This window comes from Dermacoccus abyssi, from assembly GCF_003515945.1.
In the GTDB taxonomy this organism is placed as follows: domain Bacteria; phylum Actinomycetota; class Actinomycetes; order Actinomycetales; family Dermatophilaceae; genus Dermacoccus; species Dermacoccus abyssi.
This window is the reverse complement of the sequence record NZ_QWLM01000009.1, coordinates 1-111,363: the sequence shown is the minus strand read 5'-3', so window position 1 is coordinate 111,363 and position 111,363 is coordinate 1. Positions and strand designations below refer to the sequence as shown.

The 111,363-nt window shown below is 68.6% G+C and carries 112 protein-coding genes and 2 pseudogenes; 53 read left to right on the top strand and 61 right to left on the bottom strand.

The window, feature by feature from the left end; translation table 11 throughout:
• Positions 1-311: 311 nt before the first annotated feature.
• Complete coding sequence (locus D1832_RS09275) at positions 312-1,505, bottom strand: alcohol dehydrogenase catalytic domain-containing protein (RefSeq protein ID WP_118913624.1); 1,194 nt, start codon at positions 1,503-1,505, stop codon at positions 312-314.
• Between the two features lie 225 nt (positions 1,506-1,730).
• On the opposite strand from D1832_RS09275, the gene D1832_RS09270 reads away from it, so the two are divergent.
• From D1832_RS09270 to D1832_RS09255, 4 genes are all read left to right on the top strand, one after another.
• Entirely contained in the window at positions 1,731-4,409 is a 2,679-nt protein-coding gene (locus D1832_RS09270) for an excinuclease ABC subunit UvrA (RefSeq protein WP_118913604.1), read from the top strand.
• Positions 4,410-4,883: 474 nt separating this feature from the next.
• A complete protein-coding gene (locus D1832_RS09265) occupies positions 4,884-5,432 on the top strand; it encodes a type 1 glutamine amidotransferase domain-containing protein (RefSeq protein ID WP_118913603.1) in 549 nt (182 codons plus the stop codon).
• A 7-nt stretch (positions 5,433-5,439) separates the two neighbouring features.
• Positions 5,440-5,751 carry a putative quinol monooxygenase gene (locus tag D1832_RS09260; RefSeq protein WP_047310908.1) on the top strand — a complete coding sequence of 104 codons (312 nt, stop codon included), beginning with the start codon at positions 5,440-5,442 and terminating at the stop codon, positions 5,749-5,751.
• Between the two features lie 142 nt (positions 5,752-5,893).
• Positions 5,894-6,475 (top strand): asparagine synthase-related protein, encoded by a 582-nt coding sequence (locus D1832_RS09255; RefSeq protein WP_118913602.1) that lies wholly within the window; start codon positions 5,894-5,896, stop codon positions 6,473-6,475.
• Positions 6,476-6,504: 29 nt separating this feature from the next.
• Here D1832_RS09255 and D1832_RS09250 read toward each other — a convergent pair whose 3' ends face one another.
• Positions 6,505-6,726: a hypothetical protein gene (locus tag D1832_RS09250; RefSeq protein WP_118913601.1), complete on the bottom strand. Its 222-nt coding sequence runs from the start codon at positions 6,724-6,726 to the stop codon at positions 6,505-6,507.
• A 233-nt stretch (positions 6,727-6,959) separates the two neighbouring features.
• Here D1832_RS09250 and D1832_RS09245 point away from each other — a divergent pair, with 233 nt between their 5' ends.
• Positions 6,960-8,231, top strand: a complete 1,272-nt coding sequence (locus tag D1832_RS09245; protein ID WP_241510955.1) for an NAD(P)/FAD-dependent oxidoreductase — start codon at positions 6,960-6,962, stop codon at positions 8,229-8,231.
• Between the two features lie 68 nt (positions 8,232-8,299).
• On the opposite strand, the gene D1832_RS09240 is transcribed toward D1832_RS09245, so the two are convergent.
• The 3 genes from D1832_RS09240 to D1832_RS09230 all read right to left on the bottom strand — a co-directional run bounded on the left by D1832_RS09240 (position 8,300) and on the right by D1832_RS09230 (position 12,234).
• Positions 8,300-9,355, bottom strand: coding sequence for an acyl-CoA dehydrogenase family protein (locus D1832_RS09240; RefSeq protein ID WP_118913600.1), 1,056 nt, complete (start codon positions 9,353-9,355; stop codon positions 8,300-8,302).
• Positions 9,356-9,358: 3 nt separating this feature from the next.
• Complete coding sequence (locus tag D1832_RS09235) at positions 9,359-10,522, bottom strand: acyl-CoA dehydrogenase family protein (RefSeq protein ID WP_118913599.1); 1,164 nt, start codon at positions 10,520-10,522, stop codon at positions 9,359-9,361.
• Positions 10,523-10,683: 161 nt separating this feature from the next.
• Positions 10,684-12,234, bottom strand: coding sequence for an MDR family MFS transporter (locus tag D1832_RS09230; protein ID WP_118913598.1), 1,551 nt, complete (start codon positions 12,232-12,234; stop codon positions 10,684-10,686).
• Positions 12,235-12,479: 245 nt separating this feature from the next.
• Between D1832_RS09230 and D1832_RS09225 the strand changes: the two genes are divergently transcribed.
• Positions 12,480-13,898, top strand: coding sequence for an LssY C-terminal domain-containing protein (locus D1832_RS09225; protein WP_118913622.1), 1,419 nt, complete (start codon positions 12,480-12,482; stop codon positions 13,896-13,898).
• A 33-nt stretch (positions 13,899-13,931) separates the two neighbouring features.
• On the opposite strand, the gene D1832_RS09220 is transcribed toward D1832_RS09225, so the two are convergent.
• The gene (locus D1832_RS09220) at positions 13,932-14,474 is read right to left on the bottom strand and encodes a DUF488 domain-containing protein (RefSeq protein WP_047310913.1); all 543 of its coding nucleotides are present in this window, start codon (positions 14,472-14,474) and stop codon (positions 13,932-13,934) included.
• A complete protein-coding gene (locus tag D1832_RS09215) occupies positions 14,467-14,685 on the bottom strand; it encodes a hypervirulence associated TUDOR domain-containing protein (protein ID WP_047310914.1) in 219 nt (72 codons plus the stop codon). Before D1832_RS09215 ends, D1832_RS09220 begins: the two co-directional genes overlap by 8 nt.
• An 88-nt stretch (positions 14,686-14,773) precedes the next feature.
• Between D1832_RS09215 and D1832_RS15355 the strand changes: the two genes are divergently transcribed.
• Together D1832_RS15355 and D1832_RS09210 are read left to right on the top strand one after the other, a co-directional pair.
• Positions 14,774-14,944, top strand: coding sequence for a hypothetical protein (locus D1832_RS15355; RefSeq protein ID WP_182434736.1), 171 nt, complete (start codon positions 14,774-14,776; stop codon positions 14,942-14,944).
• Positions 14,945-15,114: 170 nt separating this feature from the next.
• Positions 15,115-15,546 (top strand): universal stress protein, encoded by a 432-nt coding sequence (locus D1832_RS09210; protein WP_118913597.1) that lies wholly within the window; start codon positions 15,115-15,117, stop codon positions 15,544-15,546.
• Between the two features lie 126 nt (positions 15,547-15,672).
• Here the strand turns inward: D1832_RS09210 and D1832_RS09205 are convergent, their stop codons facing one another.
• The 4 genes and pseudogenes from D1832_RS09205 to D1832_RS09190 form a co-directional block, all read right to left on the bottom strand.
• Positions 15,673-17,103 carry an MFS transporter gene (locus D1832_RS09205; RefSeq protein ID WP_241510954.1) on the bottom strand — a complete coding sequence of 477 codons (1,431 nt, stop codon included), beginning with the start codon at positions 17,101-17,103 and terminating at the stop codon, positions 15,673-15,675.
• Positions 17,104-17,269: 166 nt separating this feature from the next.
• Complete coding sequence (locus D1832_RS09200) at positions 17,270-18,124, bottom strand: SDR family oxidoreductase (protein ID WP_118913596.1); 855 nt, start codon at positions 18,122-18,124, stop codon at positions 17,270-17,272.
• 94 nt (positions 18,125-18,218) lie between these two features.
• Positions 18,219-18,839 (bottom strand): annotated as a pseudogene (locus D1832_RS09195) (class I SAM-dependent methyltransferase); the annotation flags it as partial.
• A 38-nt stretch (positions 18,840-18,877) separates the two neighbouring features.
• Positions 18,878-19,651 (bottom strand): GTPase domain-containing protein, encoded by a 774-nt coding sequence (locus tag D1832_RS09190; protein WP_118913594.1) that lies wholly within the window; start codon positions 19,649-19,651, stop codon positions 18,878-18,880.
• Between the two features lie 154 nt (positions 19,652-19,805).
• Here D1832_RS09190 and D1832_RS09185 point away from each other — a divergent pair, with 154 nt between their 5' ends.
• A complete protein-coding gene (locus tag D1832_RS09185) occupies positions 19,806-20,006 on the top strand; it encodes a hypothetical protein (protein ID WP_047310919.1) in 201 nt (66 codons plus the stop codon).
• A 98-nt stretch (positions 20,007-20,104) separates the two neighbouring features.
• A complete protein-coding gene (locus D1832_RS09180; protein ID WP_047310920.1) occupies positions 20,105-20,431 on the top strand; it encodes a DUF3072 domain-containing protein in 327 nt (108 codons plus the stop codon).
• A gap of 7 nt (positions 20,432-20,438) precedes the next feature.
• On the opposite strand, the gene D1832_RS09175 is transcribed toward D1832_RS09180, so the two are convergent.
• Positions 20,439-21,095, bottom strand: coding sequence for an FMN-binding negative transcriptional regulator (locus D1832_RS09175; protein ID WP_118913593.1), 657 nt, complete (start codon positions 21,093-21,095; stop codon positions 20,439-20,441).
• Positions 21,096-21,150: 55 nt separating this feature from the next.
• Between D1832_RS09175 and D1832_RS09170 the strand changes: the two genes are divergently transcribed.
• Entirely contained in the window at positions 21,151-21,936 is a 786-nt protein-coding gene (locus tag D1832_RS09170) for an alpha/beta fold hydrolase (RefSeq protein WP_118913620.1), read from the top strand.
• A 173-nt stretch (positions 21,937-22,109) separates the two neighbouring features.
• A complete protein-coding gene (locus D1832_RS16125) occupies positions 22,110-22,358 on the top strand; it encodes a hypothetical protein (RefSeq protein ID WP_322613149.1) in 249 nt (82 codons plus the stop codon).
• Between the two features lie 55 nt (positions 22,359-22,413).
• Here D1832_RS16125 and D1832_RS09160 read toward each other — a convergent pair whose 3' ends face one another.
• Entirely contained in the window at positions 22,414-22,593 is a 180-nt protein-coding gene (locus D1832_RS09160) for a hypothetical protein (RefSeq protein ID WP_118913592.1), read from the bottom strand.
• Between the two features lie 141 nt (positions 22,594-22,734).
• On the opposite strand from D1832_RS09160, the gene D1832_RS09155 reads away from it, so the two are divergent.
• Together D1832_RS09155 and D1832_RS09150 are read left to right on the top strand one after the other, a co-directional pair.
• Positions 22,735-23,334: a DUF1648 domain-containing protein gene (locus tag D1832_RS09155; RefSeq protein WP_118913591.1), complete on the top strand. Its 600-nt coding sequence runs from the start codon at positions 22,735-22,737 to the stop codon at positions 23,332-23,334.
• 56 nt (positions 23,335-23,390) lie between these two features.
• Positions 23,391-24,230: an alpha/beta fold hydrolase gene (locus D1832_RS09150; protein ID WP_047310924.1), complete on the top strand. Its 840-nt coding sequence runs from the start codon at positions 23,391-23,393 to the stop codon at positions 24,228-24,230.
• Here D1832_RS09150 and D1832_RS09145 read toward each other — a convergent pair whose 3' ends face one another.
• Both D1832_RS09145 and D1832_RS09140 read right to left on the bottom strand, forming a co-directional pair.
• Positions 24,231-24,647 carry a GNAT family N-acetyltransferase gene (locus D1832_RS09145; RefSeq protein WP_047310925.1) on the bottom strand — a complete coding sequence of 139 codons (417 nt, stop codon included), beginning with the start codon at positions 24,645-24,647 and terminating at the stop codon, positions 24,231-24,233. It abuts the gene before it with no gap.
• 48 nt (positions 24,648-24,695) lie between these two features.
• Positions 24,696-25,616: a DUF2797 domain-containing protein gene (locus tag D1832_RS09140; protein WP_147362660.1), complete on the bottom strand. Its 921-nt coding sequence runs from the start codon at positions 25,614-25,616 to the stop codon at positions 24,696-24,698.
• Positions 25,617-25,821: 205 nt separating this feature from the next.
• On the opposite strand from D1832_RS09140, the gene D1832_RS09135 reads away from it, so the two are divergent.
• The 3 genes from D1832_RS09135 to D1832_RS09125 all read left to right on the top strand — a co-directional run bounded on the left by D1832_RS09135 (position 25,822) and on the right by D1832_RS09125 (position 29,180).
• Positions 25,822-26,505: a type 1 glutamine amidotransferase domain-containing protein gene (locus D1832_RS09135; protein ID WP_118913619.1), complete on the top strand. Its 684-nt coding sequence runs from the start codon at positions 25,822-25,824 to the stop codon at positions 26,503-26,505.
• 157 nt (positions 26,506-26,662) lie between these two features.
• A complete protein-coding gene (locus tag D1832_RS09130) occupies positions 26,663-27,082 on the top strand; it encodes a DUF6157 family protein (protein ID WP_118913589.1) in 420 nt (139 codons plus the stop codon).
• 190 nt (positions 27,083-27,272) lie between these two features.
• Entirely contained in the window at positions 27,273-29,180 is a 1,908-nt protein-coding gene (locus tag D1832_RS09125) for a BCCT family transporter (protein ID WP_118913588.1), read from the top strand.
• Between the two features lie 79 nt (positions 29,181-29,259).
• On the opposite strand, the gene D1832_RS09120 is transcribed toward D1832_RS09125, so the two are convergent.
• The 3 genes from D1832_RS09120 to D1832_RS09110 are packed head-to-tail and all read right to left on the bottom strand — an operon-like array spanning position 29,260 to position 31,988.
• The gene (locus D1832_RS09120; protein WP_118913587.1) at positions 29,260-30,663 is read right to left on the bottom strand and encodes a dihydrolipoyl dehydrogenase family protein; all 1,404 of its coding nucleotides are present in this window, start codon (positions 30,661-30,663) and stop codon (positions 29,260-29,262) included.
• A 5-nt stretch (positions 30,664-30,668) separates the two neighbouring features.
• Positions 30,669-30,980, bottom strand: coding sequence for a GNAT family N-acetyltransferase (locus tag D1832_RS09115; RefSeq protein ID WP_118913586.1), 312 nt, complete (start codon positions 30,978-30,980; stop codon positions 30,669-30,671).
• A gap of 54 nt (positions 30,981-31,034) precedes the next feature.
• Positions 31,035-31,988: a pirin family protein gene (locus D1832_RS09110; protein ID WP_118913585.1), complete on the bottom strand. Its 954-nt coding sequence runs from the start codon at positions 31,986-31,988 to the stop codon at positions 31,035-31,037.
• 266 nt (positions 31,989-32,254) lie between these two features.
• On the opposite strand from D1832_RS09110, the gene D1832_RS09105 reads away from it, so the two are divergent.
• Positions 32,255-32,722 (top strand): carboxymuconolactone decarboxylase family protein, encoded by a 468-nt coding sequence (locus D1832_RS09105; protein ID WP_118913618.1) that lies wholly within the window; start codon positions 32,255-32,257, stop codon positions 32,720-32,722.
• Here D1832_RS09105 and D1832_RS09100 read toward each other — a convergent pair.
• From D1832_RS09100 to D1832_RS09090, 3 genes are all read right to left on the bottom strand, one after another.
• Positions 32,673-34,073, bottom strand: a complete 1,401-nt coding sequence (locus tag D1832_RS09100; RefSeq protein ID WP_206609374.1) for a purine-cytosine permease family protein — start codon at positions 34,071-34,073, stop codon at positions 32,673-32,675. The genes D1832_RS09105 and D1832_RS09100 overlap by 50 nt on opposite strands.
• 232 nt (positions 34,074-34,305) lie before the next feature.
• On the bottom strand, positions 34,306-35,322 hold the full coding sequence (locus D1832_RS09095) for a glutathione S-transferase family protein (RefSeq protein WP_118913584.1): 1,017 nt from the start codon (positions 35,320-35,322) through the stop codon (positions 34,306-34,308).
• Between the two features lie 77 nt (positions 35,323-35,399).
• Entirely contained in the window at positions 35,400-35,663 is a 264-nt protein-coding gene (locus D1832_RS09090; protein WP_047310930.1) for a metal-sensitive transcriptional regulator, read from the bottom strand.
• A gap of 283 nt (positions 35,664-35,946) precedes the next feature.
• On the opposite strand from D1832_RS09090, the gene D1832_RS09085 reads away from it, so the two are divergent.
• From D1832_RS09085 to D1832_RS09060, 6 genes are all read left to right on the top strand, one after another.
• Positions 35,947-37,302, top strand: coding sequence for an MBL fold metallo-hydrolase (locus D1832_RS09085; RefSeq protein ID WP_118913616.1), 1,356 nt, complete (start codon positions 35,947-35,949; stop codon positions 37,300-37,302).
• A 5-nt stretch (positions 37,303-37,307) separates the two neighbouring features.
• Positions 37,308-38,105, top strand: a complete 798-nt coding sequence (locus D1832_RS09080; protein WP_118913583.1) for a sulfite exporter TauE/SafE family protein — start codon at positions 37,308-37,310, stop codon at positions 38,103-38,105.
• A 24-nt stretch (positions 38,106-38,129) separates the two neighbouring features.
• Positions 38,130-38,690 (top strand): rhodanese-like domain-containing protein, encoded by a 561-nt coding sequence (locus D1832_RS09075; protein ID WP_047310932.1) that lies wholly within the window; start codon positions 38,130-38,132, stop codon positions 38,688-38,690.
• A 37-nt stretch (positions 38,691-38,727) separates the two neighbouring features.
• Entirely contained in the window at positions 38,728-39,747 is a 1,020-nt protein-coding gene (locus D1832_RS09070) for an FAD-dependent oxidoreductase (protein ID WP_147362659.1), read from the top strand.
• Positions 39,748-39,888: 141 nt separating this feature from the next.
• A complete protein-coding gene (locus D1832_RS09065) occupies positions 39,889-41,262 on the top strand; it encodes an NAD-dependent succinate-semialdehyde dehydrogenase (protein WP_118913615.1) in 1,374 nt (457 codons plus the stop codon).
• Between the two features lie 46 nt (positions 41,263-41,308).
• A complete protein-coding gene (locus D1832_RS09060; protein WP_118913581.1) occupies positions 41,309-42,193 on the top strand; it encodes a Rossmann-fold NAD(P)-binding domain-containing protein in 885 nt (294 codons plus the stop codon).
• Positions 42,194-42,340: 147 nt separating this feature from the next.
• Here D1832_RS09060 and D1832_RS15350 read toward each other — a convergent pair whose 3' ends face one another.
• Positions 42,341-42,484: a hypothetical protein gene (locus D1832_RS15350; protein WP_182434735.1), complete on the bottom strand. Its 144-nt coding sequence runs from the start codon at positions 42,482-42,484 to the stop codon at positions 42,341-42,343.
• A gap of 556 nt (positions 42,485-43,040) precedes the next feature.
• Complete coding sequence (locus tag D1832_RS09055) at positions 43,041-43,610, bottom strand: dihydrofolate reductase family protein (protein ID WP_118913580.1); 570 nt, start codon at positions 43,608-43,610, stop codon at positions 43,041-43,043.
• A gap of 87 nt (positions 43,611-43,697) precedes the next feature.
• On the opposite strand from D1832_RS09055, the gene D1832_RS09050 reads away from it, so the two are divergent.
• From D1832_RS09050 to D1832_RS09010, 10 genes are all read left to right on the top strand, one after another.
• Complete coding sequence (locus D1832_RS09050) at positions 43,698-44,243, top strand: hypothetical protein (protein WP_118913579.1); 546 nt, start codon at positions 43,698-43,700, stop codon at positions 44,241-44,243.
• A gap of 100 nt (positions 44,244-44,343) precedes the next feature.
• Positions 44,344-44,961 carry a copper chaperone PCu(A)C gene (locus D1832_RS09045; RefSeq protein ID WP_118913578.1) on the top strand — a complete coding sequence of 206 codons (618 nt, stop codon included), beginning with the start codon at positions 44,344-44,346 and terminating at the stop codon, positions 44,959-44,961.
• Between the two features lie 64 nt (positions 44,962-45,025).
• Positions 45,026-46,276 carry a Dyp-type peroxidase gene (locus D1832_RS09040; protein ID WP_118913577.1) on the top strand — a complete coding sequence of 417 codons (1,251 nt, stop codon included), beginning with the start codon at positions 45,026-45,028 and terminating at the stop codon, positions 46,274-46,276.
• Positions 46,277-46,487: 211 nt separating this feature from the next.
• On the top strand, positions 46,488-48,233 hold the full coding sequence (locus D1832_RS09035; RefSeq protein ID WP_118913576.1) for a pyruvate dehydrogenase: 1,746 nt from the start codon (positions 46,488-46,490) through the stop codon (positions 48,231-48,233).
• A 92-nt stretch (positions 48,234-48,325) separates the two neighbouring features.
• Positions 48,326-49,612 (top strand): ABC transporter permease, encoded by a 1,287-nt coding sequence (locus D1832_RS09030; RefSeq protein WP_118913575.1) that lies wholly within the window; start codon positions 48,326-48,328, stop codon positions 49,610-49,612.
• Positions 49,613-49,689: 77 nt separating this feature from the next.
• Complete coding sequence (locus D1832_RS09025) at positions 49,690-50,355, top strand: DedA family protein (protein WP_241510952.1); 666 nt, start codon at positions 49,690-49,692, stop codon at positions 50,353-50,355.
• A 164-nt stretch (positions 50,356-50,519) separates the two neighbouring features.
• Positions 50,520-50,690 carry a hypothetical protein gene (locus tag D1832_RS15345; protein ID WP_182434734.1) on the top strand — a complete coding sequence of 57 codons (171 nt, stop codon included), beginning with the start codon at positions 50,520-50,522 and terminating at the stop codon, positions 50,688-50,690.
• Between the two features lie 79 nt (positions 50,691-50,769).
• A complete protein-coding gene (locus tag D1832_RS09020) occupies positions 50,770-51,027 on the top strand; it encodes a hypothetical protein (RefSeq protein ID WP_147362658.1) in 258 nt (85 codons plus the stop codon).
• Between the two features lie 39 nt (positions 51,028-51,066).
• Entirely contained in the window at positions 51,067-52,071 is a 1,005-nt protein-coding gene (locus tag D1832_RS09015) for a 5,10-methylenetetrahydrofolate reductase (RefSeq protein ID WP_241510951.1), read from the top strand.
• 121 nt (positions 52,072-52,192) lie between these two features.
• A complete protein-coding gene (locus D1832_RS09010; protein ID WP_182434733.1) occupies positions 52,193-53,485 on the top strand; it encodes a lipase family protein in 1,293 nt (430 codons plus the stop codon).
• A gap of 68 nt (positions 53,486-53,553) precedes the next feature.
• On the opposite strand, the gene D1832_RS09005 is transcribed toward D1832_RS09010, so the two are convergent.
• From D1832_RS09005 to D1832_RS08980, 7 genes are all read right to left on the bottom strand, one after another.
• Positions 53,554-53,937 (bottom strand): hypothetical protein, encoded by a 384-nt coding sequence (locus tag D1832_RS09005; RefSeq protein ID WP_118913572.1) that lies wholly within the window; start codon positions 53,935-53,937, stop codon positions 53,554-53,556.
• 118 nt (positions 53,938-54,055) lie between these two features.
• Entirely contained in the window at positions 54,056-54,217 is a 162-nt protein-coding gene (locus tag D1832_RS15340) for a hypothetical protein (RefSeq protein WP_165357948.1), read from the bottom strand.
• Positions 54,214-55,497 (bottom strand): threonine/serine exporter family protein, encoded by a 1,284-nt coding sequence (locus D1832_RS09000; protein WP_118913571.1) that lies wholly within the window; start codon positions 55,495-55,497, stop codon positions 54,214-54,216. Before D1832_RS09000 ends, D1832_RS15340 begins: the two co-directional genes overlap by 4 nt.
• Positions 55,498-55,607: 110 nt before the next feature.
• Entirely contained in the window at positions 55,608-56,501 is an 894-nt protein-coding gene (locus D1832_RS08995) for an amidohydrolase family protein (RefSeq protein ID WP_241510950.1), read from the bottom strand.
• A 148-nt stretch (positions 56,502-56,649) separates the two neighbouring features.
• Positions 56,650-57,381 carry a DsbA family oxidoreductase gene (locus D1832_RS08990; protein WP_118913569.1) on the bottom strand — a complete coding sequence of 244 codons (732 nt, stop codon included), beginning with the start codon at positions 57,379-57,381 and terminating at the stop codon, positions 56,650-56,652.
• 129 nt (positions 57,382-57,510) lie between these two features.
• Positions 57,511-58,248: an ABC transporter permease gene (locus D1832_RS08985; RefSeq protein WP_118913568.1), complete on the bottom strand. Its 738-nt coding sequence runs from the start codon at positions 58,246-58,248 to the stop codon at positions 57,511-57,513.
• Positions 58,245-58,982, bottom strand: coding sequence for an ABC transporter ATP-binding protein (locus D1832_RS08980; protein WP_118913567.1), 738 nt, complete (start codon positions 58,980-58,982; stop codon positions 58,245-58,247). The genes D1832_RS08985 and D1832_RS08980 overlap by 4 nt, the downstream gene beginning before the upstream one ends.
• Positions 58,983-59,021: 39 nt before the next feature.
• Here D1832_RS08980 and D1832_RS08975 point away from each other — a divergent pair, with 39 nt between their 5' ends.
• The 3 genes and pseudogenes from D1832_RS08975 to D1832_RS15805 all read left to right on the top strand — a co-directional run bounded on the left by D1832_RS08975 (position 59,022) and on the right by D1832_RS15805 (position 60,297).
• The gene (locus D1832_RS08975) at positions 59,022-59,615 is read left to right on the top strand and encodes a TetR/AcrR family transcriptional regulator (protein WP_182434732.1); all 594 of its coding nucleotides are present in this window, start codon (positions 59,022-59,024) and stop codon (positions 59,613-59,615) included.
• Positions 59,616-59,743: 128 nt separating this feature from the next.
• A pseudogene (locus D1832_RS16325) lies at positions 59,744-59,800 on the top strand (hypothetical protein); the annotation flags it as partial.
• 26 nt (positions 59,801-59,826) lie between these two features.
• Positions 59,827-60,297 (top strand): DMT family transporter, encoded by a 471-nt coding sequence (locus tag D1832_RS15805; protein WP_415557229.1) that lies wholly within the window; start codon positions 59,827-59,829, stop codon positions 60,295-60,297.
• Between the two features lie 348 nt (positions 60,298-60,645).
• Here the strand turns inward: D1832_RS15805 and D1832_RS08965 are convergent, their stop codons facing one another.
• From D1832_RS08965 to D1832_RS08955, 3 genes are read right to left on the bottom strand one after another with little or no spacing between them, the layout of a single operon-like run.
• Entirely contained in the window at positions 60,646-61,884 is a 1,239-nt protein-coding gene (locus tag D1832_RS08965) for a hydroxyacid-oxoacid transhydrogenase (protein WP_118913565.1), read from the bottom strand.
• Between the two features lie 55 nt (positions 61,885-61,939).
• On the bottom strand, positions 61,940-62,377 hold the full coding sequence (locus D1832_RS08960; protein WP_118913564.1) for a VOC family protein: 438 nt from the start codon (positions 62,375-62,377) through the stop codon (positions 61,940-61,942).
• Between the two features lie 31 nt (positions 62,378-62,408).
• Complete coding sequence (locus tag D1832_RS08955; RefSeq protein ID WP_118913563.1) at positions 62,409-63,344, bottom strand: hypothetical protein; 936 nt, start codon at positions 63,342-63,344, stop codon at positions 62,409-62,411.
• A 130-nt stretch (positions 63,345-63,474) separates the two neighbouring features.
• On the opposite strand from D1832_RS08955, the gene D1832_RS08950 reads away from it, so the two are divergent.
• Together D1832_RS08950 and D1832_RS08945 are read left to right on the top strand one after the other, a co-directional pair.
• On the top strand, positions 63,475-64,737 hold the full coding sequence (locus D1832_RS08950; RefSeq protein WP_118913562.1) for a hypothetical protein: 1,263 nt from the start codon (positions 63,475-63,477) through the stop codon (positions 64,735-64,737).
• Positions 64,738-64,799: 62 nt separating this feature from the next.
• A complete protein-coding gene (locus tag D1832_RS08945; RefSeq protein WP_118913561.1) occupies positions 64,800-65,489 on the top strand; it encodes an HAD family hydrolase in 690 nt (229 codons plus the stop codon).
• Between the two features lie 3 nt (positions 65,490-65,492).
• Here D1832_RS08945 and D1832_RS08940 read toward each other — a convergent pair whose 3' ends face one another.
• Positions 65,493-65,735, bottom strand: a complete 243-nt coding sequence (locus D1832_RS08940) for a hypothetical protein (RefSeq protein ID WP_118913560.1) — start codon at positions 65,733-65,735, stop codon at positions 65,493-65,495.
• An 87-nt stretch (positions 65,736-65,822) separates the two neighbouring features.
• On the opposite strand from D1832_RS08940, the gene D1832_RS08935 reads away from it, so the two are divergent.
• Positions 65,823-67,268 carry an amino acid permease gene (locus D1832_RS08935; protein WP_241510947.1) on the top strand — a complete coding sequence of 482 codons (1,446 nt, stop codon included), beginning with the start codon at positions 65,823-65,825 and terminating at the stop codon, positions 67,266-67,268.
• A 63-nt stretch (positions 67,269-67,331) separates the two neighbouring features.
• On the top strand, positions 67,332-67,856 hold the full coding sequence (locus D1832_RS08930; protein ID WP_118913559.1) for a DUF1697 domain-containing protein: 525 nt from the start codon (positions 67,332-67,334) through the stop codon (positions 67,854-67,856).
• Here the strand turns inward: D1832_RS08930 and D1832_RS08925 are convergent.
• Positions 67,847-69,229 carry a threonine/serine exporter family protein gene (locus tag D1832_RS08925; RefSeq protein WP_182434731.1) on the bottom strand — a complete coding sequence of 461 codons (1,383 nt, stop codon included), beginning with the start codon at positions 69,227-69,229 and terminating at the stop codon, positions 67,847-67,849. The genes D1832_RS08930 and D1832_RS08925 overlap by 10 nt on opposite strands.
• 146 nt (positions 69,230-69,375) lie before the next feature.
• Between D1832_RS08925 and D1832_RS08920 the strand changes: the two genes are divergently transcribed.
• Both D1832_RS08920 and D1832_RS08915 read left to right on the top strand, forming a co-directional pair.
• Positions 69,376-69,975, top strand: a complete 600-nt coding sequence (locus D1832_RS08920) for an LOG family protein (RefSeq protein ID WP_118913612.1) — start codon at positions 69,376-69,378, stop codon at positions 69,973-69,975.
• A 26-nt stretch (positions 69,976-70,001) separates the two neighbouring features.
• The gene (locus D1832_RS08915) at positions 70,002-70,946 is read left to right on the top strand and encodes an AAA family ATPase (protein WP_118913557.1); all 945 of its coding nucleotides are present in this window, start codon (positions 70,002-70,004) and stop codon (positions 70,944-70,946) included.
• Between the two features lie 50 nt (positions 70,947-70,996).
• Here the strand turns inward: D1832_RS08915 and D1832_RS08910 are convergent, their stop codons facing one another.
• From D1832_RS08910 to D1832_RS08900, 3 genes are all read right to left on the bottom strand, one after another.
• Entirely contained in the window at positions 70,997-71,575 is a 579-nt protein-coding gene (locus D1832_RS08910; protein ID WP_118913556.1) for a GH25 family lysozyme, read from the bottom strand.
• A gap of 97 nt (positions 71,576-71,672) precedes the next feature.
• Positions 71,673-73,937 carry a cytochrome d ubiquinol oxidase subunit II gene (locus D1832_RS08905; protein ID WP_147362657.1) on the bottom strand — a complete coding sequence of 755 codons (2,265 nt, stop codon included), beginning with the start codon at positions 73,935-73,937 and terminating at the stop codon, positions 71,673-71,675.
• A gap of 116 nt (positions 73,938-74,053) precedes the next feature.
• Positions 74,054-74,482, bottom strand: a complete 429-nt coding sequence (locus D1832_RS08900) for a DUF6918 family protein (RefSeq protein ID WP_118913554.1) — start codon at positions 74,480-74,482, stop codon at positions 74,054-74,056.
• 138 nt (positions 74,483-74,620) lie between these two features.
• Between D1832_RS08900 and D1832_RS08895 the strand changes: the two genes are divergently transcribed.
• Complete coding sequence (locus D1832_RS08895) at positions 74,621-75,010, top strand: VOC family protein (RefSeq protein ID WP_047310955.1); 390 nt, start codon at positions 74,621-74,623, stop codon at positions 75,008-75,010.
• Between the two features lie 32 nt (positions 75,011-75,042).
• Positions 75,043-75,666, top strand: a complete 624-nt coding sequence (locus D1832_RS08890) for a GNAT family N-acetyltransferase (protein ID WP_118913553.1) — start codon at positions 75,043-75,045, stop codon at positions 75,664-75,666.
• Here the strand turns inward: D1832_RS08890 and D1832_RS08885 are convergent.
• From D1832_RS08885 to D1832_RS08840, 12 genes are all read right to left on the bottom strand, one after another.
• Complete coding sequence (locus D1832_RS08885; RefSeq protein ID WP_118913552.1) at positions 75,648-77,375, bottom strand: NAD-binding protein; 1,728 nt, start codon at positions 77,373-77,375, stop codon at positions 75,648-75,650. The genes D1832_RS08890 and D1832_RS08885 overlap by 19 nt on opposite strands.
• A gap of 13 nt (positions 77,376-77,388) precedes the next feature.
• Positions 77,389-77,766 (bottom strand): DUF6394 family protein, encoded by a 378-nt coding sequence (locus tag D1832_RS08880; RefSeq protein WP_118913551.1) that lies wholly within the window; start codon positions 77,764-77,766, stop codon positions 77,389-77,391.
• Positions 77,767-77,851: 85 nt separating this feature from the next.
• Entirely contained in the window at positions 77,852-78,316 is a 465-nt protein-coding gene (locus D1832_RS15800) for a diadenylate cyclase (RefSeq protein WP_241510946.1), read from the bottom strand.
• A gap of 17 nt (positions 78,317-78,333) precedes the next feature.
• Positions 78,334-79,641, bottom strand: coding sequence for a hypothetical protein (locus tag D1832_RS08875; RefSeq protein ID WP_241510945.1), 1,308 nt, complete (start codon positions 79,639-79,641; stop codon positions 78,334-78,336).
• 197 nt (positions 79,642-79,838) lie between these two features.
• Positions 79,839-80,603: an antitoxin gene (locus tag D1832_RS08870; RefSeq protein WP_118913550.1), complete on the bottom strand. Its 765-nt coding sequence runs from the start codon at positions 80,601-80,603 to the stop codon at positions 79,839-79,841.
• A gap of 128 nt (positions 80,604-80,731) precedes the next feature.
• Positions 80,732-81,202, bottom strand: coding sequence for a low molecular weight protein-tyrosine-phosphatase (locus D1832_RS08865; protein WP_118913549.1), 471 nt, complete (start codon positions 81,200-81,202; stop codon positions 80,732-80,734).
• Between the two features lie 134 nt (positions 81,203-81,336).
• On the bottom strand, positions 81,337-82,428 hold the full coding sequence (locus D1832_RS08860; protein ID WP_241510944.1) for an LLM class flavin-dependent oxidoreductase: 1,092 nt from the start codon (positions 82,426-82,428) through the stop codon (positions 81,337-81,339).
• Positions 82,429-82,472: 44 nt separating this feature from the next.
• Positions 82,473-83,348, bottom strand: coding sequence for an SGNH/GDSL hydrolase family protein (locus D1832_RS08855; RefSeq protein ID WP_182434730.1), 876 nt, complete (start codon positions 83,346-83,348; stop codon positions 82,473-82,475).
• 324 nt (positions 83,349-83,672) lie between these two features.
• Positions 83,673-85,253, bottom strand: coding sequence for an SDR family NAD(P)-dependent oxidoreductase (locus D1832_RS08850; protein ID WP_118913546.1), 1,581 nt, complete (start codon positions 85,251-85,253; stop codon positions 83,673-83,675).
• 139 nt (positions 85,254-85,392) lie between these two features.
• Positions 85,393-85,608, bottom strand: coding sequence for a response regulator transcription factor (locus tag D1832_RS15795; RefSeq protein ID WP_241510943.1), 216 nt, complete (start codon positions 85,606-85,608; stop codon positions 85,393-85,395).
• A 29-nt stretch (positions 85,609-85,637) separates the two neighbouring features.
• The gene (locus tag D1832_RS15790) at positions 85,638-86,141 is read right to left on the bottom strand and encodes a response regulator (RefSeq protein ID WP_241510942.1); all 504 of its coding nucleotides are present in this window, start codon (positions 86,139-86,141) and stop codon (positions 85,638-85,640) included.
• The gene (locus tag D1832_RS08840) at positions 86,129-87,367 is read right to left on the bottom strand and encodes a sensor histidine kinase (protein WP_118913545.1); all 1,239 of its coding nucleotides are present in this window, start codon (positions 87,365-87,367) and stop codon (positions 86,129-86,131) included. The genes D1832_RS15790 and D1832_RS08840 overlap by 13 nt, the downstream gene beginning before the upstream one ends.
• Positions 87,368-87,511: 144 nt before the next feature.
• Between D1832_RS08840 and D1832_RS08835 the strand changes: the two genes are divergently transcribed.
• Entirely contained in the window at positions 87,512-88,594 is a 1,083-nt protein-coding gene (locus D1832_RS08835; protein ID WP_118913544.1) for a CPBP family intramembrane glutamic endopeptidase, read from the top strand.
• 83 nt (positions 88,595-88,677) lie between these two features.
• On the opposite strand, the gene D1832_RS08830 is transcribed toward D1832_RS08835, so the two are convergent.
• A complete protein-coding gene (locus tag D1832_RS08830) occupies positions 88,678-89,601 on the bottom strand; it encodes a Dyp-type peroxidase (RefSeq protein ID WP_118913543.1) in 924 nt (307 codons plus the stop codon).
• 210 nt (positions 89,602-89,811) lie between these two features.
• Between D1832_RS08830 and thiM the strand changes: the two genes are divergently transcribed.
• Genes thiM through thiD form a run of 3 tightly spaced genes read left to right on the top strand, consistent with a single transcriptional unit; the run spans position 89,812 to position 92,182 of the window.
• The gene (gene thiM / locus D1832_RS08825; RefSeq protein ID WP_118913542.1) at positions 89,812-90,648 is read left to right on the top strand and encodes a hydroxyethylthiazole kinase; all 837 of its coding nucleotides are present in this window, start codon (positions 89,812-89,814) and stop codon (positions 90,646-90,648) included.
• On the top strand, positions 90,645-91,376 hold the full coding sequence (thiE, locus tag D1832_RS08820) for a thiamine phosphate synthase (RefSeq protein WP_118913541.1): 732 nt from the start codon (positions 90,645-90,647) through the stop codon (positions 91,374-91,376). The genes thiM and thiE overlap by 4 nt, the downstream gene beginning before the upstream one ends.
• Entirely contained in the window at positions 91,373-92,182 is an 810-nt protein-coding gene (thiD, locus tag D1832_RS08815; RefSeq protein ID WP_118913540.1) for a bifunctional hydroxymethylpyrimidine kinase/phosphomethylpyrimidine kinase, read from the top strand. The genes thiE and thiD overlap by 4 nt, the downstream gene beginning before the upstream one ends.
• A 63-nt stretch (positions 92,183-92,245) precedes the next feature.
• On the opposite strand, the gene D1832_RS08810 is transcribed toward thiD, so the two are convergent.
• The 3 genes from D1832_RS08810 to D1832_RS08800 all read right to left on the bottom strand — a co-directional run bounded on the left by D1832_RS08810 (position 92,246) and on the right by D1832_RS08800 (position 95,230).
• Positions 92,246-93,844 (bottom strand): peptide MFS transporter, encoded by a 1,599-nt coding sequence (locus tag D1832_RS08810; RefSeq protein WP_118913539.1) that lies wholly within the window; start codon positions 93,842-93,844, stop codon positions 92,246-92,248.
• Between the two features lie 95 nt (positions 93,845-93,939).
• Positions 93,940-94,530 (bottom strand): HAD family hydrolase, encoded by a 591-nt coding sequence (locus D1832_RS08805; RefSeq protein WP_147362655.1) that lies wholly within the window; start codon positions 94,528-94,530, stop codon positions 93,940-93,942.
• Positions 94,531-94,630: 100 nt separating this feature from the next.
• On the bottom strand, positions 94,631-95,230 hold the full coding sequence (locus D1832_RS08800; protein WP_118913537.1) for a LysE/ArgO family amino acid transporter: 600 nt from the start codon (positions 95,228-95,230) through the stop codon (positions 94,631-94,633).
• A gap of 84 nt (positions 95,231-95,314) precedes the next feature.
• Between D1832_RS08800 and D1832_RS08795 the strand changes: the two genes are divergently transcribed.
• A complete protein-coding gene (locus tag D1832_RS08795; protein ID WP_118913536.1) occupies positions 95,315-96,202 on the top strand; it encodes an ArgP/LysG family DNA-binding transcriptional regulator in 888 nt (295 codons plus the stop codon).
• A 209-nt stretch (positions 96,203-96,411) separates the two neighbouring features.
• Here D1832_RS08795 and D1832_RS08790 read toward each other — a convergent pair whose 3' ends face one another.
• The 4 genes from D1832_RS08790 to D1832_RS08775 form a co-directional block, all read right to left on the bottom strand.
• Positions 96,412-97,464 carry a nitronate monooxygenase gene (locus D1832_RS08790; RefSeq protein ID WP_118913535.1) on the bottom strand — a complete coding sequence of 351 codons (1,053 nt, stop codon included), beginning with the start codon at positions 97,462-97,464 and terminating at the stop codon, positions 96,412-96,414.
• Between the two features lie 21 nt (positions 97,465-97,485).
• Entirely contained in the window at positions 97,486-97,716 is a 231-nt protein-coding gene (locus D1832_RS08785; protein WP_047310965.1) for a hypothetical protein, read from the bottom strand.
• Between the two features lie 113 nt (positions 97,717-97,829).
• The gene (locus D1832_RS08780; protein ID WP_274541959.1) at positions 97,830-98,993 is read right to left on the bottom strand and encodes an MFS transporter; all 1,164 of its coding nucleotides are present in this window, start codon (positions 98,991-98,993) and stop codon (positions 97,830-97,832) included.
• 73 nt (positions 98,994-99,066) lie between these two features.
• A complete protein-coding gene (locus tag D1832_RS08775; RefSeq protein WP_165357951.1) occupies positions 99,067-99,480 on the bottom strand; it encodes a DUF3592 domain-containing protein in 414 nt (137 codons plus the stop codon).
• 140 nt (positions 99,481-99,620) lie between these two features.
• Between D1832_RS08775 and D1832_RS08770 the strand changes: the two genes are divergently transcribed.
• Together D1832_RS08770 and D1832_RS08765 are read left to right on the top strand one after the other, a co-directional pair.
• The gene (locus D1832_RS08770; RefSeq protein WP_118913533.1) at positions 99,621-99,890 is read left to right on the top strand and encodes a hypothetical protein; all 270 of its coding nucleotides are present in this window, start codon (positions 99,621-99,623) and stop codon (positions 99,888-99,890) included.
• Between the two features lie 514 nt (positions 99,891-100,404).
• Positions 100,405-101,652, top strand: coding sequence for a glycosyltransferase family 87 protein (locus D1832_RS08765; protein ID WP_118913532.1), 1,248 nt, complete (start codon positions 100,405-100,407; stop codon positions 101,650-101,652).
• Here the strand turns inward: D1832_RS08765 and D1832_RS08760 are convergent.
• Both D1832_RS08760 and D1832_RS15560 read right to left on the bottom strand, forming a co-directional pair.
• Positions 101,573-102,070, bottom strand: a complete 498-nt coding sequence (locus D1832_RS08760; RefSeq protein WP_118913531.1) for a VOC family protein — start codon at positions 102,068-102,070, stop codon at positions 101,573-101,575. The two genes, D1832_RS08765 and D1832_RS08760, sit on opposite strands and share 80 nt — an antisense overlap.
• 68 nt (positions 102,071-102,138) lie before the next feature.
• On the bottom strand, positions 102,139-102,438 hold the full coding sequence (locus tag D1832_RS15560; protein ID WP_118913530.1) for a hypothetical protein: 300 nt from the start codon (positions 102,436-102,438) through the stop codon (positions 102,139-102,141).
• 282 nt (positions 102,439-102,720) lie between these two features.
• On the opposite strand from D1832_RS15560, the gene D1832_RS08750 reads away from it, so the two are divergent.
• Positions 102,721-109,266, top strand: a complete 6,546-nt coding sequence (locus D1832_RS08750) for a DNRLRE domain-containing protein (protein WP_182434728.1) — start codon at positions 102,721-102,723, stop codon at positions 109,264-109,266.
• 1,112 nt (positions 109,267-110,378) lie between these two features.
• Here D1832_RS08750 and D1832_RS08740 read toward each other — a convergent pair.
• Positions 110,379-111,363: IS30 family transposase (locus tag D1832_RS08740; protein WP_118913527.1), on the bottom strand; the 985-nt coding region annotated here is incomplete at its 5' end.

Sequence of the window (111,363 nt, the reverse complement as noted above, 5' to 3'; positions counted from 1 at the left end):
CCGGTCCCTCCGCGACGTGCGCGAGCCGACGGCCCTGGCACCAGTGATCGTCCCCCCCTCGCCCCGCGATGCGATCCGAATCGGGGGGGTGAGGGGCGTCAGGAGCGTTGCAGCGACCTGCCCCCGTCTTTCCCGATCACACCCCCTACGCACTCGTCACCGCCGCTGAAGCTCCGGCATGCTGGCCCCACCGGCGCCAGGCCCGCCCCGGGCATCGTCCAGGACGGGATCGGCGAAGGATCCGTGCACAGAGCCGGCCCGCGACCGCCGCTGGAGCAACGATCGCGGGCCGGGTGCATGACGGCCCGGGATCAGGCGGGGATCATGCCGTGGGGATCGATGATGAACTTCTCCGAGACACCGGTATCGAACTTCGCGTAGGCGTCGGGGGCCTCGTCGAGGCTGATGACCTTGGTGTTGAGCATGTCGCTGAGGTAGGGCATGCGGTCCCACAGGATCGACATCATCAGCTCACGGTTGTAGTGCATGATCGGGGCCTGGCCGCCGGAGATCCGAGGCGACTTGATCCACGCCTTGCCGAAGTCGAGCGGGTAGGTGCCTTCCTGCTCGGCCTTGGAGGAGGCCAGCGGGTCGGGGCCGTAGACGCCGACGATGCCGGTGGCACCGCCTGCGCGGGTGGCGTCCATGACCTGGTTGATGGCGTGGGCCGGGCTCATGTCCTTGGCCTCGCGGCCGATCCCGTGGGCTTCGTTGCCGACGTAGTCGACGGCGCAGTCCACCATGGGTTCGCCGAGGATGGCCTCGATCTGATCGGTCAGCGGCACGTCCTGGTTGAGGTCGATGGTCTCGCAGCCGTTGTTCTTCATCAGGTCCAGCCGGTCCTGGTGGTAGTCACCAACGATGATGCAGGAAGCGCCCAGGAGCCGGGCTGCTGCGGCGCCACAGCGTCCCACAGGTCCGGCGCCGGCGATGTAGACGGTCGAGCCGGGCTTCGCCCCGGCCTCCATGAGGCCGTGGAACGCGGTGGGCAGGATGTCCGAGAGCAGGGCGAGGTCACGGATCTTCTCCATGGCCTGGTCCTTGTCCGGGAAGCGGAGCAGCTGGAAGTCGGCGTAGGGGACGAACAGGTACTCCGCCTGCCCACCCTGGAAATCACCCAGGTTGAACCCGTAGGCGCCGCAGGACACGTCGGGGTTCACGGTCTCGCACACCTCGGTGTGGCGGGCACGACAGTTGCGGCATCGGCCGCAGGCGACGTTGAAGGGAACCGAGACCAGGTCGCCTTCGGAGAGGAATTCGACGTCGGAGCCGATCTCAACGACCTCGCCGGTCATCTCGTGCCCCATCACCATGCCCTGGGGGACGGGGAAGGAACCGCGGTAGATGTGCAGGTCGGAGCCGCAGATGTTGGTGGCGACGATCTTGAGGATGACCCCGTGCGGGGCGCTCTTGCCGTTCGGCATCTCGAGCTTCGGGAAGTCGAGGGTCTCGACGCGCATGTCCTTGACGTTCTGGAACACGACGGCGCGGTTGCTGCTTGCCATGACGATCTCCTCCAGTTGGGGATGGCCCGGTCGCGGAAGTGCCACGGTCATATGGATGCCCGTCGTCCGCGACCTCGGGTCGTTTCGAGCATAGGACGAACGGAGCCTCGTGCTCCACCCTGGCGCCTGCCGCCGCTGCGGCGACAGGCGCCACGGGCAGGTGGGCCGTGGAGGACGGGGCCGTGCTCCGACCGATCGGTGGAACGCGTTGCTAGTGTCGCCGGCATGGTCGAAGCACGCAGGTCCGCACCGTCGGACTCCACACCTGTTCAGCCCGACGTGCAGGTTCTCGGCGCACGCGAGCACAACCTTCAGGACATCGACCTCACGGTGCCCCGCGACGCACTGGTGGTGTTCACCGGGGTCTCCGGCTCGGGGAAGTCGTCTCTGGCGTTCGGAACCCTGTTCGCGGAGTCCCAGCGCCGTTATCTCGAGTCCGTCGCCCCCTACGCCCGTCGCCTCATCGACCAGGCAGGCGTCCCGGACGTCGATTCCATCACGGGCATGCCGCCGGCCGTCGCTCTTCAGCAGCAGCGCGGGGGCCGCAGCGCGCGGTCCTCAGTAGGCAGCATCACCACGCTCTCGTCACTGGTGCGCATGCTCTACTCCCGGACCGGCCACTACCCCGATGACCAGCCGATGCTCTACGCCGAGGACTTCTCCGCCAACACCGTGCAGGGCGCATGCCCGGAGTGCCACGGCATCGGCCGGGTGTACGAGGTCACCGAGGACACGATGGTGCCGGACCCCTCACTGACGATCCGCGAGCGGGCCATCGCCTCCTGGCCGACGGCCTGGCACGGTCATCAGCTGCGCGATGTGCTCGTCGCACTCGGCTACGACGTCGATGTGCCCTGGAAGGACCTGCCGAAGGAGGAGCGGGACTGGATCCTCTACACGGACGAGACGCCGTACGTCCCGGTCCACTCGCGGCTCACGCTCTCCGAGGCGCAGGCCGCGACCGCGGCAGGCGTGGAACCGAGCTACTCGGGCACCTTCGTCGGAGCTCGTCGGTACGTCCTGGACACGTTCGCGAACACCAAGAGCGGATCGATGAAACGGCGCGTGGCGCAGTTCCTCACGGTTGCTCCCTGCCCTGCCTGCCATGGGAAGCGGCTGAAGCCGGAGGCCCTGTCCGTGACGTTCGACGGCCTCGACATCGCCGATCTCTCCGCTCTGCCCCTCGCGGAGCTCTCGACGCTGATCGACCGGGCGGTCGAACGGGCCACCAGCGCTCTCGACAGGGCCGATTCGGCGGGCAGCACCGGTGGCCGGGCTGCCCGACGCGACGCCGGGCAGCGGGCCGACTCCGCGGGATCAGCGCCCGCGGCCGCCGACGGCGTGATCCCGGCGCCTGACCGCTCGGTCGAGAAGCTGGCAGCGACAGCGCGATTGGGCGCGGAACTCGTCAACAGACTGCGGCCGATCATCGATCTCGGTCTGGGGTACCTGTCCTTGGACCGCACTACACCCACGCTCTCCGGCGGGGAGCTGCAGCGACTGCGACTCGCGACCCAGCTGACCTCCGAGCTGTTCGGTGTGGTCTATGTGCTCGATGAGCCGTCCGCTGGGCTTCATCCGCAGGACGTCAGCGCGCTGCTCGGCATCCTCGACGGGCTCAAGCGCCGGGGCAACAGCCTGTTCGTGGTGGAGCATTCGGTGGACGTGATGCGGCACGCCGACTGGCTGGTCGACATCGGGCCCGGCGCGGGTGAGCGCGGCGGCCGCGTCGTCTACAGCGGGCCCTACGAAGGGCTCGCCGAGGTGGAGGAGTCCGTCACCCGCGGATACGTCTTCGGGGGCAGCGGCCTGCCCCACCGGACGCCTCGCGAGCCGCAGGGATGGCTGAAGCTCGAGCACGTCACGCGCAACAACCTGCGCGACGTGTCGATCTCCTTCCCGCTCGGGGTGTTCACCGCCGTCACCGGAGTGTCGGGATCAGGCAAGTCCAGCCTGGTCAGCCAGGCCCTCCCCGCGCTGCTCGACGAACGGCAGGGACGAGCTGACCAGGCGGAGGACGCTGACGCCGCCGAAGGGAACGAGCTCCTGCTGTCGGACGAGCCCGACGAGCTCGAGGGAGAGATCCGCGGCGACGTCGACGGGGTGCGCCGCGTCGTGAGCATCGACCAGAAGCCCATCGGGCGCACCCCGCGCTCGAACGTCGCCACCTATACGGGCCTGTTCGACCACGTGCGGCGGAGGTTCGCGGAGACGCCCGAGGCTCGCGCTCGCGGGTACAAAGCGGGCACGTTCTCCTTCAACGTCACCGGCGGTCGCTGCCCGACCTGCAAGGGCGAGGGATCCGTCATGGTGGAGCTGCTCTTCCTCCCCTCGGTCTACACCGAGTGCCCCGACTGCCACGGCACCCGCTACCAGTCCAGCACGTTGGAGATCGCCTGGCGCGGCCGCAACATCGCGGAGATCCTCGCCATGAGCGTCGAGGAGGCCCACGACTTCTTCCACGGCGAGTTCGACATCATGCGGTCGCTCGCGGCGCTGGTCGACGTCGGCCTCGGGTATCTCCGTCTCGGACAGCCGGCCACCGAGTTGTCCGGAGGTGAGGCGCAGCGGGTGAAGCTCGCCTCCGAGCTCCAGCGATCCCAGCGCGGGGACACCCTCTACGTCCTCGACGAGCCGACGTCCGGGCTGCACAGCGCCGATTCCGATCGGCTCGTGACGCATCTCCAGACCCTCGTGGACGCAGGCAACACCGTCGTCGCGGTCGAGCTCGACATGCGCATCGTCGCCGTGGCGGACCACGTCATCGACCTCGGGCCCGGGGCGGGGGACGATGGCGGCACGGTGGTCGCCTCAGGCACGCCCGCGCAGGTCGCCTCGTCCGGAGCCGGTGCGTCGGCACCGTACCTTGAGGCCGCGCTCCGGGAGGCCGCCTCCCGGACGTGAGCGTCGGACGGCTGCGACGGGGTCGATGACCTCGTCGCAGGGAGCGCATCGGACGAACAGGCTGCGTCGCCTGATCGGCGACCCTCGAACGACGCTGACCGGACGTCCTGCGGCGTCGTCGACGTCCTCGTGCCCCGACGTCCCGGCGTCCCGGATGAGATGGCCACGGGCGCCCCGTCGCTGACGTACGAGGTCTGCACTGGCTGACGGGCCAGACGCTCACATTCGGCCAGGCCCGGTGAAGAAGCCCCACCGTCGATGGCGGAACGTCAGCGACGACCTCCGGGCCGAAGGTTCTTCTCCGTCCCCCACCACCCGGCCCGAGAATCGGCAGCCATCACCTGCCGGTACCTCGATGAGCGCAACGACGACTGCACCCGAGTCGTCCTGCACCCGAACCACGCCGCCCGGTACGGACGGCGTGCGGCTCGCCCCCACGGGCGAGCCGTCATCTCTCGCAGAACGGAGCAGAACATGGCAGACGAATTGCATGGCAAGCGGATCGCGATCCTGGCCGCGGACGGCGTCGAGCGCGTGGAGCTCGAGCAGCCGCGACAGGCGCTTCAGGACGCCGGGGCCACGACCGTGCTGCTCTCGCTGCACGATGGCGAGATCAAGGCCCGCGAGAACGACCTGGACGAGGCCGGAACGTTCTCGGTCGACGCCCTGGTGAAGTCCGCCTCGGCCGACGAGTACGACGCCCTGCTGCTTCCCGGCGGCACGGTCAACCCCGATCAGCTGCGCATGGACGCCGACGCCGTCGGATTCGTGCGCGACATCATGGTCGCCGACAAGCCGGTCGCCGCGATCTGCCACGGACCGTGGACGCTGGTCGAGGCCGGTGTCGCGAAGGGTCGGACGCTGACCTCGTACCCGAGCATCCGCACCGACCTGCGCAATGCCGGAGCGAACGTCGTCGACGAAGAGGTGGCGCGCGACGGGAACCTGATCACCAGCCGCTCGCCCGAGGATCTCCCGGCCTTCAACGCCGCGATGGTCGAGCTGTTCAGCCAGGAGAAGTGAGGAAAACATGGTCAACGTTGCATTGTCGGTCGTCGTTCACGCCAAGCCGGGGAAGGAGCAGGACGTCGCGGACTTCCTCCGCAGCGCCCGCCCCATCGTCGAGCAGGAGGAGGGGACGCAGGCCTGGTTCGCCCTGCAGTTCGACGCATCGACCTTCGGGATCTTCGACGTGTTCCCCGACGACGAGGCCCGCCAGACCCACCTCTCGGGTGGCGTCGGGCAGGCACTCGCTGCGCAGGGAGCTGATCTGTTCAGCACCGAGCCGAGCATCCAGAACGTCGACGTGATCGCGTACAAGCTGCCCGGCGAGACCGCCTAGAGCATCAGCGTCGATTGACATCGGGGTGCGGCCCCGATCGGCTCCACAGCCGTGGCCGCGGCTGTGGAGCCGATTCACCGCACGTGCCAATCCAGGACGGAGCTGCTGATCCCGTCCTGAACGAGGCTACGAGCCGTCCCTCGTGCGCAGCGCCGTGCCCAACTACCTCCTCGCGGAGACGACCGCCGAGACCGTCAAGGTCGTGCTCACCGGCGAGGGCGCCGACGAACTGTTCGCCGGCTACGCGCACTACCGCGACATCGACGAGGCCCGCGACCTCGCCGACGAACTGCGTCGCGGCATCAGCGGCCTGCACAACCTCAACCTCCAGCGCTGCGACCGCGTGACGATGGCGCGTGGACTCGAAGCGCGGGTGCCCTTCCTCGACCGCGACCTCGTCGACCTCGCGGGCTGCATTCCGATCGAGTGGCGCCTGCCCGGCGAGCTCGGCCAGGAGAAGGCGCTGCTGCGCGAGGCATTCACCGGCTGGCTCCCCGACGATCTGCTGTGGAGGCCAAAGGAGCAGTTCGGCGACGGCAGCGGCACTGCCGACGTCATGACCGAACGCGCGGCCCACCTCGTGCCCGAGGACGACTGGGCCGACGAAGGCGTCGCCGGCCCGCCCGCGCCGCGCACCCGCGAAGAACTCGCCTACCAGCGGATGTTCGCGACACGCCTCGCCGGCGTGAACTCGCACGTCCTGGGCCGGTTCGCGACGGCGTGACGCGTGGCGCGTGGTGCGAAGCGCCAGGCTCAGCGCGAGTAGCGCACTGTGCCGCCCGTGTAGCGGTACCCGATGGGGAACTCGGTGGTGATGACCCCGTTCGGGTAGTCCACGAGGACCTCGTCGGAGTACGCGTCCGCCTCGTCCGCGGTGGCGAAAACCCCGAGCACGGTGTTGTGAGGGGACTCGTCGTGCTGGACGATCCAGACGGAATTCGGCTTGCGTCCGGTCGACCCGGTCGGTCTGCGCATGCTCGTCATGGTGGCACGCCGATGGCGGCGTAACACCGGCGAGCGCCCCACCCTGCGGGGTTCGATCCTGCGGTGGAAGCCACCCGATCCCTCCGTACTGAACGGTAGGTGCTCCGTGGGCGGCACCATGGCCTGAAGAGGTCGCTCGAGCACGCGAGTGACCTCCGGACGTCACGCACACACACCCATGAGGCGTCGACCAACAGCTTCGACAACAAGGGGAGTTGGCTCAGTTGGCAACGGAATCCGCACACCGACCGGTCGAGAGCGCCGTCGTCGTCGGCGCTGGCATGGTGGGCCTGGCCACGGCGTGGCACCTTCAGGAACACGGTGTCGAGGTCACCGTCCTCGATCGCTCCGGGGTGGCCGCCGGCAGTTCGTGGGGCAACGCCGGCTGGATCTCCCCGGGCCTGTGTGTGCCGCTTTCCGACCCGTCGGTGCTCAACTACGGCCTCAAGTCGCTGCTTGATCCAGACTCGCCGCTCTACGTCCCGTTCAAGCCGGATCCGTCGCTCGCTCGCTTTCTCCTCGGCTTCGCGCGCCGATGCACGACGGGTCAGTGGAAGCGGACGATGGCCACCTTCGTGCCACTCAACCAGCGCGCCATCGGCGCCTACGCCGCCCTCGAACGCGGTGGTGTGCAGGCGACCCCGCACGAGGCGCCGATCGTCGCCGCCTTCAAGAACCCGGATGACGCCGCGGGCCTCGAGCACGAGTTCGACATGATCCGCGGCGCCGGGCTCGACCTCGAGACGGAAGAGACGAGCCCTGACGTCCTGCGCCGCACGGTGCCGATCATCAGCGAGCACGTCCAGCGCGCGGTGAGCATTCGCGGGCAGCGCTTCATCAACCCCGGCGATTACGCCCAAGCTGTGGCGGACGCCGTCACCGCCCGTGGCGGGCGTGTCATCACGGGCGCCAACGTGCGCGCTTTCCAGCACGTGCGCGAAGGCGTGCGCGTCGACCTGACCGCGGGTGAGCCGTTCACTGCTGACGTCGTTGTGGTCGCCACGGGCGCGTGGCTCCCCGAGCTGACGGCGGGCTTCGGTGTGAAGGTTCCCGTGCGCGCCGGACGCGGGTACAGCTTCAAGCTGCCCATCACCGACCCGGCAGCTCGCCCGGTCGCTCACCCCATCTACTTCCCGTACGAGCGCATCGCGTGCACGCCGATCGACGACGGCCTGCGTGTCGGCGGCACGATGGAGTTCTGCGACACGGACGACCCGCTCCACGTGGGCCGCGCCGACGCCATAGCCCGCAGTGGCCGCGACCTGCTCACCGGCGTCGACTGGGAGGCGCGCGACGACCTGTGGTGCGGCAACCGGCCCGTGCCGCTCGACGGCCTGCCGCTTGTCGGAGCGACCCGGGTGCCGGGCGTCTACGTCAACGGCGGGCACGGCATGTGGGGTATCACGCTCGGCCCGCTATCAGGCGAACTTCTCGCCGAACAGATCGTCACCGGACGCGTTGCCGACGAACTGCGTCCGCTCGACCCGCTGCGCTGACCACTCCGGACAGCCGAACGCGAAAAACGGTCCGCACCGAACCGGTGCGGACCGTTTCACGTGAAACGTCAGATGACGTCGACCGACTCGTGGTCGCCCACGCCCTGCGCGAGACGTGCGAGGTGGTAGCGGGTGTCACCGAAGGTGCGCTCGATCGATGCGAGGCGTGACGTGTAGTGACCGACTGCGTACTCGGCCGTCATGCCGATGCCGCCGTGCAACTGGATGGCCTCCTGGCCGATGAGACGCCCGTAGGTACCCACGAGGTACTTCGCGCGGGAGACCGCGTCGACGTCGACCTCCTCGGCCAGCGCCATGGCGGCGAACAGCACGGCGCTGCGCGTCAGCTCGACGCCGACGTACATGTCGGCCGCGCGCTGCGTCAGCGCCTGGAACGTCATGAGCGGCACCCCGAACTGCTTGCGCGTCTTGAGGTACTCCACCGTCATGCCGAGGGCGGCTTCCATCGCGCCGATCGCCTCGCCCGACTGAGCGACGTTCCCCAGCGCCAGTGCGGCGTCGAGTACCTCGCGACCGCCGAGGCGAACGGCTGAGGCGCCGTCGAACGTCGCGACGGCCCGGTCGACCGAAGGCGCCTCCACGAGGTAGACGCCGAGTTCGCCGTCAGCCAGCGCGGTCGTGACGACCGCATGTGCCTCGCTGAGATCGGTGTTGCCGACGCCGACGCCGCTCAGCGTGACGCCGTCACCCGAGCCCGTCGCCGTGCGCGTCGGCTGATCGGGCGCCCAGACGCCGCCCTTCTCACCGAAGGCGGTGAGTGCGACCTTCTCGCCGCCGATGACGTCGGCCAGCAGGTCGCTCCCCGCGGCGTCGAGCGCAGCAGCCGCAGCCATGGCGTCGGCGTAAGGCAAAGCGACTCGAGCCTTGCCCAGCTCCGAAGCGGCGAGAGCGACCTCGATCGACGAGGCGCCGAAACCGCCTGCGTCCTCGCTGAACGGCAGGCCGAGCAGGCCCATCTCCGCCATGCGCGACCACCCGGTGGGGTCAAACGGCTGCGGGCCCGTGGGGGCGCCGTTGCCGTCGTCCTTCGGCGTGAGGCTCGAGGCCATGTCGCGCACGGCCGAGGCCAGCGCGCGCTGTTCTTCGTTCGGCTTGAAATCCATGAGTCAGCCCCTCAGTCCGAGAATGCCGCCGGAGATGATGTTGCGCTGGACCTCGTTCGATCCCGAGTAGATCGAGGCCTTGCGGAAGTTGAGGTAGCGCGGCAGCGTCTCTCCACCCCAATCACCCGTGTGCCAGGTGAGCGCTTCGACGCCGGCGACGTCGACCATGAGCTCGAAGACCTCCTGCTGCAGTTCGCTTCCGCGCAGCTTGAGGATGGACGACGCCGGGTCGGGCCGGCCGTCACGCGAGTCGCCGGCGACGCGCAGCACCGTCAGCTCCAGGGCCATGACCTCGGCCTCGAGTTCGGCGAAGCGTGCGGCGAGCAGCGGGTCGTCGAGGGCGGTGCCGTTCGGCGAGCGGGTCTCGCGGGCGTGCTGCTTCGCCTGGGCGAGAGCGGCCTTGATCGAGCCGACGGGCGCGGCGGACGTGCGCTCGTTTCCGAGGAGGAACTTCGCGTAGTCCCAGCCCTTGTTCTCCTGGCCGACGAGCTGGTCGGCGGGCACGCGCACGTTGTCGAAGAACACCTCGTTGACCTCGACGCCGCCGTCGATCAGCTTGATCGGACGGACCGTCAGGCCCTCGCTCTTCATGTCGATGAGCAGGAACGAGATGCCCTTCTGCGGCTTGTCGGCCTTCGGGTCGGTGCGCACGAGCGTGAAGATCCAGTCGCCGTACTGCCCGAGCGTCGTCCACGTCTTCTGACCGTTGACGACCCACTCGTCACCCTCTCGCACCGCCGTGGTGCGCAGCGACGCGAGGTCGGAACCCGAGTCCGGCTCGGAGAAGCCCTGGGACCACCAGATCTCGAGGCTCTTCGTCTTCGGGAGGAAACGCTCCTTCAGCTCCTGGGAGCCGAACGCCGCGATGACCGGCCCGACCATGTTGATGTTGAACGGCAGCGGGCTCGGCAGCCCGGCGCGCTGCAGCTCGGAGCGGTAGATGTGCAGTTGCAGCTCGTCCCAGCCGCGGCCACCCCACTCTTCGGGCCACTGTGGGGCGGCGAGGTTGTGCTCGTCAAGGAACTTCTGCGATTCACGCAGGATCTCGGGGACGGCTTCTCCGTCCTTCATGTAGCTGTTCTTGAGGTGGTCCGGCACCTCGTTCTCGAAGAACACGCGCAATTCGTTCTGCAGCGCGACGTCTTCCTCGCTCAGTTTTCGCTCCACGGTGACTCCCTGGTGTGTTCGAGGCGAAAGGCGAACCTTCCCTCATCCATGTCTACACCGTTGTTGAGCAATGCTCAATAAGCCGTCTGCGGCCTGGAACGCGAAAGCGGCCCGGAGCGTCCGTGACGGACGTTCCGGGCCGCTCGTGCGAGCGCTTCGGCTCAGTGCCCCATGGCAGGTTCGGCCGGCTTCTTGACGAAGAAGGTAAGCGCGATGGCGAGGCAGCAGATACCCGCGGCCACCCACATCGCGAGCGAAACGCCACCGGAAACTGCGTCGGCCTGGTTCTCGCCCGCTTTCGCGAGCGACTCGGCACGTGACGTCATCACTGTGACGGCGAGTGCCGTTCCGGCGCCGGCGGCCACCTGCTGCAGGGTGCCGAGGATCGACGAGCCGTGCGAGTACAGGTGACCCGGCAGCGAACCGAGACCCGCGGTGAACAGCGGCGTGAACATGAGCGCGAGGCCCAAGCTGAGCAGCGGGTGGATGAACAGGTAGACCCACCACTCGGCGTGCGGGGCGACGAGCCCGCCGAGCGCGGTGGCGACGACGACGATCATCGCGCCCGGTGTGACGAGGGGCTTCGGCCCGACCTTGTCGTAGAGGCGCCCGATACGCGGGCCGAGCAGACCCATCATGAGCCCACCGGGCATCATGACGAGGCCCGCCTCGAGCACGCTGAGGCCGCGGGTGGCCTGCAGCCACAGCGGCAGCAGGATCATCGTGCCCATCATCGCGAGCATCGCGATGCACATGACGGCGACCGCGATGCCGAAGCCGGGCGAGGCGAGGGCACGCAGGTCCATGAGGGGCGCGCCGCCGTTACGGGCCAGGCGCAGCTGGCGCCACACGAGCACGGCGATGCATGCGGCGCCGACGATGACGGCCACCCACGGGTCGACGACGGGCTCGGCTCCCGGCGTGTGCCCGCCGAACTGGCTCATGCCGTAGATGAGGCCGCCGAAGCCGACCGCTGCGAACGGGATCGAGACGAAGTCGAGCGTTCCGCCCGCCTGCGATCCGCTGCGCGGCATGAGGCGAAAACCGATGACGCCGCACACGACGGCGAGCGGCAGCACGAGGAGGAACAGCCAACGCCACGAGGCGAACTGGAGGATGAGCCCCGACGTCGTCGGGCCCAGGGCCGGTGCCACCGAGATGGCGAGCGAGACGTTGCCCATCGTGCGGCCGCGCTCGGCGAGCGGCACGATCGTCATGACCGTCGTCATGAGCAGCGGCATCATGATGGCCGTACCCGTCGCCTGCACGATGCGCCCGAGGAGAATGACCCCGAAGTTCGGCGCGATCGCGGCGAGCAACGTGCCCAGAGCGAACGAGATCATGGCCGCGGCGAAGACGGCGCGGCGCTCGAAGCGCTGCAGCATCCAGCCGGTCGTCGGGATGACGACGGCCATCGTCAGCATGAACGCCGTCGAGAGCCACTGCGCGGCGTGGGCCGTGACGTGGAGCGACGACATGAGCTGCGGAATCGCGTTGACCATGATCGTCTCGTTGAGGATGACGATGAAGGTGGACACGGTGAGGATGCGCAGCACGAGCTTGTAGTCACCCACCGGCTCGGGGGCCCCGGGCGCGCTCACCGCGTCGCTCTCGGCCGCGTGCTCGGAGAACTCGTCGCTGGTGGCGGACGGCGGCACGGGGGTGGGGATCTCGTCGGTTGCGGTTGCCGATGGCGTGGGGGTTTCGGGCATACGGGTGCTCCGGCATCGTGGAGGGTGGATTCCGGCGAAGGTGACGAACGTCGAGGTCCAGAGAAAAGTCGGGCTTCATACTCTACGGTGAAGCGCGCCGACACAGCGAACGATTTTCGCGCCGTGACGTGTGGTCTTCGTCGCGCCCCCACGAAACGGTTCCCTCACCGGACGGCTCGACGCCGCCCGTCGTCGACCCGGCAGACTGGGCGCAGTGGAAGGGACGAGGTGTGAGCACCGGCCGCATGACGTGGGCCAGCCGGGGACGGCGAAAGCCGGTCTACCGCCACCCCGACAAGATCGAGCGCAGCGGACGCCATCTGGGGCGTGCGTGGGTGGAGAACGTCTTCTTCGTCCTCGTCATGCTGCTGTCGTTCGCCTTCGCCGTCCTGCTCCTGCTCGAGGTGCGCTGGTCGTGGTCGCTGCTGCTGTTCCTCGTCCTGTTCTGGGTCGTCATGGCTTACCTCGCGCTGCCGCGACTGCAGCGTGTGCTCACGTCGATCTACGTTCCCGACTACTTCATCGGCCGCAGCCGCACGAGTGACGGCCTGCTCGGCGATCCGCTCAACCTCGCCGTCATGGGCAGCGAGGAGCAGATCCACGAGGCGATGACGCGTGCGGGTTGGACGCGCGCCGACCCCGTCACGCTCGCCTCGAGCGCCCGGATCGTGTACTCCTCGCTCGCCCGACGCAGCTATGCCTCGGCGCCCGTGAGCCCGCTCGTCCTGTTCAACAAGACGCAGGCTTTCGCCTACCAGCAGGAGGTCGAGGGCAACCCGTCGCAGCGCCACCACGTGCGGTTCTGGCCGACGCCGGAGGGTTGGCTGCTGCCCGGCGGCACGCGCGTCGACTGGTTGGCTTCGGGTACGTACGACCGCGCGGTTGGTCTGTCGCTGTTCACACTCCAGGTGACGCACAAGATCGACCGCAACATCGACGTCGAGCGCGACTACGTCATCGGCACGGTGCTCCACGCCGTCGAGGAGGCCGACGTCCACGTCATCGAGAACTTCTCCACGGGTTACCACTCGCGCAACGGCGGCGGCGACGCCGTTCAGACCGACGGCAACCTGCCGACCCTGCACCTCGAGAAGGTGGAGGTGGCGCCCGAAGCCGGGGGATCGGCGGATGCGGTGTCGTCCGGCGCCACGAGGGTGCAGACATCCACTCCAGGCGACCGAACTCTCGAGGCGACCAACAGCGACAGCGCTCGCGACGTGCTGACGGAGGTCGGTCGACGACCCATCCCGGTCGTCGCGGCCTTCGTCCTGACGGTGGCGTCGGCGCTCCTGGCCATGGTCGGATTGTTGTGGCGCGACCACGAGGCGCTCGGTGACAGCGGCCCGGACGTCATCAACAGGGTGCCCGTTGGTGTCTCCGAGACGACGGCGCTGTGGATCAGCGTGCTCGCCTACGTGCCCATCCTCTGGCTCGCGTGGCGCACGTTCCGCGGTGGCCTGTGGGCGCGGCTGACGATGATCGCGCTCGTCACGGCGTCCCAGGCGTGGCAGATGTGGCAGTACCTGCAAGGTGGACGCCCCACGATGACGGCGCTGCTGGCCCTCAGCATCGACCTGCTCATCGTGTTCGCGCTGACGAGCCTGTCGGCCCGTGAGTGGGTCGAACACCGGCGCTCCGAGACCGAGTGCGCGGACGTCGACTGACGGCGCTCGCCGCGTCACGACGTCGTGGCGGCCTCAGTCCGTCGCAGCGGGGTAGGTGGCGCGTCCGTTCTTGACCACGGCACCCGGCGTCAGCGTGGCGGGCTTCGGCTCGCCCGGCCCCATGATGTGGCGGACGGTCTCTCCGGCGGCCAAGAGCTGGTCGGCGATGAGGCGACGGTGGCAGCGCCACCACACCGCCTCGGAGCACAACATCGCGGGAACCTCGGCGTCGAGTGAACGCAGTTGCGCGAGGCCCTCGGCGAACTCGTCGCTGAGTGTGAAGTCTGCGTAGTTGTGGAAGCTGCGGTTCTGCCAGAGGGCGTTGACCTCGTCGGGCACGTCCGGCTGTTTGGGCCTGCGGCCGGTGAGCGCAGTGAGGTGGACGTAGCAGATGGCGCGCTCCTGCAGGCTGGCCGTCAGTGCGTCCTGGTCGAACCACGGATACTTGCGCGAACCGGGTAGGCGGCGCACGTCGACGACGACATCGACGCGGGCTGCCTCGAGCAGTTCGAGGAACTCCGCGATGCTGCGGTCGGAGTGGCCGATCGTCAGGAACTCGACCGGTGAGTCAGTCATCCTTGACGAGGCTCAAGGCCGATTCCTTGTGCGCGGCGACGTGATCCGTCTTGTCACTCTTGATCTCGTACTGCGGCTCGTCCTGCGACGCGTGGCGGGTGCGGCCCTTGTACTCGAAGTCGGACGTGTGGACCGTGGTGATCGTGCCGGAGACGTGGCCGGCCTCGGAGTTCCAGGTGACGTGGTCACCCTTACTGAATCGCGTGCTCATGACGTACCTCCTGCCTCGACGATAGCGCTGCGAGTTCCCACCCCCGGGGAGGCTGGAACGTGAGGGCAAAGGTGTCTACATTCGAGGCATGAGCGACAACGAGAACGAGACCTTCAAGCCCGAAGTCGACCAGCAGGACGGCGGCCCCGGCGCACAGACCGGCGGCGACGGCGGCGAGTACAACGACACGGCCAGCGGCGGCCAGTCCGACGCCGGCAGCAAGGACGAGGGCCAGCACGGCGACGCCGACAACGCCTGATTCACCGCACGAGGGGCCACCGAGCAACGCGCTCGGTGGCCCCTCGTGCGTCGGGGGATCCGCAGGCAGCGAGCAGGCTGGTTACGCGACTCACCGGGCCGAAGGTCCCTGAGCCTTCGGGGTGGCTGCGCCTAGCGTGGGAAGTGATCCTTCGAAGAAAGGCAGCCGCCATGTCAGAGCAGGAGCTTCGCCCCATCGTCGTCGGATTCGACGGCTCCGAGCCCTCCCACCGCGCCCTCGCGTGGGCCACACGGCAGGGGCAGGTCACCGGCGCGCCGGTCGAGGTGTTGACGACGTGGCAGTGGCCGACCAACTACGGCTACGCGATGGCCTTCGAAACCACGTACCGCCCGGACGACGTGGCCCGCGAAATGGTGGAGGAGGTCGTGCGCAAGGCTGCGTCGGAGCACCGTGACGTGACGTTCTTCGCGCACGTCGTCGAGGGCGAGCCGCGCAACGTTCTCGTCGACCGTTCCCCCGAGGCCGAGATGCTCGTGCTCGGATGCCGCGGCCACGGTGAACTCACCGGCATGCTGCTGGGCTCCGTGAGCGGCTACTGCGTCACGCACGCCCACTGCCCGGTGCTCGTCGTCCGCGACTGAGACCCTGGCCCCGACGACCGTCGCCCCTGATCCGGTGGTCCGCCTCTTCCTGGGGGAAAGGCGGGCCACCGATGTTGAGCGGTGAGGGCGGCATCCGTGCCGCGTTCACCGCTCAACATCGCAGGCTCAGGCGTCGGCCTCGGCGCGCTCGCGCTTGCGGTCGTACATGCAGAACGCGGTGGCCACGACGATGAGCACCATGATGAGGCCCATCGAGATGCGGAACGACGTGGGCCACGCCGTGCCACCCTCCGTCAGCGTGAACAGCACGCCGGGGATGAGCGCCGTGCCGACGGCCGTGCCGACGCGCTGACCGAGCGACAGCACACCGCCCGCGACGCCGCCGAACTTGGGGTCGACGGCATTGAGCGTCAGCGTCTGGTTGGGGGCGATCGTCATGCCCTGGCTGACGCCGATGAGCGTCAGCGGCACCGCGAATGCCCAGTACGGCAGGGAACCGGACTCGACGGGCCCCGCCACGAGAACGACGCCGAGCACCGCAATGAACGCGACGACGAAGCCCGCGATGACGAGGCGACGCCCGAGCGTCATGACGTAGCGCCCGGCGATCTGCGAGGAGACGGCGGCGCCCACGGACGAGGGCAGCCCGACGATCGACGACTCGAACGCCGAGTGGTGCAGGTGCATCTGCAGGTAGAGCGGGATGAGGATCCAGATGCTCGTCATGCCCATGAAGAACGCCGTGACGATGAGGATGCCGTTGCGGAACGACTCGGCACGGAAGATGTCGAGGTCGACCATCGGCGGGCGTCCACGGCCCTTGTACCGCTTCTCCCAGAGGACGAACGCCGCCACGAGCGCGAGGCCCACCGGCATGAGCGCCCAGACGGCAGCCCCGGCACCGCGCTCCATGAACGGCAGCATGATGACGAGCACCGCGACGGCGAGCAGCACGGTGCCGACAGGGTCGAGGTCGAGCTTCTGATCGGGTCGACGACGGTCGTTGGGCACCCAGCGCAGGCCGAGGAGGAGCGACGCGAGGCCGAGCGGCACGTTGATGAAGAACATCCAGCGCCAGCCGGCGTCGTTGCCGAGGATCTGGATGAGCAGACCACCGATGACCGGTCCGACGGCGGTGGCGACAGCGACCGTCGTCGCCATGAGAGCGAACGCCTTCGCGCGCTCCTGGCCGCGGAAGTGCTGCTGGATGAGCCCGATGGCCTGCGGGTTGACGAGGCCCGAACCGAGACCCTGTACGACACGGGCGATGTTGAGGACGACGATGTCCTGCGCCAGGCCGGCCATGAGCGAGCCGAGCGTGAACAGTGCGATGCCGACGAGGAGCATGCGGCGCCGGCCGATGACGTCGCCGGCGCGGCCCGACGGCACGAGGAGGACGCCGAAGGCCAGTGCGTAACCGGAGATGACCCACTGCAGGCCACCCGAACTCGCGCCGGTGGACTCGCCGATCGCCGGGAGCGCGACGTTGATGACCGAGATGGCGACGAGCGCCATGAAGAGGGGGATGAGGAGCACCGTCAGGAGCCGGCGGGGCCTGACCTCGGGTGTTTGTTCGGTCGTCTGTTCGGTGCGCACGAACGACTGTACGCACGGCCTCGCACCGGTCTCTAGCAGACGTGCGCACGATCACTTTTCCGCGTGGTTCCGGGTGTTCCGGGCCACTTCAGGGATGAGATTCGCCCCGGCACACGACCGACCGCGAAGGGCGGATCGCGCACCGGGGCGAATCGAAGGGAGGCCGTCAGACGGCCGCGCGCACGACCTCCGTGATCGTCGTCGGTGCGTGACCCATGAGCTCCTCGAGGGCGTTCGAGTCGGTGTGCATCTCACCGGCGGCGATCGAACGGTCCACGCGTGCCTGGATGTTCGGCCACGTGGCGTCTTGGCCGTCGCTCGTCATGGTGGTGACGAGTTCGTCGGCGCTGACGACGCGGTGCACCACCGTCGTACCCGTGGCCTCGGTGATGGCCTCCGCCAGCTCGGTGAGCGTGAAGGCAGGGCCGCCCAGTTCGAATGTGCGCGACTCGGCGCCCGCGGAGCGCAGGGCGCCCACAGCGGCAGCGGCGAAGTCTGCGCGTGCCGCAGCGGAGATCGGGGCGTCGTCCGTGGCGCTGAGGATCTCGCCGGTGGCGAGGTACTGCGGCAGCTGCGTCGTGTAGTTCTCCGAGTACCAGGCGTTGCGCAGGACGGTGTGCGCGACGCCGCTGGCGGCAAGCACCTTCTCCGTCGCGATGTGCTCGTCGGCGAGGGGGTTGCTCGAGGCGTCCGCGTTGAGGATCGAGGTGTAGACGATGTGAGCGACGCCGGCGTCCCTGGCCGCTTCGATGACGTTGGTGTGCTGCTCGACGCGCGCGCCGACGGCGTCGCCGGAGATGAGCAGAAGCCGCTCGACACCTTCGAGCGCCGTGCGCAGCGCGGCCGGGTCGGCGTAGTCGGCCTCGTGGACGGTGACGCCCTGCTCGGCGAGGCTCGCAGCCTTGGCGGGGTTACGGACGACGGCGACAACCTCGTCCGGTGCGGTGCCGCTCTCGAGGAGGTCGGCGACGACGAGGCGGCCGAGCGCTCCGGTGGCGCCGGTAATGGCGAGGGTGGTCATGGCAGGTCCTTTCCAGGGGCGGATACTGCACATGCAACAGCGCCCCCACGCGGATGCTTCCGAGGCGCCGCCCGAGGACCAGCAGGTGGACGCGTCAGGGCTGCCGAACCGCGCGTACGACGGCGTCGACCCCGCCCATCTGGTCGTCGCGGCGGCGGTTCTCCAGGGTGACGATCTCCCACTCGTCGCCTCGTAGCGCGGCGCCCGCCTCGTCGATGCTCACCTGGTGCTGCCCTGCGGCACGGGTGGGTTCGCCCGTGGCCGGATCGACGCTCTGGTGGCCGACCATGAACAGCGTCCCGCCGGGTGCGACGCCGCTGCCGAGGCGCGTGATCATCTCGGCCATGTCGCCCGCGGGGTGAACGTAGAGGCACAGGACGACGTCGTGCGCGCGAGGCTCCGGCGCCCACACGCCGAGGTCGCCCTCGACCAGGGTGATGCGCTCGGCGACGTCGGCCCCGGCCTGTGCTGCGTTGCGTTGCCCTAAGTCCAGCGCAGCGGGCGAGAAGTCGACGGCGGTGACGTTCCAGCCGTGCGCGGCGAGCCACAGGGCTTCCGCGCCGTGGCCGGCGCCGGCGTCGAGAACGGACGGTTCGCTGTCAGGGCGACGTGTGGTGAACAGCTCCTCGAGCTCACCCGTGACGTACGGGTTCGGCGCCTTCGTGGCAAGCATGTCGGCGTGCGACGCCATGACCTGCTGCCAGCGCTGCTCCCAGCCGTCGCGATCGAACGAGGGGGGTGTTCATCGCGCGATCAGACGTGGCCGCTGAGCTGCGCCATGCGTGCTTCGAGCGTGGCGAGCAGCGAGTCGAGCTCCTTGGAGTTCTCGGCGCTCACGGGCAGCACGTCGATGGAGATCTTGGCGCCACCCGCGAGGGCGCGCAGCTCGTCGAGCTTCGCCGCGAACGGCGATCCGCTGCCCGGCGAGTAGTAGCGCACGGCCTCGTCGAGACGCTCGGGGTAGAGGTCGGCCTTCGTCACGGCGACGACGACCCACACGGGGCGCTCGCGGCGCACGGCCATGGCGGCGATGCGGTGCGCGGTGATCGTCCAGTCCTCGAGCTCGGCGGCGAGCTGCTCCTCGACGGTTCGTTCCGGGGCCGCGCCGCTCACGCCGCCGCTGCGTCGAGGCGTCGCGTGGCCGTAGGCGACGACGTGGATGACGCCGTCGACCGGCGCCTCGTAGAACACCTCGTCGAGGGCCGTCAGGCGCGTTGCGGCGTTGTCGCCGGGCACCACGCGGAAGCGGAAACCCTTGAGGCGCGCGGATTTCGAGGTGCGGCGCTCCATCGTGGCGGAACCGACCTCGGTGACGCCCTCGGCCGTCGTGCGGCGCGCCAGGCGGTCGACGAGTCGCGTCTTGCCGACGCCCGTCATGCCGGTGACGCCGACCGTCGGGTAACGGCGGTGCAGCAGGGTCGACAGCTTCTCGGGCGCCGTGGACACCGCCGTCAGGGCACTGCCGGCGATGCTCGTGCCGATGGCAGCCTTGCCGGAGCCGCTCACGGCCTTTCCGATGGTATTCACGTTCTACCTCGCGTGACGTCGATGTACATCCGGGTCAACCTTACGGACGTCACCTGCGTACTCGTGCACGTCAGCGCGGCCACCGCGACAGCAGGGGACGAAACTCCCTCCAAGGGGTGGGGGTGCGAAGGGTCGTGCCGGTTAACGTGGGGGCATGACACGCGATGACATTCACGAAGCAGCCGAGAACGACGAGCCCAAGGGCGAGAAGCCGGGCTCCGGTGCCGAGCGTTCCGAGGGCGGGAGCGGGCTGAGCGGTTCCGACGCCGGCGCCGACGCCGTGCCCGAGAACACGACGGGTGGCACGAGCCCGCGCACGCCCAACCAGAGCGACTCGCCTAAGACCGCGAACTGAGCGCGCCGACCGGCGGGTAATGGCGTCGCGGCGCGCTTCCAGGGGTGAAATCCGTTGGGGGGTACCGGTTGTCGGAGGGCGTTGCTAGTGTCGCGAACATGACCGACATGAATGCACAGCAGCCGCCCACCGACCCCGACAGTGCCGCGGCGCAGGACGCTGGCGCCGCGCGTGAGCCGTCCGGCGCCCAGGGTGGCGCAGAGACGATCGGCGCCACGCCGAACAGCGACGCGGGCCGCAACGACGCGCTTCAGCGTGACCCGCAGGAGTGGGCCACGGGTGACGAGCCCATGACCGAGGCGCAGAAGTCGTACCTCGACACGCTGGCCAAGGAATCCGGCGAGCAGCTTCCGGCCGACCTCACGAAGGCCGAGGCGAGCGAGCACATCGATCGCCTGCAGGGTAAGAGCAACCGCGTCGACTGAGGTCGGCTCACTCCTCTCGCCGGGGCGGGTTCGTCATCGCCTCGGCGAGCTCGTCGTGCGCGTGTCCCTCTGACTCGCGCACGACGCCGTCCCGCGCGCCGAGCCGATCGGCGTCGGTGCGGTGCGAGCCCACCTTGAAACGGCCCTCGAAGCGTTCGATCGGCAGCGAGATGCCGACGATCTTCCCCAGCATCTCGTCGATGTAGTCGCCCGGCGCCTTGCCCATCCGCCACGGCTCTTCGCGCCCAGCCTCCATGACGCCGGTGAGTCGGGCAACGACGCCGCGCACCCACTTCGGGTCGTCGTGGACGACGAGTGTGCCCCACGCGTGGGCGACGAGGTAGTTCCACGTCGGCACGACGCGGTGATGCTCCGCCTTGCTCGGGTACCAGGTCGGTGAGATGTAGTGCTCGCCGCCGCCGAACGTCGCGAGGCTCGTACCGACGTGGTGGCCGTCCTCCCACAGCGGATTCGCGCGAGCAACGTGGCCGATGAGCGTCTTGCCGCTCGGCGCATCGGCGTCGTCGACCACGAGCAGTGGCACGAGGTCAGCCTGCGGCGTCATGCCGTCGTGGGTGACGAGGGTGGCGAGGGGATGCTTCGCGACGAAGTCCGCGAGGACGGCGACGTCGTCGACCCGGTCGTGGGCGGGGTTGTAGGCCATGCAGCCACCTTCTCAGGTGGACACGCTGCAGCCTCGCCGCCGTACCGTGACGATCATGAACATCGTTCGACACGGCCGCGGCACCCCGATCGTCCTGCTCCATGGCTTCGAGGCCGACCATCGCCTCGTCCTCTCCCTGGAGAGTGCCTTGCGCGCAGTACCGGGATGGCGCCGTCTGTACCCGGACCTGCCGGGTTTCGGGCGTACACCGATCGGCGACGTGGCGAGCACGGACGACGTCGTCGCCGAGGTGCTCGACCTCGTCGACGACGAGTTGGCCGGTGAGCAGTTCGCCATCCTCGGTGATTCCTTCGGCGGCATGGTGGCTCGCGCGGTGGCCCATCGACGGCGAGACAGGGTGCTCGGACTCGGACTGCTTGCGAGCGTGTTCGTCGCTGACGCGAGCGCTCGCGTGGTGCCGGAACGTGTCGTGCTCCACGAGGACACGGACGCCGTCGCCGTTGCAGGCGATTCGGCTGATGACTACGCGGACATCGCCGTCGTCCAGACGCGAGGGAACGCCGAAGCCTTCGTCGAGTTCGCCGCCCCGGGCGCGGAACTGGCCGACGGCGAGGCGATGAAGAAACTCTCGGAGAACTACCGGTTGAGCTGGGATCCTGAGGACTCCGAGCCGTTCACGCAGCCTTCCCTCATCATCACCGGGCGGCAGGATCACATCGTCGGCTACCGCGATGCCCTGAACAGGCTCGAGCACTACCCGCGCGCCACCTTCGTCACCCTCGACGAGGCGGGCCACAACGCTCACCTCGACCAGGACGCCCTCGTGGGCGCCCTCGTCGCGGACTGGCTGAGGCGGATGCGGCCCTACGACAAGCGCTGACGGCTGCGGCCTCACTAGGGTGAACCGCATGCGCAGCGTCCACCTGAGTACCGTCGTCCACCGCGACCCGCAGGTGGTCTACGCCTTCGCGCGCGACAGTCGAGAATCTGCCGCGGTGGGCGGCCGGGTTGGCCTCGTCCGAGGTTCATGCGGGCGAACGGGATGGCGAACTCGTGGCCAAATCCCCCATGGGTACAGTGCGGTTCACGTTCGTACCGGAGAATGCGTTCGGTGTGCTCGACCACGACGTCACGCTGCCGGACGGAACCGTGGTCCACAATCCACTGCGCGTGCTCGCCCACCCCGACGGGGCCGAGGTGGTCTTCACCCTGCGTCAGGCGGCGCTGACGACTGCAGAGCTCGACCGTGACGCCGCGATGGTCGAGGCCGACCTCGAGCGGCTGCGGTCCCTGCTGGAATGAAGAAGTCGGGGGTGTGTCGCGACCGACACACCCCCGACCCCTCATCGCCCGAGCGTCAGGACGCGCTCGGCTTGTCACCTTCCCACTCGCCCTCGTGGCCCTTCTCGCACCGGTACGTCCAGGGCTCGTCGGGGAGCTCCTGGCCGGCAGAGGAGCGCTTCGACGTGAACTGGGCGATCGGAGCCGAGCATTGGGGGCAGGTGCTGGGAACGTGCGGGGCAGCCTGATTCGTCATGGCACTACCTTCGAAGTTTTCCCGCGCCGGCGCAAGACTTCAGGGCGTGCAGTCGCGTCGTCATCGAGGCGGGCCGAACGATCCCGGAACTCCGTCTCGCGACGGATACGCGGGTCACGCGGCCGACGCTAGCGTCGAGACATGAGCAAGAAGTCAGCGTTCGACGTCGGCCCGTCGCCGGAGGAGGTTCGTCGCGTCGCGCAGGAAGCACGAGACCTCCCGCGGGAACAGCTCGAACGGGGCGTGCTGGGATGTCTCGGGCTCGTCGTCGCGGTGTGGGCCGTGACGGTGGCGGTGGTCGCGACGAAGCTGCCGGAGCGGGTTCCGACGCACTGGTCGGGTGAGACGCCCGACGGGTGGTCGAGCCGCACGGGCGCCATCGCCCTGTTCGTTCTCACGCCCATTGCCATCTCGGCTCTGCTGGTGCTCGTCAGCGGGCTGGTGATGCGCTGGCCCCAGAGCATCAACGCGCCGCAGAAGGAGGAGTGGCTGCGCACACCGCAACGGTTGCGCACGCTCGAGCGGCTGATGCGGGAGGACATGGTGCTTCTGTCGGCGCTCATCTTCGCGCTCTTCGCCCTCATCACCGCGACGACGGGCTGGGCCGCACATCAACCCGGTGGCGCCATGCCCGGCTGGCTCATCGGCGGGGTGCTCCTCCTGTTCGTGGTGGGCATGCTCACCTTCCTCGTCACCCGGATGCTGGGCAGTCGCTACACGCCGACCGACACCGTCGACTGAGCACATGCTTCGCCCCAATCGCCCCGAGTGTCGGCGCGGCAGGGCACAGTGGGGGCATGGCTGAGATGTGGAGAGACGACGAACTCGTCGTGGGCGAGTTCACCTTCGACGCGCTGCGCTGCGGCCCGAGCGACGGCGAGACGATCCTTCTGCTGCACGGCTGGCCCGAGTCGAACGCCCAGTGGCGCGACGTGGGCCCGATTCTCGCCGAGGCGGGCTACGACGTCGTCGCCCCGAACCTGCGCGGCTACGCGCCCGGTGCGCGCCCCGCGGGCGTCGAGGCGTACGGCGCGGAGCAGCTCAGCGGAGACGTCGTCGGCATGATCGAGGCGCTCGGCACGGAGCGCGTGCACCTGGTCGGCCACGACTGGGGCGGCATCATCGGGTGGTTCGTCGCCGGCGGACACCCGGAGCTCCTCACGACGTACACCGCCGTCAGCACCCCGCACCCGCAGGCCGTCGTGCGCGCCACGATGGCAGACCCCGAGCAGCACGAGAAGCTGCAGTACATCAACCTCCTACGTCAGGAGGGGGTGGCCGAGGAGAAGCTCGCGGCCGACGACTGGGCGTACCTGCGCCGGATGATCGGCAACCTCGGCGGCGCGCGCCTCGACGAGCATCTGCGTCTGCTCGGCCAGCCCGGCGCCCTCACCGCCGTCCTCAACTACTACCGCGCCTACCGCCCCGAGACGGGCCTCGCGCTTGGCCCCGTCACCGTGCCGACGACGTACGTCTGGGGCAACACCGACGTGGCCTTCGGGCGCCGCGCCGCCGAGGGCACGGCCGACTTCGTCAACGCGCCGTACACCTTCGTCGAACTCGACGAGGGGCACTGGATCAGCGATTTGCAGCCGGAGCCGTTGGCCGACGCGATTCTCGCCCGGGTGCGCGGCTGATCAGCGCGGCAGCATCATGCCGAGCGAGTGCGGGGCCGTCTCGACGAAGCCGAGCTTCGCGTAGAGCGGGCGCCCCGGCTCGTCGGCCATGAGCGTGACGTAGGGGCGTGGCGGCGCGTCCTCGCGGATCTTCGCGATCAGCGTCTCGAGCACCGCCTGCCCGAGGCCCTTCTTCTGGTGCTCGGGCAGCGTCGCCATGTCGGCGATGTGGAAGTACCAGCCGCCGTCGCCGATCACGCGGCCCATCGCGACGACCTCGCCGCTCGCGCGATGACGCACGTGCACCCACGCCCACGAGTTCACGAGTGCCGGTTCGCCCTGGGCCTCGGTGACGGGTGACAGGCCCGAATCGGCGCGCAGCCGAAGGTAATCCGCGAGTGGCGGAGGCGAGAGCGTGAGGTCGTAGTCGGGGTGCACGGTGGCTCCTCTCGTGTCAGTGGGTTCGTCGTGGGTGAACAGTGGCCGTCAGAACAGGCTCTGCTGGCTCATCGTCTCCGGGGAGCGCACGTCCGCCGGGGCGATGCGTCGCCCGCGCAGCGCGTCGAGGTCGACGACGAGTGGGGCGTCGTCGTCATTGACGGTGACGAGCGCGACACCGCCGACAACAGCGGTCGGGGTGAGGCAGTGTTCGCCGCGGCTGAGCGGGTGCGGGTACGTGCCGAACACACCGTCACCGGTGAAGAACCCCGCGTGCTGCGCCGGTGGCTCCCACGGGTCGAGCGCGAGCTCGAGGCCACTGGCTTGGAGGAACGCGCGGGCGTGTTCGACCGCGTCGGCGTGCGCGCCGTCGAGGCGCTCGCGGGAGAGCGGTTTCGTGAGGGAGCCGGCCTTGCTGCTCCTGTGTTTCGTCTGCGGGATGCCGGTCTCGGCCGTCACCGCGTCCTCGTGCACGCGGACGGCGGTGCCGTCGGCTGCTCGGGCAATGTAGGTGGCACGCACGGCGCCCTGCTCGTCGAGGCGTGCCCTCCCGCGCGACGCCGACGCGGTGCCGACCTTGCTCGCGCCGTCCGCGAATGTCGCGATGTAGAGCCAATGCGGCCGCGCGAGATAGCCCGTCAGCGACTCGGGCACGTAGCCGCCGCGGTGCACGTGATGCATGAAGCGCGAGTCGTCGCGCTGGGCACACTGCTCGCACTGCACTCCGACGGTGACGGTGCGCCGCCCGTCGCAGGGCACGTGACGGGCGTCGCCCGGGCGGGCTGCGTCGAAGCGGCCGGTGCAGAAGCGGACGTCGGGCTGGACGCGGAACGCCATGCGGCGGTTCATGATCGGCGCGCGGAGCCGTTCGCCGTGGTCGGTCAGGACGACGAGGTGCGGCTCACCGCCCGCCCACGAGGTGGTCTGCACGAGCGCAGGGGCGTCGGAGCGCCAGAAGTCGTCGTGCATGGTGCCCAGCAAACCACGGTGGCGGTCGGGTCGAGTTGGCCGGTCGTCGCGGCTGACGCAGTTCGGCGCGCCTGATGCGTTGTGAGCGGGTTCAGAGTGCGTCACGTGCACCGAAGTGCATCAGCTGCCCGCGCGTTCGGCGGAACACGTGCGGCTCGTTCCCTGTTGTCTCCTGCGAACCACGACCCCGAACGAGGAGTTCGACATGTCGAAGATTCTCTTCGTCGTCAGCGCAGCCACGAACTGGACGCTCGCGGACGGCACGCAGCACCCCACCGGATTCTGGGCCGAGGAGCTGCTCGCCCCGTACCGCCTCTTCACCGAGGCCGGTGACACCGTCGAGTTCGCGACGCCCGGCGGCGTCGCACCCGTCGCGGACGAGGCCAGCCTCGCCCCCGAGATGAACGACGGCAACGACGTGCGGCCCGAGCTCGACGCCATCGACGCGCTCAAGCAGCCGCTCAACCTGTCCGACGTCGCACTCGACGACTACGACGCCGTCTTCTACCCCGGCGGTCACGGCCCGATGGAGGACCTCGCGGTCGACGCCACGTCCGGCAAGCTCATCGCCGATACCCTCGCAGCGGGCAAGCCCGTCGCCATCGTCTGCCACGGCCCGGCGGCGCTGCTGCCCGCGCGGGACGAGAACGGCGACCCGGTCGTCAAGGGCCGCAAGCTCACCGCCTTCTCCAACGAGGAGGAGCGCGCAGGAGGCAACGCCGACAACGCCAAGTGGCTGCTCGAAGACCGCCTCCGTGAGGACGGCGCCGAGCTCTCCGTTGGCGAAGCGTGGCAGCCCAACGTCGTTGTCGACGGCGACCTGCTCACCGGCCAGAACCCGGCCTCCAGCAAGCCCCTCGCCGAGGAGCTCAAGAAGCGCCTGGGCTGACGCGTCGCCGCGCCCGAGCGCCTCAGGGCGCGGGGTCGATCTCGGTGCGGTTGGGCAGGGTGTGCGACTACCCAACCGCACCGAACTCTGCCCAAGGAGGCTCCGCACCCGAGGCGCGTGGAGTCACGTTGTGGGTGGCGGGTGTCATGCTCGATTCATGAAGACACCAGAGGGCGGGCACACCACCAACTACGCCGACACTCTCATCACGGTCGCGCCAGACACCCGCGCCGTGGCGGGCTCGCCGCCGCCCACCGGCAAGGGCAGTGTGGCCGAGCGTCAGTTCGCGCTGCTCCATGGGCATGACTACGAACTGACGAGCGACGACGTTCTGTTCACCGTGAGCGCCGATCGCAGCGGTGTCCCGGACGGCGAGCGTCACGCCGCACGCGAGGCCTTCTTCTCCAACGGCCAACCGTGCCTGCGCACGTCACCGCTTGCGAAGACGTACGGGTGGGGTTTCCACTTCGACGCCGACAGCCGCGTCGCGCTCGTGGCCGTCGACTCGCCCCGTTACGCCGAACTCGTCGAGGACGACGCCGTGACCAAGCACCCGGCCATGAAGTCGCGTCGTTGAGCGGTTTTCGAGCGCTCTCTGAAGCACCTCAGAGCCTCGAGGGGTGAGGAACCCCACCCCTTCCGTCTTGGGTGAACCGCACATCGGTGACAAGGTGGAAAGGCGAATCCGTTGCGGCAGTGCTTTCTTCGCCTTGCCTACGGGCCCGCTGTGGGGGGCTGCCGTGACCTGTTGACGACAAGGAGGTCACATGGCGAACTCATCCGACGCTCCGCCAGAGAGCGAAGCATCGCAGGGCGCGTCCGCGTTCGACGAACACGCGTCCACTTACTCGTCCACCCTGCAGAGTTCCTTCCCTGAACTCGACGTCGAGGTGCGCGACTCGGCCAAGCCGATCGCCCCGCACCTGCAGATCGCGGAGGAGGATGACGACGAGACCATCACCGAGAAGCTGAAGCTCCAGGGAGTTCGCCTCGGCAAGGGAATGGTTTCCCCGCGGGTCTTCTGGCCGGCGCTCATCGTCATCCTCGCGGTCGCCGTGGTCGGCATCGCCGCCCCGGAATCGACGAGTGACGTCCTCGTCGACATGCAGTCGTGGATCGTCACCAACTTCGGTTGGTACTACATGCTTGCGATCGGCTTCTTCATCGCCTTCACGGCGTTCGTGGGCTTCAGCAAGTACGGCACCATCCGTCTCGGCCGCGACGGGGAAGACCCTGAGTTCGGGCTCCTGTCGTGGTTTGCGATGCTCTTCGCCGCCGGCATGGGCATCGGCCTCGTCTTCTACGGCGTCGGCGAACCGCTCACCTACGCGACGAGCGACCCGAAGCCGGGCTGGGAGGGCAGCGAGACGGAGAAGGCGCAACTCGCCATGGCGCAGACCTTCCTCCACTGGGGTCTGCACCCGTGGGCGGTCTACGCCGTCATCGGTCTCGCGCTCGCGTACGCCATCCACCGCCGTGGTCGTCCGATCTCGATCCGCTGGGCCCTCGAGCCCCTCTTCGGCGATCGGGTCAAGGGCTGGCTCGGCGACCTCGTCGACGTCCTCGCCATCTTCGGCACCGTCTTCGGTGTCGCCACGTCGCTCGGTCTCGGCGTGCAGCAGATCGCGTCGGGCATGAAGTCGATCGGCATCGTCGACAACACCGACAACGCCGTGCTCGTGACGCTCATCGTCGTCATCACGTTCCTGTCGACGCTCTCGTGCGTCTCGGGTCTCGGCAAGGGCATCAAGTACCTGTCGAACATCAACCTGAGCTTCGCGGGCCTGCTGCTCATCTCCATCCTGCTGCTCGGCCCGACGCTGTTCCTCTTCCAGAACTTCGTCGAGTCGCTCGGCGTCTACCTCGCCAACGTGCTGAACATGACGTTCGACGTCGGTGCTTACACGGGTGAGAAGGGCGCCACCTGGAACGCGAGCTGGACGATCTTCTACTGGGGCTGGTGGAGCTCGTGGGCACCCTTCGTCGGTGTCTTCATCGCGCGCATCTCGCGCGGTCGCACGATCCGCGAGTTCATCGCGGGCACGCTGTTCGTGCCGACGATCGTCGGGTTCCTGTGGTTCTCCGTGCTCGGTGGCACGGGCCTCGACCGTGAGCTCTTCGGCAAGGGCGGTCTCGTCGACCCGAAGGAGGGCGTGGACGCCTCGACGGTGCTGTTCACCGTGCTCGAGGACCTGCCGCTCGGTTCGGTGCTGTCGATCCTCGCCATCGCACTGGTGGCGGTCTTCTTCATCACCTCCTCCGACTCGGGTTCGCTCGTCGTCGACATGCTGGCCTCCGGCGGTCACCCCAACCCGCCGACCTGGTCGCGTGTGCTGTGGGCCGTGCTCGAGGGTGCGCTCGCCATCGGTCTGCTCCTCGCGGGCGGTCTGAGCGGGCTGCAGTCCGCGGCGATCGCCACGGCGCTGCCGTTCAGCGCGGTGCTCATCCTCATGTGCTTCGCCACGCTGCGAGCGCTGCGTGCGGATTTGGCGCTGCGCCGTCGTGACGAGACGGCTGAGCGCATCCGAGCGCTGCAACAGGAGTTCGAGGAGAGCTTCAACGAGCACTTCGGCCGCCACGTCGAGCCGCGCATCGACTACCGCATCTCGCGGACGACGTCACCGCGCGGCGGCGGACGCGGCGCCCCGACGTCGCGTCCTCCCGAGGCCGACTGACGCTGCGGCACGCGAACGGCGGGCCACCCTCACGAGGGGTGGCCCGCCGTTCGTTGTGGGCGGCCGCATCGAACCCGCGTCAGCGCAGGTCGCGCGGGAGCTGTTCGAGCATGCGCAACCATAGCTCCGACGCCGTCGGGTAGCTCGGCACGGCGTGACGCAGCACGCTGACAGGCACCTCGCCGACGATGGCGATCGTCGCGGCGTGGAGCAGTTCAGCCGCGTCCGGGCCGACGAACGTGGCGCCCATGACGACGCCGCGACGGCGGTCGACGACGATCTTCGCGCGCCCGTCGGCATCGTCACGCAGCAGCGACGTTCCGGCGGCGGTGCCGAAGCCCACCTCGGAGGTGACGACGGCGTCGTCGCCCAGCGCGGAGCGCGCCTCGGCCTCGCTCTGGCCGACGGAGGCGACCTGTGGGTCGGTGAAGACCACCTGCGGCACCGGCACGTTCGCGGGAGCGGGAGCCTCGTCGGCACCCGCGAGCTTCGAGCCGAGCACGCGCGCCTCGTACTTGCCCATGTGGGTGAGCGGGGCGCCGGGGCCGGCGTCGCCGACGGCGTGCAGCCACTCGGGCAAGGTGCCGCTTCGCACGTCGTCGGCGGACAGACCGAGCGCGTCGAGGCCGACGTCGGCGAGGTTGGGGCGGCGTCCGGTCGCGACGAGAACCTCGTCAGCGGTGAACGTGCCCGACGCGGACGTCGTCACCGTCACCTCGCCGCCGTGGATGCGCCCCAGGCCCGTGTCGTCCGCGTGCTCACGAACGGCGGACGTGACGTCGGCGCCGAGGACGACGGCGATGCCCGCCTTCTCGAGGGCGGAGCGCACGATGTCGCCCGCGAACGGTTCGTTCTTCTCGAGCAGTGCCGGGCCGCGCACGAGCATGCGCACCTGCGAACCGAGGGCCGCCATCCACGTGGCCGCTTCGACGGCGATGACGCCGCCACCGACGACGAGGAGCCGCTCGGGCACCTCGACGACGCCCGTCGCGTCACGCGAACCCCAGGGGCTCACGCCGTCGAAGACGGGCGGAACGACCGGCACCGAGCCGGTCGCGAGCACGACAGCGCGATCGGCCGTGACGGTGCGCGTGCCGTCGGGGCCGCTGACCTCGACGCGCTTCTCCCCGACGATGCGGCCGTGGCCGCGCACGAGCGCGATGTCGGCGCCGTCGGCCCACTTCACCTGGCCGGAGTCGTCGTAGTGCGACACCCACGTGTCGCGGCGGGCGAGGAGCTCCTTCGGCTGGACGGCAGCGTCTTCGACGCCGGGCAGGTGCGCCGTGGTGTGGGCCACGTCGATGGGGCGCAGGAGCGCCTTGCTCGGCATGCACGCGTAGTACGAGCACTCGCCGCCGAGCAGTTCGCCCTCGACGAGCGCGGCGCTCAGGCCACCCTCGACGGCGTACTGGGCGACATTCTCACCCACCGGCCCGCCGCCGATGACGACGACGTCGGCGTTGAGTTCGTCAGTGTCAGTCATCCGGGTCAGTCCTTCGCGGTGGTGGCGGGGGCGCCGTAGACGAGCTCGACGTACTCGCGGTGACGACCGATCCAGCCCTTGATGAACGGGCACAGCGGCAGCACCTTGCGGGTGCCCTCGTCACGCACGTCGTCGAGCGCGAAACGGGCGATCTGCGAGCCGACGCCCTTGCCCTCGTAAGCCGGGTCGGCCTCGGTGTGGGTGAACACGGCGAGCTCGTCGGTGAGCTGGTACTCGGCGAAACCGGCCAGCGCGTCACCGTCCCACGCCTCGTGGCGGTTGGCTTCGGTGTTGTACTTCATGGTCAGGTCGGACATGGCGATCTCCTCGGGGGATCTGGGTGCGTCGGGACGGTTGGATCGGAGGCGGGGTCAGCCGCCGATACGGCCGCGACGGTTGCGCGGGCGCAGGTGGACAGGCGGGATGGGCGGTGCCGGAATGCGGTCGGTCTTGCCGGTGTAGCCCTCGACGTGGCCGAAGCGCGGGTCCCCGGCCTCGTACTGTTCACGGGCTTCGACAACCTCCTCGTGGCTGCGGCCGACGAAGTTCCACCACATGACGATCTCCTCCTCGAACGGCTCGCCGCCGAGCAGAACGAGACGGGCGGGGAACTGGCCGATCGAGAAGTGCAGCTGCGAGCGGCCCGGGTCGAGGCACGCGAGGTCGCCGCGCTTGAGCTGCGTCCCCTCGAACGTCACGTCGCCGGAGTCGACGAGGACGGCGTGCTCGAACGACGAGTCGACGTCGAGGGTGAGTTCGGTGCCCGCCTCGAGGCGCAGCTCTGCGCCGAGCAACGGCGTGTACGTCGTCACGGGCGAGCGATCGACGCCGGGCAGCTCACCGAGGAAGACGAGCGCGACGCCGGCGAAACCGCCGTCGTCACCGGTGAGGTCGACGTCGTCTGGGGCGTGGTGCTCGAACGCGCGTGCCGTCTCGCGGTCGGCGTCCGGCAGCGCAACCCACAGCTGGACGCCGTGCAGTGTGTCGGTCTCCGGCGTCGAGACCTCCGAGTGGGCGATGCCGTGACCGCTCGTCATGAGGTTCATCTCGCCGGGGCGCACCATGCCGTGCACGCCGCCGGTGTCGCGGTGCTCGATCTCGCCGTCGAACAGCCACGAGACCGTCTGCAGGCCGGTGTGCGGGTGCGGCGGCACGTCCATGCCGTCGCGTTCGAGGTCGCGCACGGGCTCGGGGCCGTAGTGGTCGACGAAGCACCACGCGCCGACGAAGGAGCGATCCTTGTGCGGAAGCGTGCGGCGCACCTCGAGCGATCGCATGCCGCCGAGGGGAACCTGACGGGCCTCGAGTACCTGGACGTCGTTCATGTGAACCTTCGTTTCTCCTCGCGGTGCGTCGTCCCGGCGGACGGCGCGGCGGGCACGTTCGGTGCAACGGCTCGCGGCGCCTACCCCTTCCCGCACCCCGCTCGGGGCGCGTCGCGGACACGAGCGTGCATCTGAAACGTATGACGCCGTCGGCGCCCCGGCAACGTCGGTCAGCGTCTCGGGGCCGACGGCCGTTAGGTTCGGCCCGTCCCCCGAACGATTCGGCCGGGCCGCCCACGGTGCGGTGCGGTGAGAAGGAGTCCGACATGAGCGGTGGCGACCCGGAGCGCCCCTGCATCGACAAGGTTCAGCCCCTCACGCACGCGGCGATGATCGAGGCCGCGAAGAGCTCGCGCGCCGCGTCGAAGGAGGCCGGCCTCGACGTCGGGCTCATCGAGCTCGTCAACACGCGCGTCTCGCAGATCAACGGCTGCGTGACGTGCCTGAGCGTCCACGCGCCCGCCGCCCGCGACGCCGGCGTCGACCCGCTCAAGATCGACCTGCTGCCCGCGTGGCGTGACGCCGACCTCTACACCGACGTCGAGCGCGCGGCGTTGGAGCTGGCCGAGGCCCTCACCAACCCGCGCGAACTCGATCTGCGCGCGGCCATCGCTGACGCGTCGGACGTCATGTCGACGGAGGCGCTCGCGGCCCTCGAGTGGGCCATCGTGCTCATCAACGCGTTCAACCGCGTGTCGATCGCGAGCGCGCACCCGCCGCGCCGCCGCCGCTGATCTCGACGACGATCGTGGCGAGTGCCGCCACGCCGAACGCGACGAGGGAGGCGCTCAGCCACGTCGGTGCGCTGAGGCCGATGGCCTCGCCGATGGAACGCCACATGTCCGACCACGCGCCGAGCGTGCCGGGCGCGACGAGCTCGTAGGCGACGAACCCGGCTGCCCAGGCGACGAGCATGAGCGGACGCGAGGGTGCGTCGACGGTGGTGTTCCAGCGGTGACGCCCGCCGAACAGGTAGTAGTCGACGAGGAAGACGCCGAGCAGCGGCACGAACACCGAGCCGATGAGGGCGAGGAAGTGCGCGAAGCCGTAGATGTCGACGGCGAGGGCGAGCACCGTCGAGGTGACGCCGAGCGCGATCGAGATGAGGCGACGGTCGAGGCGCGGCGCGATGTTCTGCAGGGACACCGTCGTCGAGTAGACGTCGACGAAGCACTGGTCGATCTCGCGCAGCGTCAGCACGAGGAAGCACAGCGAGCCGCCCGCGACGCCGAGGAAGATCGAGAACACGGCGTCGCCGTTGCCGCCGGCCAGCAGCAGGGTGATGATGCCGATCGAGTAGACCGCGATCTGGGTGACGCAGTAGCCGAGGTAGCTGCCGAGCACCGCGGCGCGGTGGGACGTCGAGTGGCGCGCGTAGTCGCCGGCGACCGGCACCCACGAGACGGACAGCGCGATGATCGCGTCGACGGCCACCATCCAGCCGCCCCAGCCGTGACCGGTGTGGGCGGGTACGTCACGCGTCAGTAGCTGCGAGGCCAAGTAGACGAGCGTGATGATGACGGCGACGGTGACGTACTTGCGCAGCACCTTGACCCAGTGCAGCGGGTAGATCGCGAGCAGCGTCGTCACCACACCGATGGTGACGACGACGGGCCAGCGCGGCAGGCTCGGCCAGAGGGTCTGGGCGGCCATCGTCGTCGTGACGATCTCGAAGGTGCCCCAGCCGATGAGCTGCGTCATGTTGAACAGCGTCGGCACGTACGACAGGCGGCCGCCGAACAGGCCGCGCAGCATCACCATCGCGGGCTGACCCTGCTGCGACGACGCGAGCGCCATCGCGGAGACGCCCGCAGTGCCGACGAGGGTGCCCACGACGAGCGCGAGAATCGCCTGCGGCATGCCAATCCCCGGCGCGCCGAGCGGCTGCAGGACGACGATGGCGCCCGCGAACGCGAGCAGGCTCATGCCGAGGTTGCCCCACATGCCGAGCTGGTCGAGCAGCCCGAGGTTACGCGGTGCCGGCCCGCCCTCGAGTGTTGTGGGGACGTCGTGGGTGTCACCCACGTCGGGGTCCCGGCGCGGTGCGGTGCCCTGGTGCTGCGTCGTGGCGCTCGCGTGACTCACTGGCGTGCTTCCCTCCTGCCGCGCTTCACCGGGAGACGGCTGGCGCGGGGCCGTCGACGCGCCGGTCGGCGCATCGGCAGACTATCGGCGCGAAAGTGCCAGAATTCGCGTTTGGCACTGACGTGCCAGGGCGGGTTGCGGCCAAGCAGTCACGGGTTGTCGGTTCGGTAGACGTTCCGCGTCGTATCCGACGCCGAACGTCTACCGAATCCGCGGGTACGTGACGTGGCCGTCAGCGCGCCTCGACGCGCAGCGGCGTGTGCGCCGGGTCGGGCACCTCGGCCGCGAGCGGGGGTGGGGGCGGCGTGCCGCCGTCACCCCAGGTGTTGGCCTCGAGGTGGTCGCGTCCGTGCGGGGTGAGCCAGCCGTTCAACGCCGGACCCTTCGGGACGATACCCGTCGGGTTCACGTCGGTGTGGACGATGTAGTAGTGCTCCTTGATCTGCACGAAGTCGTTCGTGTCTCCGAACCCCGGCGTCTGGAACAACTCTCGGGCGTAACCCCACAGGTTCGGCAGCTCGTCGAGCTTCTGCCGGTTGCACTTGAAGTGGCCGTGGTAGACGGCGTCGAAGCGCACGAGCGTCGGGTAGAGGCGAACGTCGGCCTCGCTGATGCTCGGGCCCATGAGGTAGCGACGCGTCTCGAGCCGCTTCTCGAGTTGGTCGAGCGCTGACCAGAGTTCGTCGTAGGCCTTGTCGTACGCCTCCTGCGATGTCGCGAAGCCGCACTTGTAGACGCCGTTGTTGACGGTGTGGAAGACGAACTCCATGAGCTCGTCCATCTCCTCGCGCTGTGCCTCGGGGTAAAGATCGGGTGCGCCCGCGCGGTGGAATTCCTTCCACTCGGTGCCGAAGTCGAGCGTCATCTGGTTGAAGTCGTTCGTCACGACCTCGCCGGTGCGCTCGTCGACGATGGCGGGCACCGTGATGCCGCGCTCGTAGTTCGGGAAGCGCTTGGTGTAGGCGTCGCGCAGGAAGTGGATGCCGAGCACGGGGTCGACGCCGCCCGGGTCGAGATCGAAGGTCCAGCTGCGTTCGTCGTGGGTCGGGCCGGCCATGGCGACGGAGATGACGTCGTCGAGGCCGTAGAGGCGGCGCGCGATGAGCGCACGGTTCGCCCACGGGCAGGCACGTGCCGCGGCGAGACGGTAGCGGTTCGCCTCCACCGGGTAGCCGTCCTCGCCGTCGCGGGTGATGCGGGTCTGGATGTAGTTGGTGTCGCGCTTGTAGGAGCCGCTCTTGTCGGCCATGAGTCCCCACCTCTCATCGGATTGCCCTTCGACCGTAGCGCCCTGTGCGCCGCCGCGAACAGTCGCAGGCGTGTGGATCAGGAGAGCGTGAGGAAGAGTTTCTCGAGCGTTTTGGCGTTCTCCTCGCTGACGGAACCCTCCTCGGCGAGGCACTGCTGCAGCCCCGAGGAGAGGATGGCGAAGCCGGCCCTGTCGAGGGCGCGGCTCGTCGCGGCGAGTTGCGTGACGACGTCCTGGCACTCGGCGCCACTCTCGATGAGTCGGATGACACCGCCGAGCTGACCCTGAGCCCGCTTGAGGCGGTTGAGCACGGGCGTCATGTCATCGGGTGAGAGCTGCATGGCAAGCCTTTCGGTTCGGTGGTCGCGGGGCCTCGGTGGTGCCCGAGGGAGACGGTGCCGCCCCGGCGACGCAAAGTCCCAGCATACGGGGTGGGGTATCGAATGTCGCTCCCGTCAACGTCGGGCGCTCCCCGGATCATCCGTAGCGGAATCCGCGGAAATGCGGGCGAAGGCACCCCGCTTGATACGGGTGGGGGTATCTGTGATCTACTGGAGCCAGATACCCCAGGGGGTATAAATCGAAGCGAGACGCGGCCCGGTGGTCGCGCGGAAGGAGGGCACGATGGTTGCCATCGTCCCGATCGACACGCCGTCACTCGGCGACCGCTCCTACTTGGCCCACGACGGCGAGGTTGCCCTCGTCGTCGACCCGCAACGCGACGTCGACCGCGTCCTCGCGGTGGCGGAGCGCGAAGGGGTGTGCATCACGCATGTCTTCGAGACGCACATCCACAACGACTACGTCACCGGGGGCCGGGCGCTCGCGAACGAGACCGGCGCTACGTACCACGTCAACGCGGACGACGAGGTCTCGTTCGAGCGCGTCGGTGTGCGTGACGATGATGTCGTCACCGTCGGCAGCATGAGCGTCACCGTCCTCGCGACACCAGGCCACACCTTCACCCACCTGTCGTACGCCCTCGCCGGCGACGAGGGCACGATCGGCGTCTTCTCCGGCGGATCGCTGACGTTCGGCTCGACCGGGCGCCCCGACCTGCTCGGCGAGGAGAACACCGACGCACTCGTCCACCACCAGTACGACTCCGTCCAGCGCCTCGCCTCCGAACTGCCCGACGAGGCGCAGGTGCTTCCGACACACGGTTTCGGCAGCTTCTGTTCCGCGACGCAGTCCGACGCCGATTCCTCGACCATCGGCACCGAGAAGCGCACCAACCCGGCCCTGACGAAGAGCGAGGACGAGTGGGTCGAGGAGATCCTCGAGGGCCTGTCCGAGTGGCCCGCGTACTACGCGCACATGGGGCCGGCGAACGCCGACGCTCCGCAGGACGCCCCTGATCTCACCCTGCCCGCCACCGTCGACAAGGATGAGATCCGTGCCTCCCTCGAAGCCGGGGAGTGGGTCGTCGACCTGCGCAATCGCGAGGCGTACGCCAAGGGGCACGTCGGCCGCACGGTCAACTTCGGCGTCGACGGCCAGTTCGCCACCTACCTCGGCTGGATCATGCCCTGGGGGGCCTCGCTCACACTGCTCGGGGACAGCCCCGAGCAGGTCGCCGAAGCGCAGCGCGAACTCGTGCGCATCGGCATCGAGCGCCTCCGGGGGCAGGCCACGGGCGCTCCGCAGGCGTGGACCGACGAGGCGCTCCAGTCGTTCGAGCGCGCCACGTTCGCCGACCTCGCTCAGGTGCGCCACCACCGCGAAGTGACCGTCCTCGACGTGCGACGCGCCGACGAGTTCGGCCCGTCCCACATCGACGGCGCCGTAAACGTGCCGCTTCACGACGTGCTCGAGCGCCTCGACGAGATTCCTTCCGGCGAACTGTGGGTGCACTGCGCAGGTGGCTACCGCGCCTCGATCGCGTCCTCCCTCCTCGCAGCTGCGGGCCACCACGTGGTGGCCGTCGATGACAGCTTCGCGAATGCAGCCGAGACGGGCCTGAGCCTGGTGGCAGGCTGATCCTCGTGCTCATCGCTCTTGTCGCTGGGGTGGTCGTCGGGCTTCTCATCGGTGGCCTCGGCGGAGGTGGCGCCGTCCTCACCGTCCCGGTGCTCGTGTACACGGTGGGCAAGGATCCGCACGAGGCGACGACGGCGTCGCTCGTCATCGTCGCTGTGAGCTCCCTCGTCGGTCTCGTGCCGCACCATCGTCGCGGCGCCGTGCAGTGGGGCCAGGGCGTGACGATCGGTGTGCTGGGCGTCGGCGGCGCCTACCTCGGCACCCGCGCAGCGGCCGGGGTGGACGGCAACCTCCTGCTCGCGATGTTCGCCGGCTTGCTCGTCGTCGTCGCGGCACTCATGATCCGCAAGGCGCTCGTGGGTTCCGCAGACGTCGAGGGTCGGCCACGCGACGTGCTTCACTCCGACGACGAGGGCAGGCGTGACGTCGGCGGAATCGTGAAGCTCGTCGTGACGGCGACCGGGGTAGGGTTGCTCACCGGCTTCTTCGGCGTCGGTGGTGGATTCGTCATCGTCCCGGCTCTGACTCTGGTTCTCGGCTACGGCATGCCGTTTGCCGTCGCTACGTCGCTGCTCGTCGTCACGATCAACAGCGTCAGTTCGTTTCTCTTCCACTCCTCCGGTGGGAGCGTCATCGATTGGTCGATCGTGACGCCCTTCCTCGCCATGGCCGTCGCGGGTGCGCTCGTCGGTGGCCGACTCATGACGAAGATCCCGAAACGCACCCTGCAACTCGGGTTCGCGTCCTTACTTCTGCTCGTCTCGTTCTACACGGCGTGGCGCAGCATCCCTCACCTGTTCTGATCAACCTCTCGAAGGAGAACCCCCATGACCATCACGCCCCGTATCGACGCCGCCGGCCTCGCCTCGGCGAACTCGGACGACCTGCTCCTGCTCGACGTGCGAACGCCTGCCGAGTACGGAACCGCCCACATCCCCGGCTCGATCAACGTGCCGGTCGATCTGCTCGACGCGAACGCCGCCGTCATCGGTGGTCGTATCGACAGGGACGCCGTGCTCATTTGCCGCGCCGGGCCGCGCGCCGAGCGCGCTCAGCGAGCACTCGCCGGTGTCGGTGTCACCCGCACGTCGGTGCTCGAGGGTGGCTTCGAGGCGTGGCGTGACGCCGGCCAGGACGTCGAGTACGGCGAGGCACGCTGGGATCTCGAGCGGCAGGTGCGCCTCGTGGCGGGTTCCCTCGTCGCCACGGGTGTGCTGGCGAGCACGCTCGTGCCGAAGGCGAAATGGCTCTCGGGCGCGGTCGGCGGGGGTCTCGTCTTCGCGGCCCTGTCGAACACCTGCGCCATGGGCAACCTGTTGTCGAAGCTGCCCTACAACCAGGGTGCCGGCGCGCCGTCGGTGCGCCAGGTGACGGCTCAGCTGCGTTGAGGGCGGGCCCCTCGCTCGTCCCGCTACCGTGTGGCGCATGAGTGACGCGCCCTCCGGACTGACCCGTGTTGCCGTCGTCGGCGGCGGAATCGCGGGCCTGACGTTGGCCGCGGCGCTCGACCCGGCGCGCTTCGACGTCACCCTCGTCGAGGCCCAACCCGAGCGGACGACGGGTGCCGCGCTCGGCCTGTGGCCCGGCGCTCGCCGCACGCTCGCGCGCCTCGGTGTCGCACTTCCCGCGCCGACGAAGGCCGACCACGGCGGCCTCTACCGCCTCGACGGCGCCCGCGTCGCGACGGTCCGCGGCCCGGATCTCGCCATGGTGATGCGCCCGGCCCTCATGGAGGCGCTCGCTGCGGCTGTGCCCGGAAGCGTTCGTCGCGTGATGGCCGAGGTCACCGATCCGAGCACCCTCGACGCCGACCTCGTCGTCGGCGCTGACGGCGTGCGCTCGCGGGTGCGTGGCCTCGTCCAGCCCGGCGCGGCCGAGCGTCGTGAGACGCCCTACGTCACGTTGCGTGGCATCGTGCCCGCCGGCGCTGCGGCCGACAGGTTGCGGCCACTGGTCGGTGAGTACTGGGGCGCCGGAACGCTGTTCGGGCTCGCGCCGGTCGGGGATGCGCTCTACTGGTTCACCGGACACGTGAGCGACCTCGGCCCGGAGCCGCTCGACGTGACGACCGTGGTCGCCGAGGCGCGCGAGCGCTTCGCCGCGGCTGCCCCGCATCTGCGGGAGGTGCTCGACGCCGCGGGCGATGACACACTCGCGACCCGCCTGTGGGTCACGCCGCCGATGCATCGCTACGTCTCCGGGCGTTACGTCGTCATCGGCGACGCCGCCCACGCCGCTCCGCCGAACCTCGGACGCGGTGCGAGTGACGCCGCCCTCGATGCGGCCTCCCTCGCGCGCATCCTCAACACCAATCGGTCGCTCGCAGCGTGGCAAGCGCGCCGACTGCCCGTCACCCAGGTCGCCCGCACGGTGGCCGGGTGGGGAATGCGGGTTGCCCTGTCGCCCACCCGCGATCTCCTGTGGCGGCGGATCGGCACGAAGTAGGCACCTGATCCCGTCGTGTGCCCCAGGGATGTTTCACGTGGAACCACACACCCCTGCGGGTTGAATCTCATTTGAACTGAATGATTCTCGACCGACCCACTGCTCCCCCTCGTGAGAAGTGAGATCACTTCACGAAGGGAGATCCAGACCTACCGCATCGAGAACCCCGCCACCGGCGTCTTCGAGAAGGAGTTCGACTCCACCTCCGACGCCGACGTGCGCGCAGCCGTCGAACGTGCCCACGCAGCTTTCGACACTTGGCGTCGCGAATCGGCTCAGACGCGCGCCGACGCCATGAAGCGCGTCGCCGATGCCTACGACGAGCGAGCTGACGAACTGGCGCGCACCATCGCGACGGAGATGGGCAAGCCCCTCACAGAAGCCAAGGGCGAGGTCGAGCTGGCCGGCTCGATCTTCCGTTGGTACGGCGAGCACGGCCCCGCCCTGCTCGAGGAGGAGAAGCTCGACATCGGTGACGAGGCGTCGTCCGTCGTCGTGACCGACCCGATCGGTGTGCTCATGGGCGTCATGCCCTGGAACTTCCCGCACTACCAGGTGGCCCGCTTCGCGGCGCCGAACCTCATGCTGGGCAACACGATTCTGCTCAAGCACGCGTCGATCTGCGGCTCGTCCGCTGTGTTCATCGAGGAGATCCTCCACGCTGCCGGGGTACCCGAGGACGCGTACATCAACCTCTTCGTCAGCAACGACCAGGTGACGAGCATCATCGAGGACTCGCGGGTGCGCGGCGTCTCCCTCACCGGGAGCGAGGGCGCCGGAATCGCCGTCGCGGAAACGGCGGCGAAGAACCTCAAGATGAGCGTGCTCGAACTCGGCGGGTCGGACCCGCTCATCGTCCTCGACGACGTGGACGTCGCAGCGACGGCCGAGGCGGTCGCCAAGGCGCGGATGAGCAACGCCGGGCAGGCGTGCAACTCGCCGAAGCGAATCTTCGTGCCGCAGGCCATGTTCGCCGAGTTCACCGACGTCGTCGTCACGACGGTCGGGGAGCTCAAGGTCGGCGACCCGCTCGACCAAGCCACCGAGATGGGCCCGCTGTCGTCGATCGAGGCGCGTGACGGCGTCGTCGAGCAGGTGCGCAAGGCCGTCTCCGAGGGCGCGACGCTGCGTGCCGGCGGTGATGCGCTCGACAAGGACGGCGCATGGATGGCGCCGACCGTGATCACCGGCGTCACGAGCGAGATGGACGCGTACGCCGAGGAGATCTTCGGCCCGGTCGCGATGATCTTCCCGTACAGCTCCGTCGACGAAGCCGTGCGCGTGGCCAACGACTCGTCGTTCGGCCTGTCCGGCTCCGTCTGGGCCAAGGATGTCGAGAAGGCTGAAGAGATCGCTCGGCGCCTCGAGGTCGGCATGACCTACGTCAACGAACACGGCACGACAAAGGCCGGTCTGCCCTTCGGCGGCGTGCGCCGCTCCGGGTACGGGCGCGAGCTCGGACGGTGGGGATTCACGGAATTCGCCAACCCGAAGCTCGTCCGAGTCGCCTCCTGATCGAGGGTTCTTCGACGCGCCGGTCGCCGGCGGGGAGACTGGTGGCATGACTGCTGACACGCTCCTCATCGGCGCCGGTGACCTCGGCACCGAGATCGGCCTTCGTCTCGCTGCGGCCGGGCGCTGCGTCGTCGCCGTCCGACGACGGGCAGCACTCGTGCCCGCTCCGCTCGTCGGTGTGGCGGGCGACGTTTCGGACGGACTGCCTGATCTGCCCGCCTTCGACGGTGCTGGTGACGGTCCACGCCTCCTCGTCATCTGCCTCACCGCGGGCGGCCGAAGTGAAGAGCGGTACCGTGCCACCTTCCTCGACGGTGTCGACGCCGTTCTGCGTGACGTCGCAGCACGCGGCTGGGCGCCGGAGCGGGCCCTGTTCGTCTCGTCGACCGGCGCGATGGGGCATGCGCAGAACGGCGACGCGTGGGTCGACGAAACCTCGTCCGACGCGGCGGACACCCCCACGGGCCGCGTGCTCGCCGAGGCCGAGCAGAACTTCCTCGGGGGCCTGCCGGTGGGAACGCGGGGTATCGTCGTGCGCCCCAGCGGTCTCTACGGACCGGGACGCGAGTGGTTCATCGACCAGGTGCGTGCCGGCAACCTCGCCGACCCCGACCGCATGACGAACCGCATCCACCGCGACGACGCCGCGGCGGCCGTCGTCCACCTGCTCACGATGAGCGCCGAAGCCGACGGGCTGTACCTGCTCACCGACGACGCACCTGCTCCGGCGCGCGAGGTTGCGACGTTTCTCGCCCGCGAACTCGGCGTCGACACCGAGCCCTTCACGGCGCACGAGGGCGCGGCGCGTCCCTCGGCCACCCGGCGGCTGAGCAACGCGCGCCTGCGTGGAACGGGTTTCACCCTCACCTACCCGACGTTCCGCGAGGGCTACGCGAGCATCCTCGCCGGTGAGGGCGAGCGTCATCCCTGACTGATCGCCAACGTGCAGGTTGTGCGTGAAATATCGCGCACAACCTGACCTTTCCCGAATCACCGGGGCGCTCCGCGAAATTCAGGTGACGTGTGCTCGGTTCGCGCCGGATGGTTCCCCCTCATCCGAGGCAGCTGACGGTGTGGATCAGAAGACGCGTCGACGCGTTCCACCGATCGGCACGAGGTTGAGGATGAGGCCCACGACGATGAGGACGAGGCCGATGGTCCACAGGATCGACATCTTCGCGATGAGGCCGATGATGAGCAGGATGAGCCCGAGGGTGATCATGGCTGAAACCTTTCCAAAAAACGGATATCAGCATGACGTTACGCGGTTGACGTAATAGTCACCTACACCTATAAGGGTGCTTATTTGCGGGGGCGCTTCTTGCGTAACAGAGCGGCACTGAACAGCATCGTGGCGCCAAGGGTCGCTCCGAGAAGAACCCCCATGAGCACGACGCGGTTGAACATACCGATGGGGGTGGGCGCGCCCAGGAAGTACCACGTTGCCCGTGGTGAAGTAGATGTACGTCTTGCACGCGATGGCGAAGAGGATCCACGGGGAGGCCAGGATTCCGGTGGCGGCCAGCACCGAGGCGCCTGCGTTGCGCAGGGTCTCCTCGACGCGCACGACCGGGGTGGTCGATGCGCGTCGCTGGGCCAGCTGGGTCTTCATCAACGCAGAATAATAAGACACCGTCTGGTTTCCTACTTTTCACGTCCCTAAGTTCGAGTTATGTGAGTTCCACTCAGTGGAGAAATCGTGAGTCGGACGACCGTCTCTTAATTTGTCGGGCCGACGTCAGACGACGGAAATTCGTCGGCCTAAGCTGCGCGCGCCCTCACTGCACGACGTCGAACTCCGCGAGCCGGATGCCATTGGAGTACGCCTCGGTGTTGCGAAGGCGTAGATCCGTTCGACCGATCCCTTCGGCCCACAGCCGTTTACCCGAACCGAGGACGACGGGGAACTCGAGCAGCGTGAACCCGTCGACGAGCCCGGCAGCCAACAGGCTCTGAACGGGGGCCGCCGAACCGTGGACGAGGATCGGGCCGCCGTCGGCCTCCTTGAGCTTTGCGACCTCGTCAAGCGAACGCAGCACGTGGCAGTCGGCCCAGTCGATGTCGGTGACGGCCGCATCGTCCAACGTCCGCGAGACGACGTACTTCGGCATGGCGTTGTACGTGGCGAAGTCGTCCATCGTCGGCCAGACGGGGGCGAACTCCTCGAATGTCACGCGGCCCAGGAGCAGCGCAGAGGCCTCCTCCTGTTCGCGACCCTTGACGGCGTAGGCCTCCGGGACGAACTCGATGTCCTTGAACGTCCAGCCCGCGTGCTCGTACTCACCGCCGCCGGGGGAGTCGACGACGCCGTCGAGGCTGATGAATTCGGTGACGACGACGGGGCGCATGGGGTTCCTCTCGGGCGGGGCGCTCGGCTCCGCCCAAGGCTGCCACGCGCCCGCAAACGCGAAAGGGCAGTGCCATAGGCTGAACGTATGAGCCTCGGGCCGACGACGACGGTGCGCCTTCTGCGCAGCCTGCTCGTTGCCGCCCTCACGGCCTGTAGCGCCGGCATCGCCCACATCGTCGGGGGCGCCCACGAAGCGCCCGTCGGGCTGCTCGTCCTTCTCGCCGCCGTCGGCACGCCGATCATGTTCACGCTGAGCAGGCGCCGCTGGAGCTTCGCCCAGATCGTCGTCGTCATGGGCCTCGCGCAGGTTCTGCTGCACGCCGTCATGACGATGTCGATGCCGGCCGGGCACCATGTGCAACCGCAACTTGTCGAGGCCGACGAGGGCTGGACGCAGATGGCGGCCGCTCACATCGTCGCCACCGTGCTCTTCTCGCTGTGTCTCGCGTACGGCGAACGCGCACTCGCGTGGACACTGCGCCGCGTCCTGCCGCACCTCGTCGTCCCGGCCTGGGGCCACTTCGTCGTCCGCCAGACGGCTTTCGACGCCGTCCGAGTGCCTCGTCCGACGTTTGTGCGCAGCCCTCGCGCCTCCCGCGCGCCGCCTGCGGTTTTCGTTCTCTCGCACTGATTCCCACCCCACGCGCCCTCACCGGGACGCGCTACCTGCGCACCCCGAGTGATCGCGGCGCCGCCGCCTGCGCGCGGCACGAGAAACGAAAGACCTCACCATGATTCGCTCCACCCTGCCCACCGTTCGCCGAGTCGCCGCCACCGCGCTCATCGCCGCGCTCGCCTTCACGGCCGCAGCCTGTTCGAAGGACGACAATGCGTCGTCGAAGAGCCGCCAGAGCACGTCGTCCACTTCGTCGAAGGTGACGATGGCGACCTCCCTCAAAGCCTCAGACGGTTGGGCCAAGGCAGCCGAAAGCGGCATGAGCGCCGCTTTCGGCACCTGGAAGAACACGGGTAACGAGCCCGTCGTCATCACCGGCGCGAGCGGCGACGCCGGGCCCGTCCAACTCCACGTCACGACGAAGACCGCGAACGGCATGGAGATGAAGCAGACGTCGAACTTCACGCTGGCGCCCGGTGGCACCTTGAAGCTCGCCCCTGGTGGCAACCACCTCATGTTCATGAAGCTGAGCAAGGCGCTCGCGGCTGGCGACGAGCAGCAGCTCACCGTCACCTTCAAGGACGGTTCGAGCACGAAGCTGACGTTCCCCGTGCGGGCCTACGACGGCGCCAAGGAGAAGTACTCCGACGCCGGGTCGGGTGACGCGTCGCCGTCGTCCGGTGAATCGGGCACGTCAGAAATGCCCGGCATGACGCACGCGTCGTCGCACTGATCCCACTCGTCCCGACACGGCCGGGCGCGAGGCTTCACGCCCCGCGCCCGGTCCGGAGGAACCCATGGAGAACTTCTTCGCCGGCCCCTGCCCGGTGACGAGCGACGACGCAACGCCGGCAGTTCGTCCCACGCGACGAGGCGTTGTCGCCGGCGCGCTCTCCGGCCTCGGCGCCCTGGCGCTCACCGGTTGCGAGGCGCAGTCTCGCGGCTCGTCGTCGGCGTCGAACTCGGCCCAACGCGCCAGCTGGACGGTGGCCTCCGGGCCGCCGCGTCAGAGCGGGGTCACGACGAAGCCCGGCACGCACGCGCACTGGGTCGGGCTCGACCTACCGGACGACGCGACGAGGGACGAACTGCGTCGCGCCCTCGTCGTCCTCGACGACGCGGCGGCGCGCTTCGTCAAGGGCGCGTCACCCCTGCCCGACGTTGCCCACGAACTGGCTCCACGAGCCGGGGACGTGGCGATAGCCGTCGGCCTCGGCCCCCGCGTCTTCGACCTCTACGGCATGCGGGCCGAGGCTCCCGCGTGGCTGAAGCCCATTCCGTCCATGACGATCGACGACTTCGAGAAGCCGTGGAAGCAAACGGATCTCGTCGTCCAGGTCGACACCGACAACCCGGTCACGGTGAGTCACGTCGTCGGCCAGCTCGTCAGCGCACTCAAGGGCACGGCAACCCCGCGTTGGCAGCAACGGGGGTTCGCCGCTGGAGCTCGCCCGAGCGACGGCGGGGTGACGCGAAACCTCTTCGGTCAGCTCGACGGCATGGAGCAGCCGAACGTCGCGGGCACCGAGGCGGGCCGCGTGTGGAACGCGGCCCAGCCCGGCGCGTCCTGGATGGAGGGGACGACCGGCATGGTCATCCGCCGCATCCGCATGGACGTCGACGTGTGGCAGTCGCTCGACCGCACGGCTCAGGAGAACGCGATCGGCAGGCGCCTGACGAACGGCGCTCCGCTCACGGGGACGAAGGCCACCGATCCGATCGACCCCGAGAAGACCGACGAGCTCGGCCTCACCGTCATCAACCCTGCGGCGCACGTGCCGCGGGCGATGCCGAAGAAGACGGGCGAGCGGATCCTGCGGCGTCCGTACAGCTACGAGGTCGCGCGTGACGACGGCACGAGTGATCGCGGGCTCGTGTTCGTCGCGTTCTGCGCCGACGTGGTCAGACAGTTCGTCCCCATCCAGCAACGGTTGGCCGAAGCCGACCTGCTCAACACCTGGACGACACCGATCGGCTCGGGGGTCTACCTCCTGCCTGCGGCGCCACGTCCGGGCCGCTATCTCGGTCAGGACATCGTCGAGGCCTGACGGCGCGCTTCCCGCCCACCCGCGTGGGCGGGAAGTTCCCCGTATGCCGGGAGCACGGGACGCGCTGGGCCGCTTTCGCGCGCCGGCGGTGAGCGTCACACGTGCAAGCGGTTGACGCTATCGGTGGCTGGTACTTGACTGATCAGAGCTTTCAGGGTTTTTCCACGCCCCGCCAAGCGCGGGTGCGGCCCGTCGATGCCGAGGAGTACGTATGAAGCTGGCAGAGCAGATCGTCGAGCAGTTGCAGGCCGCAGGTGTGCGCCGCATCTACGGAATCGTCGGCGACAGCCTCAACCCGATCGTCGACGCGGTGCGCCGCACCGGCGGCGCGGCGCGGGGTGGTATCGACTGGATCCACGTGCGTCACGAGGAGGCTGCGGCCTTCGCCGCCAGCGCGGACGCGCAGGTGACAGGTGAACTCGCCGTGTGCGCGGGCTCGTGCGGCCCGGGCAACCTGCACCTCATCAACGGTCTCTACGACGCCAACCGTTCCGGCGCTCCGGTGCTCGCCATCGCGAGCCACATCCCGAGCGCCCAGATCGGTCAGGGCTACTTCCAGGAGACCCACCCCGACCGCCTCTTCACCGAGTGCAGCGTCTACTCCGAACTCGTGAGCACGCCGACGCAGAGCCCGCGCGTCGTGCAGGCCGCCATCCAGCACGCCGTGACGATCGGCGGCGTCGCCGTCGTCACGCTGCCCGGTGACATCGCCGACGAAGGGGCCACGGCCGACATCACGCCCGTCGCCATCCCGACGAAGGGCGTCATCACGCCGAACGACGACGTCGTGCGTCAGCTCGCCAGCGAGATCAACCGTGCCGAGACGGTCGCCATCTTCGGAGGCGCCGGCGTCGAGGGTGCGCACGACGAGCTCATCGCGCTTGCCGAGAAGATCAAGGCGCCGGTCGGTCACTCGCTGCGCGGCAAGGACTTCGTCCAGTACGACAACCCGTTCGACGTCGGCATGACGGGCCTGCTCGGCTACGGCGCGGCTGCCGAGGGCATCGAGGACGCCGACCTCATGATCATGCTCGGCACCGACTTCCCCTACGACCAGTTCCTGCCCGACATCCGCACCGTGCAGATCGATACGCGCCCCGAGAACCTCGGTCGCCGCACCGCCGTCGACCTGCCGGTCCACGGTGACGTCAAGGCGACGCTCGCGACCGTGCTGCCGCTCGTCGAGGAGAAGAAGAACTCCAAGTTCCTCGACAAGATGCTGAAGAAGCACAGCAAGCTGATGGACAAGGCCGTCGGGGCGTACACGCGCAAGGTCGAGAAGCAGAAGCCGATCCACCCCGAGTACGCCGCGTCGGTGCTCGACGGCATGCTCGCGGACGACGCGATCGTCACGGCCGACACCGGCATGTGCAACGTGTGGTCGGCGCGCTACCTCAACCCGACGGGCAAGAGCCGCCTCATCGGTTCGTTCCTCCACGGCTCGATGGCGAACGCGCTGCCGCAGGCCATCGGCGCCCAGTTCGCCTACCCCGAGCGTCAGGTCGTCTCGATGTCGGGTGACGGCGGCCTGTCGATGCTCCTCGGCGACATGCTGACGGCGCGCACCTACGACCTGCCGCTCACGGTGGCGCTGTTCAACAACTCGACGCTCGGCATGGTCAAGCTCGAGATGCTCGTCGACAAGCTCCCCGACTTCGGCGTCGACGTGCCCGGAACGAACTACGCCGCCATCGCCGAGGCCATGGGATGGCACGCCGTGCGCGTCGAGGACCCGAAGGATCTCGAGGCCGCCTACGCCGAGGCGCTCGCGTACAAGGGCCCGAGCCTCGTCGACATCGTCACGGACCCGATGGCGCTGTCGATCCCGCCGAAGATCACGAGCGACCAGGTGTTCGGTTTCGCGACGGCGATGAGCAAGATCGTCCTCAACGGTGGTGCCGGCGAGGCCGTCGCCATGGGACGATCGAACCTCCGCAACATTCCGCGAAGCTGGTGACGAACGTCTGAGTCGGTCGCCGGAGCAGGAGTTTTGGGGAGTGTTACTACAGGTGTAGTGTTGGCTCGTTCCGTTCTTTGAGGAGTCTTCTCGTGTCCCAACCCGCGCCGGCGTCCGCCCACGACGACCACAAGCAGTTCATCCGCACGATGGTGCCGCGCATGATCATCCTGGCGATCATGTGCGTCGTCGTGCAGGCCCTCATGGGCCTGTCCTACATGGGTGCGTTCGGCAAGCCGGACCCGAAGAACGCGCCGTTCCTCGTCGTCAGCCACCACGAGGGCAACGCGGGCTACATCGCGAACAAGCTCAACGCCGTCGAAGGCGACCCCGTGCGTGCCACGATCACCACGGACGAGAAGGCCGCCCTGCAGCAGGTGCGCGAGGGCAAGGTCGTCGGCGTCTACGTCTTCAACCCCTCGAAGACGGAGAAGAACCCGACGGACCACCTCTACTACGCCTCCGCGCAGGGCGCCTCGCGGGCTCAGGTTGCGCAGACGGTGGGCCAGAACGTCGCCAAGAACGCCGAACGTGGCCTGAAGACGCACGACATCGTCAAGGCGGCGCCTGACGACACCCGTGGCACCGCCGCGTTCTACCTCGTCCTCGCGTGGCTGGTGGGCGCCTACCTCCTGCCCTCGGCCATGACGACGGCCGTCGGCACCCGTGCGCGCTCGGCCCTTGGCGCGCGATTGCGTCTCGGCCTCTTTGCCGCCTACGCGATCGTCTCCGGCATCGTCGGCACGGCCATTGCGCAGTACGGCCTCGACGCACTGCGCGGCGACTTCTGGCCCATCGCCCTCATGGGTGCGGCGCTCGTCTTCGCCGTGAGTACCTTCACCTACGGCCTCACCTCGATGTTCGGCACCGTCGGCATCGGCCTGTCGATCCTCATCTTCGTCATCCTCGGAAACCCCTCGGCCGGTGGTGCGTTCGCCTACGACGTGCTGCCCGAGCCCTGGCGCACGGTCGGCCCGTACCTGCCCAACGGCGCGGGAGTCGACGCGGTGCGCTCCCTGTCCTACTTCGGGGGCGTCGACCTCGAACGCCCGCTGTGGGTCGTGCTGGCCTGGGCCGTCGCCGGTCTGTGGATGATCTGGATGGTCGGCAACAACACCTACCGCTTCTCGCCGCAGGGCGTCAGCGAGATCGAGGACGACTCGGTGGGTGTCGTTGGCGAGTTCGTCGAACACCACCTGCCGTCGCACAGTGAGGCCGATGCGAGCGAGGCGCGCGAGCCGGCTGAGAAGGACGCTGGCGATGCCGACACCGCTGACGACACGGACGTTGACGCCGACTCCGACGCGGGTGACCACCCGGCGCCACGAGGGCGCCACGCGGCGCCGGAGCCGGACGAATCGCCGCGCCACGACGGCTGACACGCCTGGTGTGAGCAACGCGGCCGCAGCTCCGATGAATTTCGCTCCACCGTGGGGGAACTGAGAAACTGGCGGGTATGATGACCGTCCTCGCCGTCCAGCCCTCCGAGCGTGTCGAAGGTGGACCCACCTCCGGCATCGCCGGCTTTGCCGTCGACCTCATGGAGAGCATCGGCGGCGTGGGGGCAGGGCTGCTCGTTGCCGCAGAGAACCTCTTCCCGCCGATTCCCAGCGAGGCGATCCTGCCGATCGCGGGTTTCGCCGCGGCCCAGGGTGTCATCACCCTGTGGGGAGCCATCCTCTGGACGACGGCGGGCTCCGTCATCGGTGCACTTGCCCTGTTCTGGCTGGGCCGAGCCATCGGCCGCGAGAAGCTCGTTCGCATCCTGGATCGCATGCCGCTCATGAAGGTCGAGGATCTCGAACGCACTGAGCGCTGGTTTGCCCGCCACGGCGACAAGGCCGTGTTCCTCGGGCGCATGGTGCCCGTGTTCCGTTCGCTCATCAGCGTTCCCGCAGGATTCACCGGCATGGCCGTGTGGAAGTTCACCGTCCTGACGACGTTGGGCAGCCTCCTGTGGAACACCGCCTTCGTCCTCGCCGGCTATGTCCTGGGGGCCAACTGGCCCGTCATCGAGCCGTACGTCGGGGTGGCGGAGAAGGTGGTCATCGGGCTGGTCGTCGTGGCACTCGTGTACTTCGTTCAGCACCGTCTGAGGCAGCGTCCGAGCGCGTCCTCCTGACGATAGGTTTTTAATTCCGTACCGTCTGTGGGCGATTTTCCCAACAAGTGCATAAAGAGACTTTTCAACGAAAATTATTGCCGGGCAACGCTATTCGCGCATTTGCGTGGGGTTGCTTCTCTTAAATAGATGCCATGCACACCCATCATGCGCACGATCGATCTATGAACGACATCATGATCGAGTTGGGGCTCGACGTCGGGGGCGAATCGGACGTCGAGTGTGCACAGGAGAGCCTGCGGTTCGCCGGCCGCACCGCAGATGGAGTGGAATCGTCGTCGCCGATGACCCCCGCGCCCCGTGTCGTGCTGGCCACTGCAGAATCGATGCCGTAGGGGGCGGCGCAGCTGGCGCGCGACATCGTGGGGGCGATGTTGCCGGCGCGCCTCGACGTCTGTGGCATCCTCGCGCTCGGTGACGGGCCCGAGGTCTCCCTATCCGGAATCGGCCGAGGCCGTGGGTCGCCTGCGTGCTGCCGTGCCGGGCCTGCACCGGGCCGTGTGGTTGCCGCACGTCACCGTCGCGCACCAGGTGCCGCGTCGCAAGGTGCCCCAGGCGATGGCCGAGCTGGGCGGAATCCCCGGTTCGTTCTTCGCCACGCAGCTGCGCTACGTCGACACGCGCGCACATGAAGCGCAGACGCTGGTGGGCGTCTCATCCTCCGTCCTGTGAATCGGTGACGCGGCGGGGTCGCCTCTAGGGTCGACACCCATGAGTGACCCTGCCGCGCCCTTCTCCGACCTCGTCTCCGGTGACCGCGAACTCCTGCTGTTCGCCATGACGCCACCGCGGCGCACGACGAGCGACGAGCGGGTTCAGGAGATCGCCGACGCAGCTCTCTCGCGCCTCGAGCAACTCGACGTCGACGGACTCATCCTTTACGACCTCGACGACGAGTCCGACCGTGCGGGCGACGAGCGCCCGTTCCCCTACCTCGAGACGATGGACCCTGCGGCTTTTCTCGCCGGGCCCCTGTCCGCGTGGCAGGGCAACGCGATCGTCTACCGCTGCGTCGGCAAGTACGAGGAGCAGGAACTCGCCGCGTTCCTCGACGAGCGTGCGCCCGGTGACGCCACCGTCTTCGTCGGGGCGAGTTCGACGGACAAGCCGGTGCGCACCACCCTCCCGCGCGCCATCGAGGTGCACGCCGAGGCCGAGCGCGACGTGCTGCTCGGCGGCGTCGTCATCCCCGAGCGCCACGCGCGCACGCAGGACGAGCACGAGCGTCTGCTGCGCAAGCAGGACGGTGGCGTGGGCTTCTTCGTCAGTCAGGTCGTCTACGACACGGGCGAGGCGAAGGACATGATCTCCGACTACGTCTATGCGTGTGAGGAGCGTGGCGTCGCGCCGGCGCGCGTCGTGTTCACCCTGTCGCTGTGCGGTTCGGAGAAGACGCTCGACTTCCTCCAGTGGCTCGGAGTCGACGTGCCGCGCTGGGTGCAGAACGAACTGCGCCGCAGTCACGACACGCTCGAGGCGTCGTACGAACACTGCATCGCGGCCGCGCACGAACTGGCGCGCTTCTGCCGGTATCTCGGGTTGCCGTTCGGCTTCAACGTCGAGAGCGTCTCGACTCGCAGGGTGGAGATCGAGGCCACGGTGCAGCTTGCGCAGGATGTCGCGCGCATTCTCGATCGGGGTCCGCAGGCCGGACCGGAGTGCAGTGTGTCCGAGGCTTCGCCGCGCTCGGCGTTCGCGCGGACCGGAACGCGCTGACGCCGCGCGGTCGACGCCACGAGACGGACGAGCGACCTTTTTCGAGTTTCGGGAAGGGGCCCAATCGGGCCATCGGGCTGGCTACTGTGACGTAAACCACACCCCGAACGAAGGACCCGCCATGCGACCCTCCCGTTTCACCGCCGCACTCGGTCTATCCTGTGCCGCCTCCCTCGGCCTCGGCGTCACCACGACCGCCACCGCCTCTTCCGCCTCCGCGGCGACGGGCGACTTCTACACGCCCCCGGCTGCTGTTCCGGCTCAGCCGGGCACCCTCATGAAGTCGGAGAAGTTCTTCACCGGCCTCAACATGTGGGGCAACACGACCCGCATCATGTACTCCTCCAAGGACGACAACGGGCAGCCCACGGCCGTCACGGGCGCCTACATCGAGCCGTGGGCCGCGTGGAAGGGCCCGGGTCCGCGCCCGGTCGTCGTCTACGGCGTCGGCACGATCGGCCAGGGCGACCAGTGCGCGCCGTCGCGGATGATGGCGAGCTCCATCAACCTCTCGACGCCCGGGTCGCTCGGGGTGAACTACGAGACGCAGGGTATGAACAACCTGCTCGCCAAGGGCGTCGCCGTCGTCGTCACCGACTACATCGGGCTCGGTACGCCGGGCCGCCCGCACACGTACATGAACCGTGACGACCAGGCGCACGCCATGCTCGACGCCGCGCGCGTCGCGAGCAAGGTGCCCGGCGCCACCGTGAAGGCGAACTCCAAGGTCGCGACGTACGGCTACTCCCAGGGCGGCGGCGCCTCGGCCGCTGCCGTCGAGGCCGCGCCGACGTACGCCCCGGATCTCGACGTCGCGGCCGCCTACGTGGGAGCCCCGCCGGCCGACCTCCAGAAGGTGCTCGCCGGTGTCGACGGCAGCCCGATCGCGGGCGTCATCGGCTACTTCATCAACGGGGCGGCCAGCTCGAGCGCGGCCGTCAAGGCGTTCGCCGACGAGAGCGTCAACGCCACGGGCAAGACGATGCTCTCGCGCACGTCGGGTCAGTGCACGGTCGACACCGTCGTGTCCTACGGCTACCGCAAGACGAGCGACTTCACGGCCACCGGTGAGCCCATCGCGGCCGTCATAGCGCGCAGCGAGGAAGTCACCGGGTTCGTGCGCGCGCAGCGCACCGGCACGATGAAGCCGACGGCGGCCGTGCGCGTCGCCACGGGCGTCGCGGACGACGTCGTCCCGCACGCTCAGTCGAAGCAGCTCGCACTCGACTGGTGTGGCAAGGGCGCGAACGTGACGTACGCGCCGATTCCGGGCCTCTCGCTCGGGCCGAAGTCGCTTCTCAACCACGCCAACCCGATGCTGGCCGACCAGCTCACCGCGCGTGACTGGGTCGTGCAGCGACTCTCCGGAGCGCCCGCGACGGGCAACTGCTCCACCGCGGCGGGCCTCAAGTAGCTCGTCCGGACGCATGAAGGCGCCCACCCGTGAAGTCGACGGGTGGGCGCCTTCGTGCGCGCGGAGCGTCAGGCCTGTTCGACCCGGGCGCGGTGGATGAGCGCACCCGACCCGAGCCCGATGACGAGGCCCGCGAAGAACGCACCCATCGCTGGGTACTTGACGAAAACGACAGGCGACAGCGCGACGAGCACGAGGCAGGCAGCGGCCACAGCTGCCGGCGGGATGCGCAGCAGCGCGCGGAAGGCGACGAAGCCGACCACGTTGCCGATGAGCCAGCCGACGACCGGGTCGATGAGCCAGCTCGGCTCGGGCAGGAGGCCCTTTTCCGGCTGGAAAATCCACAGGAGGAGGACGAGGACGCCGAGAGCGACGAGGTCGATGGCGATCCAGGCGGCGGCAGAGAAGGTGATGTCGCCGTCGACGCGGCGACGGTCGGTGTGGTTGGTCATGGCGGTTCCTCTCAGAAAGGGGTCTCCATCACTGTGCCCACGCGCCGTGAACATGCGTGCGGCACTGCGGCGAATGGAGACGAAACAGTTACCTGACAGTAATTTCCCGAGGTTATGATCAGCGACCGGTCCGCATGCGGAACAGGACGAAGCAGATGAGCGCCAGGACGATGGCGACGACCGCGGCGAGTGAACCTCCGGACAGCTTGGCCAGCGCGATACCCAGGGTCACCCCGGCGAGGCCGAGCAGGAAGACGCGCAGGCGCGGAGAGTTGCTCATTCCACCAGGGTAGACGCCGCGCGGGCGTCCGCGCGGCGGCGAAGGCCGCGGCGGATCGTGAAGCGCAGGGCTCGGGCGGCGCTCGTGCCGAAGACGAGGCCGAGGGCGATGGCGAGCACGACGCTCGTCGCGTTCATCGCCGTCGGCCACGACTCGCGCGGATCGATGCCGAGCTGGGTCACCGTCACGAGGCCCAACGAGCCGGGAACGAGGAGCCAGAAGCTGGGCAGGAAGAGCACCATGCGCGACATCGTCGGGCGGGCCAGGGCAATGACCCAGGCGCTGAAGCTCGCGACGAAGGCCCCTGCGAGCGCGCCGCCCCAGGCCGGGGCGTCGACCCAGTTCTGCACCGACCACTGCGTCACGTACGTCGAGGCGGTGACGAACAGGACTCCGGGCGCGAGGCGGCGCGGCACCGACTCCATGAAGCAGATGCCGAGGGTGAGCAGGAAGAGGCCGACGAAGCCCGCGAGCGGGCCGATCTCGTCGACGCGCCCGTTGGCGAAGGCCTCCGGGGGCACGTCGAGAAGGATGCTCGCGCCGGCGACACCGGCCGCGAACATGACGAGCTGGGTCGTGCCGTAGGCGAGGCGTGAGGCGCCGGAGACCATGGCCCCGGCGACGAGTTCCGACAAGCCCGTGACCAGCAGGGCACCCGGCAACAGGACGGCCACGGGCGGCAACATCGTCCGCAGCGGGCTCGTGATGAAGCCCGCTTGGAACGCGGCGAAGGCCGCCGCGGCGACGAGGAATCCGGCGAAGAGCGGCAGGAGGGCGCTCGGTACGAGGCGTCGCCCGGTGAGGCGGATGAGGGCGATCGTGATGGGGCTCGCGACAGCTGCGAACAGCACGCTCGGCCACGTCGGTTGGAGGATGCCGGCAATGCCCGCCGCCACGGTGAACCCACCGAGGTACATGCCGGTGACGGGGAAACGGGCACGCTGCGCGCGCAGGCCCTTGAGAGCGTCGAGCGCGGCGGTCGGCGTCAGGGCGCCCGTCTCGAGACCGTGCTGGATGGCCGCGACGCGTGCCGTCTGGTCGAGTCGGAGCGAGCCTTCGACCGACTCGAACGTCGCCGCGGCGCCGTGGCCGAGGCTGAGCGTCACGCCGTCCGGGGTGGCGTTGATCTGCGCACCGGGGAGACCGATCGCGCGGGCTGCGCGCACGACGTCCTCGGTGGCCTCGTGGGCGCCGGCGCCGCCGGCCATGTGCGCGGCTGCGAGGTAGACGAGCAGCTGACGCGTCTGGGCGTCAGTGAGGGCGTCGGGGCTCGCAGTCACCGGACGATGGTACGCGGGTCTTCACGTGCCGAGCCGCCCCTCGCGTTCGTGGTGACGTTCGTTGCGGTTGGTGACGTTGCACCGTCACCAACCGCAGCAAACGTCACCAGCTAGGAGCGGGGCTCGAGCAGTCTGGCGGCGTTGTCGTGGAGAACGCCGCGCATCCAGTCGTCACCGAGGTCGAGGCGCGCCAGGGCGTCGAGCTGGTGGATGTAGGGGTAAGGGATGTTGGGGAAGTCGCTGCCCAGCACCACCTTGTCGCCGATGTCGACGAGGCGCGGCAGATACTCGCGCGGGTACGGCGTGAGCGATTCGGTGAAGTCGGTGAACGCCATCGTCGTGTCGAGGTGGACGCGTTCGAAGCGTTCGGCGAGGTCGAGAAAGCGCCCGTACTCGGAGTTGCCCATGTGGGCGATGAGGAGCGTCAGCGCGGGGTGGCGCTCAAGAAGGGATTCGACGCGGTCAGGACCCGTGAACTCACCTGGCATCGGGCCGGAGCCGCAGTGGATGACGACGGGCGTGCCCTTCGCCTCGAGCTGTGCCCAGGCGTCGTCGAGGGTGGGATCGAGAGGGTCGTAGCCGCCGACCTGGATGTGCACCTTGAAGATCTGCGCACCCGCGTCGAGGGCCTCGGCGACGTAGGTGGGAGCCTCGGGTTCGGCGTAGAACGTGGCGCTCGGGATGGCCTCCGGCGTGTTCGCGGCGAACTCGCGCGACCAGGCGTTGAGCCATTCGGCCATGCCGGGCCGGTGCGGGTAATTGAGGGAGCTGAAGCGGGTGACGCCGAAGTCACGCAGGGTGGCAACGCGCTCGGCTTCGTCGGTGCGGTAGGTGATCGTCCACTCGCCCGCGGGGGTGTCGATGGCGTCGAAGTAGGCCCACACCTTGTCGAGCACGTTCTGCGGCATGAAGTGTGTGTGGACGTCGATGAGGCCCGGCAGCCCGAGACGCTCGGCGTACGCGCGGACCTGGGCAGCTTCGTCGTGTCGGCTCGGGTTCGTCACCACGCCAGGATGCCGCAGAGGGGCGGTGTCGGTGGGCGAACGCGGCCGTTCGTTCATTGCGCGCGCCGGGTGAACAGGCTGTAGAACGACAAAAGGGCCGGTGGCACGCGGTTATTTGCATGCCCACCGACCCTTCGGGCCGTCCCGATCAGACGGCGCAGTGGTCGCCTTCGCAGGACGGGCCGTGGTCGTGGGCAGCCTGAGCCGTGACGGCATCATCGCTCGTCGAGGCCGCGGTATCGCCGTGGAGCTCGTTCCACGTCTGCGCGAGCGCCTGCTCGAAGAGTTCGACCGGCTGGGCGCCTGAGACGGCGTACTTCTCGCCGAGCACGAAGAACGGCACGCCGCTGATGCCGAGGGAGCGGGCCTGCTCCTCGTCGGCACGGACTTCGGTGGCGTAGTCGGTGCCGGTGAGCAGCTCACGCAGTTCGTCGAAGGGCAGCTCGAGCTCTTCGCCGAGGCGCTGCAGCTCGTTCACGTCGCCGACCGCGACGCCCTCGGTGAAGTAGGCGCGCATGAGGCGCTCGTGCGCTTCGGTGGCGCGCCCGTGCTGGGCGGCCAGGTGGACGAGACGGTGAGCGTCGAACGTGTTGCCGAACTTGGCTTCGCGCCAGTTGAACTCGAGGCCGACCTCGGCGGCGCGGGCGGCGATGTCCTCCTGGCTGCGCTCGGACTGCTCCGGCGTCATGCCGTACTTCGCCGCGATCTTCTCGACGAGCGTCGTGTCGGGCACGGCCTCGATCGTCGGGTCGAGCTCGTAGGAATGCCAGACGATCTCCACGTCGTCAGCGTGCTCGAACCCGTCGAGCGCGAGCTCGAGGTGGCGCTTGCCGATGTAGCAGAACGGGCAGACGATGTCGCTCCAGATGTCGATCTTCACGCGGGGTGAAACGTCATGAGCGTGAGTTCGATTCCTGGGTTCGACCGCCGGCTCGAGGTGTGAGGTACGGCCCGGTGTGTGAGCCGCGCTGCTCACGCCCCGGGCCGAAGCTCACAAATCGAAATCGGGTCAGGGTGTGCGCCGACGCAGGGTGAGAGCCCCGAGGGCGACGAAGCCGACGACGAAGGCCGCCACGAGGCCGATATCGCTCGCGATGTCCCACGTCGCATCGCCTCTGCAGACGGCCGTCATCGCGTCCACGGCGTACGAGAGCGGTAGGACGTCGGACACGAGTTCGAGCGCTCGAGGCAACTGATCGCGCGCCACGAGAAGCCCACACAGCAACATCTGCGGAATGACGAGGGCGGGCAGGAACTGCACGGCCTGGAACTCGGTGCGCGCGAACGCGCTGACGAAGAGGCCTAGGGCGGTTCCCAGCACGGCGTCGAGCACGGCGATCGCCCCGAGCAGCCAGACACTGCCGGCGATGTCGAGGCCGAGCGCGCCGACACTGAGGGCCACGGCGAGGGCCGCCTGCGCACAGGCGACGACGCCGAAGGCCAGGGCGTAGCCGAGGATGAGGTCGAGCCGACCCATCGGCATCGCGAGGAGGCGCTCGAGCGTTCCGCTCGTGCGCTCGCGCAGGGTGGTCACCGACGTCACGAGGAACATGACGATGAACGGGAACAGCGCCAGCAGCCCTGGCGCGACGCGATCGAAGACGCCGCTGTCGGAGTCGGCGAAGATCCATGCGAGCAGCGTCATGAGAAGGCAAGGCATGACGAGGAGGAGCGCGAGAGTGCGGTGATCGCGGCGCAGCTGCGTGAGCACGCGTGCCGTGACCGCGAGGGTGACGCGGGGCGTCATCGAACGACCTCCAGGAAGGCGGATTCGACGGTGTCGCAGCCGGTCTCCCACTTGAGGCGTTCCGGCGTCGTGTCGGCGACGAGTGCGCCGTCACGCATGAGCAAGAGCGCGTCGCAGTGCTCCGCCTCATCCATGACGTGACTCGAGACGAGGAGTGTGACGCCGTCGTCCGCGAGTGAGCGGAAGAGGCGCCAGAGCTCCACACGCAGCACCGGGTCGAGGCCGACCGTCGGCTCGTCGAGGACGAGCAGGGTGGGCGTGGCGAGCAGGGCCACCGCGAGGCTGACGCGGGAGCGTTGGCCGCCGCTCATGTCGCGGACGAGCTGGTCGCCGCGGGCGTCGAGGTCGACGGCGCGCAGAGCTCTCGCGACGGCGTCAGCATCCGCGCCGACGACCGCGGCGAAGAAGCGGAGGTTCTCCGTTGCGGTGAGGTCGGGGTAGACGCTGGCAGCCTGGGTGACGTACCCGATGCGTTGCCGCAGATCGGCCGCCCCTGCCGGTTCGCCGAGGACGACGAGGTCACCTTTGACGTTGTCCTGGACGCCGACGACGGCCCGCATGAGCGTCGACTTGCCGCAGCCGGACGGGCCCAGCAGGCCCGTGATGCTGCCGGATGCGATCTCGAAGTCGAGACCGTCGAGGACGGTGCGCCCGCCTCGCTCCACGCGAAGGCCGCGGGCGGTGACGGCTGCGGGGCGGCTTCGGTGCGCCCCTTGGGTTGGATGCTCTCTCATAGCTCTGAGTGTGGGGTGCGGATGGGCGATAATGCGAAGGTGGTCAATTCTCGCCGCGGACGTCCGCCGGGCCGTAGCGATGCGCGTGAGCGCGTGATCGAGGCTGCGAAAACCGTGTTCATGGAAGTTGGTTACGCGCGGGCGTCGTTGCGGATGATCGCGCAGCTGGCCGGTGTTTCGCACTCGCTGGTCAATTACCACTTCGGCTCGAAGCAGGGTCTCTTCGGTGAGGTGATGTCGTTGACCCTCACGCCCTCGCAGGTCCTCGGTGAAGCGCTGCGACAGCGGCCGGGTGAGACCCCGGCCATGCTCGCGCGACGGTTCGTGGGCACTGTCGTCACGGTGTGGGACGACGCGCACCTCAGCGACCCCTTCGTCGCGATGCTCCGTGAGGCAATGGCCGAAGAGAGCACGCGGAGCAACGTCGCCGAGTTCATGGAGCGGGAGGTGCTGGCCGTCGTGGCGACCCGCATCGGCGGACCGGATGCCACCGTCCGGGCCGCCGGAGTCGGCATGTGCATCGCGGGGCTCGTCATGGGGCGCTACCTGCTGCGGGTCGGTCCGCTCGTGGCGTTGTCGAAGGAGGAGATCGTGCGCGTGCTGGCCCCGACGGTGGCCGTGCACCTCCGCTGACGTCCGCCGCATCGTGGCGCCTGCCGGGCGCGCTGCCCAGCCGGTGGCACAGTGTGCCCAGGAAACGTGTTCCGACCTGGGTGCAGTTCGTCGCCCTGGCTTTCGCCTGGGGATCGAGCTTCCTCTTCATGAAGGTCGGATTGGAGGGGCTCTCGCCCGGGCAGGTGGTGCTCGCCCGCCTCGCGAGCGGCGCTGCGGTGCTGCTCGCCATGTGCGCCGTGAGGCGTCAGCCGCTGCCGAGGCGGAGGGCCGGGGCCATCTGCTCGTCGTCGGTCTCCTCCTGTGCGTTGTGCCCTTCCTCCTGTTCGCGTGGGCCGAGCGGCACATCTCCTCAAGCCTCGCGAGCGTCTACAACGCCACGACACCGCTCATGACGATGGCCGTGGCCATGCTCGTGCTGCCCAGCGAACCGCGCACACGTGACAAGACGCTCGGGCTCCTGCTCGGGTTCGTCGGCGTCATCGTGGTCCTCGCACCCTGGAACGGGTTGGGGCACAGCGGTCTTGCCGGCCAGCTGGCCTGCCTCGGCGCTACGGCCTGCTACGGCATGGGCTTCACCTACCTGCGCCGCTTCGTCACGCCGCTCGCCCTGCCGTCGGTCAGCGTCGCTGCGGTGCAGGTCTCGCTGGCCGCCGTCGTCATGCTGGCCCTCACGCCGATCGCCGCAACCGGCGCCACGTGACGTGGCGGGTCGCCGTCAGCATGCTGCTCCTCGGCGGCGTCGGAACGGGCCTGGCCTACCTGTGGAACACCACCATCGTGCGCGATTGGGGCGCCACGACGGCCTCGACGGTGACCTACGTGTCGCCCGTCGTCGGCGTCGTCGGCGGGCGTGCTGCTCCTCGGCGAATCCATGACGTGGACCCAGCCTCTCGGCGGAGTCGTCATCGTGCTGGCCATCATGGCGAGCCGGGGGTTGTTGCGCCTGCCCGCGAAGGCGTAGAACACCGCGGTCGGCACTCGCCTCGCCGCTCAGTTACCAGCAGGCTCACCGAACTCGCACGGTCGCGGCTAGGGCTTCGTCAGTTCGTCACCAGAGCGTCATCGACTCGCGCAGCACGCGCTCGACGTCGGCCTCGGTGATCTCGACCGGCGCCGTGGCGAGCAGGCGCTGCTGCTTCATCGTTCCCTCGACGAGCCTCGCAAGATCGGCGTCCGAATACCCCACGGCGGCAAGCCCGTTGGGGAAGCCGATGTCGCGCATGAGGCGACGCAGGGCGTTCGGTAGGGCGTCGCGCCCCAGGTCGCTCACCGACGTGTCGGGCTCGAGCAGCGCCGCCATCTCGTGGTGACGCTCCGGGTTCGCGGGGTAGAGCAGTGCGAAGGCCGCCGGCGCCGTCAGCGCCACGGCCATGCCGTGCGGCACCATCGCGTGGTCGGCGTCGTACCCGTCAGGCCGGAAGTCGCGCACCATGCCGGCGATCGGATAGGCGTTCGCGTGCGGCAGGTGTACGCCCGCGTTGCCGAAACCCATGCCCGCGAACGTCGCCGCGAGCGCCATGGCCCCGCGCGTGCCGAACGAGCCGGCGAGCAGACGTACGGCCTCGCGCGACCACATGTCGCTGATCGGGTTCGCGCCGCAGTAGGGCACCCGCTCCTCGGCCTTCTTGCGGGCGAACTCGGTGTACGGCTTCGCTGTGTAGCTCTCGAGCGCGTGGCACAGGATGTCCATGCCCGACGCCGCAGTGACGCCGGCCGGCTGGCTGATCGTGAGGTCGGGGTCGATGACGGCCATGCGCGGGCGCAGCGCCGGGTGGCTGATGCCGGTCTTGACGTTCTGTTCGAGCACGTCGAGCACGCAGATCGTCGTCGATTCGCTGCCCGTGCCCGTCGTCGTCGGTACCGCGATGAGGGGCACGAGCGGCTTCGTCGGGTTCGCGCCCCCTCCGACGGGCGCGTTGACGTAGTCCATCAGCTCGCCGTCGTTCGTCGTCATGAGGTTGATGGCCTTGGCGGTGTCGATGCTCGACCCGCCCCCGACCGCGACGATGACGTCCCACGGTCCGTGCTGGCGCGCCCACGCGGTGGCCTCCACGAGAGAGGCGTCGGTCGGCTCGACGTGCGAGTCGGTGAAGACGTCGACCCGCAACCCCGACGTTTCCAGCGCCTCCACGACCGGGGTGACGATGCCCGCGGCGGCCACGCCGGGGTCGCTCACGACGGCGGCGCTGCGGGCGCCCAGCGTCGTCGCGTCGTGGCCGAGTTCGGTGACAGCTCCGGTGCCGTACTTCAGGTGCGGGCTGCCGTAGGTGAAGATCGTCTCGCTCATGGCTCCGACGCTACGCCCGAGGTGAGCACGTGCGTGGGCAGTGGACTCCGGAAGATCAGCGCTTCGTCAGGTCCTCGGCCAACATGACGAGGATGCCGCTCGGCCCGCGCACGTAGGTGAGCGCGAAGACGTCCTGGTAGTTCGCGACGCCACGCAACGGGTGGCAGCCGTGCCGCGCGGCGACGGCGAGCGCTTCGCCGAGGTCGTCGACGCGGAACGCCACACGGTGCATCCCGTTCTCGTGCGGCAGCGTTGGCTCGGTCGCGATCGCGTCGGGGTGGAGGTACTCGAACAGTTCGATGCGCCCCGAGCCGTCCGGCACCTCGAGCAGGGCGATCTTGGCGTGGTTGCCGTCGAGTCCGACTGCGGTGTCGGCCCATTCGCCGCTGACCTCGTCACGCCCGACGACGTTCAGGCCGAGGTCGGTGAAGAAGGCGACGGCGGCGTCGAGGTCGTCGACGGCAATGCCGACGTTGTCCAGGGTGATGGCCATGACCGACACGCTACCGAGGGGCGGCTGTTCCTCACGGTTCCTCGGGTGGACGCTCGTCGCCTGCTCGGGTCGAGCCGGTGCGCTGTGCGGCACCAGGCATGTCGCCTAGGCGTTCGCGGCGTCGGGCCTGGCGGGCCACCCGCGCTTGCGCTCGCTCGAGCGGCAGTTCCTGACGACGCACGCGCACCGCCTTCATCTGCTCCCGCACCGCCTCGCGCATCTGCTCGCGCGGGTAGGGGCGGCCGCCGATGATGTCGCGGATGGCGTTCCAGCGCGCGTCGTACGTCGCGTCGAACCGGCGCTCGGCCCGTCGCGCGAGCCATCCGTCCTTCTTGTAGCGCCGCCGCGCCCACCATGACCCCGGCTTCGCCACGCGCACGGCGCCGATGATCCCGACGAGCGGCACGAAGACGCCGACGAGGCCGGTGGGCAGCTTGCCCTTGAGAATCGTCACGACGACGAAACCGAGGTTGACGATGCCGAGCGCCGACAGCAGTGCGCCGGGCAGGTCGTTGCCGGTGGGCACGACGTCGAGCGGGTTGGCACCGATGACGAGCGCCGCGGTGATCGTCACCGCGACGATGAGCGCCGTCACCGACTGACGTCCCTCCTCCTGCCAGTACACGTCGTCGAGGTGGAGCCACATGGCGAACTCGTCGAGCGTGAGCGCCGCGCCCATGCCGAACAGGGCCGCGAGGACGTTGAGCGCGAGCCCCCGCTCGGGCAGGTAGGTGATGAGCAGCAGACCGCTGAAGAGCACCATGAGGATGCCCCACACCTGGTGGTGCACGTGGATGCCGGCGACGACGATGTTGCGGATGAGCCCGGGTTCGGCGTTCTCCTTGAGGTATGCCTCGGCGCGGTCGGCCTTGTGGCGGATGTAGCGCGTCGTCGTGCGGGTGGCCGCCGTCGTGAAGACGAACGCGATGAGCAGCCACAGGACGGCGTGGCGGCTCGGGTCGATCATGCTGCCATCGTAGGTCGGGGGCGAGTTGTGGCCCGCTACGGCGCGTGTGGGCCGAACCGCTCCGTAGCGGGGGCGGGGCGGATATTCTCGCGGCATCGGACCGACCGAGCACCACCGACGGGAGAGCGTCATGAGCGACAACGACTGGACCAAGCGCGAGCAGGGCACGCCCGGGCAGGAGGACGACGCGACCCGTCAGTGGGGTGCCTCGCCGGCTCAGGGGAGCAACAACGCCGAGGCCCCGCACGACTCGTCCGAAGAGCGCACCCGCGCGTTCACCGCCCCCAACGAGTCAGGCGCCCAGAACACCGGCACGACGGGACAGAACGACTCCTCGGAGGACCGCACGCGGGCCTTCACCGCTCCCAACGAGTCGGGCACCCAGAATGCCGGTGACCAGGCTCAGTACGGTTCGGCTCCCGCGGCGGGTGGCCAGAACGGGCAGCAGCAGGGTGGACAGTACGGCCAGTCTCCCTACGGCGCCAACGCTCAGGGCCAGCAGTACGGGCAGAACAACTCGTCGATCGGTCAGGGCTTCTCGAACGAACAGAACCAGTACGGCTCGCCCCAGTACGGCTCGGCGCCCCAAGGCGATGCGGGCTACGGCTCGTCGAGCCCGCAGAGCAACCAGAACCGGTACGACTCCGCCCCGCCGTCGAGTGGTCAGTACGGTCAGAACTCCTACGGTTCGACGCCGCAGGGTGGCCAGTACGGTCAGCCCAACCAGACCGAGAACGCGCAGTACGGCCAGAATTCCCAGGGTGCGAACTCGTCGATCGGCCAGGGCTTCTCGACCCATCAGAACCAGTACGACTCCGCCCCGCAGGGCGGCGGTCAGTACGGCCAGAACCAGTACGGCTTCCCGGGTCAGAGCGGGCAGGGCCACCAGAACGGTCAGCCCGGCCACAACGGACAGTACGGCCAGAACAACGCCTGGCAGGGCGGTGACGCGAACAACGCGAACAGCCCGTTCGGTGCCGGCGGCCAGGGTGCTGCCGCAGCCCTGCAGGTGAAGAACCCGGACGGGTCGCTGCGCATCGGGCGCGTCGGCCTGCTCGCCTCCCTCGCGGCGCAGTTCTTCGTCATCATCGGATGCCTCGGCCCGTGGGCCAGCGTGTGGGGCAGCTCGGTCTCGGGCATGAACGGCGACGGCGTCATCGTCCTGCTGCTGTCGCTCGCCATCATCGGCCTCGGTGTCGCGCACCTTCTCGGCAAGGTTCCGGCGAAGTTCCTGTGGGGCATCGTGGTCGCCGCTGCGATCTCCTTCATCGTCGGGCTCATCGACTACGGCAATGTCAGTGACGTCGCGTCGGTGGGCTGGGGCCTCGTGTTCGTCATCTTCTTCTCGCTCGTCTCCGGTGGCGCCGCGGCCCTCGCGGCTCTGCGTGACTGACGCCGTCACCCCTTCGGGCGTCCTGCCTTGCCGGGCGACCCGAAGGGCGGTTGGCTGATCGCATGAGTACGCACGATGAGGCCGCGGAGGCCATCGACACCGTCCTGTTCGACGTCGACGGCACGCTGATCGATTCCACCTACCGCCACGCCGTCGCGTGGTCGCGCGCCTTCGCGCAGCACGACCTCCACCCGCCGATGTGGCGCATCCACCGCGCCGTGGGCATGGGCGGCGACCAGCTCGTGCCGAGCGTCGTCGGCGACGACGTCGAGGAGCGCCTCGGCGACGAACTGCGCACCGCGTGGGAGGGCGAGTACCGCCAGATGCTGCCAGACCTGCGGGCCTTCGACGGGGCGGCCGACGCCGTGCGGGCCGTGCAGGAGAAGGGCTACAAGGTGGCGCTCGCGAGCTCGGGTAAGAGTGAGTTCACGGACGCCGCGCTCGAGAAGCTCGGGCTCACGCGGGACGACGTCGACGCCGTCACCTCCTCCGACGACGCGGACAACAGCAAACCGGAGCCGGACATCCTCGTCGCGGCACTCGAGGAGGCCGGTGGCCGACGCGGTGTGCTCGTCGGTGACGCCACCTGGGACGCCGAATCGGCCGGTCGCGTGCCGCAGCCGGGCATGCTCTGCGTCGCCGTCCGCACCGGCGGTTTCTCCGCCGCGGAGCTGAAGGACGCGGGCGCGGTGGCCGTGTACGACGCCGTCACCGACCTGCGCGTCGGTGCGTGGATCGACGAACTCGCCTGAGGCTCACGGGTTGCCACCGGTGCGTGGCATGGTATGACGCATGGCCGACCTCACCGAACCCTGCCCCAACTGCGGAACGATGATGCGCTGGGAAACCTCCCACGAACGCTGCGACGGCTGCGGCTGGATCCGCCCGTGCTGCGAGGGCGCCCCCTGCCCGAGCTGACGCCGCACGCCGTCACGACGTGAGCCGATCGTGGCGTTCGAGTGGTGTTCACCGCCGCTGAGGAGGAAGGTGGACGCCATGTCGACTCACGAAGGCGGTGACGAACGCAGTTCGTCACCGAGTCCAGAGCAGCAGAACGACACCCGCCACGACGAGCCGGTGCGCACGTGTGCGTCGCCCCCGGAGGGGCCCGCGACGAGCACCGAGCCGGGCGCGACCACCTCGAATCCGGCCTCAAGCCGCGTCACGTCACGATGATCTCCATCGCCGGCGTCATCGGCGCGGGCCTGTTCGTCGGGTCGGCGAACGCGATCAAACTGGCCGGGCCGGCCGCCATCATCAGCTATGCGGCTGCTGGTCTCGTCGTCGTCCTCGTCATGCGGATGCTGGGCGAGATGGCCACGGTCAACCCCGACACCGGGTCGTTCAGCGTCTACGCCGACCGCGCGCTCGGCAAGTGGGCGGGCTTCTCCATCGGATGGCTCTACTGGTGGGCCTGGGCGCTCATCATCCCCGTCGAGGCAACGGCCGGGGCGACGATCCTGACGAACTGGATCGACTGGCCACAGTGGGTCTTCGCCTTCCTCATCACGGCGATCCTCACGGCCACCAACCTCGTGAGCGTCGGCAACTACGGCGAGTTCGAGTTCTGGTTCGCCCTCGTCAAGGTGGTGGTCATCATCGCGTTCATCGCCGTCGGCCTCCTCGCGATCCTCGGCCTACTGCCGACGAGTGACGTCTCGGGCCTTTCCGGCCTCACGGCCAACGGCTTCTTCGGCGACGGCCTCGGCGGCATCTTCGCCGCCATGCTCACGACGACCACCACCTACCTCGGCACGGAGATCGTGACGATCGCCGCGGCCGAGTCGAAGAACCCCGTCAGCGGCATTCGCCGCGCGGTGAACAGCGTCATCTGGCGCATCTCGATCTTCTATCTCGGCTCGATCTTCGTCGTCGTGGCCCTGGTCAACTGGCGAAGCCCGAAGCTCGCGGAGGTCGGCTCGTACCAGTTCACCCTCGAGACGATCGGCCTCGGACGCCTGACGACGCTGCTCGACCTCGCGATCCTCACCGCCGTCGCGAGCTGCCTCAACTCAGCGCTCTACACTGCGAGCCGCATGGCGTTCAGCCTCGGCCAACGCGGTGACGCTCCCGCCGCGTTCGGGCGGACGAACAGCCGCGGCGTGCCGGTGGCGGCCATTCTCGCGAGTGTCGTCGTCGGGTTCCTCTGCGTGGGGCTCAACTACGTGCTGCCGGACGAGATCTTCGGCTACCTGCTCTCGACGGCCGGGTGCGCGGCACTCTTCGTCTACCTGTGCATCTCGTTCACGCAGTTGCGCTCGCGTCGCGCGATGGACGCCGCCGGCGTGGCCGTGCGTGTGCGCATGTGGCTCTTCCCGAGCCTCACGTACGCGACGATCGCGTTCATCGTCCTCGTGCTCGTCATGATGGCGTTCGACTCGGAGCAGAGCCAGAACCTGTGGTTCAGCCTCGCCGTGGCCGCCGTCGTCCTCGTGGCGTCGTTCGTGCGTCACGGGTTCAGCGGCGGTAGCGACCGCGAGATCGTCGAGGCCGCCGAGGAGGGCATCGCCGAGACCTCCGATTCGGTCTGACGACTGACGACTGACGGCGGCACGGCGCCCCCACAGTCCGGTGCGACGGGGCAGACTCGACCCATGAGCACCTACGTCATGTTCCTGCGCGGCATCAACGTCGGCGGCATTCGCGTGCCGATGCCCGAGTTGCGGAAGGTGCTCGCCGACGCGGGATGCCGCGACGTGACGACGTGGCTCGCCACGGGCAACGTCCGCGTTGACTTCGACGGCAGCGCCGACGAGCTGAAGACGGTGGCCGAGCGGGCCATCGGCGACGCGTTCGACTACGAGGCGTACGTGCTCGTGCGCGAGGCCGAGACTGTGCGTGACCTCGTCGAGAACTGGCCGTTCACACTCGACGACGCCCACCACCGCTACATCGTCCTCGGGGGAGGCGCCGCGTTCGAGGCCGCCCAGGCCGCCATCGACGCCTCGCCCCACGACGAGCACGTCGCGGTCTTCGGCGACGACCTCTACTGGCGCTGCCTCAAGGGTTCGACGACGTCGACGCCCGTGGCCAAGCTGCTGGCGAAGCGCGAGTACAAGGCGACGACGACCACGCGCAACCTCAACACCCTCGAGAAGATGGTGCCCGATCAGGCCTGACGGTGGAAGGGGCGTCGGAAGTCGGGAGTCGTCAGGCCCTGCGCCTCGAACTCGGCCTCGGCGATCGACGTGCCGTCACGCTTCGCGAGGTGGTTGACCTGCGCTCTGCGCGCCTGCCACAGCACACGACTCGAGACGAACTGCCCCAGCACGGCGCCGGCGCCGATGGCGATGGACGTGGCAAGGCCCTCGAAGAGATGGGCCGCCGCATTGGCGTCGTGGTTCACGAACCCGGCCAGAGCCTGGTAGAAGGCCATCCCCGGCACGAGGGGGATGACGGCGATGTCGAGGGCCCCCGAGGCAGGCCAGTTCATGGGGCGAGCGAGGAGGACCGTGAGGATGCCGAGCACAGTAGCGGCGGCGGCCGTAGAACTCATGCCCGAGACACCCGAGCGATCGGACACGGTGTAGACGAGGTGCCCGAGGGCGCCGAGGAGGGAGAACAGAATGATGCTGCGCGGCCCCGCCTGGCAGGACACGGCGTAACCGGCGGCGATGAGGACGGCAGCGACCGACGTCTGGGAGAGATCCAACGCCGGCTGCACGGCGGTCAGTTCGAGCGATCGTCCCGCCTTCTCGGCGAGGGTGAGGCCACCCATCGTCCCGACGACGAGACCCGTGGTGAGCAGGGCGGCCTCGATGAGTCGGCCACATGCGGTCAGGAGCCAGCCGGTGAGGAGATCCTGCACGGCGCTCACGGAAGCGCTACCGACAAGTTGCGTGACGATGGACGCCGTGATGACGACACCGGGCTGCGTGAGCGGTGTCAAGGCGAGCGCGAGGCTGGCTGCACCGACGGCGAGGACGCTGCTCAGCACACGCGCGTAGAACGGGGGGAGCATGATGCGGCTCGCACCGGTCGAGAGGAACTCGGTGAGCACCGCCGTCGCGGCCGCCACGAGTGCAGCGGCGAGATCCGCCCCGAGCAACCACGCGAACCCCATCGCCATGAGGAAGGCCCCCATCAACCGGAGGGTCAGAGGAGAGCGACCGTGGTCGATGATGAAGTTGAGCTTCTCGAACGCTTCCAGAACACCGACGCGCCCCGTCACCGTCTCCCCCACGAGGTCCTCGATGGCCGTCAACGTGGGGATGTCGAGTTCGACGGATCCCACGTTCTTGACGAGGGTCACCGGTTGCAGTGTCTCGGTCGGTACGTAGCCCAGCGTGATCTGCCCCATCGTCACGTTGACCGTGCAGTCGGGGTAACCGTTGGTGCGCGCCAGTGCGAGGAGGGCCCGTGTGACGACCTCCGAGGACGCGCCAATGCGCAGGAGTGACTCCCCGATCCGCAGAGCGAAGGAGAAGAGGTCGTCAGCGCTCGCCGTCGCTGAACTGCGCGCTGTGCGCTCGGGAGGGCTGGAACTGGGCAAGGATGTCACCGTCTCGACGAAGGTTGGGTCGGCCGGGGTGCCATGGCATGCCGCGGCACTGGAGTCGTGGCTGTCGGCCCCATCGCAAGGGTAGGGCCACGACGCAGCATCGGGTCGTGTCGGACCGGCCCGTTAGGGTGTGCCGCATGTCGACGTCATCCCAGTCACCGCTTCGCAGCGTCGCCGTCTTCTGCGGCTCCACACCGGGCAAGAATCCCGGCCTCATGGACGCCGCCTACGAGGCGGGGCGCGTCATCGCCGAGCGTGGCCTCGTGCTCGTCTACGGCGCGGGCGGCGGGGGTCTCATGGGCGCGGTGAGCCAGGGTGCCCTCGACGCCGGCGGCGAGGTCGTCGGGTTCATCCCGACGCTCATGGTCGAGCGCGAGTGGGGTCGCAGCGACCTCACGGAGTTCCACGTGGTCGACACGATGCACACCCGCAAAGCCGGGATGGCTGAGCGGGCCGACGCCTTCCTCGCCCTTCCCGGTGGACTGGGCACGCTCGAGGAGATCTTCGAAGTGTGGACCTGGCGCACCATCGGTTACCACTCGAAGCCCGTCGGCTTCCTCGACGTCGACGGTTTCTGGCGGCCGCTGCTCGACGCGCTGCGGGGCATCAGTGACGCAGGGTTCGTGCGCGGCAGCGTCATCGACGACGCCGTCGTCGAGCCGACCATCGAGCGGGCCCTCGACGCCCTCGCCGCGCGATGCACGGTGACCGGCCAACAACTGCGCCCCGGTTTCTGAGCACGGTCGCTTCAAGGAGGTGTCTCATGAGTGACGAGGAGTGGGTGCGCTCGCGCCTTCCCGTGCGCACCATCGAGGCCTGGCCCGAGGTCCGCGAGCGGCTCATCGCGCACTCGCTCGAGGACGATGAGGTCGTCGAGTGGCCCGGCGAAGAAGCCGACGACTCACCCGAGACCGCCGGGACGCCCGAGCCGGCAGCGGCCGAGCAGGCCGCCGAACCCGACGACGGCCTCACCGACTTCCAACGTCAGTGGTTGTCGCTTGAGGAGCCCGAAGAGGACGAGTCCGAAGCGCCCCTCGAACCCGGCTACCACTGGTGGGAGGGCATCCCCGCCGTCCGTCAGTTCCTGCTCGAGGGGTTCACGCCCGGCCCCGCAACGGTGCTGCTCGGCGAGAACGGCAGCGGCAAGTCGACGCTCGCCGAGGGCATCGCCATGGCCTACGGCCTTGCGCCCGAGGGCGGTTCGACGGGCAGCAGGCACCGCACGCGCAACACCGAGGCCGGTCTCGGTGATCAGCTGCACATCGTGCGCAACGCCGGTGAGGGCAAGGGCGGCTACTTCCTGCGCGCCGAGACGATGCACTCGTTCTTCAGTTACCTCGAGGACAACCCGGGCAATGATCCCGAAGAGCCGCTCTTCCACCAGCTCAGCCACGGCGAGTCATTCGTCGCGCTCGTGGAACTGAGGTTCAAGCCGAAGCGGCCCGGCCTCTACGTGCTCGACGAGCCGGAGTCAGCCTTGTCGTTCGACAACCAACTGCGCCTCCTGCGTCACCTCACCGCGCTCATGGGCACGGGCAGGCACCAGATCCTGCTCGCCACCCATTCACCGATCCTCGCGGCGCTGCCGGGCGCCACCATCATCGAACTCGACGATCGGGGCTTCCGCGAGGTCGATCACGACGACGCCGGGCTCGTGCGGCAGTGGCGTCACTTCATGAACGATCCGGCTTCGTTCCTCGAGTCCTGACGCAGGCGAGCGGCGCCCGAGCGAAGGCCCGGGCGCCGCTCACGGTGGGATCAGAGCTTGCCGGTGGTCGCGTAGGCGCGCAGCTGCGTCAGCGAGCCGTTGAAGATGTTCGTGTCGTAGCCCTTCGCATCCAGCGCGGCGTTCTGCCAGATCGCGTGCATGCGGTTCTGTGACGACCACATGGTCGGCAGCGGGCCGACCGAACTGCTGTAGCGCGCGAGCCACAACGGGTTCTGGGCGAGAACGGAATCCTTGACGACGACGGCCTGCTGCGTCGTTCCGGTCTGCGGGAGCGACCCGTTCGAACCTGCGGCACTCGCATCAGTGCCGACGCAGCGGTTCCACCAGGTCGAGGCGGTGTAGATCATCGGGTTCACGCCGGTACGCGTGCGGTGCTGGGTGACGAAGTCGTTGATCCACGTGCGCATCTGCGTCTGGGTCATGTCGAAACACATGGAGCCGTAGGGGTTCCACTCCATGTCGAGGGCCCCGGGCAGGGTCTTGCCGTCGTTCGACCACCCGCCGCCGTTCGACACGAAGAAGTCGGCCTGCTGCGCTCCGGTGGCGGACGAGGGATTCGCGAAGTGGTAGGCACCGCGGATGATGCCGTCAACGGTTTGAATCGTCATCGAGGCGCGATGTGATCGAGACCGTAGCGCGACAGACGGTAGGCAGACCGAATGGGTGGCCAGGCACCTCGGCCGACCCTTCGGGCCCTTCGGTGGCTCAGCTCGCGCTACTGGCGGCCTTCGAGGGCGGGGGCAGTTCGTAGACGGAGACCGTGGGCGAACTGAAGATCGTGGTCGTGAGGTCGGCCAACTCCGGCGAGACCCTCGACGCGCGGGAGTCGGCGTAGAGGTAGCGCACCCCGCGTGCGGCGAGAGCGTCGAGCACCTGACGATCCGGAGCCGAGAACGCTCGCTCGTTCTGGGCGAACGCCGTCGTGTCGTAGTACGGCTGGTACATGTAGCGGTAACCGCCCACACCGTTCCGGATCCGGGCGCTGGAACTGTAGGCCCAGGCCCCGATGTCGACCGGCGAACGCGTGATGGCCGACACCCAGAAACCCCGTGCATCGCAGTGATCGACGGTCACGACGGCCGCACAGTGCACGTTGGTCGCCACGAGTGACGACTCCGGGTTCGCCTGCGCAAGGGCGCGACCCGCCTCGAGTTCGTCCTCGGTGAGTGGAGAGGTGGCGGTCGGCGGATTGGCGGGCTTGACCACCGGGGCGTATTCGGGGGTCATCGTGTACGCAGTGGCAAGGACGGGGGCAGCCAGGCTGTAGCCGAGAACGGAAGCCCCCAGTGAGAGTGCGGCCCGCGGGTGCCGCTTGCGGCGCGCGAGCAACACGATGCTCACGAGGGCGAGCAGGAGGACAACACCGGCGATCGGGGCCATACGCGACATCCGAAGCGGCGCGAGGTGCTCGTAGACGGACGTGCGTTGCCACACGAGGGCCACACCGAACGAGGCGCCGCCGATGATTCCAGCGGCCAGGGCCACCGCCCGCGTGTCGGAGCGTCTGCGTGCCCCGTTGACCAACGCGACGAACCCCCAGGCGATGAAGACCGCCGACACGGGCTGCAGCCCGCGCATGAAGTAGACCTGCGACAGGGAGGGGTGAGCGAGCGCGAACATGGCCGCCACGGCTACCAGGAACATACCGATGAACATCGAGCGCGCCACGACGTCGTCGATCGCCGCCACCAAGAGGATGACTGCGTAGGTCGCGAGCAACGCCACGACGAACAGAGCGAGCACGTCGAAACCCGGCTCGCGCCCCATCTTCTGAAGTTCTCTCCACGGCCGCAGCTGGCGGGCGGTGGCACCGAGCAGGAAGATCGAACCGCCCCCGCCGCCGGCGAAGAGAGGTGCTGTCCCGAGCACGATGGCTCCGCCGACGGCGCCGAGCACGATGGGCCGGACGACACCGCGCCGGCGCCACAGCGCGTGCACGGTGACGATGCCGAGACCGCCCATGAGCGTCGGCAGGATCGACACCTTCGTACCCGGGCCCATGAGAGCGAGCAGGAGAGCCAGCGCCGCCGTCGGCACCGGGACGCGAGGCGTTCGCAGGATGATGATGACGACCCAGGTGAGCAACAGGCACAGGGGCAGGCTGAAAAGGTGCGAAGGGCTGAGCCAGATGAGCGCGAACGTCGAGCCGGTGTCGATGACCTCGCTGAACAGCGCGACGGGTGGGACGGCGATGAGCAGCGGAGCCAGGGCCGCGACGAGGGCCGAACGAGAAAGGGAAAGACCCATCTCGTAGGCGAGGCCGAGCGTCGCCAACCCCACGGGCAGGAACCACGCGACGACGGAGACCGCGTCGATGTCGACCCCGCTCGCAAGGCTCAGTGCGGCGCCGTGGGCGTTGCTGAACCAGTGGTAGGACAAGGGTCCTTCGGCAGCTGACTGGGGATCGGTCGGCGGCACCTGATGCATGGCGAGTGCGGAGATCGCGACGTGCCACTCCATGTCCTGGTACCAGCGCAGGTGGTGGTCGAGAGGCGTGATGCGCCACAGGGTAAGTGCCAGGGAATGCAGGGCGACGGCGCTACTGACGAGGAGTGCGCCGACGGCCCACCAGCGGCTGCGGGGCGCCTCGGCAGTTTCCTGGGTGCGAGGTGCGGGCGCGAAGCGGCGGAACGCGAGTTCCCACAGGCCCGCGAACAGCGCGGGCGTTACTAGGACCAGCCAGGTCTGTCCGGTGGCGACACCGACGGCCCACCCGAGAAGTTGCGCGGCAAGGCCGGCGGTGAAGGCAACACTCAGCCGTCCCACCCGTGTGAGCGTCGGGAAGCGCCGCGTGATGACGAGCCCGGGGCCGAGGACGGTGAGGCCGTACGCGAAGACGAGACGCGCGATGTCGGGCCAGGCGACGCCAGCTCGGTTGACGGCGAAAGCGCCGGCGAGGAACGTGAATGCACCGACGGCGTCGGAGGCCTCGAGACGGCGAAGAGAGAGGGACGAGCCGGGGGAGTTCACGTGCACACCGCAGCATAAAGCGCGTCATGGCGGCATTCCGCGAGGCACGCCGTCACCCCGAACGCACCCGAGCGTCCACCGTGTCACGGTGGACGCTCGGGGCAGAAGTGGTCGATTCAGCCGGCGTGCTTCTGCAGTGTGGCGCCGATGGCGGGCAGCGATTCCTTGATGAGGTCGGCGGCCTTGCCGCGCATGCTGCCGTAGACCTTCGAGATCTGGTCGCGGCTCGTGGCCTGAGCGCGGGCGTCGGCAACCTTGAGGATGTCGGCGGTCACCTCGTCGCCGCGGCCGGCGAGGTAGGCGCCGAAGTCGCCCTGGCCGCCGAACTGCTCCCAGTACGGGTCGAAGATGGCGGTGATCTGCTCGAGGTTCTCGTTGAGCACCTTCGGCACGTCGGCCTTCTTCTTGGCGGCGGCGTAGCCCGTCTTGATGGCGGCACCGGAGAGGCCGCGCTTGTTCGAGACCTCGGTGTCGATCGTGGCCGCGAGGTCGGCGGCGACAGCAGGGCGCACGGCGGGGGCGAGGAGCTTCTCGGACAGAGACATGGGGTGCCTTTCTGACGGGGTAAATACTGCGCTCACCATAGCCGCCGCGGGTGACAGCGCCGTCGCGGGTGAGGCGCGCGGTCGAACGCGGCTCGGCGGAACGCCGCGGTTGTCACCGGGCCGTGGCAGTCTTGATTCATGACGACGAGAACAGCAAACTTCTGCATTGACTGTGCCGACCCGCGGGCCTTGGCCCTGTGGTGGGCCGACGTGGTCGACGACTTCGAGGCCGACGAGCAGGACGAGTGGACCGACGAGGAGGCCTGGTTGGCCGGCCCCGTGGGGCGGGACCTCGTGTTTCTCAAGGTGCCCGAACCGAAGCAGGTCAAGAACCGCATGCACGTGTGCGTTCGTCCGGTCGACACCACGCGTGACGAGGAGGTTGAGCGTCTGCTCGCCCACGGCGCCACGATGGTCGACGATCTACGTCAGCCTGACGAGGGCTGGGCAGTGCTCGCCGACCCGGAGGGCAACGAGTTCTGCGTCCTCACCGCGGACGCGGAGCGCTGTGGCGTAGCTCAGGGCTGAAACGCTTGGGCCGCTCGTGGCACAGTGACGCCATGAGCACGCTGCCGAGTTTCGTGTCGAGCACACCCGTCGAGACGCCGCGCCTCCGTCTGCGCCCGATGACGAGCGACGACGTCGCGGCGGCTGCGGCAATTCGCGCCCAGCCCGAGGTCTACGCCTACCTGAGCCACGGTGCGCTCACGCCCGCCCAGCTCGAGGCCAGGCTGCGGCTCCGGATGGCCCGCACCACCTTGGCCAACGACGTCGAACGCGAGGTCCAGCTCGTCGTCGAGGCGCTCGCTCAGGACGATGACGCGGCGGTCGTCGGCGACTGCGGCTTCAAGGTGGCAAGGGTGTGGACGCAGAACGAGGCGCCCACTGACCGCCTCGTTGCGCGAATCCACTACGCGATGTCACCGCTCGTGGCGGGGCGCGGCCTGGGCACCGAACTCGTCGGAGCACTCGTCGCCCACCTGTTCGCCGAGCCGCACGTGCACCGCATTCAGGCCGACGTGTTCGCCGACAACGTCGCGTCGCGCACCGTGCTCGAACGCAACGGTTTTCGTCAGGAGGGCTACTTCGTCGACGACGGCCTCATCGACGGCAAGTTCGTCGACGCGTGCCTCTACTCGCTTCTGCGCCGTGAGTGGGAAGGCGGTCAGGCCGCGGGGCGGTGACGCTTGAGCTTGCGCCACAGCCACGTCTCCGGCACGTGGGCGCCGGTCGCGATGTACTCCGCCGCAGCGTCCGAGTACTGCGTTTCGTGCAGCGCGACCAGCCCCGAGCGGTGACCGACGACGAGCAGGTGGTCGTCGGTCGTCACGGTCGTCGACTCGTCGGGAGCGAAGATGTGCTCGCCGTTGCGGACGAGGACGAGCGGTACGAGCGGGAGGTGCTCGTCGCGGCCGTCGGAGCTCTTGAGGATCTGCCCGACGGTGAGTTCGTCGTGGAGCAACCAGCGGTGCAGTGCGGGTGAGCCCTGGGCCGACAGGTCGACGAGCATCCGCTCCTTGCCGGTATGGCCGCAGTGCGCCGTGAGGCGCGCGATGATCCCCTCGGCGAACTCGTTGGGCTGCTGGACTGCGTACTCGACGAAGCTCCAGAACAGCGGCGTGACGACGCGCGCGAGGCTCTCCTGGGCGACGAGTTCCGTGGGCGTGAAGACGGAGTCGATGGCGAGCGCGCTCACGAGCGAGGCGCGGGCGTCCGACTGCTGGCGGACGGCGACGAAGAGGTCGGAGCGAGCGATCTTGGCGTGCTCGGCGAGCGCGAGGTTGGTCGTGTCGTTGTCCGTTCCGACGACGAATCCGTTGGCCCGCGAGACATCGGGGTGGCCATCCTTGGGGTCGGCGACGGTGACGTTCATGCCGGCCCGTTCGAGATCGCTCGTCACCTCCTCGGCGAATTCGCCGTCGGCGCACACGACCCAGCAGCCGCCAGGCTTGGGCTGGAGCGGCTTGGGCATCGCGTCGTCGCGCGGGTCCATGAGCCACTTCACGAGGTTGTACGTGGCGGGGCGCTGGAGCGCGAGGACGAGGTAGGCGCCGTAGCGGTCGCTCGGGTTGATGACGGCGTTCGGCGCGAAGTCGTCCATGCGTTCCTCGACGACGCGGTCCATGCATCGCGCGATGACGCTCGTGCCGGGGCGCAGCAGGGTCGTCGCCATGACGATGGCGAGGTTGTCGGTGTCGTCGTCGGTGAGGGCGAGCACGCCTTCGCAGTACTGGTTGGAGAGCCCCGCCATGCCGAGCACGCTCGGTAGGCTCGCGTCGGCCTCGAGGGCGGGGACGTCGCTCTCCAACTCGTCCGTGGCAATGCGTTCGACGCGCCCGTCGTGGCTGTCGATGACGACGAAACGGCGGCCGGCTTCGTCGAGTTCGCGGCAGACCTGACGGCCCGCCTGGCCGTACCCGCAGACGATGAGGAACGGTTCGCGGATGCGCTTGACCTTGCGCCGGAAGCGCTGCATCGCGACGGCGTCCTGGAAACTCGCCGATTGAAGCAGCGACAGCAACGTACCGATGGCGTACGCCCAGCCGACGACCGTCATGAAGATGCAGACCGTCACCCACATCCGTTGGGCGGTGGTGAAGGGCACGATCTCGCCGAAGCCGATCGTCGAGGCGGTGTAGGAGATGAAGTAGAACGCCTCGAACGGCGACAGGTGCGTCGCGTTTCCGTTCGCGTCCTTGCCCGGGATGATCGACAGCCCCAGCACGGAGATGGCGAACACCGTCGTGATGAACACGAGCGGCGAACGCATCCGGCGGATGACGATGAAGATCGCGTCGGTCGACGGTGCCTCGTCGGGGATGCGCACGGGCCGCCGCAGCCGGGTGCGGTGGCGGTGGCTGTGGCGGGTGAAGAAGGCGAGCATCGCGCTCATGGGGCGCAGGGATTCAGCGTCGGCGGTAGGAGATGGTCTCGGACACGAGCAGCACCACGCTGACGATGTTCGCGAGCAGGGCGCCGCCGGAGAGCGAGACGATGCTGGAGGTGGTGCCGGGGTCGTTCTCGTATCCGCCGGCGAGAACGTAGAAAGCTGCCGCGGAGACGAGTTGGAGCACAGCCACGAGGGACGTGGCGAGGTGGACAGCGCCGATTTGCGTGCGGTCACCGAACTTGAGCACGAGCGCGATGAGGTTGACGAAGATCGCCACGTACAGCTCGTTGATGTTGTGCAGCTTCGGGTCGCTCATGTCGCCGATGAAGAAACCGAAGTTCATCGTAGCGGCCAGCAGCACGAAGAAGCCGAAGACGACTTTTTCGAGGTTCATACGTGAAAGCGTACGGCGTCGAACGGTCCGCCCTCCATCGCGGTGCCGATGGGAAGGTTCCTCGCGGTGGGCGCTCGCTCACGGGCTACTGCTCCGGGGTGACGAAGTAGGAGTCGTCCATCGCAGGGTGCGGCGCGATGGGAACGACCTGCATGCGCACGCGCTCCTCGGCCCACCGTCGCTGCTCGACGGTCTCGCGTGCGTCGTTGACGGCCTCGCACTGCTCGGCGTCGAGGTAGAACTCGAACTGCGTGGCGCGGGCGTCGAGGCGCGCGAACTTCTCGTAGTCGTGCCCCTCGTGCGCAGCCTTGACGAGCTGTTGGACGACACGCTCTATCGTCGAGCGGCGCATTCGACGAGCCAGCTGCGGCAGGATGTCGATGCGCCCGTCCTCGCTCACGATGATGACCATCGAACCCTTGCCGCGCCCCGCGAGGTAGCGGATCGCCGAGTTGTACCGAGCGCCGCGCGAGATGTCGCCGGTGCCCGTGGCGGCGCCGTCGAGAATGACGCCGACGGCGTGGCAGTGACCCTCCGGGCTGACGAGCACCGCGCCGTCGATCTTCGTCAGGGCGTGGAACGCGTTCGGCCGAGGCGGGTCGGCTCGACGGTGTACGCCTGCGGGAGAAGGCGTTCGCCCTCGGCGCGAGCATCGGGGTGGACGACGAGCATCGTGCCGTGCTGCTGACGGATGCAGGCCTGGGCCATGTCCCACAGGATGTTCGCGTGCTGGTCGGTGGCCTCGGGGAAGACGCGCCGCACGGTGTGCACGAACGTGTCGGCGTCGACGAGGTCGCGCGGGAGCGTGGGCTGGCCGTTGTCGACGCGAAGGAACGGCGTCGTCGCGTGCCACAACTCCCACGAGCCGTTACCGACGACACGCACGGTGAAGCAGCGCTCGCCCGCCGGGTCGTAGGAGTCTTCGAGGGTGCCGAGGCCGTACACCTTGCGCCCGTCGCACAGGAGCTCGAAGCCCGGGCCCGTCATTTCGAGGGCCTTGCGGAAGGCGCGGGGCACGGACACGGCCACCTCGTGCTCGAACGCGACATCGCAGCGAACGGCCCCGTGGCCGGGTTGGGCGAGCACGAGGGTGCCGAGGCTGGCGCGCCCCTCGTAGGTCTGTGCCGACACGGCGTCGAGGGCGTCACGCAGGCCGAGTGCGAACTCCTGACCGGCGCGCGAAGCGCATCCGTTGACGAAGGTGTCTGCTGCGGAACGGAGTACGGCGCCGGCGTCGATACCGATGAGGGAGACGGGGTGCTTGCGGTCGAGTTCGTGGCTGGCCGCGCGCAGGACGTCGTCGATGACGGCTTCGGGAAAACAGGCCGCGGCCGCGAAGCCGTCGATCGTCGTGGTCGACAGTTTCGGCAGTTCGGCCCACGGCTCGCTCGACACGGCAAGCACGGGGAAGACGCGGTGGTCGTCGACGACGACGCTCATCCCGACGAAGAGTCGGCGGTCGTCGAATCGCGCTGCGGTGTCGAGGGCTTCGAGGAGAACCTGACGTCGACAGCCTTCGAGCAGGGCGGTGAGGTAGTGCTCCGGGTGCCACTCCTCGTCCGCCGGGTGGGGCGCTCCGGCTTGGACGGAACGCGCCTCGGGGCAGAAGGCGGGGCAGGTGGTGCGCCGTCGTTCCGCGAACAGCGCGTCGGCCCGAGCGAGGAGGCCGGCGAGCGGTTCGACGTCGAACGCGTTGCGCTCGGGTTCGATGAGGACTGCACCGGACTCGTCGAGGGGAAAACCGATGAGGAAGCCGCGTGGGTCGAGTTCGACGCCGGCGCGATCGAGCGACTCGTCGGCGAGTCGTTCCATCGACCACCGCAGCTCGCCCTGGTCACCCCACAGAGACGCAGCTTCCCCCCGAACTGCTTCCATGGACCGCATTTTCGCACGGCGACTCCGGTGCCGTGAGGCACGTCCCACGCGGTGGATGGGTGTCGGCAATCGTCGTGGAGGCGGTCGTCGCGCGTTGACATCCGGGCCGACACGACGACGCGCGTCCCGGCCGAGAACCGGGACGCGCGTCGGCGTCAGAGGTGATGCCGGCGATGCCCTCGGGCACCGGCCGCGAGTCAGCGCAGGGCGTCGCCCTGCGGGCCGTCCTCGCCGAGGCCTTCGCCGACGCGGCGCACCGCGTTCTCCTGCTCGGCCTCGCCGCTGAGGGCGGAGACCTCCGGGTCGGCCAGTGCCTCGCCCGTGTCCGCGTCGTCACCGAAGTCGCCGTTCACGGAATTGATCTCGGGATCGGTCACGGCTGCGTTGTCGATGTCGGCGTTGCGTACGTCGCGCGCGCCGGCGTCGTCACCGAAACCGTCGGTGGTGGTGCGGTTCTCGCCGAGACCGTCGGCCTCGCCGTGGACGGAGTTGATCTCCGGGTCCGTGACAGGCTCGTTGTCGTCGACGGAGTAGGCGGTGTTCGGGTCGAGCGAGCTCGTCGGCGCGTCGGCGCCGACCGCACGATCGACGGCGCTGTCGCCGCCGAACTGGTCGTCGGCCGTCTGCAGGCCGTCCTGTCCGATGGCGCGGTCGATGGCCTCTTCGCTGGCGACCGCCGTGTCGCCGAAGTCACCGGTCGTCGTGCCTGCAGCGCCGGTGGCGGCGCCCTTGGCAGACACCTTGTCGACGCCGGTCATGGCGGCATCCTGCGCCTTGGCGACCTTGTCGGCGTACTTGCCGCCGGTCTTGTCGTTGACGGTGGCGCCGGCCTTCTGGACGGCCTCGGCGATCTTCTCGCGGTTGCCGTCAGCCGCGGCGGCGGCCTTCTCCTTGGCGAGCTGAGCCTTCTGGTCGAGGCCGAGTTCGGCTGCCTTGGCCCTGAGCTTGTCGGTGAATCCCATGATCGTCTCCCTGGTGGGTTCGATGGAAGGTCTTACCTGTCGTAACGAACCCTGCCACGCGGATGTTCCGGGCACCAGAGGCAATTCGCGGGGTCGCGCTACCCGACGGACCCGCGGCGCCGGTGGCGTCAGCCGAGCTCGCGCACCGCGTCGGCGAGGGCGGGCATGGCCCGCTCCATCGTCGCGAGCGTCGTGACGAAGCCGTCCTGACCGCCGTACCAGGGGTCGGGCACGCCGTCGCCGGGCTCGGCCTCGGGGTCGTAGTCGGTGAGGAGGACGACGTGGTCAGGCAGGTCCCCGCCGTAGATGTCGCGCATCCGGTCGAGGTGGATGTCCTCCATGGCGACGACGAGGTCGTTCTCGTCGATCTCGTCGCGCGTGATCTGGTGCGCGCTGTGATCGTCGGCGTCGTAGCCGGCCTTCTTCAGTTCGGTGACGGCGCGAGGGTCGATCGGGTTGCCGATCTCCTCGGTGGACGTCGCGGCGCTCGTCAGCTCGACGTCGCCGAGGCCGTGTTCGGCGAAGTACTTCGCTGCGACGCGCTCGGCCATCGGCGAGCGGCAGATGTTGCCCCAGCAGACGAACACCACAGACGTCATTCTTGCGTTCCTCTCGTGTTCTAGCGGCCGGCCGGGCCGGGAGCCTCGGCCGTCTTCCGGCGATTGTGCCGGTAAGCGCGGCCCGTGCGCTATCGGACCGGCTCGAGCCCCCGAAGCGGGTGCTCGAGGGGGCGTCAGCGGATGGCAGCGACGATCTCGAGAGCGCGCTTCTGGGCCTCGAGGCCGCGGGCCGCGTTCGTCATCATGAGCTCGTCGGCCATGGCGTGCTCGGCGAACTGCTCGAGGTAGGCGCCGACGCGCTCGGGGCCGCCGATGGCGGTGTACGTGAGCATGTGCTTGGCCTGCTGGCCGGCGGGGGAGTCGAGAAGCATCTCGATCTCGTCGTCGCTGAGGCGGCGGTCGGCAGCGCCGAAGCGGGTGGCGAGGGAGCGAACGCGGGCGCGCAGGACCTCCTCGTACATCGTCGCCGCGGCGTCGTCGGTCTCGGCCGCCACGACGTTGAGGGCCGCGATGACGTGCGGCTCGGCCAGTTGCTCGGAGGGGCGGAACTCGGTGCGGTAGGCGTGAACCGCGGCCTGCAGCGCGTCGGGCGCGAAGTGGCTCGCGAAGGCGTACGGCAGGCCGAGAGCGGCGGCGAGCTTGGCACCGAACATGCTCGAGCCGAGGATGTAGAGAGGCACGTGGGTGCCCTGGCCGGGCACGGCCTCGATGCCGGCGAGGGGGCTCTCGTCGGAGAGCAGGCCCTGGAGTTCGACGACGTCCTGGGGGAAGCGGTCGCTGGCGTGCGGGTCGCGTCGCAGGGCCTGCCAGGTCCGCTGGTCGGTGCCGGGCGCCCGTCCGAGGCCGAGGTCGATGCGGCCCGGGTGCAGTTCGGCGAGGGTGCCGAACTGCTCGGCGATGACGAGCGGGGAGTGGTTCGGGAGCATGACGCCACCCGAGCCGACACGGATCGTGTTCGTGCGCGCCGCGACGTGCGCGAGCAGCACCGACGTCGCCGCGGACGCGATGTGTTTCATGTTGTGGTGCTCGGCGAACCAGATGCGCTCGAAACGGCCCGTCGCCTCAGCCGCCTGGGCGAGTTCGACGCTCGCGTTGATGGCGTCGCCGACGCTCTGGCCGCCGCCCACCTGGGCGAGGTCGAGGATCGACAGGGGGATGTCACCGGCCTTCTTGGCGAACGACACGGTCTCGATCGTGGTGTCGTCCGGCGAGGAGCTCGCGCGGGTCGTCGGGTCAGTCGGGTGGGATGCGCCGTTGTCACTCACGTTCGGGTCAACGCCCGGCGTCGGGGCCGGCATTCCCCGGCGGCTCAGCTCGCTTCGGTGAGCAGGTGCGTGTCGGTGGGTCGCTTGGGTTCGGCGATGAGGGCGTCGAGGCGTTTGGCCAGCTTCTTGTGCAGCCACGCGGAGGGGTGGAAACCGTCCTCGGCGAAGGCCTTGCCCTTCTCGAGCAGTCCCGAGTCGGTGAGCAGGTAGTGCTGCACGTTGGGGTACGTGTCGATGACGTCGGCAGCGACGGCGTCGAAGCGCAGCGCGCGTTCGCCGAGGGTGTGGCCGAGGAACGTCGGCATCGAGGGGAACTCCTGGATCGGCGGCACGCCGAGCACGACGACCTGCACGAGCGGGTTCACCTCGGTGATCGTGTCGAGCAGCGCGCTCAGGCTGGTGCGCCAGGCGTCCTCGGTGCGCAGGTTCTTGACGTCGTTGACGCCGACGCTGATGACGACGGCGTCCGCGCGCGCGAGCTCGTTGCGGGCGGCGTCGGTGCCGGCGAGGAGCGCGACGTCGTGGGCGTCGGCACCGGAGCGGGCGATGACGTGCCAGGCGACGGGGTGCTCGAAGCGCTCCGACATGCGGCAGGCGAGGCGGCCCGCGATGCTGTCGCGGTGGTGTTCGATGCCGACGCCGTCGGCCACGCTGTCGCCGAGGACGACGAGGTGATGTTCGTCGTGCTCCTCGGTGTGCGCGGCGTCGGGCACCGTGCTCGCGACGCCCTCGCGTGCGGTGGCGCCGGTAAGGCGCGCGATGTCGCGCTTGGCCGCGCGGCCCTGGACGTAGAGCACCGGCGCGCGCAGGAACATCGTCGGCAACGAACAGCCGGGGGCGGGGGAGGAGGCCCGTTCGCGTGCGCGTCGGATCGTGCGGGCGAGCCCGGACGAGCGGCGTTCGGCGGAGAGGTCTCGCATGGCGCCCATGGTTGCCGATTTCACGCGGGCGACGCCACGCCGACGCGATCCGTTCACCGAACCGTTAGGTCGCTGTGACCTGAGGGTGAGCTACCTCACCCGATGAGTGCCGCGCACGCGTCGCGGCGACGTTGCCCGGGCTAGGGGGCTCTGCGACGCGAACCGCCGCCAGTCTTTGTGACTTTAGGGCCCTGAAGTTACAAAGACTGCTTGGGACCGCTCACTTAGAAATGATCTGGCGACCGTCTGATCTGACACAGATCGCCCCATGAGCCGATGGCAGCGTCACGAAGCCAGCCGATGGAGTCCGGCCGCACGTCGGCGTCACCAAGGGTGCTCGGCGAAGTCCTTGAGGAAGATGCCGTACTGGTCGATTCCGTTCTCGCCCATGACGATCGGGTCGTAGACGCGGGCGGCGCCGTCGACGAGGTCGAGCGGCGCGTGCCAGCCCTCCTCAGCGATGCGCAGCTTCTCGTGGTGCGGGCGCTCGTCGGTGATCCAGCCCGTGTCGACCGCCGTCATGAGGATCTTGTCGGTCGTGAACATCTCGCCCGCCGACGTGCGCGTCATCATGTTGAGCGCCGCCTTCGCCATGTTCGTGTGCGGGTGTCCGGGCCCCTTGTAGCGGCGCGAGAACTGTCCCTCCATCGCCGAGACGTTGACGACGTACGCCCGCCGCGCACCGTTCTTCACCGCCTGACGCATCGACGGCCGCAGCCGGCTCACGAGCAGGAAGGGCGCCGTCGAGTTGCACAGCTGCACCTCGAGAAGCTCGAGCGGGTCGACCTCCTCGACCTTCTGCTTCCAGCTGTTGACGCGCTGCGTGTCCGGCAACAACCCGCCCGCGTCGACGGCCGTACCCGCCTGGTACGCATCGAGACTCGCGTGCCCGGCCGACAGGGCGAGCGACGTCGTCGCCGCCGCCGACTGCGCCTCAAGCTCGGACGCCCGGGCTCCCGCCTCGTCATGGTTCTCGTCGTCCGCCGCATGCGTGTGCTTGTGCGCCGCGAGCGTGCCCGCGAGGTTGGCCGGGTGCGCGTCGCTGATGCGATCGAACTGCACGATCTGCGGCAACGCGATGTCGCGCGGCAGCGGCAGCTCCTCACCCGCGACGAGGTTCGAGTACGCCCCGGGCGTGCGCCGCACCGTCTGCGCCGCGTTGTTGATGAGAATGTCGAGCGGCCCCGCCTCGGCCACCTCGTCGGCCAGGGCGATGACCTGCGTCGGGTCGCGCAGGTCGATGCCGACGATCTTGAGCCGGTCGATCCACTCCGGCGAGTCGGCGAGTTCCGCGAACCGGCGGGCCGCGTCACGCGGGAAGCGCGTCGTGATCGTCAGGTGCGCGCCGTCACGCAGCAGCATGAGTGCGATGTACATGCCGATCTTGGCGCGCCCGCCCGTCAGCAGCGCGCGCTTGCCCGTGAGGTCGACGCGCTGGTGACGCTTGGCGTGGCTCATCGCCGCGCACTTCGGGCAGAGCCAGTGGTAGAACGCGTCGACGGTCGTGTACTTCTCGTGGCAGATGTAGCAACCGCGCGGCGTGTGCAGCTCGCCTGCGATGTCGCCGACCGTGCTCGACGTCAGGGGGATGCCCTTCGTCTCGTCGTCGATCCGAAGCGGCGAACCGGTAGCCGTGGACTCGAGCACCTTCGTGTCGTGGGCGCGCAAGGGCCCGAGCTCGGCCTCGCGCGCCTCGTTGCGCCGCGCCTTGCGTACCCGCTTGTACATCGTGCCGGTGGCGCGCTTGACCCGCTGGATGTCGGGGTGGCCCGCCGGCAGTTCGTGCAGCATGCCGAGGACGCGCAACGTCGTCGCCATCTCGTGGGCGTCGATCGCGGTCTCGGCGAACAGCTGCTCCTGCTCGGGCGTCAGCGCCTCTTCGTGCACGTGCTCAGGGGCTGCCATGTCGTCCGAATCCACCCGGCAAGTGTAGGCGGGGTGGTGAGGGGCCACCCCAGCGGTGGACCCAGCCGGTGACGTTCGTTGCGGTTGGCTACGTTGCACCGTCACCAACCGCAAGAAACGTGGCCAACGTCGAGGTTGGCTACGTTTCGGACAGCTCGAGCACCCGGATGGCCAACTGGACGCGGTTCGTCACGCCGAGCTTGTCGAACAGTCGGCTCGTGTGGGTCTTGATCGTCGGCATGCTGAGGTAGAGCTGCTGAGCGATTTCGGCGTTCGTCAGGCCCTGGGCGATGAGCTGGGCCACCTCCCACTCGCGCTCCGTGACGCCGGCCGGCGCTGCCGCAGGCGATGGCACCGCTGACGGCGCTCCGGGGCCTGATTCACCTACCGAACCGCCGCCCAGCCCGATGTCGTCACTCGGCGCAGAAGCAGCACCCGCGGCCGGCCCGCAGCCAACCGCACGAGCCGCGTCAGCACCGACGGCGAGAACCGAGCGCCACCTCGGGCTGCGTCGAGCACGGCTTCGACGACGGCCTCCGGGGGAGAGTCCTTGAGCAGGAACGACACCGCCCCGCCGCGCAGCGCGTCGAGCAGGTAGTCGTCGGTGTCGAACGCGGTGAGGACGACGACGCGCGCCCGTGCCCCTTCGTCGGCGAGCGCCCGGGTGGCGTCGAGCCCGTTCATACGCGGCATGCGAACGTCCATGAGGACGACGTCCGGGTCGAGTTCACGCGTGAGCGTGACGGCTTCGGCACCGTCGGCGGCTTCGCCCACGACCTCGATGCCGCGAGCGCCGTCGATCATGAGCCGCAGCCCGGCACGCATGAGGTTCTCGTCGTCGGCGACGAGCACGCGAACGCGGGCGTCGGGGTCGGTCAGCTGCGCCACGGAATGCCCACCTCCACAGTGAAGTAGCCGGGTGTCTCGCGTCGGTTCATCGTGCCACCGAGCAGACGCACCCGCTCGCCCACCCCGACGAGTCCGAGACCGGTGCTCAGGGCCTCCGACGACGCGGCCGTGGGGTTGGTGCTCACGACGACCAACGCGTCCTCGTCACGGCGGAACGTGAGCGCGAGCGGAGCGTCGGGAGCGTGTTTGCCCGCGTTGACGACGAGTTCACTGACGATGCGGTGCACTGCCGCGCCGTTGGTGCCGGTCAGCGTCCCGAGGTCGGTCTCCTCCAGGCCCTCGAAATTGACGGTGACGAGGCGGCCCTGCGCACGAGCGTCCTCGACGAGCGTGAGGACATCACGAGCCGACGGGAGGGGCCGCGCGTCGGGTGTGGGGCTGCGCAGCGCGGAGAGCACCTCGCGCAGCTCGGTGTTCGCAGTTCCTGCGGCGTCACGCAGGGTGCGGGCGGTGGCGCGCATCTGTTCCGGCGAGAGGTCCTCACGGTAGGCGAGCGCGCCGGCGTGCATCGCGATGAGGGAGAGGTGGTGCGAAAGGCTGTCGTGCATGTCGCGCGCGATGGCGGTGCGTTCCTCCGAACGGGCACGCTCCGCGTCGATCTGCTTCGAGCGGGCCAGGGCAGCGTGTTCGCGTTCGATGGCCGCACGCTCGCGCTGGGCGGCGATGGCCTGCGCCTTCCACGACGCGAGCAACTCCGCCCGCTCGGCCCGCGAACGTCCCCAGGCGAGGAAGGCATAGCCGATCGGCACCATGATGAGCGACCACAGGAGGGTCGACCAGTCGAGGGACAGCCGCTGCTCGGTCAGTGCCGTCTGGACAAGACCCGTCGCGACGAGAAGAGCGAGCACCGCGACGTCGTCCCGGCGACGGCGCAGCCCACCGAGTCGGACGACGGCGACCATCGCTGCGGGTGTCGCGAACGCGCTGACGGCGGAGGCGAGCAGGAGCAGGTAGTTCCACCGCCCCGCGCGAGACATCGGGCCCACAGCGATCACCGCGACGAAGCCGACGAGGAAATCCCAGAGGAGCAGCCCGTTCTCGTAGGAGGAAAGACCGTCCTCCTCGAGCGTTTCGATCTGGATGCCGAAGATCACGACGCCGAGGACGAAACAGGCCGCGCTCACCGCGAACGGACGCCAGCGCCGCGGGCCGGCGAGGCGTTCGTTGTTCGAGGTGGCCAGCGATGTGCCGGCGGAAAGTGGCATACCGCCATCGTAGGAACGCGCGAAGGGATGACGGTATCGGCCGAAGGTCGCTCCCTGACGCGGTACGTCAGCCGAAAGAATGAACCTCGACGACCATGCCCTGGGCCGATGCGTCGGGCATGCTCGAACGACGAGGGTTGAGGCATGGAACGAGACGAGACGCAGCCACAGCCGCAGCACACGACGCCGGTGGGCGTCGGGCACGACGAGCCGCACACGAACACCCTGCCGGTTCGCCCGGTCGGCCTCGATGCGGGGGCTCCGACGCAACCGGTTCTGCCGACGACCCAGGCTCCCGACGAGGCTATGGCGGCTTCCAGCACAGAGCCTCGCTGGGCGAACCTGCCTTACCACCGGCTCGCCCACGTCACCCCGCGTTCCGGGCGGTGGTGGCGGCCGCTCGTCATGCTGGTCATGTTCGTCGCCACGACGCTCGTCGTCGCAGCCGTGGCCACGGGCCTTGCCTTCGCGGTCCACGCGATCTTCCCGGAACTGCGTCGACCCACCGAAGACCTCGGGGACTCACGCAATCCGGCTGACTTCTTCTACGGGTTCCTCTCCGTCGCGCTCTTCCTGCCGGTCGTGTGGGTGGCTGTCCGCGTCGGTGGCCGACGCGGCACGATCCACTCGGTGTTCGGCCATTACCGCTGGGAGTTCATGGCGCGCGCAGCCCGCGTCGTCGTGCCCGTCTCCGCAGTGGCCGTCCTCGCGCCGATCTTCCTCTTCGACGCGGACACCCTCACGACGACCACGCGGTCGACGACGCTGTGGATCCTCCTCTTCGCCGTCGTTCTCGTGCCGCTGCAGGCCGCCGCGGAGGAGTACGTCTTCCGCGGATTGCTCCCGCAGATGATCGGAACCTGGCTTCGTTCGCCGGTGTGGGGCGTGCTCGTGGCCGCGCCCCTGTTCACCGTGCTGCACGGGTACGACGCGGTCGGTCTCGTCGACATCGCCCTCTTCGCCGTGTGTACCGCCTACCTTGCGTGGAAGTCCGGCGGACTTGAGCTGCCGGTGCTGCTGCACGTGTCGAACAACCTGTTCATCGGGCTCATCACGCCGTTCGTCCCGGACGCCCTCGCGCAGGGTGAGACGGAGTTGTGGTTCGTCGTCTGGTCGGCCGTCACCACGCTCGTCCTCACCGTCTGGATGAGCCGCTTCGTCGACCGCGAGTACGGCCTGACGCGCTTCCAGCCCGTCGTCCGTCCCGCCCTGACGAGGGCCGTCTGACGCCGAGGCACGTCCCCAGCCGGTGACGTTTGCTGCGGTTGGTGACGGTGCAACGTCACCAACCGCAACGGCCGTAGCCAACGTCAAAGTTGGCTACGGCCGCTCGGCATGCGTGGCGGCGGAGCGTCAGCCCTTGAACGCGTCCACCGGGGGATGACGTAGTACGAACCGGTCTCGGCGTTCGAGTACTTCGTCAGGGCGTCGCGCGGGTAGTCGCCGACGCCGGCCATCGACTCGAGCATGTCGTGCAGACGCTTCTGCTCGCACGCGAACCCGACGAACATCGTGCCGTGCGAGCTGACGTCGCCGTAGGGCATGTTGCGGCGCACGATGTGGCCGAAGTCGTCCTGGTCGGTGCGCTCTGCGTGGCTCGTCTCCGGCTTGTCCTCGAGCTCGACGGAGTCGACCTTCGTACGGCCGATGACGCCCTCCTGCTCCTCGGTGGAGAGCGACTCCCAGGCCTTCTGCTTGTGCGGCCACTTCTGCAGCAGCAGCACGCTCGAGCCCTCGCCGGGCTTGCCGTCCGCGACGACGGCCTCGTCGTACTGCTCGATCGTCGTGGGGTTCTCGGTGCCGTCGACGAACCCCGTGAGGTCACGGTTCGTCTGGTAGACCCAGCCCTCCGTCTCGTCGACGACGCGGATACCCGGCACTATCTCGCGCGCGATGGCAAGCAGCTGACGCGTCGCGTCGAACACCTTGTCGCGCGCACCGCCGAACACCCAGAAGACGAGGTCGCGCTGCGTCGCGGGGATGACGTAACCGTCGGCTCCGACGACGTCGTCGGCGAAGTCGTGCACGTTCTCGGGCGTGTGCTTCGGCGAGATCTCCTTCATGAGCGAGGGGCGCACACCGACGACGAAGTTGACGCCCACGTCGTCCTGCTCGGCCTCGAAGAGCGGCAGCAGCTGCGAGAGCGAGGTGAGCGAACCGGGCGCGACGTCGAACTCGATGTACTCGCTCGACGTCGCACCTTCGACGAAGATGCCGGTCTGGGCCTGGGGCATGCTCAACAAACTCCTTGGGAAGGGGTGTACCTGTCTGCCTCCAGGCTATCGACCCCCTCGCCCCGCGGCGCCAGGGGAATCGGTAGATTGGTGAGCGTCCCGCGGGAGCCTTCGAGCTGAGAGACGCCAAGTGTGCGTCGACCGCCAGATCCACCGTCATCGGTGGGCACACCTGATCCGGGTAATGCCGGCGTAGGAAGGAGACGCGCGATGATCGCGCCCCGAAACACCCCTGCCCCTACACGACCTCGCGCCGAAGTCGACGAGATCGCCGCCGTGGTCGACGCCGTCCGCGTGGCCGCACCACTCACGCAGTGCCTGACGAACTCGGTCGTCACCGGTTTCACGGCGAACGTGCTCCTCGCGGTCGGAGCGTCGCCCGCCATGGTCGATTCGCTCGAGGAGGGTCCGATCTTCGCGGGCATCGCCGACGGCCTGCTCATCAACGTCGGCACGGTCAATGCCGCGACCGTGGAGGCCATGCTCGCGACGGCCGCCTCGCGTGCAGCGGCGGGCCGATCCTGGTGCCTCGATCCCGTTGCCGTTGGCACCCTGCCGGTGCGTACGAAGCTCGCTCGCGACCTCCTCGAGTACCGCCCCGACGTGGTGCGAGGCAACGCCTCCGAGGTGCTCGGTCTCTTCGGCGAAACCGGGGCGGGCCGCGGCGTGGACGCCGGGGACGATGTCGATTCCGCCCTCGACGTGGCCGCCCGCCTGGCCGAGCGCACGGGTGGAGTCGTCGCGGTCAGCGGTGAGATCGATGCCGTCGTCAGCGCCGAGTCGCCGACGCTGCGGATCGCCAGCGGCCACCAGCTGATGACGAAGGTGACCGGCGTCGGCTGCGCGCTCGGAGCGATCGTTGCCGCCTACCTGCCCGTGGCACGGACTCCACACCTCGCGGCAGCCGCTGCCACGGCTGCCCTCACGGTCGCGGCCGAGGAGGCCGCACGCCGGGCGGCCGGCCCCGGCAGTTTCGCCGTCGAACTGCTCGACGCCCTCGCCCGCGTCGACTCCGAGACCGTCACGGCGAACCTGGACCTGCGATGACGACGCGCGCCACGACCCCGAGCCAGACGCGCAGCCCGCGGCGCTCCCTGTGTCCGCGCCTCTATCTCGTCACCGACACGCACCTGTGTGGCGGCCCACGGGGCGTCGTCGAGACGGCACTCGCCGCCGCGAAGCACGGCGCGGACATCGTCCAACTGCGTGACCACGACGCCACGACACGCGAACTGGCCGCACTGGCAGCCGAACTGGTCGAGGCGCTCGAGCCGACCGGCGTACCGCTCGTCATCGACGACCGTCTCGACGTGGCGCTCGCGGCGGGTGCCGCGGGCGTGCACCTCGGTCAGAGCGATCTCGATCCCGTCGCCGCACGGCGAATCGCCGAGGCCCTCGGGCGCCACGACTTCCACATCGGATGGTCGGTCTCTCGCGCCGACGAGATCCGGGCGGTGGACGCGATGCCGCCCGGCACGCTCGACCTGCTCGGCATCGGCCCCTACCGGGCCACGCCGACCAAGCCGAACGCTCCGGAGCCGCTCGGTGCCGACGGCGTCGGCGCTCTGGTCTCAGTGGCCCGTGCGGGCGGTGTTCCGGCTGTCGTCATCGGTGGCGTCAAGCAGGCAGACGTCAGCGGCCTCGTCCGGGAAGGTGCGCGAGGTGTTGCTGTCGTCTCGGCGATCTGCGGCCAGCCCGATCCCGCCTCGGCCACCCGCGACCTGCGGGTTGCGCTCGACGAGGCGCTGGCTCGCGAGGCGGGTGAGCCGGCATGAAGACGCGCATCCCCAACGTTCTGTCGATCGCCGGCACCGACCCGAGCGGCGGGGCCGGCATCATGGCCGACCTCAAGACCTTCGGTGCCCTGGGCGCCTACGGCTGCGGCGTCGTCACGGCGGTCGTCGCGCAGAACACCCAGGGTGTCGAGGCCGTCGGTCTGCTGACGCCCGACCAGGTGCGCACCCAGATCGAGAACCTCCTGGCCGACGTACGCATCGACGCGATCAAGATCGGGATGCTCGGCTCCGCCGCCGTCATCGAGACCGTCGCCGACGCGCTCGAAGCACACCCCGAGGTGCCGTGGCGCGTGCTCGATCCCGTCATGGTCGCCTCGAGCGGGGACCGATTGCTCGACGAGGACGCCGTCGACGCGCTGCGTTCGCGTCTCGTGCCGACGGCGGACGTCATCACGCCGAACCTCGCCGAGGCCGCGGTCCTGCTCGATCTGCCCGAGCCCCCGCCGGAGCCGACCGAAGATCTCGCCGCACGGCTGGCGCAACTGGGGGCGGGCGTCATGCTCAAGGGCGGTCACGGGGCGGGCGATTCGAGTGAGGACGTCCTCCTCGTCGGCGGCGACGTCACCCGCCTGTCGGCGCCGCGCATCGCGACGCGGAACACCCACGGCACCGGCTGCACGCTGAGCGCCGCCATGGCCGCGTTGCGTCCCCAGCGTGACGGATGGGCGGAAGCGACCCGTGACGCCAAGGACTACCTGACGCAGGCCCTCGCCGCGAGCGAGCGTCTCGATGTCGGAGCCGGCACGGGGCACGGGCCCGTCCACCACTTCCACGCCTGGTGGTGAACGGGCGAACGCCCGACTCCGAGGAGGGAGCCGGGCGTTCGTGCCGTCACGGGACGTGTCACGTCATGCCGTGGTGACGCGCTCGTCGACGTCCTTGATGTGTCGCGCGATCCACGGCGTCAGGGCCATCAGAACGAGCGAGAACCCGGCCGTGATGAGGCCGAGGGTGAGGAAGAACGTCGTGTCGCCCATGCCCTCCATGAGGCGAATCGCCTGCGCGGCGGCGGACTGGCCGACCGCGGACGCGAGGAACCACAGCGCCATGCTCTGCGTCGCGAACGCCGCGGGTGCGAGCTTCGACGTCGCAGAGATGCCGACGGGCGACAGGCACAGCTCACCGATCGTCTGGATGACGAAGACGCTCGCCAACGCCCACATCGGCGCCGTCGGGCCGCTCGGCCACAGGTGCGAGTAGTAGGCGAGGAGGACGAACGACAGGCCGGCGAGGAGCACGCCGATGGAAAACTTCGCGCCGGTGCCCGGGAAGCGTCCGGCGCGCTTCATCCACAGCGCGGCCGTGACCGGCGCGAGCAGGACGATGAAGAGCGGGTTGACGCTCTGGAAGAACTCGGCGCTCACACCGATGCCGAACACCTCGCCGAGGTCGGTGCGATCGGCGGCGAAGGCCGCCATCTTGCTCGCGGCCTGCTCGAAGATCATCCAGAACAGCACCGCACCGATCCACAGGGGCACGTACGCCTGCAGGTGCGAACGTTCGCGCGCCGTCACCTTGGGGCTCTTGAACATCGTGACGAAGACGCCGAGCGCGGTGATGATCGATAGCGCCGTCACGCCGTTGATGATGGCGGTCGGGTTGTCCGCCGAGACGGCGAAGCTGATGCCGAACACGGCGGCGATGACGACGGCCGAGCCGCCGACGAGGCGCACGACGCCGGGGATCTCCTCGCGCGTCAGCGGGTTCGTCGGGCGCGAACCGGCGCCGCGCAGGTTCTTGCGGAAGAGGAACATGCCGATGAGGCCGAGCGCCATGCCGATGGCCGCGGCGGAGAAGCCGGCGTGGTAACCCCATCGGTCCTTGAGGAAGGTGACGACGAAAGGCGAGAAGAAGGAGCCGATGTTGATCGACATGTAGAAGATCGAGAAGCCGGAGTCGCGTCGGCCGTCCTGGGGGTCGTACAGCTGACCGACAACCGACGACACGGACGCCTTCTGCAGGCCCGTTCCGAGCGCGACGACGGCGATGCCGAGCCACGAGAACGCTTCGGCGGGCACGGAGAGGAAGATGTGGCCCGCCATGATGACGATGCCGCCGAACAGGGTCGCCTTGAACGCTCCGATGACGCGGTCGGCGAGCCAGCCGCCGAGCACGCTGAGCAGGTACACGGAGGCGCCGTACGTCGCGACGATGGCGAGGGCGATCGACTGCTCGACGCCGAGGCCGCCGTTCGTGGCGGTGTCGTAGAGGTAGTACGCGAGGATCGCGCGCATGCCGTAGTAGCTGAAGCGCTCCCACAGCTCGGCGTTGAACAGCGTCCCGAGCCCGGCAGGATGTCCGAGGAATCCGCGGTCGGGCAGCGACGGCTCGGTGCGGCCGCCGGAGATGGCCTCCCGCGTTGCGGGATCGTCGAGGTCGACGTCGGTGACGTTCGCCGGGGAGTCAGCGACCGGTGAGTCCTGGTGTGGTCGTGAGGAATCGACCATGAGGGGGTCGCCCTTCGGTAGGGGGACACCGTCGTCGGGGTGATGACGACGGCCGCACCTGGGCGGTGCGGCCGTTAATCATAGTCTTGCGATGATCAGGCGGGCGCCGTTGGTTCCGGGTCCAGGTCGGCCACGGCGGCGCGGGCTTCCTCGATGGCCTCGAGCACCTCGGGCAGGTCGAGCAGCGAGTGGATCTCGGCGCTCGGCATGACGTCGGAGAGGTTGGCCACCCGGTCACGGTTGAGCCACACCGTGAGCCAGCCGCGCTCAGCAGCGAGATCGAAGGCTGCGACGTTGTTGCTGATGAGCACGATGTGGTCGACGGGCTTGCCGGTCTCGGCGACCACGGACTCGATGCGATCGAGCGTCTCGATCCAGTTGAGGTGGTTCTCGGTGGTGTGGAGTTCGGGTGCGGCGTTGCTCGGAGCGTGCGGACCGTCGACGCGTGCCTTGAACGGAGGCAGGAGGCACTCGTGCCCCTCGGGCATCGGGGCGTAGTCGATGAGGTTCACCGTGCCCGTCTCGCTGAGGCCCACCATCGTGGGCAGGACATCGGCAAAGAGTTCCGGCTCGCGCTCGTCGGAGCGTCCTCCAGCCCGAGCCCCCTGCTCGAGTAAACCGGTCAACATGTATCCCCGTCGATCCCACAGGGTTTCGTCGCCATCGAACCAGACAGAAATGGTCACCTGATCAGCGTGACAGATGGAGGTGTGATTCTCCTAGTCGAGCCGCGGAATCTGGCCCTCAGGGGTGAAGCGCTGCTCCCGCCCGAGGGGATGTGCGTGTTCAGGTGGTGACGAGCATCCCGGCGAAGCCGAACATCATGACGCCGACAACGGTGTCGATGACCTGCCAGGTGCGTGCCTTGCGCACGAGCGGGGTGAGCGCGCGGGCGCCGTACCCGAGGGCCGCGAACCACAGGATGCTGGCCGCCACCGAGCCGGCGTAGAACCACCAACGTCCTTCGGGGCCACGCGAATTGGCGAGCGAGCCGATCATGACGACGGTGTCGAGGTAGGCGTGCGGGTTGAGGAACGTCAGGCCGAGCACGGTGAGGACCGCGGTGCGCCGGCTCACCGGTGGCGCGTCGGCCGGGCTGAGCGAGCTGGCCCGGCGGGCGCTGCGCAGGGCGTTGAGGCCGAACCAGACGAGGTAGGCGGCGCCGAACCACTTGAGCGCCTTGATCGCCGTCGGGTGAGCTTCGACGACGGCGCCCATGCCGAGCACGCCGGCCAGTTCGAGCGCGATGTCACCGAGTGCGCAGACGACGACGATGAGCGTGACGTGCTGACGCAGCAGGCCCTGGCGCAGGACGAAGGCGTTCTGGGAGCCGATGGCGACGATGAGGCCGAGGCCCGTGAGGAAGCCGGTGAGCAGGTGCGTCATGGCTCGAGCGTAGGAATCGCGCCCTCTGTAGAACAGTTCATGTTTCTACAGATACCTAAGCAGTGCTTCATCTACGGTGGGGCCATGCGGGTGCGCGACGACCACTTCAAGGCCCTTGTCGCCTGCGTCGACGAGGGCACCTTCGACGGCGCGGCCGCGGCGCTGCGCATCACGCCGTCGGCGGTGTCGCAGCGGGTCAAGGCCCTCGAACAGGAACTCGGGCAGATCGTTCTCGTCCGGTCGGTACCGGTGCGCCCGACGCCCGTGGGCGAGATCGTGCTGCGCACCGGCCGCCAGCGCGCGCTGCTCGACGCCGAGCTCGTCCGGGCGCTCGGGGGCGGCGGCAGCCAGCGTGGTGTCAGTGCCCCCGTCGTCGACCTGCCCGTCGCCGTCAACGCCGACTCGCTCGCCACGTGGTTCGTCGAGGTGCTCGAGACGGTCGGCGAATGGGGTGACGCTCGGCTGCGGGTCTTCGTCGAGGATCAGGACCACTCCGCCCAACTGTTGCGCGACGGTTCGGTCATCGGCGCCGTGACGGCGAGCGACGTGGCGGTGCAGGGGTGTTCGGTTCAAGAGCTGGGCGTCATGCGCTACGTCGCGCGGGTGCGCCGCTCGCAGTGGGAGGCGTGCGGGCGCTCACTGGAGCGAGTACCGACGGTGCGCTTCAACGATCGTGACGACCTGCAGCGCGGCGTGCTGCGGCGCCGGGGGCTCGGCGAGCCTCCGTTGGAACACGTCGTGCCGTCGGCGGAGGGCTTCTCGGCCGCCGTCCGTGCGGGCCTCGGGTGGGGCATGATCCCCGAGGGTCTGGAAGGCCCCGCCGGGAGGGGCGGCGGGCGCGACGAGCTGATTCCGGTGCCCGGCGTCGAACCGCTCGACGTCCCTTTGTACTGGCAGTGCTGGCGCCTCGACGCTCCGTCGCTGGCGCGCCTCAGCGACGAGGTGACGTCCGCCGCCCACGCTCTGCGATGACCCGACCGCGCACGAGAAATCTCATTTACGACACTTCGGCGTGCCCTAATTGCCAAAAGCCCAGAAGCAAAGGTTAGGGTTACCTCATCACGAACATTCTCCCGTGAGGAAGGGGAGCCGTCTGTTCTGAGTCGATTCGTTGCCAAGCACACGCGCCAAGGCCGCGTCCGGAGGTTGCCACCTCGAACCGGACGCGGCCTTCGCCTGTGTCAGCTCTCGCGACCGGCCAGCCAGCGCGTGATGCGCCCGGCGTCGCCTTCGATGACTCGCCCCGGCATAGCGGCGGCGCTGCGGCGCCAGCCCTCGCCGGCCCACAGGTGCGTCCACTGCGGGTCGCCGGTCTCCGCGGCCTTCTTGCGCAGCGGGGCGAGCAGGCGGTTCACCTCGGGGTAGGCGGCCGGCGTGACGGCGGTGATTCCGTCGAACATCGCCATGAACTCGTTGGCGAGGCCGCGGGCGTAGCGGCCGGAGAAGGCGCGCGTCAGGCCGGTCCCGGAGAAATCGTCGGAGGCGAGGGCCAAACGGTGCGTCAGCGACGAACCGGCCGACGAGGAGCGCAGGTAGGCCGTTCCGGCCTGGACGGCGACGGCGCCGGCATCGAGCGCGGCCTGCGTGTCGGCGGGCGTGGCGATGCCACCGGCTGCGAGCAGCGGTACGTCGACGGCGCCGCGCACGTCGTCGAAGAGCTGCGGCAGGGCGACATCGCTCGGCTCGGCGTAGAGGTCGAACGTGCTCTGGTGGCCGCCGGCGTCGGGGCCCTGAACGATGAGGAAGTCCATGCCGCGCTCGACGGCGGCGCGGGCGTCCTCGGGGGAGGTGACCATCGCGCCGAGGCTCGTGCCGACGCCGCGCAGCGCCGTGACGTCCTCGGCCGACGGCAGGCCGAAGGTGAAGGTGACGACGTCGACGGGGTGGGTGACGAGCCAGTCGAGCTTGGCACCGTAATCGTCGTCGTCCCAGGAGGGTTCGCCGAGTTCGACGTCGAACTTCTTGGCGATGGGGCCGAGCTTCTCGCGCAACCCGGCGAGCGCCTCGGCGTCCGTGCTCTGCGGGCCGGGGATGAAGAGGTTGACGCCCGCAGCGACGCCGGCGTCCTGCACGTCGCGCACCTCGCGGGCCATCGTGTCGACGTCCTTGTTGCCCCCGGCGAGCACGCCCCAGCCACCGGCCTTCGAGGTGTCGATGACGAGTTCCGTGGTCGTGGGGCCGCCTGCCATGGGCGCTGCCACGACGGGCAGTTCAAGACTTTCGAACGAGAACATGCCCTCAGTGTCCCAGGTTGGTCAGCGCTTCGGCTTGTCGCCGCCGGAGGCGAGCACCTCGTGCACCCACTCGGGGGCGGTGGTGCCGCGCGCCTCGTGCGCGGCGATGACGCGGCGGGCGCGCTCGCGGCGCAGGCGACGCTTCGGGTCGCTCGCGGGCACGTGCTGGGCGGGGCCGAAGACGGAGACACCGATGTACTCGAGGCGCCAGCCCATGCGGTAGCCGATGCTCAAACCGGTGTTGTCCTTCATTCCATCTCCTCGTCGGGGCGCGGGTGCGCCGAACGGTCCTGCGGCGAGCCTAGCGCGAATTCCCTGATCGTTTCTCGGGGTGCGTAGGGCCTTCGTCCCGTGAACGATCTTCGTCACTCGGGGCGGGTCGTACTCGCCTCGGAGCCGTGACGATCACGCATACCCCACGCGAGCAACGGCAGCCCGAACGCCGTAACGACGGCGGCGAACAGCGGCAGCCTCGTGGCGGCCATCGTCAGGATGAGCACGCTGCCGATGTACGCACCGAGGCTGATGCCGATCTGGAACGCTACGACGTAGATCGGCGTGGCCGCGTCGTTGTGACCGGGTGTCGTGGCGAGCACGCGCGTCTGCATGGCAACGGGCAGCACGCCGAACGCTCCACCCCAGACCACGGCGGCGACGGCGCCCGTCGCGGTGCCGGGCAGGAACGTCAGGGCGAGCAGCGCAAGGATCATGCAGGTGAGCGCGATGGTCGTCACGCGGCGCGGGTGGGCGTCGAGGTGACGGCTCGCGAACGCCGTCGTGAGAGCGCCGGCCAGCCCGTAACAGAACAGTTCGACGGCGTACGCGGTGCCGGAGATGCCGCGCGCTTCGAGGATCGGGGCGATGAACGCCCAGGCCGCGTTGTGCGCAGTGACGATGAGGGCCGTCACGCCGCAGAGCGTGTAGAACGGCACGCGCATCGACACCGGGATGCGGAGCGAGAACGCGCCGCCGGAACGCGCTTCGAGCGGCGGCAGCTTGAGCTGGCTGGCCATCGCGACGAGCAACGCGATGACGGCGATGACGCCGCTCGCGAACCGCCACCCGACGTGCTCGCTCACGGCGGCGACGAACGGCGGACCGGCCACGACGCCGACGCTCGCACCGAGGAACGCGCCACCGACGGCTTTCGCCTCCGCGCCCTTGCGGGCCAGGCTCGCGGCAGCGACCGGCACGACGGCGAAGATGCCACCGTGTGCGATCGCGCCGATGAGTCGCGCGATCGTCACGACGAGGAGATTCGGGGCGATCGCCGAGAGAGCCATCGAGACGAACAGTGCGAGCAGTGACCCGACGATGACGAGCCGCCGCGAGAGGGCCCGTGTGGCCATGACGACGGGGATCGTCGCCACTCCGACGCCGATGGCGTACCAGGTGACGAGGCGCCCGACGGCGGATTCGGATTCGCCGAGGTCGAGCGTCATGTCGGGCATGGCGCCGACCGGGTACATCTCGGCGGTGAGGAAGACGAAAAGCCCCGCAGCGAGGAGGAAGAGCCGCGTCGTGCGCAGCCGGTCGTCCTCGCCGGCCCCGGTGCGTTGGGGGAGGCGCCGTCGCTCGGCGCGGCGGCGGAGGGCTGCGTCATCAGCCGAGCACGCGCACGAGCACGAACACCGCGAAGACGACGAAGAGCAGCAACGTGACGACCATGCAGCCCATGGTCGCGAGGGTGCCGTTGGCGGCCTTGGGCACAGCGTTGGCCGGGTCGCTCGGGTCGACCGACAGCGGCAGCCGCTGGCCGTCGCGCCCGTTCGTGCTCATGCCGCCGGTCTTCGTCTCCAGGACGTGACGCCCACCGTCGGGGGCCGTGTAACGAATGCGTGCGAGGGAGTTCTTGCGACCGTCCTCGCCGGTGGCGAGCTGGACGACGCCGTCGACGACCGGCCAGCTGCGGCGGCGCACAGCACCCACGATGCCCTTGAGCAGGGCGGCTGCGAGCGCGAGGCCGAAGACGAGTATGACGACGGCGGCAGCAACGGGCACGAATCCACTCTTCACCCGACGAGCGTAACGAGCACCGCGCAATCGGGCTGTCACGGGGCGTGGGCGCAGCGGTCGGCGAGCAGCACGCAAACCCCGTAGGGGTGTCACACGCGTCGCACAGGAACCCCATAGCAACGCGGCGTTGAGTCAGGGCCATGAACACCACACAGAACACCTCGTCCCAGGCCGCCACCTCCCGCTTCGGCTCGCTCAGGAACCTCGGCCGCGGCATCGTCGTCAGCTCCGCGGTTGCCCTCCTGGGCGTCTCGACGATGAGCGCCGCCGACGCCTCGGCAGCCGGCGTGGCCACCGGCATCCGGTACGCCGGCAACGCCGCCGAGGTCGTGAAGCCCGCCCCGACGAACCTGGCCGTCGAGTCGAACGCCCGCTACGCCGTGCGCGACGGCAAGCTCGTGCGCCTGTAGGCCCACCTCGAAGACTCCTGCGGCCGGCCGTTCACGCAGATCGTGACGCCGCGCTGGGCGCCTCACGCCGCGCGACGTTCGTGGTGTTCGGCGCGCCATCCGCGCCCAGCGGGCCGGTTGCAGGCTCACGTGACCTGCGCGCTCATCTCCTCGCGCGGTTCACCCGGTGCCGCGAGCTCCCGACACTCGCGGGCGCCGGCGCGAAACCCGCCACGAACCGTCCTCGTGGCGGGTTTCGTGCGCTCTGGGTCGGACGTCCGATGCGTCATCGGTCACACCCGGCGAGAAATATTGCTGGAAGTCTTTCCAGAAGGTGAAGTCTCCGCCAATAATTGCTCTTAGCCCCCGGCTACCTGATGACCCCAGAGCACCAGGCAGTCGGGGGATCCAACGTTTCTGGGGTCTTTGCCCGCTGACGCCGCTGCCCGCACCCCGCGCGGCAGCGAGCGCGACACGAGCGAAATCCCCGGCCTGCCGCCGGAGACACCGAGGGAGCAACCGCTAAGGTGAGCGCGTGATCGAGCTCGCCGTCCCGGTGTCCCGCGACGGTGCGTCCCTTCCGTTCTACCGCCGCCTCAACGTGCTCTGGCCGCTCACGCGCGTCATCATGCTCGCGCTGTGCGCCCTCTACTCGGGCATGCGTGGCGACCTGCGCTACTACTACGCGCAGGCGGGCCGCTCCGACGTCGTGTCGTCGATGGCCGAGTACCCCTTCCCTGTGGCGCTGTGGATCATGGCCGCCGCGCGCACCCTGCCGTACGCGGGCTTCGTCGCGCTATTCGTCGTCACCGCCATCGCGTGTGACGCCGTGGCGACGCGGCTGTTCGACCGTCACTTCGGGCGCGAGGCCGCGCTGCGGTGGACGCTCTACGGCGGTCTCCTCGGACCGTTGCTCTACATGCGCTTCGACCTGTATGCCGCGTTCGCGCTCGTCCTGCTGCTCATCTTCAACGACGGCGCGGCCCATTCGCGCAGCCGCTCGGTGCTCTCCGGGCTCGCGGTCGCGATGGGCTCGGCCGTCAAGCTGTGGCCGGCCGTCTTCGGCCTCGGCCTGCTCGGCCCCGCGCGCCGCCGCGTCACGCACATGGTCGCCGCGATGGCAGGCGGCATCGCCTGGGTCGGGACGACGGCGCTGTTGGCCGGGCCCCAGCGCGTCACGTCACCGCTGTCCTGGCAGGGTCAGCGCGGCTTCGAGGTGGAGTCGCTGTGGGGTGCCTGGCTCGGTTTCGCGCGGATCTTCGGTTCCACGCCCGTCTCGCTGGAGAAGCGTCAGGGCTCGTGGGAGTACACGGGTGAACTCGCGAACTCACTCATGTGGATGGTGAAGCCGACGCAGTACGTCGGCTACGTCCTCGCGCTGTCGCTGCTCGCCCTCGGCTGGCGGGCCGGGCGTGACGAGCGCGTCACCACCCTCGCGCTGACGATGACGTGCGTCATCTCGGTGCTCATCCTGTCGAGTCCGGTGCTGAGCCCGCAGTACCTCATCTGGCTCATTCCGGCGCTCGTGCTCGTCGACGACGCCCGCCTGCGCCTGCTCGGCGCGGTGACGCTCGTGCTGACGCAGCTGGAGTTCCCGTTCCTGTTCGACGGGATCTTCTCCGATCACACGCTGTTCGCGCTGACGACGCGCGTCGTCATTCTCGTGCGCAACATGCTGCTCGTGTGGTTGACGGTGAGGGCCGTCATGCTCCTCGTGCAGCGCGCTCGAGTTGCTCGACGTCCAGCTTCCGCATCGAGTACATCGCCTGCGACACCCGCGTGACGACCTGCGGGTCCGGGTCGCTCATCAGCTCGTAGAGGCGGCGGGGGATGACCTGCCAGCTCACGCCGAACGGGTCCTGGCACCAGCCGCACTGGCTCTCGGAGCCGCCGTTCGCGGTGAAGCCGTTCCAGTAGTGGTCGACCTCGGCCTGGTCGGCGCACATGATCTGGAAGCTGACGGCCTCCGTCTGCGGGAACTGCGGCCCACCGTTGAGGAGGGTGAAGGGGTTGCCGTCGAGCTCGACCTCCTCCATGAGCACCTGCCCGGCCATGTGCGCGTTCGGGCCGAGGGCAGCCTCGTCGGTGGGATACTGGACGGTGCTCGTGCGCTTCGCGTTGGGAAAGAGCGACAGGTACAGGTCGGCCGCGGCCTGAGCGGTGCCGTCGAGCCAGATGCAGGGCGTGATGTTCGTCGTCATGGGTTCATCATGACCGGTTGGCGCTGCACCGGGGGGCGCGAAGGACCGCCTCATGACGGCGGCTGAAGCTATGCGCGCGATTCGTAGCCGAGGTTTTTGCAGCGGGTCTTGATCTGCTTGATGGCGTCGGTGTCGTTGGTGTCGCTGCTGCCGGGGTAGATGCGGTTCGCTTGCTTCTTGAGTTCGGCGTCGGTGGGTTGGTGGCGCACGTTGTAGACGGTGCGGGCGTTGTTTGCGTGCGCTGCGTTGCAGACGCTTTGGTCGCCAGCGGGAAGGGGGCGGGGTTCGTCCTTTGTGCATGCTGTGGTGAGGGAGAAGGCGCCGAGTGCTGTGAGTGCGACGAAGCTCCTGTGGAGGGTGAGACGCATGTCGGGCCTTTCGCAAACCAGTCAATAACGGTTGAGTAACGGTCCGCGTGGCGCGGTCCTCGCAGGAGTCTACGCAGGGGAATGTGTCCTTGCTCACGTCTGTGTGCCTCGTCGTGTTCTCTTGATCGGACACCCCCTATGCCTGCTGGCGGCAGTTCCTCGTTCTTCCTCGGCCGTGATCGTGTTCGTTCGCCGTGGCGTTGGCTCGCGTGGGCGTTGTGCGCTCTGATCGGTGTGACGTTCTCGATCGAGGCATCGCCTGTCGCTACGGCGGCTGGTGCGGTGAAGCCGGCGTTTGGTGAGGCCAAGAAGCAGACGAGGGTGTCGTCGCGCCCGGATGAGACGTCGGCAGCGGTGTCGGCTCGCGCGCAGGGGTCGCCTGTTGAGGTCGAGTCGTTGCGTTCGGAGACCTCGCAGACGTTCGCGAACCCGGACGGGACGATGACGACGAAGGCGACGTCGGCACCGACCCGGTTCAAGGACGATCAGGGTGCGTGGAAGAACATCGACCTGACGCTCGTGGAGCAGTCGGATGGCACGGTTGCGCCGAAGTCGGTGAAGAACGAGATCACGCTGGGTGCGGGGGATGCCTCGGCGAGCGGAGGTAGTGCGCGCGTCACGGCCGATCAGGGGGTAGACGCGCTCGAGGTGAAGCCGGACGTGAACACGAGTGTGGTGTTCGGGTGGCCGAAGAAGTTGCCGAAGCCGAAGTTGAAGGGCAGCGAAGCGACGTATGCCAACGCTGATTCGGGTGTGGATTACCGGGTGCAGGCGTTGCGGCGGGGCATGGAGACGTTTGTCGATGTCAAGGACGCGAAGACTGTTGAGCGTTTGATCGCGAAGAACGGGCCGGCGAAGGGGCGCCTGGCGGTTGAGTTTCCCGTCAAGCTCGATGGGGTGAGCGCGAAGAAGGAAGCGGATGGTTCGGTTTCGTTCGTCGATGGTGACGGCAAGGTGGTGTCGCATGTCGCGGCGCCGGGTGCGTGGGACGCGAAGGTCATCGAGAAGGCAGGCATTCCGGCGAGCACGACGGACACGCGCCTTGATGTGACGTCGAAGGGGAAGAACAAGGCCATCATCACGGTCTCCGTCGATGCGGGGTGGGCTCGAAGCGGTGCGCGTCAGTTCCCGATCACGATCGATCCGACGTACGCCTCGGGAAGCATCAACGCGAGTTTTGACACGTGGGTTCAGTCTGATTCGAGTTCGGACCATTCCACGGACAGCGAGCTGCGTGCGGGCACGTTTAACGGCGGGGCAACGGTCGCGCGTTCGTATCTGAACTTCCCGTTGGCCGGGCTTGCCGGTAAGCAGGTGGTGTCAGCGTCGTTGTCGTTGTACTCGACGTGGTCGTGGTCGTGCACACCCTCGCGTCTTGATGTGGGCCGCTCTGCGGCCGCTTCGTCGGCGACCCGGTGGACGTCGCAGCCGAATGTGTACGCCTCCGGGGGTTCAGCGTCATTCGCGAAGGGCGCAAACGCCTCGACGTGTCCGGCCGGGCGTCAGGCAATCGACGTCACGCAGGCGGTGAAGGACTTCACGTCGTCGGGGTGGTCGAACGGCTCGCTTGCGTTGCAGGCGAACAATGAGAAGGACTCGAACGGGTGGAAGCGTTTCGCGTCGTCAGAGACGTCGAATCCGCCGCAGTTGACGTACACGTACAACCGGGCTCCGAATGTGGCGGCTGCGCCGTCGTTCGTCGCCAACGGCACGTACGGCAGTGTCGGGTATGTGCAGGGTGGCAAGGTGACGTTCTCGAGTGTCATCACTGACCCGGACGCGTCGCGAGTCAAGGCCACGTTCGAGATCCACAACTCGACGACGACGAGTTCGTCGTCGTTGGTGGCCTCGTGTACGAGCGGGTTGGGTGCTTCGGGTGCGAAGGTCAGTTGCGCTAATGCGACGGACCTTCCGGATGGTGGCACGTATTACGTGCGCGCCAAGGCGAGCGATGAGCTTGGGTTGAGTAACTCGTCGTGGTCGGGGTGGACGACGATCAAGCGCGCCGGTACGGCGCCGGCCGCGCCGAGCATCTCGTGCCCGAACTACGCGAACGGGTCGTGGGCGCAGACCGGGCCCAGCGCGGATGTCTCGTGCACCGTCTCCACGTCGGGTTCGGGCGTGAGGGCCGCGACGCGCCTCGACATTTATGTTGATGGTGCTGCGACGCCGACGAAGACGATCGACGCGAAGCAGACCGCGACGTCGACGACGGTGACGGTTCCGAAGGCGAACGGTGCGCACTCGGTGCGCGCGGTCGCCGTGGGTGGTTCGAACCTGTCCGCGTCGACGACCTCGAGCTTCGGGTGGGGTAAAGCCACGGTCTCCTCGCCGGTCAACGGCGCGTCCACGTCGGGCAAGGTGCGCGTGACCGCGGCCGGTCAGGGCTCGTCCACGCCCACGGCGAAGGTGCAGTGGCGCGTCACCGGGACGAGTTCCACGAGCGCGGAGTGGGTTGACGGCCCGTCTCTGCCGGTGACCGTCAGTAGTGGTGTGGCGAAGGCTGATGGCACGTTCGACACCGCGACGGCGACGACGCGTAAGGACGGTTCGAGCCTGAACCCGCGCGTTCCGGTCACCCTGGATGTGCAGGTGTGCTTCACCTACCCGGGCAACTCGACGCCGCAGTGCACGTGGGATGGCACCGCAGAGCGCATCACCCGCCTTCCGCATGCGTTCGGTAGCACCTTCCCGACGCAGGACACTGGGTTCGGGCAGGTCGCCCAGGTCACCGGTGAACTCAACGTCGACGGTTCCGACGCGTCCGTCCCCGGCCTGGCCGGTGACCTGACGCTGTCGCGTTCGCACCTATCGTTCGCTGGTGACGGCACCCTGAACGGGTGGCCGACCACGATCGCCGATCAGGTCTTCGGTCCCGGCTTCAGCGCCAACCTCGACGGCCCCGACGCGGGCCTCGGCGGCATGAGCGTCATCGACCAGACCGCTACGGACGGCACGATGATCCTCGCCGACACCGACGGCAGCGTGTTGGTGTTCGGTCAGCCTGGTGGTGGGCGCACGAAGGACCTCGCGGGCACCTACGAACCGATCACGCAGGACACCGTCGACTCGGGCCTGAAGCTCGTCGTCGCGACGGGCGGCACGTCCATGACAGTGACCGAGGACGACAAGACGGTCACGACGTACACGTTGACGAACGGTCAGTGGGGTGTGTCGAAGGTCGCTGAGCCCGGTACGGCCGGCACGACAACCTACACACGTGACGGCACCGGCCGTGTCACGCGCATCCTGTCCGGACTGCCCGACGGCTTTACCTCCGCCGACTGCCCCGGCACGGGAGCGTTGACGAAGAAGGGTTGCCGTGCCCTGGACATCACCTACGGCGCGAGCACCGGTAATGGTGACGTGACGGGGCAGGTCAAGAGCGCCAGCGCGTACCTGTGGGACCCGGCCTCGAACGCGATGAAGTCCACGCCCGTCGCGACGTACACCTACGACAGCAACAAGCGCCTGGTGAAGGTGACCGACCCGCGCTCGAACCTGTCGACGAGCTACACGTGGGACGGTGACTCCACCCGCCTAGCGTCGATCGCCCCTTCAGGTCAGGCCGCGTTCCGCATCACCTATGACGGGGACAAGAAGGTCAAGCAGATCACTCGCGACGCAGCCACCACCGGCGGCAACAGCGCTGCGTTGTACTCGTTCGTCTATGGCGTGCCCGCCACGGGCAACAGTTCCTTGCCGTCCCTCGGCGCGACGGATGTTGCGAAGTGGGCCCAGGCTTCCGTCCCGGCGACGGGGTACGCGGTGTTCGGCCAAGACCACCCCGTCAGCAGCACCAACGCATCAAACATCAGTGCGGGCGACTGGTCGTACGCGTCGCTGTCCTACGTCGATGCGAACAACTATGAAGTGAACAGCGCTGAGTACGGTGCGGGGCAGTGGCTCGTCAGCTCCAGCGACTATGACGCGCAGGGCAACCCGATCCGTACGCTGACGCCGCAGGGCATCAAGGCTGCCCTCGACGCGACCCCGGATGGTGCGGACGCGGCCGAGGTCAAGTCGACGAGCGACTTCTACGCGACGAGCACGATCTACAACGACGACATCAAGGACGCCTCCGGTACGGTGACGTTGCCTGCGGGTTCGCGCGTGGTGGACGTGTTCACGCCCGCGTCACAGATGAGTGTCGGTGGCGCGTTGGTGACGGCGCGTAAGAAGGTGCACACCGACTACGACCAGGGCGCGCCGAACAGTGGTGTGAACCCCGCGACGGGGCAGCCGTACTCGCTGGCGACGACCGTGACCGCGTCGGTCATCGACAACGCCGGCACACAGCTGAGTGAGCTGTCGAAGACGACGAACGGGTACGCCGCCATCAGCAGCGGCGACACCGACGGCTGGAGCCTCGGCATGCCGACGACAGTGACGACGGGCGGGGTGACGCGCACGACGCGCTACGACTCTGCTGGGCGCACGATCGAGGAGCGCCAGCCAAAGGCCACCTCGACCGCTTCTGCGGGAACTCGTCGCACGGTGTTCTACACCGCCGGTACGAACAGTGATGACGCGCAATGTGGGAACAAGCCCGAATGGGCCGGCTCACCGTGCCGAGTCTTCCCCGGTACTGCGCCCTCGAGCGGGCCGAGTCTGCCTGACGCACGCACCACGGGCATGGACATGTGGCTCAACCCCACCACTGTCGTCGAGGCATCCGGCAGCGCGAATCGCACCACGACGACGAGATACGACGCGGCGGCTCGCCCGGTCCTCGTGAAGGCCACTGGCAGCATCCCGGGCGCAACGGCGATTCCTGCGACGTTCACGCACTACAACACGGTCGGCCTGGTCGACTACACGGGTGACGCCAACGACGCTGGCACCGACGCGACGAGCAATCGCATCAGCACCGGCTATGACAACTGGGGCCGCAAGACCTCCTACACGAACGAGTCCGGTGAGAGCGCGACGACGACGTACGGTGTTGACGGTGCCGTCGCGAGCGTGTCCGATCCGAAGGGCACAACGGCGTACACCTATGACGGCACCGACGCGGCCGGCAAGACGGAGCGCCGCGGCCTCGTCACCGGCATGAGCGTGACACGCCCCGGTACTGGTGGTGACCTGACCTACGGTGCGGCGTTCGACATTGACGGCAAGATCATGCAGGAAGACATGCCCGGATTCGTCACCGCACGCACCGACACCAACACCCTCGGTGAAGTGACGGGCCTTTCGTACGAGGGGCAGGTCACCCCGGTCACCGCGACGACGGCTGATGACGGCACGGTGAGCTGGACGCCCGGTACGCCGACGACCGGTACCTGGATGGCGTGGACGCAAGAGCGCGACGGGCTGGGCCGCGTGGCGCGTCAGTACACCGGCGCGGGTGCGGCGTTCGACGGCGACCCGGGCATCGCTGAAGACGGCGACACCAGCCACATGAGCGTCGGCACGGGCAAGGCGTACGACAAGGAATACTCCTACGACGGCTTGTCGCGCCTGACGAAGGTCACCGACCGTGAAAAGGCCGCCGGTGCGGGTGCGATCGACCCCGACACCAAGGTCAGTGCGGACGCGGCGTGCGCGGCGCGCACGTACACCTTCGACGCGAACGGTAACCGCACCGCTAGCAACGAAACCACCCACGCTGACGGTGACTGCGCCGGCACGGCCAACACGACGAGCACATCGGCGACGATGGCGTACGACGATGCTGACCGTCCCACGACCGGCAAGAACGGTGCCGGCTCGTACACCTACGACGCATTCGGTCGCCAAACTCTGATGCCGAAGGCGGATGCCCCAAACCCAGGAGCGGGTGACGTGACGCTCGGCTACTACCTGGACGACTCGATTCAGAAGATCAGCCAGGGCGGCACCGTCACGACGTTCACACTGGATTCGGCGGGGCGGCGTAAGGCGCAGACGTCAACGCCGAGCAGTGGCGCAGCGACGACGCTGACGCGGCACTACACCGATGACTCGGACAACCCGTCCTGGGTGGAACTCAGTGGTGGCGGGCTCGAGCGGTACACCGACTCCGTCAGCGGCTCCCTCGGCGCGATGCTCGACGAGACCGGCAAGGCGAACATCGCGCTGATCGACCCGAACGGCAACACCGCCACTAGCCTTGAGATCGCGGCCGTGAACGGCACGAACACGCCCGCGACCTCGATCACGGACTGGAGCACGTACAGCGAGTACGGCCAACCCACCACCGGCGGCACCACAGGCACCAATGCGAGCAGCGGTGTCCTCGGGTACGGATGGCTCGGCGCCCACCAACGCGCCACCACCCCGGACACCGCTGGCCTGACCCTCATGGGAGCCCGCGTCTACAACAACCAACGCGGACTCTTCACCAGCCTCGATCCCGTCTACGGCGGCAACGAGACCAGCTACGCATACCCGAACGACCCGCTAAACTTGCGGGATACGACAGGCCTGCACCGCTCTGTCGAAGGCGGAGGTTTTGTCGCGCCGGGAAGGGCCGGCCAATATGGTCAGCGTGGCTCAGCTCCTCGCGCTTACAAGCCGCCTAAGAATGCTATCGCTAAGCCCAAGAAAACTCGAAAATCGCTACTCCGCCGTGAATATTTCATCTACGAGATTCAATTTTTAGGTGGAGGTTTTTGGCGAACTTGGAAGTATGGTATTTCGGGGGTTAGTTGGAAGCGTGCCCAAAATCAGATATATGCCTGTCAAGCCTGGGGTAGAACCATTTGCAAATGGCGAAAGAAGGGCATTAGATACTCTTACTACGAGGCAAGAACCGTGGAGATGACGTTGATAGCAAAGTATTACTATAGAAATGGAAAGTGCCCACCCGGGCATAAGACTGGAAGCAGTAAGGGGTGTTCTTGATGTCCAAGCTTCGCGTGGTAACGATTGACGACAGGCTTCCACCGGGAACTGTAGAATTGCCCCGAGAGGCGTTCTGGTTAGCCGCGATCGCTGCGGGTCACGTAACGGTGGAATTGGCGAACCTTGAGCGGCCTCTAGTGGGGCCCAGAGGCTACCTGGTTGCAGACATGACTGATTCTAGGGCGCTGATAGAGTCGCGGCTGAGTGATATGACGCTGTCTTCAGGGCCGACGTCGCCTCCTTACCTAGTGCAAATTGTCGAAGGGATTGGGCGACTGTCGAGTGGCAACTTGGCGGAGCTTAAGAGCCGACTTGAGGGCGTGGAGCAGGATTTCTTCCGCTTGGATTTCCCCGTTAGGAAGAGTAGATCTATTCTGGAAGCTAAGCTCACGTGGACGATAACTTCGACCGAGGGGCCCAGTTTTATGCTTTCGGTCAAACACTCGGATGGCCTCTCTCTGTATTCATTGCCCGATGATTACGCAGAGTACGTTTTGGCAAAGGGGGTTGCGCGGTCTATCGTCGCGGACGATTCATGCCCCTTGTTTGAAGATTCTCATCGCAACGGATACTTTAAGTCCGCGCCCTCCTATGAGGTCGCCGGCGACTATTTCGAACTCCCGACTTCGTTCTTTTTGACCGGTGGTTCAAGGCCTCGGTAGTGGGCCGACGCTTGGTAGCTGATGGTCTGGGGCTGGCGCCTGAAGGTATCTGTCTTGAGGAGAGTTAGGTTGATATGGGTGGTCAAGTTCCTGAATCCGAGCGCGCTGCCGCGTAGGGGGTTCGAGGAATGCGTTGGTCGTTTCTGTCAGGTCGTTACCGCTTGCCGGGGCACTCGAAGTGGATCCAGGACGTCGGCGGCCAACTCTTCAGGCTCCCGCCGATGTCCGCCACCTCGATCAGCGCGCCGGCGTCCCGCAGGCGCGGAGTTAACCATGACCAATGGCCCGTGTCGGTCCGATCCTGTCAACGGTAGGCGACGAGCAAGCGCTGGTCGAAGCCTTGGTCGTTCCCATCTCGGCGTGCACCTTGTCGATGACGTAGGATCCGCGGGCGTCGATTTTCGCGTTGCCGAGGTGAAGGCCGCTGATGCCGCGCATCGCGGGGCGGTGTCAAGGCGTGGAAGCAACGTGGGGTTGTCCGACGAGAAGTCGTTGGAAGGATTCTCGGGGTGTGAGGTAGCCGAGCGTGGCTCGGGGGCGTTCGTTGAGTTCGCTGCTGATGGCGCGTAGGTAGGGCTGGTGCGCGGGGATGGCCTCGCCCTTGGGTAGGTACTCGCGGATCAGCCGGTTCGTGTTCTCGTTGCTCGGGCGCTGCCACGGCGATCTGGAATCGGCGAAGTAGACCGGCAGAGCAGTGGCCAGGCTGAGCGCGGCGTGGCGGGTTATCTCACTGCCTTGATCCCATGCCAGCGACGCGCGCATCATCTCGGGCAGTTCGCGGGTGTGTTCGATGAGGATGTCCGCGATGCTGGCGCTGTCTTTGCCCATCGGGCAGGCCAGGATCGTGACGTAGCGGCTCATGCGCTCGACGAGGGTGATCGCGCACGTGGCACCGTTCTTGCCGATGATGAGGTCGCCTTCCCAGTGGCCCGGGACGCGCCGTTCGAGCGCGCTCAGGTCGCGTTCACTCAAGGGCGTCATTCCGACAATCGGGGCCTTCTTCGTCCGCGAGCCCGGCTGTGGGCGTGTGTGGCGACGCGTGCGTTTGGACTGCAAGAACACGCCATGCTTGACCAGCTCCGCGCGGGGCATGGCGTAGATGAACTGGTAGATCGCCTCATGGCTGGCGACGTGCCCGTCGGCTAGTAGCGAGTTCGGCATGCGTTCAACGCTCGCGTCTGCTGCTTCGAGGCGCAAGCGGCCCGGGATCTGGCGTGGGGTGCGTGACTGGCGTAGATCTGCCAGCACGCGCGCACGCAGCACCGGACACGAGGCGACCTTCGCATCTTGCGGGCGCGTCCTGCGACGCTCGGCCTTCACGTCGGCGCCGACGGCAGGGCGTGTCAGATGGTCTGTGTAAGCCGTACCGAGAGGAACGGTAAGAATCATGACCATGACCGACGAGAAGAACCCAGGCGAGCCCTCGGGCCAGGAC

Excerpts from the sequence above, each read along its gene's own strand:
- D1832_RS08920 (WP_118913612.1), top strand. The coding sequence starts at position 69,376 with ATGTCGACGTCATCCCAGTCACCGCTTCGCAGCGTCGCCGTCTTCTGC.
- D1832_RS08880 (WP_118913551.1), bottom strand. The coding sequence starts at position 77,766 with ATGAACCTCGAAAAAGTCGTCTTCGGCTTCTTCGTGCTGCTGGCCGCT.
- D1832_RS08930 (WP_118913559.1), top strand. The coding sequence starts at position 67,332 with ATGAGCACCTACGTCATGTTCCTGCGCGGCATCAACGTCGGCGGCATT.
- D1832_RS09210 (WP_118913597.1), top strand. The coding sequence starts at position 15,115 with ATGTCAGAGCAGGAGCTTCGCCCCATCGTCGTCGGATTCGACGGCTCC.
- D1832_RS08885 (WP_118913552.1), bottom strand. The coding sequence starts at position 77,375 with ATGAGCGCGATGCTCGCCTTCTTCACCCGCCACAGCCACCGCCACCGC.
- thiE (WP_118913541.1), top strand. The coding sequence starts at position 90,645 with ATGACGACGCGCGCCACGACCCCGAGCCAGACGCGCAGCCCGCGGCGC.
- D1832_RS09250 (WP_118913601.1), bottom strand. The coding sequence starts at position 6,726 with ATGCGCAGACCGACCGGGTCGACCGGACGCAAGCCGAATTCCGTCTGG.
- thiM (WP_118913542.1), top strand. The coding sequence starts at position 89,812 with ATGATCGCGCCCCGAAACACCCCTGCCCCTACACGACCTCGCGCCGAA.
- D1832_RS08910 (WP_118913556.1), bottom strand. The coding sequence starts at position 71,575 with ATGACGATTCAAACCGTTGACGGCATCATCCGCGGTGCCTACCACTTC.
- D1832_RS09180 (WP_047310920.1), top strand. The coding sequence starts at position 20,105 with ATGACCGACATGAATGCACAGCAGCCGCCCACCGACCCCGACAGTGCC.
- D1832_RS09155 (WP_118913591.1), top strand. The coding sequence starts at position 22,735 with ATGAGCAAGAAGTCAGCGTTCGACGTCGGCCCGTCGCCGGAGGAGGTT.
- D1832_RS08790 (WP_118913535.1), bottom strand. The coding sequence starts at position 97,464 with ATGTTCTCGTTCGAAAGTCTTGAACTGCCCGTCGTGGCAGCGCCCATG.
- D1832_RS09220 (WP_047310913.1), bottom strand. The coding sequence starts at position 14,474 with ATGACTGACTCACCGGTCGAGTTCCTGACGATCGGCCACTCCGACCGC.
- D1832_RS09135 (WP_118913619.1), top strand. The coding sequence starts at position 25,822 with ATGTCGAAGATTCTCTTCGTCGTCAGCGCAGCCACGAACTGGACGCTC.
- D1832_RS09170 (WP_118913620.1), top strand. The coding sequence starts at position 21,151 with ATGAACATCGTTCGACACGGCCGCGGCACCCCGATCGTCCTGCTCCAT.
- D1832_RS15350 (WP_182434735.1), bottom strand. The coding sequence starts at position 42,484 with ATGATCACCCTCGGGCTCATCCTGCTCATCATCGGCCTCATCGCGAAG.
- D1832_RS08870 (WP_118913550.1), bottom strand. The coding sequence starts at position 80,603 with ATGGGATTCACCGACAAGCTCAGGGCCAAGGCAGCCGAACTCGGCCTC.
- D1832_RS09045 (WP_118913578.1), top strand. The coding sequence starts at position 44,344 with ATGATTCGCTCCACCCTGCCCACCGTTCGCCGAGTCGCCGCCACCGCG.
- D1832_RS09060 (WP_118913581.1), top strand. The coding sequence starts at position 41,309 with ATGACTGCTGACACGCTCCTCATCGGCGCCGGTGACCTCGGCACCGAG.
- D1832_RS08795 (WP_118913536.1), top strand. The coding sequence starts at position 95,315 with ATGCGGGTGCGCGACGACCACTTCAAGGCCCTTGTCGCCTGCGTCGAC.
- D1832_RS09240 (WP_118913600.1), bottom strand. The coding sequence starts at position 9,355 with ATGGATTTCAAGCCGAACGAAGAACAGCGCGCGCTGGCCTCGGCCGTG.
- D1832_RS09115 (WP_118913586.1), bottom strand. The coding sequence starts at position 30,980 with ATGTCCGACCTGACCATGAAGTACAACACCGAAGCCAACCGCCACGAG.
- D1832_RS09130 (WP_118913589.1), top strand. The coding sequence starts at position 26,663 with ATGAAGACACCAGAGGGCGGGCACACCACCAACTACGCCGACACTCTC.
- D1832_RS15560 (WP_118913530.1), bottom strand. The coding sequence starts at position 102,438 with ATGCGTCTCACCCTCCACAGGAGCTTCGTCGCACTCACAGCACTCGGC.
- D1832_RS08950 (WP_118913562.1), top strand. The coding sequence starts at position 63,475 with ATGAGCGACAACGACTGGACCAAGCGCGAGCAGGGCACGCCCGGGCAG.
- D1832_RS08890 (WP_118913553.1), top strand. The coding sequence starts at position 75,043 with ATGAGCACGCTGCCGAGTTTCGTGTCGAGCACACCCGTCGAGACGCCG.
- D1832_RS08980 (WP_118913567.1), bottom strand. The coding sequence starts at position 58,982 with ATGAGAGAGCATCCAACCCAAGGGGCGCACCGAAGCCGCCCCGCAGCC.
- D1832_RS15355 (WP_182434736.1), top strand. The coding sequence starts at position 14,774 with ATGAGCGACAACGAGAACGAGACCTTCAAGCCCGAAGTCGACCAGCAG.
- D1832_RS09040 (WP_118913577.1), top strand. The coding sequence starts at position 45,026 with ATGGAGAACTTCTTCGCCGGCCCCTGCCCGGTGACGAGCGACGACGCA.
- D1832_RS09025 (WP_241510952.1), top strand. The coding sequence starts at position 49,690 with ATGATGACCGTCCTCGCCGTCCAGCCCTCCGAGCGTGTCGAAGGTGGA.
- D1832_RS08855 (WP_182434730.1), bottom strand. The coding sequence starts at position 83,348 with ATGCGAGACCTCTCCGCCGAACGCCGCTCGTCCGGGCTCGCCCGCACG.
- D1832_RS08850 (WP_118913546.1), bottom strand. The coding sequence starts at position 85,253 with ATGGCAGCCCCTGAGCACGTGCACGAAGAGGCGCTGACGCCCGAGCAG.
- D1832_RS08835 (WP_118913544.1), top strand. The coding sequence starts at position 87,512 with ATGGAACGAGACGAGACGCAGCCACAGCCGCAGCACACGACGCCGGTG.
- D1832_RS08900 (WP_118913554.1), bottom strand. The coding sequence starts at position 74,482 with ATGTCTCTGTCCGAGAAGCTCCTCGCCCCCGCCGTGCGCCCTGCTGTC.
- D1832_RS15340 (WP_165357948.1), bottom strand. The coding sequence starts at position 54,217 with ATGAGCAACTCTCCGCGCCTGCGCGTCTTCCTGCTCGGCCTCGCCGGG.
- D1832_RS09215 (WP_047310914.1), bottom strand. The coding sequence starts at position 14,685 with ATGAGCACGCGATTCAGTAAGGGTGACCACGTCACCTGGAACTCCGAG.
- D1832_RS09150 (WP_047310924.1), top strand. The coding sequence starts at position 23,391 with ATGGCTGAGATGTGGAGAGACGACGAACTCGTCGTGGGCGAGTTCACC.
- D1832_RS08985 (WP_118913568.1), bottom strand. The coding sequence starts at position 58,248 with ATGACGCCCCGCGTCACCCTCGCGGTCACGGCACGCGTGCTCACGCAG.
- D1832_RS08810 (WP_118913539.1), bottom strand. The coding sequence starts at position 93,844 with ATGGTCGATTCCTCACGACCACACCAGGACTCACCGGTCGCTGACTCC.
- D1832_RS09010 (WP_182434733.1), top strand. The coding sequence starts at position 52,193 with ATGCGACCCTCCCGTTTCACCGCCGCACTCGGTCTATCCTGTGCCGCC.
- D1832_RS09035 (WP_118913576.1), top strand. The coding sequence starts at position 46,488 with ATGAAGCTGGCAGAGCAGATCGTCGAGCAGTTGCAGGCCGCAGGTGTG.
- D1832_RS09120 (WP_118913587.1), bottom strand. The coding sequence starts at position 30,663 with ATGACTGACACTGACGAACTCAACGCCGACGTCGTCGTCATCGGCGGC.
- D1832_RS08785 (WP_047310965.1), bottom strand. The coding sequence starts at position 97,716 with ATGAAGGACAACACCGGTTTGAGCATCGGCTACCGCATGGGCTGGCGC.
- D1832_RS09265 (WP_118913603.1), top strand. The coding sequence starts at position 4,884 with ATGGCAGACGAATTGCATGGCAAGCGGATCGCGATCCTGGCCGCGGAC.
- D1832_RS08955 (WP_118913563.1), bottom strand. The coding sequence starts at position 63,344 with ATGATCGACCCGAGCCGCCACGCCGTCCTGTGGCTGCTCATCGCGTTC.
- D1832_RS08960 (WP_118913564.1), bottom strand. The coding sequence starts at position 62,377 with ATGGCCATCACCCTGGACAACGTCGGCATTGCCGTCGACGACCTCGAC.
- D1832_RS08940 (WP_118913560.1), bottom strand. The coding sequence starts at position 65,735 with ATGGCGTCCACCTTCCTCCTCAGCGGCGGTGAACACCACTCGAACGCC.
- D1832_RS09185 (WP_047310919.1), top strand. The coding sequence starts at position 19,806 with ATGACACGCGATGACATTCACGAAGCAGCCGAGAACGACGAGCCCAAG.
- D1832_RS08800 (WP_118913537.1), bottom strand. The coding sequence starts at position 95,230 with ATGACGCACCTGCTCACCGGCTTCCTCACGGGCCTCGGCCTCATCGTC.
- D1832_RS08770 (WP_118913533.1), top strand. The coding sequence starts at position 99,621 with ATGAACACCACACAGAACACCTCGTCCCAGGCCGCCACCTCCCGCTTC.
- D1832_RS09175 (WP_118913593.1), bottom strand. The coding sequence starts at position 21,095 with ATGGCCTACAACCCCGCCCACGACCGGGTCGACGACGTCGCCGTCCTC.
- D1832_RS08760 (WP_118913531.1), bottom strand. The coding sequence starts at position 102,070 with ATGACGACGAACATCACGCCCTGCATCTGGCTCGACGGCACCGCTCAG.
- D1832_RS08840 (WP_118913545.1), bottom strand. The coding sequence starts at position 87,367 with ATGCCACTTTCCGCCGGCACATCGCTGGCCACCTCGAACAACGAACGC.
- D1832_RS09275 (WP_118913624.1), bottom strand. The coding sequence starts at position 1,505 with ATGGCAAGCAGCAACCGCGCCGTCGTGTTCCAGAACGTCAAGGACATG.
- D1832_RS09005 (WP_118913572.1), bottom strand. The coding sequence starts at position 53,937 with ATGACCAACCACACCGACCGTCGCCGCGTCGACGGCGACATCACCTTC.
- D1832_RS15345 (WP_182434734.1), top strand. The coding sequence starts at position 50,520 with ATGAACGACATCATGATCGAGTTGGGGCTCGACGTCGGGGGCGAATCG.
- D1832_RS09085 (WP_118913616.1), top strand. The coding sequence starts at position 35,947 with ATGGTTGCCATCGTCCCGATCGACACGCCGTCACTCGGCGACCGCTCC.
- D1832_RS09050 (WP_118913579.1), top strand. The coding sequence starts at position 43,698 with ATGAGCCTCGGGCCGACGACGACGGTGCGCCTTCTGCGCAGCCTGCTC.
- D1832_RS08895 (WP_047310955.1), top strand. The coding sequence starts at position 74,621 with ATGACGACGAGAACAGCAAACTTCTGCATTGACTGTGCCGACCCGCGG.
- D1832_RS09015 (WP_241510951.1), top strand. The coding sequence starts at position 51,067 with ATGAGTGACCCTGCCGCGCCCTTCTCCGACCTCGTCTCCGGTGACCGC.
- D1832_RS09125 (WP_118913588.1), top strand. The coding sequence starts at position 27,273 with ATGGCGAACTCATCCGACGCTCCGCCAGAGAGCGAAGCATCGCAGGGC.
- D1832_RS09160 (WP_118913592.1), bottom strand. The coding sequence starts at position 22,593 with ATGACGAATCAGGCTGCCCCGCACGTTCCCAGCACCTGCCCCCAATGC.
- D1832_RS09070 (WP_147362659.1), top strand. The coding sequence starts at position 38,728 with ATGAGTGACGCGCCCTCCGGACTGACCCGTGTTGCCGTCGTCGGCGGC.
- D1832_RS09075 (WP_047310932.1), top strand. The coding sequence starts at position 38,130 with ATGACCATCACGCCCCGTATCGACGCCGCCGGCCTCGCCTCGGCGAAC.
- D1832_RS09260 (WP_047310908.1), top strand. The coding sequence starts at position 5,440 with ATGGTCAACGTTGCATTGTCGGTCGTCGTTCACGCCAAGCCGGGGAAG.
- thiD (WP_118913540.1), top strand. The coding sequence starts at position 91,373 with ATGAAGACGCGCATCCCCAACGTTCTGTCGATCGCCGGCACCGACCCG.
- D1832_RS09200 (WP_118913596.1), bottom strand. The coding sequence starts at position 18,124 with ATGACCACCCTCGCCATTACCGGCGCCACCGGAGCGCTCGGCCGCCTC.
- D1832_RS08915 (WP_118913557.1), top strand. The coding sequence starts at position 70,002 with ATGAGTGACGAGGAGTGGGTGCGCTCGCGCCTTCCCGTGCGCACCATC.
- D1832_RS08875 (WP_241510945.1), bottom strand. The coding sequence starts at position 79,641 with ATGGAAGCAGTTCGGGGGGAAGCTGCGTCTCTGTGGGGTGACCAGGGC.
- D1832_RS08945 (WP_118913561.1), top strand. The coding sequence starts at position 64,800 with ATGAGTACGCACGATGAGGCCGCGGAGGCCATCGACACCGTCCTGTTC.
- D1832_RS09225 (WP_118913622.1), top strand. The coding sequence starts at position 12,480 with ATGACGTGGGCCAGCCGGGGACGGCGAAAGCCGGTCTACCGCCACCCC.
- D1832_RS09055 (WP_118913580.1), bottom strand. The coding sequence starts at position 43,610 with ATGCGCCCCGTCGTCGTCACCGAATTCATCAGCCTCGACGGCGTCGTC.
- D1832_RS09230 (WP_118913598.1), bottom strand. The coding sequence starts at position 12,234 with ATGCCCGAAACCCCCACGCCATCGGCAACCGCAACCGACGAGATCCCC.
- D1832_RS09110 (WP_118913585.1), bottom strand. The coding sequence starts at position 31,988 with ATGAACGACGTCCAGGTACTCGAGGCCCGTCAGGTTCCCCTCGGCGGC.
- D1832_RS09090 (WP_047310930.1), bottom strand. The coding sequence starts at position 35,663 with ATGCAGCTCTCACCCGATGACATGACGCCCGTGCTCAACCGCCTCAAG.
- D1832_RS09095 (WP_118913584.1), bottom strand. The coding sequence starts at position 35,322 with ATGGCCGACAAGAGCGGCTCCTACAAGCGCGACACCAACTACATCCAG.
- D1832_RS08965 (WP_118913565.1), bottom strand. The coding sequence starts at position 61,884 with ATGAGCGAGACGATCTTCACCTACGGCAGCCCGCACCTGAAGTACGGC.
- D1832_RS09105 (WP_118913618.1), top strand. The coding sequence starts at position 32,255 with ATGAGCGGTGGCGACCCGGAGCGCCCCTGCATCGACAAGGTTCAGCCC.
- D1832_RS08830 (WP_118913543.1), bottom strand. The coding sequence starts at position 89,601 with ATGCCCCAGGCCCAGACCGGCATCTTCGTCGAAGGTGCGACGTCGAGC.
- D1832_RS09140 (WP_147362660.1), bottom strand. The coding sequence starts at position 25,616 with ATGCACGACGACTTCTGGCGCTCCGACGCCCCTGCGCTCGTGCAGACC.
- D1832_RS08865 (WP_118913549.1), bottom strand. The coding sequence starts at position 81,202 with ATGACGTCTGTGGTGTTCGTCTGCTGGGGCAACATCTGCCGCTCGCCG.
- D1832_RS09270 (WP_118913604.1), top strand. The coding sequence starts at position 1,731 with ATGGTCGAAGCACGCAGGTCCGCACCGTCGGACTCCACACCTGTTCAG.